Annotated in this window: 115 protein-coding genes, 4 tRNA genes and 1 riboswitch (2 of these 120 cut by a window edge); of the genes, 78 read left to right on the top strand and 41 right to left on the bottom strand. The window is 63.1% G+C overall.

Annotation, left to right across the window (positions count from 1 at the left end):
* Positions 1–195, top strand: the final stretch of a protein-coding gene (locus tag AC1ROT_RS21790; RefSeq protein WP_492973195.1) for a transcriptional regulator GcvA. The gene continues 777 nt to the left of window position 1, outside the view; 195 of the gene's 972 nt are visible here — the last part of the coding sequence; its start codon lies off the left edge, out of view; the stop codon is at positions 193–195.
* Here the strand turns inward: AC1ROT_RS21790 and AC1ROT_RS21785 are convergent.
* Positions 184–1,044, bottom strand: coding sequence for a TauD/TfdA dioxygenase family protein (locus AC1ROT_RS21785; RefSeq protein ID WP_493001617.1), 861 nt, complete (start codon positions 1,042–1,044; stop codon positions 184–186). The genes AC1ROT_RS21790 and AC1ROT_RS21785 overlap by 12 nt on opposite strands.
* 165 nt (positions 1,045–1,209) lie before the next feature.
* Between AC1ROT_RS21785 and AC1ROT_RS21780 the strand changes: the two genes are divergently transcribed.
* From AC1ROT_RS21780 to AC1ROT_RS21760, 5 genes are read left to right on the top strand one after another with little or no spacing between them, the layout of a single operon-like run.
* Positions 1,210–2,217 carry an ABC transporter substrate-binding protein gene (locus AC1ROT_RS21780; protein ID WP_493001615.1) on the top strand — a complete coding sequence of 336 codons (1,008 nt, stop codon included), beginning with the start codon at positions 1,210–1,212 and terminating at the stop codon, positions 2,215–2,217.
* 4 nt (positions 2,218–2,221) lie between these two features.
* The gene (locus AC1ROT_RS21775) at positions 2,222–3,034 is read left to right on the top strand and encodes an ABC transporter ATP-binding protein (RefSeq protein ID WP_492973192.1); all 813 of its coding nucleotides are present in this window, start codon (positions 2,222–2,224) and stop codon (positions 3,032–3,034) included.
* Positions 3,027–3,923 carry an ABC transporter permease gene (locus AC1ROT_RS21770; protein WP_493001613.1) on the top strand — a complete coding sequence of 299 codons (897 nt, stop codon included), beginning with the start codon at positions 3,027–3,029 and terminating at the stop codon, positions 3,921–3,923. The genes AC1ROT_RS21775 and AC1ROT_RS21770 overlap by 8 nt, the downstream gene beginning before the upstream one ends.
* Before the next feature lie 16 nt (positions 3,924–3,939).
* Positions 3,940–4,821, top strand: a complete 882-nt coding sequence (locus AC1ROT_RS21765) for a TauD/TfdA dioxygenase family protein (RefSeq protein ID WP_493001611.1) — start codon at positions 3,940–3,942, stop codon at positions 4,819–4,821.
* Between the two features lie 27 nt (positions 4,822–4,848).
* Entirely contained in the window at positions 4,849–5,871 is a 1,023-nt protein-coding gene (locus tag AC1ROT_RS21760; protein WP_493001609.1) for a sulfate ABC transporter substrate-binding protein, read from the top strand.
* Between the two features lie 118 nt (positions 5,872–5,989).
* On the opposite strand, the gene AC1ROT_RS21755 is transcribed toward AC1ROT_RS21760, so the two are convergent.
* Positions 5,990–6,970, bottom strand: a complete 981-nt coding sequence (locus tag AC1ROT_RS21755) for an ABC transporter substrate-binding protein (RefSeq protein ID WP_493001607.1) — start codon at positions 6,968–6,970, stop codon at positions 5,990–5,992.
* Positions 6,971–7,088: 118 nt separating this feature from the next.
* Here AC1ROT_RS21755 and AC1ROT_RS21750 point away from each other — a divergent pair, with 118 nt between their 5' ends.
* The gene (locus tag AC1ROT_RS21750) at positions 7,089–8,501 is read left to right on the top strand and encodes an FAD/NAD(P)-binding protein (protein ID WP_493001606.1); all 1,413 of its coding nucleotides are present in this window, start codon (positions 7,089–7,091) and stop codon (positions 8,499–8,501) included.
* Positions 8,502–8,504: 3 nt separating this feature from the next.
* On the opposite strand, the gene AC1ROT_RS21745 is transcribed toward AC1ROT_RS21750, so the two are convergent.
* Positions 8,505–8,846: a hypothetical protein gene (locus tag AC1ROT_RS21745; protein ID WP_492973186.1), complete on the bottom strand. Its 342-nt coding sequence runs from the start codon at positions 8,844–8,846 to the stop codon at positions 8,505–8,507.
* Positions 8,847–9,181: 335 nt separating this feature from the next.
* Here AC1ROT_RS21745 and arfB point away from each other — a divergent pair, with 335 nt between their 5' ends.
* The 4 genes from arfB to AC1ROT_RS21725 all read left to right on the top strand — a co-directional run bounded on the left by arfB (position 9,182) and on the right by AC1ROT_RS21725 (position 13,687).
* Positions 9,182–9,604 (top strand): alternative ribosome rescue aminoacyl-tRNA hydrolase ArfB, encoded by a 423-nt coding sequence (gene arfB / locus AC1ROT_RS21740; RefSeq protein WP_492973185.1) that lies wholly within the window; start codon positions 9,182–9,184, stop codon positions 9,602–9,604.
* A 100-nt stretch (positions 9,605–9,704) separates the two neighbouring features.
* The gene (locus AC1ROT_RS21735) at positions 9,705–10,808 is read left to right on the top strand and encodes a lipid A deacylase LpxR family protein (protein ID WP_492973184.1); all 1,104 of its coding nucleotides are present in this window, start codon (positions 9,705–9,707) and stop codon (positions 10,806–10,808) included.
* A gap of 78 nt (positions 10,809–10,886) precedes the next feature.
* A complete protein-coding gene (locus tag AC1ROT_RS21730; protein ID WP_493001604.1) occupies positions 10,887–13,034 on the top strand; it encodes a protein-disulfide reductase DsbD family protein in 2,148 nt (715 codons plus the stop codon).
* The gene (locus AC1ROT_RS21725; protein ID WP_493001602.1) at positions 13,031–13,687 is read left to right on the top strand and encodes a thioredoxin family protein; all 657 of its coding nucleotides are present in this window, start codon (positions 13,031–13,033) and stop codon (positions 13,685–13,687) included. The genes AC1ROT_RS21730 and AC1ROT_RS21725 overlap by 4 nt, the downstream gene beginning before the upstream one ends.
* A gap of 46 nt (positions 13,688–13,733) precedes the next feature.
* Here the strand turns inward: AC1ROT_RS21725 and AC1ROT_RS21720 are convergent, their stop codons facing one another.
* Entirely contained in the window at positions 13,734–15,242 is a 1,509-nt protein-coding gene (locus AC1ROT_RS21720; protein WP_493001601.1) for an indolepyruvate oxidoreductase subunit beta family protein, read from the bottom strand.
* Positions 15,243–15,244: 2 nt separating this feature from the next.
* Positions 15,245–17,404 (bottom strand): thiamine pyrophosphate-dependent enzyme, encoded by a 2,160-nt coding sequence (locus AC1ROT_RS21715; protein ID WP_493001599.1) that lies wholly within the window; start codon positions 17,402–17,404, stop codon positions 15,245–15,247.
* 177 nt (positions 17,405–17,581) lie between these two features.
* On the opposite strand from AC1ROT_RS21715, the gene AC1ROT_RS21710 reads away from it, so the two are divergent.
* From AC1ROT_RS21710 to AC1ROT_RS21685, 6 genes are all read left to right on the top strand, one after another.
* On the top strand, positions 17,582–18,625 hold the full coding sequence (locus tag AC1ROT_RS21710; RefSeq protein ID WP_493001597.1) for a TRAP transporter substrate-binding protein: 1,044 nt from the start codon (positions 17,582–17,584) through the stop codon (positions 18,623–18,625).
* Between the two features lie 71 nt (positions 18,626–18,696).
* Complete coding sequence (locus AC1ROT_RS21705; RefSeq protein ID WP_493001595.1) at positions 18,697–19,179, top strand: TRAP transporter small permease; 483 nt, start codon at positions 18,697–18,699, stop codon at positions 19,177–19,179.
* Positions 19,180–19,181: 2 nt separating this feature from the next.
* Positions 19,182–20,483, top strand: coding sequence for a TRAP transporter large permease (locus tag AC1ROT_RS21700; protein ID WP_493001593.1), 1,302 nt, complete (start codon positions 19,182–19,184; stop codon positions 20,481–20,483).
* Entirely contained in the window at positions 20,483–21,016 is a 534-nt protein-coding gene (locus tag AC1ROT_RS21695) for a MarR family winged helix-turn-helix transcriptional regulator (protein WP_493001591.1), read from the top strand. Before AC1ROT_RS21700 ends, AC1ROT_RS21695 begins: the two co-directional genes overlap by 1 nt.
* Positions 21,017–21,477: 461 nt before the next feature.
* Positions 21,478–21,921, top strand: coding sequence for a response regulator (locus AC1ROT_RS21690; protein WP_493001589.1), 444 nt, complete (start codon positions 21,478–21,480; stop codon positions 21,919–21,921).
* A gap of 1 nt (position 21,922) precedes the next feature.
* The gene (locus tag AC1ROT_RS21685; protein ID WP_492973174.1) at positions 21,923–23,488 is read left to right on the top strand and encodes a response regulator; all 1,566 of its coding nucleotides are present in this window, start codon (positions 21,923–21,925) and stop codon (positions 23,486–23,488) included.
* 45 nt (positions 23,489–23,533) lie between these two features.
* On the opposite strand, the gene purU is transcribed toward AC1ROT_RS21685, so the two are convergent.
* Positions 23,534–24,385 carry a formyltetrahydrofolate deformylase gene (gene purU / locus AC1ROT_RS21680; protein ID WP_493001587.1) on the bottom strand — a complete coding sequence of 284 codons (852 nt, stop codon included), beginning with the start codon at positions 24,383–24,385 and terminating at the stop codon, positions 23,534–23,536.
* Positions 24,386–24,613: 228 nt separating this feature from the next.
* Here purU and AC1ROT_RS21675 point away from each other — a divergent pair, with 228 nt between their 5' ends.
* A complete protein-coding gene (locus AC1ROT_RS21675) occupies positions 24,614–25,354 on the top strand; it encodes a hypothetical protein (protein WP_493001585.1) in 741 nt (246 codons plus the stop codon).
* An 18-nt stretch (positions 25,355–25,372) separates the two neighbouring features.
* Here AC1ROT_RS21675 and AC1ROT_RS21670 read toward each other — a convergent pair whose 3' ends face one another.
* From AC1ROT_RS21670 to AC1ROT_RS21640, 7 genes are all read right to left on the bottom strand, one after another.
* Complete coding sequence (locus AC1ROT_RS21670) at positions 25,373–25,816, bottom strand: hypothetical protein (RefSeq protein WP_492973171.1); 444 nt, start codon at positions 25,814–25,816, stop codon at positions 25,373–25,375.
* 59 nt (positions 25,817–25,875) lie between these two features.
* Complete coding sequence (locus AC1ROT_RS21665; protein WP_492973170.1) at positions 25,876–27,123, bottom strand: hypothetical protein; 1,248 nt, start codon at positions 27,121–27,123, stop codon at positions 25,876–25,878.
* A gap of 177 nt (positions 27,124–27,300) precedes the next feature.
* Positions 27,301–28,935 (bottom strand): NTP transferase domain-containing protein, encoded by a 1,635-nt coding sequence (locus AC1ROT_RS21660; RefSeq protein ID WP_493001583.1) that lies wholly within the window; start codon positions 28,933–28,935, stop codon positions 27,301–27,303.
* 1 nt (position 28,936) lies between these two features.
* Positions 28,937–29,656 carry an XdhC family protein gene (locus AC1ROT_RS21655; RefSeq protein WP_492973168.1) on the bottom strand — a complete coding sequence of 240 codons (720 nt, stop codon included), beginning with the start codon at positions 29,654–29,656 and terminating at the stop codon, positions 28,937–28,939.
* Complete coding sequence (locus AC1ROT_RS21650; RefSeq protein ID WP_492973167.1) at positions 29,653–29,982, bottom strand: XdhC family protein; 330 nt, start codon at positions 29,980–29,982, stop codon at positions 29,653–29,655. The genes AC1ROT_RS21655 and AC1ROT_RS21650 overlap by 4 nt, the downstream gene beginning before the upstream one ends.
* Positions 29,979–31,220: a vWA domain-containing protein gene (locus AC1ROT_RS21645; RefSeq protein WP_493001582.1), complete on the bottom strand. Its 1,242-nt coding sequence runs from the start codon at positions 31,218–31,220 to the stop codon at positions 29,979–29,981. Before AC1ROT_RS21645 ends, AC1ROT_RS21650 begins: the two co-directional genes overlap by 4 nt.
* 20 nt (positions 31,221–31,240) lie before the next feature.
* On the bottom strand, positions 31,241–32,158 hold the full coding sequence (locus AC1ROT_RS21640; protein WP_492973165.1) for an AAA family ATPase: 918 nt from the start codon (positions 32,156–32,158) through the stop codon (positions 31,241–31,243).
* Between the two features lie 103 nt (positions 32,159–32,261).
* On the opposite strand from AC1ROT_RS21640, the gene AC1ROT_RS21635 reads away from it, so the two are divergent.
* A complete protein-coding gene (locus tag AC1ROT_RS21635) occupies positions 32,262–32,759 on the top strand; it encodes an ester cyclase (protein WP_493001581.1) in 498 nt (165 codons plus the stop codon).
* Between the two features lie 3 nt (positions 32,760–32,762).
* On the opposite strand, the gene AC1ROT_RS21630 is transcribed toward AC1ROT_RS21635, so the two are convergent.
* Entirely contained in the window at positions 32,763–33,140 is a 378-nt protein-coding gene (locus tag AC1ROT_RS21630) for a hypothetical protein (RefSeq protein WP_492973163.1), read from the bottom strand.
* Positions 33,141–33,257: 117 nt separating this feature from the next.
* Positions 33,258–33,331 (bottom strand) — tRNA-Cys (locus AC1ROT_RS21625).
* A gap of 208 nt (positions 33,332–33,539) precedes the next feature.
* On the opposite strand from AC1ROT_RS21625, the gene AC1ROT_RS21620 reads away from it, so the two are divergent.
* From AC1ROT_RS21620 to AC1ROT_RS21595, 6 genes are all read left to right on the top strand, one after another.
* Positions 33,540–34,208 carry a protein-L-isoaspartate O-methyltransferase family protein gene (locus AC1ROT_RS21620; protein ID WP_493001579.1) on the top strand — a complete coding sequence of 223 codons (669 nt, stop codon included), beginning with the start codon at positions 33,540–33,542 and terminating at the stop codon, positions 34,206–34,208.
* Complete coding sequence (locus AC1ROT_RS21615; protein ID WP_492973161.1) at positions 34,208–34,537, top strand: rhodanese-like domain-containing protein; 330 nt, start codon at positions 34,208–34,210, stop codon at positions 34,535–34,537. The genes AC1ROT_RS21620 and AC1ROT_RS21615 overlap by 1 nt, the downstream gene beginning before the upstream one ends.
* Before the next feature lie 100 nt (positions 34,538–34,637).
* Positions 34,638–36,017, top strand: a complete 1,380-nt coding sequence (locus tag AC1ROT_RS21610) for a TolC family outer membrane protein (RefSeq protein ID WP_492973160.1) — start codon at positions 34,638–34,640, stop codon at positions 36,015–36,017.
* A 237-nt stretch (positions 36,018–36,254) separates the two neighbouring features.
* Positions 36,255–36,875 (top strand): DUF2497 domain-containing protein, encoded by a 621-nt coding sequence (locus AC1ROT_RS21605; protein WP_492973159.1) that lies wholly within the window; start codon positions 36,255–36,257, stop codon positions 36,873–36,875.
* A gap of 107 nt (positions 36,876–36,982) precedes the next feature.
* On the top strand, positions 36,983–39,619 hold the full coding sequence (locus tag AC1ROT_RS21600) for a valine--tRNA ligase (protein ID WP_493001578.1): 2,637 nt from the start codon (positions 36,983–36,985) through the stop codon (positions 39,617–39,619).
* A gap of 2 nt (positions 39,620–39,621) precedes the next feature.
* On the top strand, positions 39,622–40,047 hold the full coding sequence (locus AC1ROT_RS21595; RefSeq protein ID WP_493001576.1) for a cytidine deaminase: 426 nt from the start codon (positions 39,622–39,624) through the stop codon (positions 40,045–40,047).
* Between the two features lie 46 nt (positions 40,048–40,093).
* On the opposite strand, the gene AC1ROT_RS21590 is transcribed toward AC1ROT_RS21595, so the two are convergent.
* Complete coding sequence (locus AC1ROT_RS21590; protein WP_493001574.1) at positions 40,094–41,503, bottom strand: dipeptidase; 1,410 nt, start codon at positions 41,501–41,503, stop codon at positions 40,094–40,096.
* Between the two features lie 128 nt (positions 41,504–41,631).
* Here AC1ROT_RS21590 and AC1ROT_RS21585 point away from each other — a divergent pair, with 128 nt between their 5' ends.
* Positions 41,632–42,015, top strand: coding sequence for a nuclear transport factor 2 family protein (locus AC1ROT_RS21585; protein ID WP_493001572.1), 384 nt, complete (start codon positions 41,632–41,634; stop codon positions 42,013–42,015).
* A gap of 13 nt (positions 42,016–42,028) precedes the next feature.
* On the opposite strand, the gene AC1ROT_RS21580 is transcribed toward AC1ROT_RS21585, so the two are convergent.
* Positions 42,029–43,279 carry an MFS transporter gene (locus AC1ROT_RS21580; RefSeq protein ID WP_492973150.1) on the bottom strand — a complete coding sequence of 417 codons (1,251 nt, stop codon included), beginning with the start codon at positions 43,277–43,279 and terminating at the stop codon, positions 42,029–42,031.
* Between the two features lie 200 nt (positions 43,280–43,479).
* Positions 43,480–44,487, bottom strand: coding sequence for an ABC transporter substrate-binding protein (locus AC1ROT_RS21575; protein ID WP_493001571.1), 1,008 nt, complete (start codon positions 44,485–44,487; stop codon positions 43,480–43,482).
* 109 nt (positions 44,488–44,596) lie between these two features.
* Between AC1ROT_RS21575 and AC1ROT_RS21570 the strand changes: the two genes are divergently transcribed.
* From AC1ROT_RS21570 to AC1ROT_RS21540, 7 genes are all read left to right on the top strand, one after another.
* Positions 44,597–45,259 carry a TetR/AcrR family transcriptional regulator gene (locus AC1ROT_RS21570; protein WP_493001569.1) on the top strand — a complete coding sequence of 221 codons (663 nt, stop codon included), beginning with the start codon at positions 44,597–44,599 and terminating at the stop codon, positions 45,257–45,259.
* A gap of 74 nt (positions 45,260–45,333) precedes the next feature.
* Positions 45,334–46,137: an ABC transporter permease gene (locus AC1ROT_RS21565; RefSeq protein WP_493001567.1), complete on the top strand. Its 804-nt coding sequence runs from the start codon at positions 45,334–45,336 to the stop codon at positions 46,135–46,137.
* Positions 46,134–47,192 carry an NAD-dependent epimerase/dehydratase family protein gene (locus AC1ROT_RS21560; protein ID WP_493001565.1) on the top strand — a complete coding sequence of 353 codons (1,059 nt, stop codon included), beginning with the start codon at positions 46,134–46,136 and terminating at the stop codon, positions 47,190–47,192. Before AC1ROT_RS21565 ends, AC1ROT_RS21560 begins: the two co-directional genes overlap by 4 nt.
* Positions 47,179–47,997, top strand: coding sequence for a GNAT family N-acetyltransferase (locus AC1ROT_RS21555; protein WP_493001563.1), 819 nt, complete (start codon positions 47,179–47,181; stop codon positions 47,995–47,997). Before AC1ROT_RS21560 ends, AC1ROT_RS21555 begins: the two co-directional genes overlap by 14 nt.
* A 12-nt stretch (positions 47,998–48,009) precedes the next feature.
* Positions 48,010–49,071, top strand: a complete 1,062-nt coding sequence (locus AC1ROT_RS21550; protein ID WP_493001562.1) for a dihydrodipicolinate synthase family protein — start codon at positions 48,010–48,012, stop codon at positions 49,069–49,071.
* Entirely contained in the window at positions 49,068–49,838 is a 771-nt protein-coding gene (locus AC1ROT_RS21545) for an ABC transporter ATP-binding protein (protein WP_492973137.1), read from the top strand. The genes AC1ROT_RS21550 and AC1ROT_RS21545 overlap by 4 nt, the downstream gene beginning before the upstream one ends.
* A gap of 58 nt (positions 49,839–49,896) precedes the next feature.
* Positions 49,897–50,172, top strand: coding sequence for a GNAT family N-acetyltransferase (locus AC1ROT_RS21540; protein ID WP_493001560.1), 276 nt, complete (start codon positions 49,897–49,899; stop codon positions 50,170–50,172).
* Position 50,173: 1 nt separating this feature from the next.
* On the opposite strand, the gene ruvX is transcribed toward AC1ROT_RS21540, so the two are convergent.
* Positions 50,174–50,692 (bottom strand): Holliday junction resolvase RuvX, encoded by a 519-nt coding sequence (gene ruvX / locus AC1ROT_RS21535; protein WP_493001559.1) that lies wholly within the window; start codon positions 50,690–50,692, stop codon positions 50,174–50,176.
* 67 nt (positions 50,693–50,759) lie between these two features.
* On the opposite strand from ruvX, the gene gatC reads away from it, so the two are divergent.
* The 5 genes from gatC (at position 50,760) to AC1ROT_RS21510 (ending at position 56,315) form a co-directional block, all read left to right on the top strand.
* A complete protein-coding gene (gatC, locus tag AC1ROT_RS21530; protein ID WP_492973133.1) occupies positions 50,760–51,047 on the top strand; it encodes an Asp-tRNA(Asn)/Glu-tRNA(Gln) amidotransferase subunit GatC in 288 nt (95 codons plus the stop codon).
* Entirely contained in the window at positions 51,047–52,525 is a 1,479-nt protein-coding gene (gene gatA, locus AC1ROT_RS21525) for an Asp-tRNA(Asn)/Glu-tRNA(Gln) amidotransferase subunit GatA (protein ID WP_493001557.1), read from the top strand. Before gatC ends, gatA begins: the two co-directional genes overlap by 1 nt.
* Position 52,526: 1 nt before the next feature.
* The gene (gene gatB, locus AC1ROT_RS21520; RefSeq protein WP_493001556.1) at positions 52,527–53,987 is read left to right on the top strand and encodes an Asp-tRNA(Asn)/Glu-tRNA(Gln) amidotransferase subunit GatB; all 1,461 of its coding nucleotides are present in this window, start codon (positions 52,527–52,529) and stop codon (positions 53,985–53,987) included.
* A 130-nt stretch (positions 53,988–54,117) separates the two neighbouring features.
* Positions 54,118–54,714, top strand: coding sequence for a DUF6655 family protein (locus tag AC1ROT_RS21515; protein ID WP_493001554.1), 597 nt, complete (start codon positions 54,118–54,120; stop codon positions 54,712–54,714).
* Between the two features lie 134 nt (positions 54,715–54,848).
* Positions 54,849–56,315, top strand: a complete 1,467-nt coding sequence (locus tag AC1ROT_RS21510) for a hypothetical protein (protein WP_493001553.1) — start codon at positions 54,849–54,851, stop codon at positions 56,313–56,315.
* A gap of 64 nt (positions 56,316–56,379) precedes the next feature.
* Here AC1ROT_RS21510 and AC1ROT_RS21505 read toward each other — a convergent pair whose 3' ends face one another.
* Positions 56,380–56,826 (bottom strand): CBS domain-containing protein, encoded by a 447-nt coding sequence (locus AC1ROT_RS21505; protein ID WP_492973128.1) that lies wholly within the window; start codon positions 56,824–56,826, stop codon positions 56,380–56,382.
* A gap of 212 nt (positions 56,827–57,038) precedes the next feature.
* Between AC1ROT_RS21505 and AC1ROT_RS21500 the strand changes: the two genes are divergently transcribed.
* The gene (locus AC1ROT_RS21500) at positions 57,039–57,341 is read left to right on the top strand and encodes a hypothetical protein (protein WP_493001551.1); all 303 of its coding nucleotides are present in this window, start codon (positions 57,039–57,041) and stop codon (positions 57,339–57,341) included.
* A gap of 50 nt (positions 57,342–57,391) precedes the next feature.
* The gene (locus tag AC1ROT_RS21495) at positions 57,392–57,787 is read left to right on the top strand and encodes a hypothetical protein (RefSeq protein ID WP_493001549.1); all 396 of its coding nucleotides are present in this window, start codon (positions 57,392–57,394) and stop codon (positions 57,785–57,787) included.
* 10 nt (positions 57,788–57,797) lie between these two features.
* Here AC1ROT_RS21495 and AC1ROT_RS21490 read toward each other — a convergent pair whose 3' ends face one another.
* Positions 57,798–59,123: a flagellar hook-basal body complex protein gene (locus AC1ROT_RS21490; RefSeq protein ID WP_492973125.1), complete on the bottom strand. Its 1,326-nt coding sequence runs from the start codon at positions 59,121–59,123 to the stop codon at positions 57,798–57,800.
* A gap of 196 nt (positions 59,124–59,319) precedes the next feature.
* Between AC1ROT_RS21490 and AC1ROT_RS21485 the strand changes: the two genes are divergently transcribed.
* The 7 genes from AC1ROT_RS21485 to AC1ROT_RS21455 all read left to right on the top strand — a co-directional run bounded on the left by AC1ROT_RS21485 (position 59,320) and on the right by AC1ROT_RS21455 (position 68,741).
* Positions 59,320–61,566, top strand: a complete 2,247-nt coding sequence (locus AC1ROT_RS21485) for a PAS domain-containing sensor histidine kinase (RefSeq protein ID WP_493001547.1) — start codon at positions 59,320–59,322, stop codon at positions 61,564–61,566.
* 14 nt (positions 61,567–61,580) lie between these two features.
* Positions 61,581–62,468: a protein-methionine-sulfoxide reductase heme-binding subunit MsrQ gene (locus AC1ROT_RS21480; RefSeq protein WP_493001546.1), complete on the top strand. Its 888-nt coding sequence runs from the start codon at positions 61,581–61,583 to the stop codon at positions 62,466–62,468.
* A 16-nt stretch (positions 62,469–62,484) separates the two neighbouring features.
* Positions 62,485–63,405 (top strand): NAD(P)-dependent oxidoreductase, encoded by a 921-nt coding sequence (locus AC1ROT_RS21475; protein WP_493001544.1) that lies wholly within the window; start codon positions 62,485–62,487, stop codon positions 63,403–63,405.
* A gap of 1 nt (position 63,406) precedes the next feature.
* Positions 63,407–64,858, top strand: coding sequence for an N-acyl-D-amino-acid deacylase family protein (locus AC1ROT_RS21470; RefSeq protein ID WP_493001542.1), 1,452 nt, complete (start codon positions 63,407–63,409; stop codon positions 64,856–64,858).
* Positions 64,858–65,877 carry a DUF7482 domain-containing protein gene (locus AC1ROT_RS21465; RefSeq protein WP_493001541.1) on the top strand — a complete coding sequence of 340 codons (1,020 nt, stop codon included), beginning with the start codon at positions 64,858–64,860 and terminating at the stop codon, positions 65,875–65,877. Before AC1ROT_RS21470 ends, AC1ROT_RS21465 begins: the two co-directional genes overlap by 1 nt.
* Before the next feature lie 237 nt (positions 65,878–66,114).
* Complete coding sequence (locus AC1ROT_RS21460) at positions 66,115–68,226, top strand: ATP-binding protein (RefSeq protein WP_493001540.1); 2,112 nt, start codon at positions 66,115–66,117, stop codon at positions 68,224–68,226.
* Between the two features lie 74 nt (positions 68,227–68,300).
* Positions 68,301–68,741, top strand: coding sequence for a hypothetical protein (locus AC1ROT_RS21455; RefSeq protein ID WP_493001539.1), 441 nt, complete (start codon positions 68,301–68,303; stop codon positions 68,739–68,741).
* A gap of 28 nt (positions 68,742–68,769) precedes the next feature.
* On the opposite strand, the gene AC1ROT_RS21450 is transcribed toward AC1ROT_RS21455, so the two are convergent.
* Positions 68,770–69,603 (bottom strand): flagellin N-terminal helical domain-containing protein, encoded by an 834-nt coding sequence (locus AC1ROT_RS21450; RefSeq protein WP_493001537.1) that lies wholly within the window; start codon positions 69,601–69,603, stop codon positions 68,770–68,772.
* A 205-nt stretch (positions 69,604–69,808) separates the two neighbouring features.
* On the opposite strand from AC1ROT_RS21450, the gene AC1ROT_RS21445 reads away from it, so the two are divergent.
* The 15 genes from AC1ROT_RS21445 (at position 69,809) to AC1ROT_RS21375 (ending at position 80,668) form a co-directional block, all read left to right on the top strand.
* Positions 69,809–70,036, top strand: coding sequence for a hypothetical protein (locus AC1ROT_RS21445; protein ID WP_492973116.1), 228 nt, complete (start codon positions 69,809–69,811; stop codon positions 70,034–70,036).
* Positions 70,037–70,217: 181 nt separating this feature from the next.
* Positions 70,218–70,439: a hypothetical protein gene (locus AC1ROT_RS21440; protein ID WP_492973114.1), complete on the top strand. Its 222-nt coding sequence runs from the start codon at positions 70,218–70,220 to the stop codon at positions 70,437–70,439.
* 121 nt (positions 70,440–70,560) lie between these two features.
* A complete protein-coding gene (locus AC1ROT_RS21435; protein ID WP_493001536.1) occupies positions 70,561–71,109 on the top strand; it encodes a hypothetical protein in 549 nt (182 codons plus the stop codon).
* 237 nt (positions 71,110–71,346) lie between these two features.
* On the top strand, positions 71,347–72,051 hold the full coding sequence (locus AC1ROT_RS21430; protein WP_493001534.1) for a glutathione binding-like protein: 705 nt from the start codon (positions 71,347–71,349) through the stop codon (positions 72,049–72,051).
* A gap of 115 nt (positions 72,052–72,166) precedes the next feature.
* Positions 72,167–72,601, top strand: coding sequence for a GNAT family N-acetyltransferase (locus tag AC1ROT_RS21425; protein ID WP_493001532.1), 435 nt, complete (start codon positions 72,167–72,169; stop codon positions 72,599–72,601).
* Entirely contained in the window at positions 72,598–73,224 is a 627-nt protein-coding gene (locus AC1ROT_RS21420; RefSeq protein ID WP_493001531.1) for a glutathione binding-like protein, read from the top strand. The genes AC1ROT_RS21425 and AC1ROT_RS21420 overlap by 4 nt, the downstream gene beginning before the upstream one ends.
* A gap of 2 nt (positions 73,225–73,226) precedes the next feature.
* A complete protein-coding gene (locus AC1ROT_RS21415; RefSeq protein ID WP_493001529.1) occupies positions 73,227–73,730 on the top strand; it encodes a YbaK/EbsC family protein in 504 nt (167 codons plus the stop codon).
* Between the two features lie 70 nt (positions 73,731–73,800).
* Positions 73,801–73,893: transfer RNA gene (locus AC1ROT_RS21410), tRNA-Ser, on the top strand.
* Between the two features lie 22 nt (positions 73,894–73,915).
* Positions 73,916–75,307, top strand: coding sequence for a multicopper oxidase family protein (locus tag AC1ROT_RS21405; RefSeq protein ID WP_493001527.1), 1,392 nt, complete (start codon positions 73,916–73,918; stop codon positions 75,305–75,307).
* A 99-nt stretch (positions 75,308–75,406) separates the two neighbouring features.
* The gene (locus AC1ROT_RS21400) at positions 75,407–76,876 is read left to right on the top strand and encodes a DegQ family serine endoprotease (RefSeq protein ID WP_493001525.1); all 1,470 of its coding nucleotides are present in this window, start codon (positions 75,407–75,409) and stop codon (positions 76,874–76,876) included.
* 68 nt (positions 76,877–76,944) lie between these two features.
* Complete coding sequence (locus AC1ROT_RS21395; RefSeq protein WP_492973105.1) at positions 76,945–77,619, top strand: response regulator transcription factor; 675 nt, start codon at positions 76,945–76,947, stop codon at positions 77,617–77,619.
* On the top strand, positions 77,612–78,973 hold the full coding sequence (locus AC1ROT_RS21390; protein WP_493001524.1) for a sensor histidine kinase: 1,362 nt from the start codon (positions 77,612–77,614) through the stop codon (positions 78,971–78,973). The genes AC1ROT_RS21395 and AC1ROT_RS21390 overlap by 8 nt, the downstream gene beginning before the upstream one ends.
* 12 nt (positions 78,974–78,985) lie before the next feature.
* Positions 78,986–79,633: a nitrile hydratase subunit alpha gene (nthA, locus tag AC1ROT_RS21385; protein ID WP_492973103.1), complete on the top strand. Its 648-nt coding sequence runs from the start codon at positions 78,986–78,988 to the stop codon at positions 79,631–79,633.
* 25 nt (positions 79,634–79,658) lie between these two features.
* Positions 79,659–80,321 carry a nitrile hydratase subunit beta gene (nthB, locus tag AC1ROT_RS21380; RefSeq protein WP_493001523.1) on the top strand — a complete coding sequence of 221 codons (663 nt, stop codon included), beginning with the start codon at positions 79,659–79,661 and terminating at the stop codon, positions 80,319–80,321.
* Entirely contained in the window at positions 80,318–80,668 is a 351-nt protein-coding gene (locus AC1ROT_RS21375) for a nitrile hydratase accessory protein (protein WP_493001522.1), read from the top strand. The genes nthB and AC1ROT_RS21375 overlap by 4 nt, the downstream gene beginning before the upstream one ends.
* Here AC1ROT_RS21375 and AC1ROT_RS21370 read toward each other — a convergent pair.
* Entirely contained in the window at positions 80,655–81,296 is a 642-nt protein-coding gene (locus AC1ROT_RS21370; RefSeq protein WP_492973100.1) for a TetR/AcrR family transcriptional regulator, read from the bottom strand. The two genes, AC1ROT_RS21375 and AC1ROT_RS21370, sit on opposite strands and share 14 nt — an antisense overlap.
* Before the next feature lie 88 nt (positions 81,297–81,384).
* On the opposite strand from AC1ROT_RS21370, the gene AC1ROT_RS21365 reads away from it, so the two are divergent.
* Together AC1ROT_RS21365 and AC1ROT_RS21360 are read left to right on the top strand one after the other, a co-directional pair.
* Positions 81,385–82,287 (top strand): VOC family protein, encoded by a 903-nt coding sequence (locus tag AC1ROT_RS21365; protein WP_493001521.1) that lies wholly within the window; start codon positions 81,385–81,387, stop codon positions 82,285–82,287.
* A 3-nt stretch (positions 82,288–82,290) separates the two neighbouring features.
* Positions 82,291–83,181 carry a c-type cytochrome gene (locus AC1ROT_RS21360; protein ID WP_493001519.1) on the top strand — a complete coding sequence of 297 codons (891 nt, stop codon included), beginning with the start codon at positions 82,291–82,293 and terminating at the stop codon, positions 83,179–83,181.
* A 15-nt stretch (positions 83,182–83,196) separates the two neighbouring features.
* On the opposite strand, the gene AC1ROT_RS21355 is transcribed toward AC1ROT_RS21360, so the two are convergent.
* The 5 genes from AC1ROT_RS21355 to AC1ROT_RS21335 form a co-directional block, all read right to left on the bottom strand.
* Entirely contained in the window at positions 83,197–84,258 is a 1,062-nt protein-coding gene (locus AC1ROT_RS21355; RefSeq protein WP_492973096.1) for an Ldh family oxidoreductase, read from the bottom strand.
* 62 nt (positions 84,259–84,320) lie between these two features.
* Positions 84,321–85,118: an FAD binding domain-containing protein gene (locus tag AC1ROT_RS21350; protein ID WP_493001517.1), complete on the bottom strand. Its 798-nt coding sequence runs from the start codon at positions 85,116–85,118 to the stop codon at positions 84,321–84,323.
* A gap of 23 nt (positions 85,119–85,141) precedes the next feature.
* A complete protein-coding gene (locus tag AC1ROT_RS21345) occupies positions 85,142–87,514 on the bottom strand; it encodes a xanthine dehydrogenase family protein molybdopterin-binding subunit (RefSeq protein ID WP_492973094.1) in 2,373 nt (790 codons plus the stop codon).
* A 5-nt stretch (positions 87,515–87,519) separates the two neighbouring features.
* Positions 87,520–87,990: a (2Fe-2S)-binding protein gene (locus tag AC1ROT_RS21340; protein WP_493001516.1), complete on the bottom strand. Its 471-nt coding sequence runs from the start codon at positions 87,988–87,990 to the stop codon at positions 87,520–87,522.
* A 109-nt stretch (positions 87,991–88,099) separates the two neighbouring features.
* Positions 88,100–88,726, bottom strand: a complete 627-nt coding sequence (locus AC1ROT_RS21335; RefSeq protein ID WP_493001515.1) for an SRPBCC family protein — start codon at positions 88,724–88,726, stop codon at positions 88,100–88,102.
* A gap of 186 nt (positions 88,727–88,912) precedes the next feature.
* Between AC1ROT_RS21335 and AC1ROT_RS21330 the strand changes: the two genes are divergently transcribed.
* Both AC1ROT_RS21330 and AC1ROT_RS21325 read left to right on the top strand, forming a co-directional pair.
* Complete coding sequence (locus tag AC1ROT_RS21330) at positions 88,913–89,578, top strand: hypothetical protein (protein WP_493001513.1); 666 nt, start codon at positions 88,913–88,915, stop codon at positions 89,576–89,578.
* 121 nt (positions 89,579–89,699) lie between these two features.
* Positions 89,700–90,386, top strand: coding sequence for a cold-shock protein (locus tag AC1ROT_RS21325; RefSeq protein ID WP_492973089.1), 687 nt, complete (start codon positions 89,700–89,702; stop codon positions 90,384–90,386).
* 60 nt (positions 90,387–90,446) lie between these two features.
* Here AC1ROT_RS21325 and AC1ROT_RS21320 read toward each other — a convergent pair whose 3' ends face one another.
* From AC1ROT_RS21320 to AC1ROT_RS21305, 4 genes are all read right to left on the bottom strand, one after another.
* Complete coding sequence (locus AC1ROT_RS21320; RefSeq protein ID WP_493001511.1) at positions 90,447–90,995, bottom strand: PAS domain-containing protein; 549 nt, start codon at positions 90,993–90,995, stop codon at positions 90,447–90,449.
* 88 nt (positions 90,996–91,083) lie between these two features.
* A complete protein-coding gene (locus AC1ROT_RS21315; RefSeq protein WP_493001510.1) occupies positions 91,084–92,022 on the bottom strand; it encodes an ABC transporter substrate-binding protein in 939 nt (312 codons plus the stop codon).
* A gap of 12 nt (positions 92,023–92,034) precedes the next feature.
* Entirely contained in the window at positions 92,035–92,817 is a 783-nt protein-coding gene (locus AC1ROT_RS21310) for an ABC transporter permease (RefSeq protein WP_493001509.1), read from the bottom strand.
* On the bottom strand, positions 92,814–93,557 hold the full coding sequence (locus AC1ROT_RS21305; RefSeq protein ID WP_493001507.1) for an ABC transporter ATP-binding protein: 744 nt from the start codon (positions 93,555–93,557) through the stop codon (positions 92,814–92,816). The genes AC1ROT_RS21310 and AC1ROT_RS21305 overlap by 4 nt, the downstream gene beginning before the upstream one ends.
* Positions 93,550–93,657, bottom strand: a riboswitch (TPP riboswitch). (Overlaps the previous gene by 8 nt.)
* 61 nt (positions 93,658–93,718) lie before the next feature.
* On the opposite strand from AC1ROT_RS21305, the gene AC1ROT_RS21300 reads away from it, so the two are divergent.
* The 12 genes from AC1ROT_RS21300 to AC1ROT_RS21245 all read left to right on the top strand — a co-directional run bounded on the left by AC1ROT_RS21300 (position 93,719) and on the right by AC1ROT_RS21245 (position 102,638).
* Complete coding sequence (locus AC1ROT_RS21300) at positions 93,719–94,837, top strand: acetoin utilization protein AcuC (protein ID WP_493001505.1); 1,119 nt, start codon at positions 93,719–93,721, stop codon at positions 94,835–94,837.
* Positions 94,834–95,307, top strand: a complete 474-nt coding sequence (locus AC1ROT_RS21295; protein ID WP_492973082.1) for a DUF192 domain-containing protein — start codon at positions 94,834–94,836, stop codon at positions 95,305–95,307. The genes AC1ROT_RS21300 and AC1ROT_RS21295 overlap by 4 nt, the downstream gene beginning before the upstream one ends.
* 91 nt (positions 95,308–95,398) lie before the next feature.
* A tRNA-Pro gene (locus AC1ROT_RS21290) sits at positions 95,399–95,475 on the top strand.
* 31 nt (positions 95,476–95,506) lie between these two features.
* Complete coding sequence (locus tag AC1ROT_RS21285; protein WP_492973081.1) at positions 95,507–95,806, top strand: ETC complex I subunit; 300 nt, start codon at positions 95,507–95,509, stop codon at positions 95,804–95,806.
* 71 nt (positions 95,807–95,877) lie between these two features.
* Positions 95,878–95,954 (top strand) — tRNA-Arg (locus tag AC1ROT_RS21280).
* A gap of 153 nt (positions 95,955–96,107) precedes the next feature.
* Positions 96,108–96,965 (top strand): GntR family transcriptional regulator, encoded by an 858-nt coding sequence (locus tag AC1ROT_RS21275; RefSeq protein WP_493001503.1) that lies wholly within the window; start codon positions 96,108–96,110, stop codon positions 96,963–96,965.
* A 33-nt stretch (positions 96,966–96,998) separates the two neighbouring features.
* Positions 96,999–97,982, top strand: coding sequence for a sialic acid TRAP transporter substrate-binding protein SiaP (locus tag AC1ROT_RS21270; protein ID WP_493001501.1), 984 nt, complete (start codon positions 96,999–97,001; stop codon positions 97,980–97,982).
* Between the two features lie 60 nt (positions 97,983–98,042).
* Entirely contained in the window at positions 98,043–98,600 is a 558-nt protein-coding gene (locus tag AC1ROT_RS21265) for a TRAP transporter small permease (RefSeq protein WP_492973077.1), read from the top strand.
* Positions 98,601–98,613: 13 nt separating this feature from the next.
* On the top strand, positions 98,614–99,888 hold the full coding sequence (locus tag AC1ROT_RS21260; RefSeq protein ID WP_492973075.1) for a TRAP transporter large permease: 1,275 nt from the start codon (positions 98,614–98,616) through the stop codon (positions 99,886–99,888).
* 203 nt (positions 99,889–100,091) lie between these two features.
* Positions 100,092–100,847, top strand: coding sequence for an SDR family oxidoreductase (locus AC1ROT_RS21255; RefSeq protein WP_492973074.1), 756 nt, complete (start codon positions 100,092–100,094; stop codon positions 100,845–100,847).
* 163 nt (positions 100,848–101,010) lie between these two features.
* Complete coding sequence (locus AC1ROT_RS21250; protein ID WP_492973073.1) at positions 101,011–101,334, top strand: hypothetical protein; 324 nt, start codon at positions 101,011–101,013, stop codon at positions 101,332–101,334.
* Positions 101,335–101,396: 62 nt separating this feature from the next.
* Entirely contained in the window at positions 101,397–102,638 is a 1,242-nt protein-coding gene (locus tag AC1ROT_RS21245; protein WP_492973072.1) for a pentapeptide repeat-containing protein, read from the top strand.
* A gap of 47 nt (positions 102,639–102,685) precedes the next feature.
* Here AC1ROT_RS21245 and AC1ROT_RS21240 read toward each other — a convergent pair whose 3' ends face one another.
* The 9 genes from AC1ROT_RS21240 to AC1ROT_RS21200 form a co-directional block, all read right to left on the bottom strand.
* Positions 102,686–103,879: a hypothetical protein gene (locus AC1ROT_RS21240; RefSeq protein ID WP_492973071.1), complete on the bottom strand. Its 1,194-nt coding sequence runs from the start codon at positions 103,877–103,879 to the stop codon at positions 102,686–102,688.
* A gap of 97 nt (positions 103,880–103,976) precedes the next feature.
* Complete coding sequence (locus AC1ROT_RS21235; protein WP_492973070.1) at positions 103,977–104,519, bottom strand: hypothetical protein; 543 nt, start codon at positions 104,517–104,519, stop codon at positions 103,977–103,979.
* A gap of 116 nt (positions 104,520–104,635) precedes the next feature.
* A complete protein-coding gene (locus AC1ROT_RS21230) occupies positions 104,636–105,745 on the bottom strand; it encodes a TRAP transporter substrate-binding protein (protein ID WP_492973069.1) in 1,110 nt (369 codons plus the stop codon).
* Positions 105,746–105,940: 195 nt separating this feature from the next.
* Entirely contained in the window at positions 105,941–107,065 is a 1,125-nt protein-coding gene (locus tag AC1ROT_RS21225) for a TRAP transporter substrate-binding protein (protein WP_493001499.1), read from the bottom strand.
* Between the two features lie 132 nt (positions 107,066–107,197).
* On the bottom strand, positions 107,198–107,965 hold the full coding sequence (locus tag AC1ROT_RS21220; RefSeq protein ID WP_492973067.1) for an arginyltransferase: 768 nt from the start codon (positions 107,963–107,965) through the stop codon (positions 107,198–107,200).
* A gap of 79 nt (positions 107,966–108,044) precedes the next feature.
* Positions 108,045–108,527 (bottom strand): RDD family protein, encoded by a 483-nt coding sequence (locus AC1ROT_RS21215; protein WP_493001497.1) that lies wholly within the window; start codon positions 108,525–108,527, stop codon positions 108,045–108,047.
* Positions 108,528–108,533: 6 nt separating this feature from the next.
* Entirely contained in the window at positions 108,534–109,706 is a 1,173-nt protein-coding gene (locus AC1ROT_RS21210) for a flagellar motor protein MotB (RefSeq protein ID WP_492973065.1), read from the bottom strand.
* A gap of 20 nt (positions 109,707–109,726) precedes the next feature.
* Positions 109,727–110,587 carry a flagellar motor stator protein MotA gene (gene motA / locus AC1ROT_RS21205; protein ID WP_492973063.1) on the bottom strand — a complete coding sequence of 287 codons (861 nt, stop codon included), beginning with the start codon at positions 110,585–110,587 and terminating at the stop codon, positions 109,727–109,729.
* A 104-nt stretch (positions 110,588–110,691) separates the two neighbouring features.
* Positions 110,692–110,740, bottom strand: partial view of a penicillin acylase family protein gene (locus AC1ROT_RS21200; protein WP_493001495.1) — the final stretch only. It continues 2,378 nt past the right edge of the window; the window shows 49 of its 2,427 coding nt (coding positions 2,379–2,427); the start codon falls outside the window, past its right edge; its stop codon occupies positions 110,692–110,694.

Genomic DNA, 110,740 nt, shown 5'->3' with positions numbered 1-110,740 from the left:
GGCAAGGGCGTGGCGCTCGCCAAGGCGACGCTGGCGGAGGCCGATCTCAAGAGCGGCCGCCTGGTGCGCCTGTTCGGCGATCAGACGCCGATCGACTTCGCCTATTACATCGTCGGGCCGCAGCGCAAGCTGAAGCTGCCTAAGGTGGCGGCTTTCATCGACTGGCTGCGCGACGAAGTGGCCTTACGCGACTGAAGCAAAGGGCTCCCAGTGCGGATGCAGCGCGCGGATCTGCGTGCGGTGCAGCCGCCGGCGCGCCACCGGATCGAAGGCGTCGCGCCGATGCATGACGGCGACGTTGTTCCACAGCAGAAGGTCGCCGGGCTGCCAGCGATGACGCAGCACGAACCGCTCCTGCCGCGCATGGGTCCACAGCTCGTCGAGCAGTGCATGGCCCGCCGTGGTATCGAGGTCGCTGACCTGGCGGTTCAGGGTGCGACCGAGGAACAGGGCCTGCCGGCCGCTTAACGGATCGCTGTTGACGATGGGATGCCAGGTGCCGGCACCGGCCTTGGTGTTGGTCCGCGCGGTGCCGGCGCTGGTATAGCCGGCATCGTGGAAGATGCGATGGCGCGCAATCGTGGTTTTCAGGCCGAGCGGCAGCGCCTCATAGGCACCGAGCAGATCGAGGAACCAGGTATCGCCGCTGCCGTCCTGCGGCAGTTCGCGGGCGAGGAGCGCGCAGGCCACCGGCGGATCGCTCACATAGGTCATGTCGCTGTGCCAGGCGAGTTCGCCATCGCCAAGGCCGCCGAGCGGCTTGCCCTCGCGTTTGATGTTCGACACCACCGCGATTTCGGCGAAGCCGTCGAGGCTGGACTTCTCGGTATCGAAATTAGGGGCGGGGTCGAGGCGGCCCAGCGTGCGGCTGAACTGCAGCAGGTCGCTGTCGCTTACATGCGTCTGGTCGCGGATGACCACCACGCGGGCCTGTCGCCAGGCATCGACCACGCGGCCCAGCAGGCGCTCGCTGGGCTGGGCCAGATCAAGGCCGCGGATTTCCGCGCCAAAACTGTCGCCCAGCGGGCGGATATCGAGAACCATGAGCCAAACCTCCTGCGAACAGCGTCAGCCTGCAGTTTCACGCGCCCCGGTGTGAAAATCACGCAAATAAATGTATATCATGATTCAAGAACGTTTGCATTTGTGAAATTGGAGCTGCGCCTTATTTCTCATGGTCAGACCTGTGTCCGCCCAGAAGGAAAAAACATGCGCCTGTCCCGTCTCGCTCTTGCCCTCGGCCTTGCCGCGGTTCTTGGTTCCACCGCCCCGGCGCAGGCCGAAACGAACGAGGTGCGCATCGCGCAGCAGTTCGGCATCGGCTACCTGCCGCAGATCATCGTCCGCAACCAGAAACTGATCGAGAAACACACCGTGGCGCTCGGCCTGCCGGCGGCAAAGGTCACCTGGGCGCGGCTCTCGGGTGGTGCGGCGAGCAATGATGCGCTGCTCTCGGGCAGCCTGGACTATGCCGCTGCCGGCATCGCCCCGGTGCTGGTGCTGTGGGACAAGACCCGCGGCAACCTGGATGTGCAGGCGGTCGGCGCGCTCGATGCCTCGGCGGCCTTCCTCAACACCAGCAATCCCAATGTGAAGACCGTCAAGGACTTCACCGAAAAGGATCGCATTGCCGTCGCCGCCGTGCGCGCCTCGATTCAGTCGCTGTGGCTGCAGATCGCCGCCGAGGCGGCCTGGGGCCCGGGCCAGCATAACAGGCTCGATACGCTCACCGTGACGCTGCCGCATCCGGAAGCCACCGCCGCACTGCTCTCGGGCAAGTCCGAAATCACCGCCCATTTCGGCACGCCGCCGTTCAACTTCCTGCAGCTTGAGAATCCGAAGATCCATCGCGTGACGACCTCCTGGGACATCCTCGGCGGCCCGAGCAGCGTCAACCTGCTCTACACCACCGGCAAGTTCCGCAAGGAGAATCCGAAAACCTACCAGGCGGTGTTCAACGCCTTCGAGGAAGCCTTCGCCATCATCAACCGCGATCCGAAGGAAGCCGCGCGCATCTTCGTCGAGGAAGAGAAGGGCAGCTACACCGTCGACGGTATCGAAAAGATTCTGAAGGACCCCTCGGTCAAGCTGAGCTGGGCGCCGCTCAACACCCAGAAGGTGGCGGACTTTCTGCACCGCACCGGCGCGATCAAGAACAAGCCCAACTCCTGGAAGGACTACTTCTTCCCCGAGATTCATCCGCAGACCGGGAGCTGAGTGGATGAGCCCGGCCAGCATCGCCCGCCTGCCATCGCCACTGCTGTCGGCGCGTGGCGTGACCCTGCAGTACAAAACCACCGACCGTCTGGTCACGGCGGTTCAGCGGGCCAGTTTCGACGTGCATGAAGCCGACCGCTTCGTGCTGCTGGGGCCGTCGGGCTGCGGCAAGTCAACGCTGCTCAAGTCCATCGCCGGTTTCCTGGCGCCGGTCGAGGGCGAAATCCTGCTGGAGGGCCAGACCGTGCGCAAGCCTGGCCCGGACCGCGTGATGGTGTTCCAGGAATTCGACCAGTTGCTGCCCTGGAAGACCGTACGCGAGAATGTGGTTTTTCCGCTGACCGAGAACCGCGTGCCGCGCAACCAGGCGATCGAGAAGGCCGATCACCTGTTGGAGAAGGTCGGGCTCTACAAATTCCGCGATGCCTATCCGCATACATTGTCGGGCGGCATGAAACAGCGCGTAGCGATTGCCCGCGCCATGGCGCTGGAACCCAAGGTGCTGCTGATGGACGAGCCGTTTGCAGCGCTCGACGCGCTGACCCGGCGCAAGATGCAGGACGAGCTGCTGCGGCTGTGGGAAGACGTTCGGTTCACCCTGTTGTTCGTCACCCACTCCATCGAGGAAGCCATCATCGTCGGCAGCCGCATCCTGTTGCTGTCACCGCATCCCGGCCGCGTGCGCGCCGAACTGAACGTGCCGCAGAACCATGGCCCGGCCGGTGGCGAGGCGCAGACCGTGCTCGGCCGCCGCATCCACCATCTGCTGTTCGGCGATACGCCCGTTCATACCGAAGAGGTGCGGGCCCATGGCTGACGGTATCGTGCTGCATCCGGCTCATCAGACTCTGGCTGAGCGGCCGGAATTCATCCGTCCGGTCGAGGCCGCCTTCGGCGATGTCGAGGTTGAGCGCAAGCTCAGCGTGCCTGAGCGTATCTTCCGCATCGATGCGGTGCGTCAGGTCTCGCTGCTGCTGATCCTCGCCGCCATCTGGCAGGTCTATGCCGCATGGCTGAACAACCCGCTGATCATCCCGACCTTCCGCGATTCCATCGTGGCGCTGTGGGACGGCTTCGTCACCGGGCCGCTGCTGATCCGCGCCTGGACCTCGATCAAGCTGCTGCTGGCCGGCTATCTCGCCGGCATCGCGGTCGCCACCGTGCTGACTCTGCTGGCGATTTCCAACCGGATCGGCACCGATCTGCTCAGCCTGCTCACCGCTATGTTCAATCCGCTGCCGGCCATCGCGCTGCTGCCGCTGGCATTGCTGTGGTTCGGCCTGGGCGAAAAGAGCCTGATCTTCGTGCTGATCCATGCCGTGCTGTGGCCACTGGCGCTCAATGCCTATAGCGGCTTCCAGGGCGTCAGCGAGACACTGCGGCTGGCGGGGCAGAGCTTCGGCCTGCGCGGCCCGCGTTACGCCTTCAAGATTCTGATCCCGGCAGCATTCCCGGCCATCCTCACTGGCCTGAAAATCGGCTGGGCCTTCGCCTGGCGTACGCTGATCGCCGCCGAACTGGTCTTCGGCGTCAGCTCGGGCTCGGGCGGCCTGGGCTGGTTCATCTTCGAAAACCGCAACCAGCTTGAGATCGCCAATGTTTTTGCAGGCCTCCTGACCGTTATTGGAATTGGCCTGCTGGTCGAAAGCATCATCTTCCGCAGCCTCGAGCGCATCACCGTGCGCCGCTGGGGCATGCAGCGCTAACGGGGAGGAGAGACCCATGGGTATCGCGCAAACCAAACCCGACTTCGCCTATCGCCGCTTCGACGCGCCGCTGGGCGGCGAGATCGTCGGCCTTGACCTGTCGCGTCCGCTCAGCGAGGAGACCTTCCGCGCGGTGCGCGACAGCTTCCTCGATGCCACGGTACTGGTCTTCCGCGGCCAGCAGGACCTGACGCCGGAACAGCAGATCGCCTTCAGCCGCCGCTTCAACGAGCTGCAGATTCATGTGCTGAAGGAATTCCATCTGCCCGGCCATCCGGAAATCCTGGTGGTCTCCAATGTGGTGGACGAGACCGGCCGCAAGATCGGTCTGGGCGATGCCGGCCGCTACTGGCATTCCGATCTCTCCTATGTGGCCGAACCCAGCCTTGGGTCCATGCTGCATGCGCAGGAGCTGCCGCAGGACGGCAGCGGCGACACGCTGTTCGCCAATATGTATCTGGCCTATGAAACGTTGCCACAGGAGATCAAGCAGCGCATCGTCGGGCGCCGGGCGGTGCATTCCTACACGCTGAAATACGATGCATTGCGGGCCATATCCAATGCCCGTAACGCGCTGAGCGACGAGCAGAAGCGCCAGGTGCCGCCCAGCATCCATCCGGTGGTGCGCACCCATCCGGAAACCGGCCGCAAGGCGCTGTTCGTGAGCGAAGGCTTCACCGGCTCCATCGAAGGCCTGTCCGAGGGCGAGAGCGAGAAGCTGCTGAAGTTCCTGTTCGCCCATTCCACCCAACCGGCTTTCGTCTATCGCCACCAGTGGCAGCCGGGCGACATGGTGTTCTGGGACAACCGCGCCACGGTGCATCTGGCCACCGGCGCCGGGCCGGGCCAGCGCCGCACGCTCTACCGCACCACCATCAAAGGCGATGTGCCTCGTTAAATCAGACAACAGAAAAGGGGAAATCCTATGCGTCGACAGTTTCTGAAAACCACCCTGGCGGCAGCGGCCGTCAGCCTGGTGCTGCCCATGATGACATCCGAGGCAGTGCGGGCCCAGGACCTGACATTGCTCAACGTGTCGTATGACCCGACGCGCGAGCTGTATCAGGATGTGAATGCGGCCTTCTCAAAGAAGTGGGAAGCCGACAACAAGCAGAAACTCAACATCCGCGCCAGCCATGGCGGTTCGGGCAAGCAGGCGCGCTCGGTGATCGACGGCCTGGAATCCGATGTGGTGACCCTGGCGCTGGCCTCCGATATCGACGAGATCGCCGAATTCGGCTTGCTGTCGAAGGACTGGCAGAAGAAGCTGCCGGACAATGCGTCGCCCTATACCTCGACCATCGTCTTCCTGGTGCGCAAAGGTAACCCGAAGAACATCCGGGACTGGGATGACCTGATCAAGTCCGATGTCAAGGTGATCACGCCGAACCCGAAGACCTCGGGCGGCGCGCGCTGGAACTACCTGGCCGCGTGGGGCTATGCCGCCCGCAAGACCGGCAGCGAGGAAGAGGGCAAGAAGTTCGTGCAGGCGCTGTTCAAGAATGTGCCGGTGCTGGATACCGGCGCGCGCGGCAGCACCATCACCTTCGTGCAGCGCAATCTGGGCGACGTGCTGCTGGCCTGGGAGAATGAGGCCTTCCTGGCGATCAACGAGTTGGGCAAGGACAAGTTCGACATCGTGGTGCCCAGCGTCTCGATCCTGGCCGAACCGCCGGTGGCGGTGGTCGACAAGGTGGTCGACAAGCGCGGCACCCGCAAGGTGGCCGAGGCTTACCTGAACTTCCTCTACACCAGGGAAGGCCAGGAGATTTCGGCCAAGCATTACTACCGCCCGCGCAATACGGAAGTGGCGGCCAAGTATGCCGACACCTTCCCGAAGCTGACGCTGTTCACCATCGACCAGCAGTTCGGCGGCTGGGCCAAGACCCAGAAGGCGCATTTCGGCGATGGCGGCGTCTTCGACCAGATCTACAAGCCGGGCAGCTGATCCCGCAGACCTTCGCGCGTCATCCGGGCGTATTCCCACCCTCCGGCCCGGGTGACAGACGAAAAGGGGCCGGTCGCAAGACCGGCCCCATCTTTTTGTCCGCCGCTTTTACCGGGGCTCAACTGCCCGGCTGGCTGTGGATTTCCGGGAAGAACAGGTCCTTCCAGACCGGCTTGGCCTGGATGCTGCCGATACGGTTCATGAAGTCGGAAAACTTCTCCACATTCTGCGGGGCGGTCGTGAAGATGATATCCTTGTCGGCCAGGATGGTTTCGATGAAGTCTTCCGACAGTTTGGAATTGTCCAGCTTGTTGAAGATCTGCGCCGACTCCCTGCGGTTCGCCTTGATGAAAGCCGTGGCTTCCTCCACCGCAGCCAGTACGGCCTGATAGGTCTTGGGATTGTCGCTGCGGAATTTCGATGTGGTCCAGATCGCGCTGAACGACGCCGGTCCGTTGGTGATCTCGTAACTGCTCAGCACCTTGTGCACTTTCGAGTCCTGCAGCTGCTGATACTGGAAGGGCGGGCTGGTGAAATGCGCGGTGATCTCGGTGCGGCCGGTGAGCAGCGCCGCAGTGCCATCGGGATGCGCCAGCGATACGGTCAGGCCGTCCAGCTTGTTCTGCTGGCCCGGGCCAAAGGTCTGTTCGGCGGCCATCTGCAGCAGGATGGCCTGCAGCGACAGTTTCACGGTCGGCAGGGCGATGCGGTCCCTTTCGGTGAAATCGCGGATCGATTTCAAATTGGGATTGATCGTGTTCAGGAAGGCCGGCTGCGAATTGAGCGCGGCCACGGCTTTCACCTGGACATTGCTGCGCGTCTTGTCCCACAGGATGATGAAGGGCGTCACGCCGGCGGCGCCGTAATCCACGGAACCGGAAAGCAAGGCGTCGTTGATCGCGCCGGGATTGCCGATGGCTTTGTAGCTGGTCTTCAATCCCTTCAGGCCGAGCTTCTCTGCCTGTTTTTCCACCAGGCCTTTCTCCTGCATGACATAAAGCTGCAAATATCCCAGGCCGAGATTGCGGGCGAACCGCACTTCGGAAACTTCCGCGGCCATGGCGGGCAGGGCGGCAACGGCAACGAGGGCCGTGGCCAAAAGACTTGTTTTCAGGGGCGTCAGCACAGACAATTCTCCGTTGGGTGATGTGTGAAGACGGGAACGGTAGGCCGCGCCGCGGCGTTGGAGAATTTACTTTTCCTATCGCGAGGATTTAGTGACGATTGCGACGCAACCGAATGCAGCAGCCAGCCGCCGCATCGCCATCATCGGCGGAGGATTGAGCGGTGGCGCCATGCTCTGCGCGCTGCTGGAAAGCGGCGTCGCCTGCGAGGTCGTTGTTTTCGAACCGGCTGCCGAGATCGGTCCGGGCCTCGCCTATGGCGCGGCCGCGCCCTGGCATCTGCTCAACGTCGTGGCCTCGCGCGCCAGTCTGGTGGAAGACGATCCCGATCATCTCTGGCGCTGGGCGCAGCAGCATGGGCCTGCCCTCGGCTGGCCCGAGACCGCGGACTGCACGGCCGCCAGCTATCTGCCGCGCAGTCTCTATGGCCGCTATATCGTCGCCCATATCAATGCGGTCATGGCGCGCAGTTCAGTGGCGGTCGTGCATCGTCGTACGGCGGTGACCGGCATTGCACACCGGCACGGCGGGTTGCCGCGCAGTAATGTGGTCGTGCAGTCTGCCGATGGCGCATCCGAGATATTCGATGACGTCATCCTGGCCGTCGGGGCGCGCGAGGCTTCGGCGCCGGCCATCGAGGGATTGGCCAGCGTGCCGCTGATCGCCGATCCCTGGCAGCTCGATCGCCTGCGCGGTATCGCACCCGAGGCTGCCGTGCTGATCCTCGGCTCGGCGCTCACCATGGCCGATACCGTGCTGTCCCTGCAGCACCTGGGTCATCGCGGGCCGCTGCATGTGCTGTCGCGCCGCGGTCTGGTGCCGGAAGCCCGCCGCGAAGCGCCGGCCCTGCCTTGCGGCGTGGATGCGGGATCCACCGGCTTGCCGCTCAGTGCCCTGCTGCATCGTCTGCGTGACGCCATCGCGGCGGAAGCGCCGGAACACTGGCAGCGCGTGTTCGAGGGTCTGCGGCCGTTCAGCAACGATCTGTGGATCGCGCTGCCCGATGTGGCCAAGCGCCGGTTCCAACGTCATCTGCGCGCCTTCTGGGATGCACATCGCTTCCGCATGCCTCCGAGTACGGCGGTGCTGCTGCAGCAACTGGCCGCTGCCGGACGCCTGCAGTTTCACAAAGGGCGGGCGCTGCGTATTGTCCGGAACACGGTGACCTGGCGGCCGCGTGGCCGGAACATGGAGCAGACTCTGCAGGCCGATGTGGTGATTGACTGCACCGGGCCGCGCCGTACGCCATGGGACTGGAAGGCGCAACTGATCGACCGGCTGCTGGCGCAGGGCCTGCTGGCACAGCATTCCACCGGCATCGGGCTTGCGGCCGATGTGCAGGGCCGGGCGCAGGACCAGGCCGGCCGGGCTGTCGCGGGCCTGTTCCTGCTCGGGCCGCCCATGCGCGGGGTGCTGCTGGAATGCTCGGCGATCACCGATATCCGCCGCCAGTCGGCCCAGGTGGCAGCGCTGCTCGGCCGCCACGTGCTGCAACCGACGGGTTAGGGATTACGCCAGCCGGTGCGGCGTGGGGTCGCCGCGTTCGGCGATCAGCTGCCTGCGCGCCTCGGCGGCGCAGCGCTCGAAAGCCTGCATCACCTCATTGGCGGCGACGCCGGCACGTCCGGCCAGATCGACCAGGTCGCGCACCAGCCGGTGATCGTCATGTTCGGCAATGCGGCTGGCGATCAGCGGCGGGTCGATGCCGGCAATGCCGGGCAGGCGGTCACGCAGCCATTCGGCCAGCAGCCGGATGCGGCGCCCGCGCAGGTGAAAGTCGAAATCATCCGGTCGGCCGGAGCCCATCTCCGGCTTGGGCGGCGGGGCGTCGTGAGGGTCGAAACTCGTCATGGCGCTGACATACGGCAGAGCCGGTCTGGATGGCAGGTTTGCAGCCTGCGGCACGGCAGCGCAGCAGCCAGTTGTCAGGCCGGTCGATTGTTGCTATAATGTTCTCATAAAATGCAGGGTGGAGCAATCATAAAATTGGCCGGATAAGGCGGAATAAGCGCCGGATAACACCGAATAAGACGGAATAAGCTCGAATAAGGAGGCAATAGCGGTCGAATAAGACTCGAATAAGAAGAAATAAGCCTGCCTGAAGCACTGGTAACCGTGCCGGCAAACCACACCCGAACGGACCGCTGCGCTGGGCAAGGCCGGGCCGGACGGTTAGCCTGCCGCCCATGATTCGCGTCACCCATCGCATCAGCCTCGACCCGCGCGAGATCGAGACCACCTTCATCCGTGCTTCCGGTCCCGGCGGCCAAAATGTCAACAAGGTCTCGACCGCCGTGCAATTGCGCTTCGACGTGCGCAATTCGCCCGGCCTACCTGAGGACGTACGTATGCGGCTGGAAAAGCTGGCCGGCAGCCGGCTGACCAATGACGGGGTGCTGATCCTGATCGCCCAGCAGCACCGCAGCCAGGACCGCAACCGGGCCGATGCGCTCGACCGGCTGCTCGGCCTGATCCGCGAGGCCGCCATCGTGCCGAAGGCGCGGCGGCCGACCCGGCCGACGCTCGGCTCGAAGAAGCGCCGGCTGGAATCCAAGGGCAAGCGTTCGACGGTCAAGGACCTGCGGCGCAGCAAACCGGGCTTCGATTGATGGTAACGAACCATGTCCTGCCGCGTTCATGCCATAATCGCCCGGCAAGAGGGGCGGGCCTGCCGCTTTTCCCCAGTCACTCAGCCGCGTTGTTTTCCCCATGACAGATCGCCGACCTTTCCTGCTGCTGGCCGCCGGCCTTGCCGTTTGTGCTGCGCCCATTGCTGCTCTGGCGCAGGAGATGGCCCAGGCGCCGGTGCAGCAGGAGGCGCAGCCGATGCCGCCGCCGCCCTCGGCGCAGCAGGCCCCGGAACTGCCCGCCGTGCAGCCGGAAAAGCCCAAGCCGCCCGAACCCGGCATCTTCAGCCTGGTGGTGGAGAACGACCTCTTCTATGAAACCGACCGGCGCTACACCAGCGGTGTGCGCGCCAGCTACATGACGCCGAAAGGCGAGGAGCCGGCCTGGCTGCGCGAGGCCGCAGTGCAGGTGCCGATGTTCGGCTGGCACAGCGACATCCGCGTCGAATACGCCATCGGCCAGAACATGTACACCGCCACCGACAAGCTGCAGCGCAATCCGCCGCAGGGCGACCGGCCCTATGCCGGCTGGCTTTACGGCTCGGTCGGTCTGGTGGCGCGCACCAACAACGTGCTGGATCAGATGCTGGTCAGCATCGGCATGGTCGGTCCGGCATCCGGCGCCCATGAGACGCAGGATTTCATCCATTCCATTGTCGACTCTCCTGAAGCGCAGGGCTGGGATACCCAGCTCAAGAACGAGCCGACCCTGCAACTGACCTATCAGCGCAGCTGGCAGTCGCCGGAATTCAAATTGCCGGCTGACTTCGCCATCGATGCGACGCCGCATGCGGGTGCCGCACTGGGCAACGTCTACACCTATGCCAATACCGGTGCGATGTTGCGCTTCGGCCAGAATCTGCCGACTGATTTCGGCCCGCCGCGCGTGCAGCCCAGCCTGCCGGGCTCTGGTTATTTCGAGCGCGCGCCGGGCGGTTTCGGCTGGTATCTGTTCGCCGGCGTTGACGGCCGCGCGGTGGCGCGCAACATCTTCCTGGATGGCAATACCTTCACCAACAGCCGCAGTGTGGAGAAGGAGAATTTCGTCGGCGATGCCCAGTTCGGCCTCGCTGTGGTGATCGAGGGTGTGCGTCTCGCCTATACCCATGTGTTGCGCACGCGCGAATATGTCGGCCAGGATGCCAGCGACCAGTTCGGCGCTTTCTCAATGTCGGTGAAATTCTAGGCAAAACCCCGGTGCGGCTCGCGGCCTTGTGAGCCGATAGCGCTTGCCTGACGCAGCGTTTTACGGGATTTTTATGTCATGCGTCGTTCCGGATTTTTCCGCCTGCTTACGCCCCCCGTTTTCATGGCACTGGTCCTGATCGGACTGGTGCTGGTTGGCACGCCCGCCAGGGCGCTCAGCGGCAGTGATCTGGTCCAGGCCAGTCTGATCGCCGAGCCGAAGCTGTTGCGCGGCGGCGAACCTTTCTGGGTCGGTGTGCGCCTGCGCATGGCCGAGCACTGGCATACCTACTGGCGCAATCCGGGCGACAGCGGCCTTGCGACCGAGATCGCCTGGACCCTGCCCGAGGGCTTCACGGCCGGGCCGATTGTCTGGCCGGTGCCGCAACAGATTCCCATCGCCCATCTGGTCAACTACGGTTACGAGGGCGAGGTCACGCTGCTCACGCAGATCACCCCGCCCAAGACGCTGCCGGCAGACGTCACATTGAAGGCCGATGTGAACTGGCTGGTCTGCCAGAAGGAATGCATTCCCGGCGAAGCCAGCCTGTCGCTGGCGCTGCCGGATGGGGGCGGCGGCAACGCGGCGCTGTTTGAGGCGGCGCGTGCGCAGCTTGCACAGCCATCGCCGTGGGCGGCACGGATCGAAACCTCTGCCGAAGGGTATGTCCTGCGCGTTGCAGTCCCTGGCCTTAAGCCCGACCGGATTCGCAGCGCCGCTTTTCTGCCCGACAGCGAAACCCTGATCGAACATGCAGCACCGCAGACGCTGGCCATCGATAGCGCGGGGCTGTCGCTGCGGCTGAAGCGCAGCACCTATGCGGCTGCGACATTGCCCGACAGGACCGGCGGCCTGCTGGTGCTGACCGAAGACACCGGCGGCACACAGCAGCGTCAGGCGTTCGAACTCACCGAGATTACAGCCGGTGGTGCCGCCCCGATGGCGATGGACTGGGCTGCCATCACGCAGGCGGCGTTGCTGGCGCTGCTCGGCGGCATTGTGCTCAACCTGATGCCCTGCGTCTTTCCGGTGCTGTCGATCAAGATTCTGGCGCTGGTCGGTCATGCCGGTGAGGGCAGGGTGCGTCTGCGCCGCCACGGCTATGCCTATACGCTCGGCGTGCTGGCCAGCTTCGCGTTGCTGGCCGGACTGCTGCTGGGCCTGCGCAGCGCTGGTGCGCAGATCGGCTGGGGTTTCCAGCTGCAGATGCCGGTGGTGGTGGCGCTGCTCGCCTATCTGCTGTTTGTCATGGGCCTCAGTCTGTCAGGCGTGTTCCATATCGGCGGGCGTTTCGCCGGCATCGGCAACAGCCTGGCGCAGCGTGGCGGCTATCAGGGTTCGTTCTTCACCGGGGTGTTGGCCGCTGTGGTCGCCACGCCCTGCACAGCACCCTTCATGGGCGCCGCCATCGGTTTTGCCCTGACCCAGCCGTCTGCGGTGGGACTGTCGATTTTCCTGGCGCTCGGTTTCGGCCTGGCGCTGCCCTTCCTGCTGCTGACGCTGATCCCGCAACTGGCCGACCGCATGCCGCGTCCCGGCCTGTGGATGGAACGCGTGAAGCAGGCGCTGGCATTCCCCCTTTATGCGACTGTGGCCTGGCTGATCTGGGTGCTGAGCCAGCAGGTCGGCCAGACCGGCCTGCTCGCAGCCTTGCTCGGTCTTGTGCTGCTGGCCGCTGCCGCCTGGCTCTACAGCCTGAATGGCCGCATTGCCTCGGGTGCGGCCATTGCCACCATCCTGGCCACCGTGATTGCCCTGGTCGGCGTGGCGCGCGATCCGGCGCTGGCTGGTGCGCAGCCGGCAGAGAAAGGTGGCAGCCAGACCGCCGAAGCCTTCAGCCGGCCGAAACTGGATGCGCTGCTGGCACAGAAGAAACCGGTCTTCGTCAACATGACGGCGGCCTGGTGCATCACCTGCATGGTCAACGAGCGCACGGCGCTCAGCAGCGACAGCGTGCAGGATGCCTTCCGTGCGAAGGGCATCACGTATCTCAAGGGCGACTGGACCAACCAGGATCCCGAGATCACCAAAATCCTGGAGCAGAACGGCCGCAGCGGCGTGCCGCTCTACCTGCTCTATGCCAACGGCCAGACCGTCGTGCTGCCGCAGATTCTCACCCCGGCCATCGTGCTGGATCACCTGAGCCTGCTGGATCGCGTCGGTTCGCGCGACCAGTCTTTGCAAACCGCGTCTCTTCCCAACCAGACAAGGAGTGCTCGTCCATGACCACCCCCCGCATGACTGTTGCTCGACGTACCCTGCTTTCCGCCGGCCTGGTCGGGGCCGCATCTCTCGCCTTCGCCCTGCCGCAGCTCAGCCTGGCCTCCGGCGTGCAGGTTGGCCAGCCGGCTCCGGCCTTCAGCGCCAAGGATACAAACGGCAAGACGGTGTCGCTCGCAGACCTGAAGGGCAAGACCGTGGTGCTGGAGTGGTCCAACCACGAATGCCCCTTCGTGAAGAAGCACTACAGCAGTGCCAACATGCAGGGCCTGCAGAAGAAGTGGACGGCGCAGAATGTCGTCTGGCTCACCATCGTTTCCTCGCCGGCCGGTGAACAGGGCTATGTGGATGCGGCGCAGGCCAACAAGCTGACGGCTGATCGCGGCGCGTCGCCCTCGGCTGTGTTGCTCGATCCGAAGAGTCAGATCGCCCGCGCCTATGGTGCGCAGGTGACGCCGCATATGTATGTGATCTCGGCTGATGGCAAGCTGGCCTATGCCGGCGGCATCGACGACAAGCCGTCGGCCCGCGTGGATGACCTCAAGGGTGCGAACAACTTTGTCGATGCGGCGCTGACCAATATCGCGCAGGGCAAGGCGGTGGCCACCACCACCTCGCGACCCTACGGCTGCACGGTGAAGTACGACACCACGTCGTAACCGGCAGGGTGGTTCACGAGAAAGGGCGCCGCAGGGCGCCCTTTTTTTATTCTGCCGCCTGCGGCAACGATCTGAGGCTCGCCTCGAAATCAGCCAGGGTGTTGTTCAGGCTGTTGCCGTCGGGATCAGCCAAAGCAGCGGTGCGCGCCTGCACGACGGCATCGGCGGCCTGCGCCAGCGGGATGCGGCCCTCCAGTGCCGGAGCAATCACACAGTCGCGGATCTTTTCGAAATTGCCGGCGCCGCGCTTGAAAGTATCGCCATAGCCCTTGATGAGCCGCGCGCAGTCGACGATCTCGCGCGCCAGCGCCATATCCTTTGCAGCAGCACGGCCAATCAGGTCGAGCCAGTTTTCGATACGCTGCTGTTCCTCATGGTAGCGGAAGCTGCGCGGACGCCAGCGGCGCAGGCCGGCCAGCAGGCGGAAGCGCAGATAGCCGCCCAGCCGGTTCGACTGCACGGTCATGCCGAAATGCACGGTCTCGATCCAGCCGCGGCGGATGCTGAGGGCGATGATCCATTTCGCCAGTGCCGGCGGCAGCAGCGAAGCGATTTCCTCGATGCCGGGCTTGACGAAATCGGCCACCGCATAGGGCTGGCCGATTTTGACGCGGGTTTCGCGCTCAATGGCAGCAAAGCGTTCCGGTTTCACTTTAAGCTGGGCGACGCGGATCACATCCTCGAAGCTCATGCGCAGCGCCAGATGGCGCGCCGTCTCGGCGGTGAGCTGGGCATCGCCGGCTTTGGCGATGCTGTCCAGACGGTCGAGATAGAGGCCGGCATAGGCCTCGCCCTGATAATCGATCAGGCGTTTCACACCCTCGGTGGCGAAGCGGCGTGCAGCATCAGGCAATTGACCGATGCGGTCAGCCAGGGCGCCGGCAGAGGCCACCTGCGGCAACGCGGCGGCGCGGGCCTGCCGTTCGGCCAGTTCGCCCTGGCCATGAGAGAGACCGAAGCGGAATCCGGAGAGGTTGCTCTCCACCGCCTTGCCTTCGGCGCGGATACCCTCTTCGAAGGCGAAAGCCGGGATCGGCAGCGCACCGGAACCGGCGAGCGCGCCAAGCAGCACGGCATTCAGGATCGAGCCGGCGTCTTTTGCCGCCTGGTCCATATCGAACAGGATGGTCTGCTGCGAGAAATCTCTGGCGGCGCGCAGCAGCTTGCCGGTGTCGTAACGGCCATCGCCCATGGCGCTTTTCTCGGCGACGGCAAAGACGCGGTGCGTGGAGGCGATCAGCAACGTGCGGTCGGGCGAGACATAGCCATTGGCAATGGCGCGGCCGGCCTCGACAAACTCGCTGGCGATCATCACGTCCACCTGGCCCGGCATCGGGTTCAGGCACATGACCGGGCGCTGGTCGGTCTGTTCTGGCCAGAGTTCGATGTAATAAGTGGTGGCGCCGGTGCGCTGGGCGACGCCCGGAATGGAGGTGGCCTGCACCGGATAGCCCAATTTCTCGGCCGTGTCGGTGATCCAGCCGGTCAGGACGCCGCCGCCTTCGCCGCCCATGGCGGCAATCAGGATGCAGATGGGACGGGTGGGGGAGGTCATGGCTATTCCCCCGCCGCGATCTGCGGTGCTGAAGTCGGCTTGCCGCCGAGCCAGCCGATCACGCTGCGATGCAGGCGGTCGCTGAGGCGGTCCCACCAGCCGGGATTATGGATGATCTCGGTCTTGTAGAAGGAAGGGCAGAGCACGGCGGCATGGGCGACCTCACCGCAATGGCCGCAGCCGACGCAGCTGCTGATGACGCTTGCCACCGGATCGGTGCGTAACGGATCGGGATTGGGCTTGATGGTGAGCGACGGGCAGCCACTGAGCCGGATGCAGGAATGGTCGCCGGTACAGACGCTGTCGTCGATGCCGAAGCGGGTGCGTACCACGCGCTCGCCGGACTTCAACGCCTTTGCCTCGTCGCTGCGCAGGCGGCGCTGACGCGCCAGTTGGCATTCGCCCTCGGCGATAATCACCTTCAGGCCTTTGCCGGCGGTGGTCAGCGCATCCTTCAGATTGGCCGTCATGTCCTTCAGGCCATAGGAGCGCAGGCGCTTCACCCATTTGACGCCGAGGGCCTTGAGTGTGCTTTCGATATCCGAACCGCTGGCCAGGCCGTCGAGACGGTTGCCGGCGGAGGAGGGGATATACTGCACGCCGGTGGCCGATGTGTAGCCGTTCTGCATGATGACCAGCACGCCATCGCCACGATTGAACATTGCAGACGCGACACCGGACAGCACGCCGTTATGCCAGAATCCGCCATCGCCCATGATGGCGAGCGAGCGCGTGTTCATCATCGGGCCGACGCCGGCCGCCGAGGCCAGCGACATGCCATAGCCGAGGATCGAATGGCCAAGGCTGAAGGGTGCAAAGGTGGCGAGCGCATGACAGCCGATATCGGCGGCGACATGCACCTTGCCGATCTGGCGCTCGACCAGCTTGATCGCGGTGAAGACCGGACGTTCGGGGCAGCCGGTGCAGAAGGTGGGAGGGCGCAGCGGCAGGTTCGGGCCGATCAGGGCCTGGGCGGTCTTGCGATTATCCAGTGCCGCCTCAAACCGGGTTTCCGGCGTGGCAACATCGACAGCGGGTTGCTCGGCCTTGATGAAGGCGAGCAGGCCACGGGTCAGCACCTCAATGGTGTATTCGCCGGCTGCCGGCAGCATGTTCTTGCCATGCACGCGTGTGTTGATGTCGGCCCGGCGCAGGACTGTGTGCAGCGTCTGCTCGATATATTCGGGCGAACCTTCCTCGATCATCAGAACGGCGCGCTTGCCGGTACAGAACTGGGTCAGCTGCTCGGGGACCAACGGATAGGTGACGTTGAGCACCATGGTTGGTACACGGCTGTTGCCGAAGGCATCGGCCAGGCCAAGATTCATCAGCGCACGGTTGAGGCCATTATACAGGCCGCCCTGCACGACGATGCCGATCTCGGACAGATCGCCCGGCATCACCTCATTCAGGCCGCGCTCCAGGATGAACCTGCGTGCCGCCGGCAGGCGCTGCTCCAGCTTCAGCTTTTCCTGCATGAAGGTGGCGGGGGGATGCGCCAGCTTGTCGTAATTGAAGGTGGACGGTCCCGGCAGGCGGCTGTTGCGCGAGACTTTCGCAGGGACATTGTTCCTGGCCGGGAAACTGCCGGTGACATGGCAGGCGCGAATGCGCAGTTCCAGCATCACCGGGGTATTGGAGATTTCGGAAAGCTCGAAGGCATCCTGCACGCTTTTGGTGATGGTCGGCAGATCGGGCCGCGGATCGAGCAGCCACATGGAGGACTTCATCGCATAGGCGTGGCTGCGCTCCTGGATCACACTGGCGCCTTCGCCGTAATCCTCGCCGATGACGATCAGCGCACCGCCGGTGACGCCGGCCGAGGCGAGGTTGCTCAAGGCATCGGAGGCGACATTGGTGCCGACGATGGATTTCCAGGTGACACAGCCGCGGGCGGGGTAATGTATGGAGGCGCCGAGCAGGGCGGCCGCCGAGGCTTCATTGGTGCAGGTTTCCAGATGGATGCCGAGATCGTCGAGGATGTCCTGGGCCTGCACCAGCACGTCGACCAGATGCGACACCGGCGCACCCTGGTAGCCGCCGACATAGGACACGCCGGACTGCAGCAAAGCCTTGGTGACGGCGAGAATGCCTTCGCCCCGGAAGGTGTCGCCATCGCCCAGACGTAAGGATTCAATCTCCTTGGCAAAAGAGCGTTCCATCGTTGTCCTCCCACTTGGGCGAAATCTGCACCGCAGCATTCCGGTCGTCAAGGAATTAGTTTGGCGTCCAACAAAATCGGGTGGACAGCATCGGGGCCGGACTGCTAGGTTTTTTATGCAGATGAAAAAGGGACAGCTCCGTCAATGAGAGCTGCCTGCAAGCGGAGGAAACAAACAATGGCGTTAAAACAGCATTTCTATGCCTGTGCGGTCGCAGCACTCGGGCTGATCGCGGCATTGCCGGTTGCGACCCCGGCCGCCGCGCAGGACAAGGCGGTCACGCTGCGTCTGGGGCACTGGCTGCCGCCGGCGCATCCCTTGCATCCGTCCTTCAAGACCTGGGGCGACTCTCTGGAGAAAGCGACCAACGGCACGGTGAAGACGCAGATTTTCCCGGCCCAGCAGCTTGGCCAGGCGAAAGACCATTACGACATGGCGCGCGATGGCGTCGCTGACCTGACCTATGTCAATCCGGGCTACACGCCGGGTCGTTTCCCGGTGATCGCCGGCAGCGAACTGCCATTCCTGTTTTCCAATGGCAAGAGCGGTTCGGCCGCCATCGACACCTGGTATCGCAAATATGCCGAGAAGGAGATGGGCGATGTGAAGGTCTGCATGACTTTCGTGCATGACCCGGGCACCTTCCACAGCAAGATCAAGATTGCCGGCCCCGACGATGTGAAGGGCCACAAGATCCGTCCCGGCAATGCCACGGTGGCGCGTCTGGTCACACTGGCCGGCGGCACCAATGTGCAGGTGACGGCGCCGGAATCGCGCGATGCACTGGAGCGCGGGCTGGCCGATGCCATCACCTTCCCGTGGGACAGCATGTTCATCTTCGGCATCGACAAGGCGGTGAAATACCATCTCGACGCGCCGCTCTATATCAGCAACTTTGTGCTGGTGATGAACAAGGCAACCTATGGCAAGTTCTCGGCCGGTCAGAAGAAGGCGTTCGATGACCATTGCACGTCGGAATGGTCGGAAAAGCTGAATAGCCCCTGGTCGGACGCGGAAGCGGCCGGTAAGGCCAAGATGCTGGCGCTGCCGGGTCATGAAGGCGTGAAGCTGAGCGATGCCGACAAGGCCGCCTGGGGCAAGATCAGCGACGAGATGACCAAGGCCTGGTATGAAGATACCAAGAAGGTCGGTATCAACGGCGAGCAGGCGCTCGGCGAACTGAAGGCCGAACTGAAGAAGCGCAACGCAGCCGCGTTCTGAGCCGACACGAGTATCCGGCCGCGGCAGATCGGGCCGCGGCCGGTTTTTTTGACGGGGTGGGGGGTGCCGGAATGTCCCGATTTATTGACAGGGTCGAGCTGATCGCCGGCCTGCTGCTCGGCGCCATTGCCGTTCTGACCTTTGTGGCCGTCATGGTCCGCTGGCTGTTCAATTACAGCATCCCCGATACCTTCGACTTCTCCCGCCTGCTGCTGGGCACGGCCATGTTCTGGGGCATTGCCATTGCCGGCTTTCATAACCGCCATATCCAGGTCGACGGTTTCTGGGAAATGGCGCCAGCCTGGGGCAAACGCCTGATCGACATTTTTGCCACCTTCATCACGCTGATCTTCATGGTCCTGTTCGCCTGGATGTTGAACAGCAAGGTGATGAGCGTCTATGCCAGCAACGAGCAGACCTTCGATCTGCGCATGCCGGTCTGGCCCTTCCATGCGATAGCGGCCCTCGGCATTGCATTGGCCACCATCCTTCTGGCTTTGCGTCTGTTCCGGCTGCTGGTTGGATCGCCGTCGACCGGCGGCAGGGGAGTCTGATCGTGGAGCAGGACGTCATTGCCGTTGCCGGCTTCGTGATTCTTTTTGTGCTGATGGTGCTGCGGGTGCCGGTCGGCATTGCCATGGCTATTGTCGGCATTGGGGGTTTCGGCACGCTGGCAGCGGTCTATCCGGCACTGAACCTGCTGGCGCAATCGCCGATCCGGGTTGCCACCGATTACGATCTGGCGGTCATCCCGATGTTTATCCTGATGGGCTGTTTCGCCACGGCGGCCGGCATGAGCCGGGAACTCTTCCGAGCCAGCGAGGCCTGGCTCGGCCATCGTCGCGGCGGTCTGGCCATGGCCACGGTTGCGGCCTGCGCCGGCTTTGCCGCCATCAACGGCTCTTCGGTCGCCACGGCGGCCACGATGACCAATGTGGCGCTGCCGGAAATGCGGCGCAGCGGTTACCACCCCGGTTTTTCCACCGGGGTGATCGCCGCCGGCGGCACGCTCGGGATCATGATTCCGCCGTCGGTCATCTTTGCCCTGTACGGCATCCTCACCGAGCAGGATATCAGCAAGCTGTTCATTTCCGGCATCCTGCCCGGTCTGCTGGCGGTGGTGCTCTATATCATCACGATCCAGGTGATGGGCTGGTGGCGACCGGACTGGCTGCCGCGCGGTCCGAAATTCAGCTGGCGCGAGAAATTCGAATCGCTCCGCGATATCTGGGCGACCGTGCTGCTGTTCGCCGGCATCGTCGGTGGCATGTATGGCGGCGTTTTCACAGCCACGGAGGCGGCCGGCTGCGGTGCCTGCGGTGCGCTGATCATCGGTATCCTGCGCCGCCGGCTCGGCTGGATTCAGATCAAGGAAAGCCTGATCGACGCGGTGCGCACCGGCGGCTCGATCTTCACCATCGTGGTCGGCGCTTTCCTGTTCGGTTACTTCCTGGTCATCACCCAGACGCCGCAGAAGGTGAGCGATTTCCTCACCGGCCTGCCGATCGGTCCCTATGGCGTGCTAACTCTGATCCTGATCATGTATCTGATCCTCGGCGCCCTGATGGATGAACTGGCCATCATCCTGGTCACGGTGCCGATCATCTATCCGGTGATGATGCAGCTGGGTTTCGATCCGATCTGGTTTGGCGTCATCATTGTGATGGTCACCACCCTGGGCATGGTCATGCCTCCGGTCGGCATCAATGTGTTCGTCATCAACTCCATCGCCCGCGACATTCCACTCTGGCAGATTTATAAAGGCGTCATGCCGTTTGTTGTCGTCGATCTGATTCGCTTGGTCCTGCTGGTCCTGTTCCCCGCCATCGCGCTCTATCTCCCCAGTCAGATGAACTGATGGCGCGCAAGGTCTTGTCATCGGCTGACGCGGAAAGCAGTGTCGCAAAGCGCGAGACGACGGTGCGCAGGCTGGATCGTGGCCCGCTGACCGGCCTCTATGGCTATAACCTTCGCATCGCCCAGGTCGCGGTCTTCGAAAATTTCATCGATGTGGTCGGCGCGGCACTGGCCGGGCGCATGGGCGGGCTGACGCCCGGGCGCTTCAGTCTGCTGGTGCTGCTGCGCGCCAATCCCGGCATCAACCAGACCGAATTGAGCCGCGGGGTGGGCGTCGACAAGTCCACGCTGACACCGGCGCTCGATCAGCTGGAACGCAAGGGCCTGGTCCTGCGGCATCGCACCGCCAACGACCGCCGCACCTATGCCCTGTCGCTCAGCCCGGCCGGCGAGGCCCTGCTGAACGACCTGATGGTGAAGGTGATGCAGCATGAAAAGAACATCGTCGCCATGCTGTCGCCGGCCGAGCGCAGCACGCTCAATCGTCTGCTGAAAAAAATGGCCAAAGGACTGGGCAGCGAAGCGGTTGATTGATCCGGTCCGGATTTGATTGGTAATCCGCTGATTTCCGCTCCTGACCCGCTGTGGCGCATATTTGCCGGTGGTATGGCGCGGCGGTGTCACTCAACTTTTCCGTTCTGAGATCGGCTGTACAAGCCCAGAACAAATCGTTACCGATCCAATTGACAACATCCTGAATTATATGCCGAATAGTACAGGATATCGGATTGGCGTCCTGCGGCCGGTATCGAACGCATTTCAAGTCGGGCTGCGGACAACCGTCGCAGTAGAATGGCCTTGGTCGTCGCATAATCTCACGTCTGTTCCGCCTTGCCGGGGTTCAGAAATTGCCTGGGTGCTCGTGATCGTGCGCTTTCGGCATCCGACACGACAACCGGAAAGGCCGGATCAGAACGGAATGCGGTTCAGGAGTCATCTGTGCAAAGGCGAGTGTCTGGGATGCCTGCACGGCAGCGATGGAGCAGGGGCGACGCATGAGTGAGCAGAAAGCGGTAACGATCATCATGATCGAGGATGACGACGGGCATGCGCGCCTGATCGAGAAGAACATCCGCCGCGCCGGCGTCAGCAACGAGATCGTGCATTTTGCTTCTGGCGGACCGGCCCTGGAGTATCTTGTCAGCGTCGGTGACGGCGATACCGGGAGCCATGGCGGTGCCTATCTGGTCCTGCTCGACCTCAATCTGCCCGATATGTCGGGCGTCGATATTCTCAAGCAGGTCAAGGACCATCAGGGCCTGCGGCGCATGCCGGTCGTGGTGCTGACGACGACCGATGACAAACAGGAAATTCAACGCTGCTACGATTTGGGTTGCAATGTTTATGTGACCAAGCCGGTAAACTATGAGAACTTTGCCCAGGCGATACGCCAACTGGGCATGTTCTTCATGGTGATGCAGGTGCCCGAGACTGCGTGACATGACAACCGCTCGACTCAACCTCCTCTACATAGACGACGATGCCGGTCTGTGCCGCCTGGTGCAGAAGGAGTTCGAGCGTAATGGCTATGTTGTGCAGACGGTTTCGAGTGGCCTCGAAGGCCTTGAGCGGATTCGCTCGGCGCCCGATATCGATGTCGTGGCGCTGGATCACCACATGCCTGAACAAGGCGGCCTGGAAACGCTGGCTGCAATCGCTGCATTGCCCGATCCGCCGCCGGTGGTTTATGTCACCGGCGAATCCGAGGGGCGGGTGGCTGTTGCAGCCCTGAAGGCGGGTGCTGCCGATTATGTGATCAAGGATGCCGGCCCGGAATTCCTGCTGCTGCTGCGCGCTGCCATCACCTCTGCCATCGAGGTGCGGCAGCAAAAGCGCCTGCGCGCCAAGGCCGAAGCCGAATTGCGGGAATCGCGCGATCGTTTCGAGGCCCTGGCCAACGAGCGTGCTGTGCTGATCCATGAGGTCAATCATCGCGTTTCCAACAGCCTGCAATTGATTGCCAGCCTGTTGCAGGTGCAGTCGGCGGCACAGAGCGACACACGCTCGGCGCAGATTCTTCTGGATGCCTATAAGCGGGTCGCCGCTGTTGCCCGTGTTCACAAGCGTCTCTATCGCACCGCCGATGTGCGATATGTCGATCTGGCCGACTATCTCTGCAGTCTGGTGGAAGATCTGCGCCAGTCCGCCGATCAGGGCGGCAGTGCGCTGCAATTCCTGGCCAGCCAGACCAGGATCGGCACCGATTTCGCCATTCCGGTCGGTCTGATCGTCACCGAGCTGGTCATCAATGCCCTGAAGCACGCCTATCCCGGCGCTGGCGGCGCAATCCGGGTCAAGGCCGAGCGCAATGACGACCTGATTACGGTCCAGGTCCAGGATGACGGTATCGGCGTCAGCGAAAACGACTGGCGCAAGGCGCGTGGCATCGGCAGCAAGATCGTGCTGGCCATGGTGGAGAAGATTGGCGGTGGCCTGACCATTGAATCGGGGCCGACCGGCACATCGATCACGGTCACGTTCACGGCCATAGACCCGGCTCCCGAAACTGCGGTGACAGCCGAAACCGAAACTTCGGTTCTGGTCATCGCGGACAGCCTTGGCCGTCCGGTGGACGACGCAGTCGATATCGGCCAGCCGCGGCTGCTGCTGGTCGAAGATGACCCGCTGATGCGCATGGTGGTGGCCGGCAATCTGGAAGCCGTGGGCTTTGTTGTCGAAGAGGCCGGGTCAGCTGAAGAGGCGCGTCAGCTCTGGAAGGTCGGCCGTTTTGCGGCGGCCATCATCGATGTGGGACTGCCCGATATCCGGGGTGATCAGGTGGCGAGCGAATTCCGCCTGGCCGATCCCCATTTCCCGGTCATCCTGGCGACCGGATATGACGAAAAGTCGATTGCCGCCGGCTTTCTGGGCAGCCGGTTCAGTCGTGCGTTGGCCAAGCCGTATGACGACATTGCAATGCTGGCAATGCTGGAAGCCCTGGGTGTCCGGGCCGCGCCGCCGGCCGCCACACCGCGTCTGGAGCAGCAGCAGCCCCGGCTGAACTGAATACCCAGTACCGCAGGAAATGCCGGTCGATGCCGGCCCGCGCGATCACCCCCGGAAGACAACGGTGCGATGACCGTTGAGGAAAATGCGGTGTTCGACGTGATATTTCACCGCCCGCGCCAGCACCAGGCTTTCGATATCACGGCCGACAGCCGCCAGCTGGTCCGGCGTATAGCCATGCTCGACGCGCCCGACCTCCTGCTCGATGATCGGACCTTCATCGAGATGCTCGGTCACGTAATGTGCCGTCGCGCCGATCAGCTTCACGCCGCGGGCATGCGCCTGATGATAGGGTTTGGCGCCTTTGAAGCTGGGCAGGAACGAATGATGGATGTTGATGATGCGGCCACTGAACTCCCGGCATAGTTCCGGTGACAGAACCTGCATGTAACGCGCCAGCACGATCAGATCGATGCGTTCCTGCTCGATCAGCTCGCGCAGCATCTTTTCCTGGCGCGCCTTGCTGCTCGGTGTAACCGGCCAGTGGTGATAGGCGATGTCATGATTGGCGGCGCGCTGGTACCAGTCGCGATGGTTGGAGACGATCGCCGGAATTTCCACCGGCAGGGCATCGATGGAATAGCGATACAGCAGGTCGTTCAGGCAATGACCGAATTTCGAGACCAGGATCAGCACCCGCGATTTGGCCTGGTCGTCGTGCAAGTCCCAGGTCATGTCAAATGGCGCCGCGACCGGCGCGAAGGCGGCGCGAGTCTGGTCGAGCGGCCGCCCGCCATCCAGATCCTCGAAACTGACGCGCATGAAGAACAGGCCGGTCTCGCTGTCGCCGAACTGGGCTGAATCGCGGATGTTGAAACGCTGTCCGGCCAGGAAACCGGAGACAGCAGCAACAATGCCAGGACGGTCTTGGCAGGACAGTTTGAGGATCAGGCTCATGACACGGAACAGTTTGAGAGGCGGGAGGTTCGAGCGGGTGACTTTAACGTTGCAGTCCGCTGTGATGCAACTGCAGGGTTAACAAAGTGTAAGCGACATTCGCAGGCGGGGCAAAAATCGGCTCGCATCCCTGTCGCTGCCCCTTTAAGCTGCGCCCAACGCGAATGGATTCGCCGCCAGAGCAGGCTGACAACAATGATTATCCGCGGTCCGGATTTCCTTCGACAGATGGCCAACAAGCTGTTTGACGCCTTGGTGCAGGGCGCCGAGGCACAGGCCCAGAAAGCGCCGTTCAGTATCGAGACCCTGCGGCAGCTGGTCGATGCGATGAAGACGGCGCCCGATTACGATCACTTTTACCGGGCGTCCTACGACGGCCTGATGAAAGTGATCGAAGAGGATCAGCATCGCGGCGCCCGCGTCAATGCCTTCGGCCGTCTGCTGGTACACCCGCTTGACCCGGTCTTCTCCGAAGAACGGCTGGATCGTCGCCTGATCGGCAACTTCTTCTTCTTCGTGCGCTCGTTGTTCGGCGACGAAGTCGAAGCGATGGCCGATGAGGCCGCAGCTATTGCCGAGGAGCAGCGCGCAGCATCCGGTGGCTCGCTGGACTGGGCGGCTTTCTACGCCGATCCGCGGGCCAAGGGGCTTTATTTCAAGGTGGTCGGTCGTGTGATCCGGGCTTTCCGTGTGTTCGACACGCGGCGCGACTGGGTGATGAAAGTGATGCAGCACGATCCCACGGCGGTCGGGCTGTCGTCGAATGTTTATATCGAGCGGCCCTTCGAAGGGCAGGCCCTGCCTTTCGGCGACCGCGAATTCTTCCTGTTCTTCGACGGCCTGGTGCGCCCGCTGGTCAGCCTCAGCGCGGCGGATGCAGAGATGTACCGCAGTGTGACCGGCGACGATGCTGCACGGGTCGCAGGTTCGTTCCTTGGGGAGCTGGAGCAGTACCGGCCGGCGGCCTGACGCCGCCGCAGGCTTGCATCAATTGGTGTTGGCCGGCTCGCGATGGTCGAGTTTGGCGGCAAACTGCTCGAACAATTCCGACACGCAGCGCGCCACGGTCCGCTGGTGATTGTCGTTCAACTGGTCGGCGGCGCGCATGCACATGTCGGCGAACTTGCGGGCCAGGATCACGGCGTCGCGATTGCTCTCCTGGCGGATGTCGTCGAACATCGTGACGATGAAGTCGCGAGTCTGGTTGCTTTCATAATTCGTCACCGGGCGATCGCCCATCAGCGAATCCAGCATCGCGTTGAAGGTCTGCGAGGTGTCGATGGCGATGCTGGCGAGGATCTTCTCGATCCGCTCGTTATCCTTGGCGGTCACCGGCTTTTTGGACGGCGTGCTGCTCGGCGCATGGCCTGCGCGGATTTCCGTCACCTGGTTCTCGGTCTGGTTGGGGCGCGAGCCGGAGCGGTTCCACATGATGCAATACCCTGCTTAAAATTGACTGCTGTTGTGTGACTGAACGCCGCTGGGCGGCGTCAGTTCACCACTTCACGAGAAGCGCGGATCATATTGTCGATATGCCAGCCCTGGAACAGGCGGATACCGGCAGCGAGACCAGCCTTGAGCGCCTCTTCGGTCTCGCAGCGGGCCATGATAACGCGGTTGGCGTCGGCTTCGGAAATCTTGCTGGCCAGATCCTTGTCGATCCAGTCTTCATGGCGGTCCTTGAAATAGAACAGCTTGATGAAGTCGGCCTTCAGTTCCTTGCGTCCGAACAGCTGCAGCAGATCGGGCGTGATGCCGTCGATCAGCATGCGATAGCCGGAATTATGCAGGAATTCCGCGGCCAGCAGGTATTCGTTGTAATCCCAGAACACATCGTAGCGCTGCAGCTCGATGATGATCTGTTCTTTCTTGATGATGTTGCCGATGCGGCTGTCAAAATCGCGGAAGGTATCGCTCAGGATCGTGCTGACATTCATGTTGAGACTGAACGGCCCGCTGTTGCGGGTTACGTAGCCATCCAGCAGGGCGCGGAACACACGGGTGTCCAGCGTGCGCGTCAGGTGGTGGAACAGCGAGCGGGCACCGCGCAGGTTGACGTTCGGCGCGATGGCCTGGCGCAGTTCGTTCACGCCGACGAAGATTTCCTGGAAGATCGGCTTCGGCGGCTGGTTGCCGAAGCACAGGGCGATCGGCTGCCGCTTCATGAAGGTCGAGACATCGGCCTTTTTCAGGATGTCGTCGATCTGCTGCAATGCACCCGGCGTCAGCGGCATGCCGTCGCCGGTCGCGGCGGCGGTGCCGGCTTTGGCCAGCAGACGCTTGCGCCGTTCGGAGAAGACACGGAACCGCTGCTGGATGTTATCCATCAGCTCCTGCAGGTCTTCGAACTGGCTGTCGAAGCGATACCACTTGACCGCATTCTCGGCTTCTTCGGGCGTCAGGCCGATGGCAACGTTGTTGCGCGTGAGAATGTCGTCGATTTCCAACACCAGCTTTTCGAAAGTCTGGTCGAAGAAACGCTCGGACAGGCGCACAAACAACACGATTGAATAGTCGTGCAGCGTGTAGAAGCTGCCTTCGTATTTCGACATGAGCGAGCGGATGGAGTGCACAACGATGTTGTAGCTCTCGCGGTTGCGCTCAAACGTCTTCGGGTTGACGAATTGGATGACGGAGGCCAGGCGCCCACCGAAAATCTTGCCGCGAACCAGGCGGTCAAAATCGGTGAACATCTTCTCGTCGTCGGACGAGCCCTGGTTCTGAAGTGCTTCACTCATTAAACGGTCGCTTTCTCCGGTAACGGTCGTGGAGAGGGCGGCAACCAGCCAATATAGCTATGCTATTGCCCCCCGCAGCATGCCCACTATGGCAAATTCCCGGTTACGGAAAAAGCCGCACAAGATAGTTAATGCCACTGCTGTGAATAATATTCGCTTAATGCCAATGACTTGCGGTTAAGAGTTGGTAACCCCGCGGGCGGCCAGCGCATCGGGGGTGTCGTAATCCAAAAGGATACCGGGGTCATCCACCGGCACCTCACAAATCCACTCCGCATGCGGCAGGAACAGGCTGCGGGCACCGGTATCGCCTTCCAGCCGCAGCAGATCAGGGAGAAATTGCACGCTCCAGAGGGTTGGGTTGCCGCGCTTGCCGCTCAGGGTGGGCAGGCAGATGGCCCGGCCTTCCACCGGATTAAAAGCGCTGATCAGGGCTTCCAGGGTCGCAGTGTGGACATCGGGCATGTCGCCCAGGCAGACCAGCACGCCATCCAGGCCTGCCGGCAGGGCATTCAGACCCGCGCGCAGCGACGCGGCCAGCCCTTCCGAATAGGCCGGGTTGTGGATTGTCTGGACTGCCGTACCGGCAGCCTCGCGCACCGCTTCGGCCTGGTGGCCGGTCACCAGCAGAACGGGATTGGCGGAAGACGCCGTCACGGCATCAACGACATGGCGCAGCACCGGCTTGCCATCCAGGTCTGCCAGCAGCTTGTGGCCACTGCCGAACCGGCGCGACAGGCCGGCTGCCAGGATCAGGGCGGCGATTTTGGGGCGCCGCGGGGCCGGGATCGCCATCTGGCCGGCATCGGCCTGGGCCCGGGGCATCGGGCGGCTGGGGATTTCCTTCAGCAGGCCGCCGGCGCCCATGCGCATGATGTCGCGGCGGTCGATGGTCAGTCCGGCGCACAGGCGCTGCAAAACCCAGTCGAAGCCATTGAGTTTGGGCGAACGGGCACAGCCCGGCACGCCGACCACCGGGACGGCTCCAAGACTGCCGAGCATCAGCAGGTTGCCGGGATCAACGGGCATCCCGAAATGCAGCACGGTACCCCCGGCGCGCACCAGACCGGCCGGGACCACGTCCAGCCGGTCGACCGTGGCCGAAGCGCCGAAAACCAGAATGGGATCGCAGCCCAGGTTTTTCAGTTCGGCGATGGCCCCGGCGATGACAGCCTCGTCATGGGCGACCACCCGTCGATCGCCGATATGGCTGCCGAGCTGGGCCAGCCGCTGCGACACCGCCTGTTCGGTTTTGGTCAGGACACTGTCCTTGGTGTTGCCGACACGGGTCATGACAAGGCCGAAATTGCGCGGCTGGAACGATGCCACCTGCACCAACGGCCCCTGGTCACGCAACAAGGCCTCGCCGGCGGCGATCACCGCTTTCGGGGCGGCAAAGGGAATGATCTTCACGGTCGCCAGCATTTGCCCGGCTTCCACCGGTTCGTAATCGGCAACGGTGGCAACGGTCAGGGCTTCGTCCAGCTCGTTCAGGCCGTGCAAGGCGGCGATATCGATGCGGGCGAGGCCGGCGCTTTCGGCATAGAGATTGGCGCGCCCGGTAAAGGCGGCAGCCGTGCGGGCCTGCGGACCGGCCAGTGCTGTGGCGATGCGGCGGGCGGCCTCATCTTCGGGCATGTCGCCATCATCAAGGCGGGCGACATAGATGCTGTTATGCCCGGCCAGTTCCAGCGCGGCGATGTCGGCTTCGCTCAGGATGCGGCCTTTGCGGAAGCGGTCGCTGCCTGCGCTCAGGGAGTGGCCGAGAATGCCGCCGATTGCCTCTCGCACCGGCACGGGACCGAAAAACATCTCAGGCGGCCGCGGCGCTGGCGGGTTGGGTCGGCTGACGTAGTGCTGCCGTCATCTGGGCCAGGATGGAGATGGCAATCTCGGCTGGTGACTTGGCGCCGATGCTCAGGCCGACCGGGCCATGGATGCGGGCAAAATCCTCGGGCCCGAATCCTGCCGCTGTCAGGCGTTCGATGCGCGAGGCATGGGTCTTTTTGCTGCCCAGTGCGCCGATGTAGAACACGTCGGATTTCAGCGCCGAGATCAGCGCCGGATCATCGATCTTGGGGTCATGCGTCAGCGTCACCACGGCGGTGCGCAAATCGGGCTTCAGCTGGGCCATGGCTTCGTCGGGCCAGTCGTTCGACAGCGTAACGCCTGGGAAACGCTCGACGGAACCAAAAGCGCTGCGCGGGTCGATCACGGTGACGGCATAACCGGTGAACTGGGCCATCGGAACCAGGGCCTGGGCGATATGCACGGCGCCCACCAGAACCAGGCGCAGCGGCGGATTGAATACATTGAGGAAGAGGGGGCCCTGCTCGGTATCGATGGTGCGCGGCTTATCCTCCAGCAAGGCCGCGCGCGCGGCTTCGCCGATGCGGGGGTCCAGATCTTTCAGCCCCTTCTTGCCGACGAGGTAGAGCAGGCGCTGCTCGCCGGTTTTCAGGAAGGTCGCCAGCACCACCGGGCGCTGTTCGGCGCGATCGGCCTGCAGCTGTTCGAGGATTTCGCGTTTCATGTATCCAGCCGTTCGACATAGACCTGGATCTTGCCGCCGCAGGCGAGGCCGACTTCCCAGGCCTGTGCATCGGAGACACCGAAATCGAGCAGGCGCGGCTTGCCGTCGCCAATCGCATCCAGAGCCTCGGTGACCACGGCACCCTCGATGCAGCCGCCGGAAACCGAACCGATGAACTGGCCCGCGTCGTCCACTGCCAGTTGGCTGCCGACCGGACGCGGGGCGGAGCCCCAGGTGGTGACCACAGTGGCCAGTGCAACGCCTTTGCCCGCCTGTTTCCAGTCCAGCGCGGTGGCGAGGATGTCTTCAGAAAGATCGGTGCTCATGCCGCCATCCTTCCCAGATTCTGTTTGAGCCGGTTGCCCTCCTGGCTGGCGTGGCTCAGCGCGGCGGCGAGGTCGGCAATGGAACTAAGATTGTGAACCGGACGGAAATCGTCAACCTGGGGCAGGAGTGCCCGGATACCGGCGGCTTTCGGCTCGAAACCCTCCCAGCGCAGCAGGGGATTGAGCCAGATCAGCCGGCGGCAGGATTTGTGCAGTCGCTCGATCTCCCGGGCCAATCCAGCGCCACCGTCACGATCCAGACCGTCGGTCAGCAGCAGCACAACCGCGCCCTGGCCCAGCACGCGGCGCGACCATAGCCGGTTGAACTCTGCGAGCGTTGCGCCGATGCGGGTGCCGCCCGACCAGTCGGGCACCTTTTCGCTCACGGCAGCCAGAGCCTTGTCGACATCACGCTGGCGCAGCAGGCGGCTGATATTGGTCAGCCGGGTGCCAAACAGGAAGCTGTGCACGCGGGTACGATCGTTGCTCAACGCATGCATGAAATGCAGGAACATGCGGCTGTACTGGCTCATCGAACCGGAGATGTCGCACAGCACGACCAGCGGCGGCGGTCGTTCACCAGGGCTTTTGCGTTTCAGCGGGATGATGGCGCCGCCGGTGCGCAGGGACGCCTGCAGGCTGGCGCGCAGATCGATGCGATGGCCGCGGATATCGGGTTTCTGGCGTCGGGTTTTCGCCGGCCGAAACGGCCATTCGATATGCCGCAAGGCAGCTTTGGCCGTCTCCAGCTCTTCGGCCGACATTTCGGCGAAGTCCTTCTGCTGCAGCAATTCATCAGCCGAGAAGGTCAGGGTGGCGTCGATCTCTACTTCTTTCGGCTCCTGCGGCGTCCGGCCTGCGCCGCGTCCCGGCAGCAGAGCCTGCCGCAGACGCTGCGAAACATGATTTTTCTTCGGCTCGGCCGTCCCCTCCGCCTGTGGCAGCAAAAGACTCATCATGCGTTCGAGGATTTTCGGATCGCGCCAGAAGATATGGAATGCCTGGTCGAACAGCTCGCGCTGGTCGCGGCGGTTCACCAGCACGGCGAACAGCGTCCAGTAAAGGTCGTCGCGTCGCCGAATGCCGGCCGTTTCCACCGCGCGCACGGCATCGATGGATTTTCCAGGGCCGAGCGGCAGGCCTGAGGCCCGCAGCAGGCGCACGAAATGCACGATATTGTCGGCAAAGGCGCCGCCGTCATGACGCTCACCCGAAGTCGGATCGGACAGCAGGGTCATGTCAGAGGTCCCGTTTCATATCAGACACCCAGCGCCGCCATATCCTGCTGCACCTGGCGCAGGATATTTGCGGCTTCGCTGCCCTTCATCTTTGCGATGTCATCCTGATATTTCAGCAGCACGCCCAGCGTGTTGTCGATCGTGTCGGGATCGAGGCTGACCTTGTCGAGAAAAGCGAGGGCGCGGGTCCAGTCGATGGTTTCGGCCACGCCCGGCAGCTTGAACAATTCTGTGTTGCGCAGATGTTGCACGAAACCAACGATTTCGCGGCTCAGGCGCTGTGGTGCGCCCGGCACTTTGCGCTTGAGGATGGCCAGTTCACGTTCGGCGTCGGGATAATCGACCCAGTAATACAGGCAGCGTCGCTTCAGGGCGTCGTGGATTTCGCGGGTACGGTTGGACGTGATGATCACGATCGGCGGTTCGACGGCTTTTACGGCGCCGATTTCGGGGATGGTGATCTGGAAGTCCGACAGCACTTCCAGCAGATAGGCCTCGAAGGGCTCGTCGGTGCGGTCGAGTTCGTCGATCAGCAGCACCGGCGCGCCGGCGGGGTCTGGCTTTAGGGCTTGCAGCAGCGGGCGCTCGATCAGGAAATCGGGGCTGAACAGGTCGCGCCCCAGCTTGTCCTTGTCACCGGAGCCCGCCGCTTCGGCCAGCCGGATTTCCAGCATCTGCCGCGGGTAGTTCCACTCATAGACGGCAGAGGAGAGGTCCAGGCCCTCGTAACACTGCAACCGCACCAGCCGGCGACCAAGCGTGGCGGCCAGCACCTTGGCGATCTCGGTCTTGCCGACACCGGCCTCGCCCTCGAGGAACAGGGGCCGCCCCATCTTGAGGGCGAGAAACAGGGTCGTGGCCAGCGAACGGTCGGCGACATAGTCGCCCTGGTTCAGCAGGGTTTCGGTGGCATCAATGGAATCAGGCAATGCGGACATGACGACAATCTAGGGCAAGGGAGACGGAAATCATGCCCGGTTCGGCAGGCTGTCACAAGACGGGGGCGGGCCGCGTCTGGGCTGTATAACCCTGGAGGACGTCGTGAATACACCATCAGGCCAGCCTGCTGGCCAGCCCCATCCCAACCGCCTGATGCTGCAGCGCCACCTGGCTGCAGAGAATGCCCATGACATGGCCGGCACCCTGGCCACCGTGCATGAGGACTGCGTATTCCGCGATCTGGCGGCCGGTCAGGTTTTTCGGGGTCGCCGTGGCGCCGAACGCCATTACCGGCAGTGGTGGCAGGCCTTTGGCAATGTCGTCGAGCGCTCGCCCTTCGGTGGCGCACACTGGATCGACGATGAAAGCTATGTGGCCGAGCCGCAATATACCGGCCGGCATGTCGGGCCGTTTCTGGGCCTGGCGCCGACCGGACGGTCTTTCGTGTTGCCCTTCACGGTCTTCGTGAAGTTCCGGGACGGTCTGTTCGTGGAAGAGCGCTTTTATTACGACCTGGCCACGCTGCTGCGGCAACCGGGACAGGACTGTGTTGATCCGGCCATGCTGGTGCACGCCCGGAACTGGGCCGAGGGTGACTGAGGCCTAACGTGAGAGGAAGGTATAGCCCCGTTCGATGACGCGCTTGGTTGCCTCAAAAGCATGGACCAGTTCGTCATTGGCCTCGCGGGCCGCCTTCAGGCTTGCGATATCCTCGGCGGTCGGGTTGGCCTTGGCCGCGAGCTCCAGGGCGATCTTCAGGTAGCGGGCGCGGGCCTCGGCCACCCGGACGGCAAAGGCCATGAAGGAGTCGCGGGTCAGTTCCGGCACGGTTTTCTTCAGTACTTCGCGGTTGGCGCTGAAGATCGCCATCTCGATTTCCTCAAGGAATTTTTGCAGCTTGCGCTGCGACTCCCGGTCCAGCATGTCCTTGCTGACCAGGTGGTCGACCTTCTCGGTCTTGCTGTAGCCCAGAATGCGCATGGCCACCTCCCGTGGAGAATCGTGTCTCGCCTCAAGATAGTGGTCCGGGGGCGGGGAAAGAAGCGCGATTAACCGGTGGAACCGGTCTCAGCACTGGCAGATTGTCTAGGAAAGTGATGGAGGTCCGGGCCGGAATTGAACCGGCGTACGCGGATTTGCAGTCCGCTGCGTCACCACTCCGCCACCGGACCTCGCGCGCGCGGCCTCTTACTAAGGGTTTCGCCCCGGCGGGGTCAAGGCTTTACCGGCCGGCGGGGCAGGTTGCACAGCTTGTGACGGCGGTTACCGCAGATGGGCGCGGGATCGGCTAACCCACAATAGAACCGTTGTTTTTACGGCATCGCAGCATTATAACGGCGCCTGACTTTCTCTCCAGTTCCAGCCTCGGATATTGCTCCCATGGCATCAGTCGAACTCTTTGCCGAAGCCCGCCGCCAGATGGTGCTGACCCAGCTCCGTCCGAACAAGGTGATCGACGAGCAGTTGATCGCTGCCATGGCCGGACTGCCGCGGGAGGATTTCGTGCCGGCGGCCTATCGGGGCGTTGCCTACATGGATGAAGATGTGGCGGTTGCGGCCGGCCGCGCCCTGCTGGAGCCGATGGTTCTGGCCCGCCTGCTGCAGGAAGCTGAAATCCAGCCGACGGACAAGGCGCTGGTGGTGGGAGCCGCCACCGGATACGACCTCGCGGTGCTCGCGCGTCTGACAGCTTCGGTCGCTGGTGTGGAAGCCGATGCGGCGCTCGCTGCGCAGGCCAGGCAAAACCTGCAGGCGCAGGGCATTGCCAATGCCTCGGTTACCGAAGGCAGCCTCAAGGATGGTCTTGCGGGGTCAACCCCCTTCGATGTGATTCTGATTGCCGGCGCCGTGCCGGAAATTCCTGCCGCATTGCTGCAGCAGCTGGCCGACGGCGGCCGGCTGATCGGTGTGGTGCGTAAGGCCGGCGCACCGATCGGCCATGCCGTCATGATCAAGCGCGCCGGCGAGCTGTTCCCGCAGCGTGTGCTGTTCGATGCCGGCACTCCCGCGCTGCCGGGCTTCGAGCGTCAGGCCGGTTTCGTGTTCTGATGGCCGACGCCCCGCTGGAAATCGATGTGGCCGAACTGGCCGGCTGGCGCAAAGCTGGCCGCGATGTGACGGTACTCGATGTCCGCGAGGACTGGGAGATCGCCACGGTGGCGCTGCCGGATGCCCTGCATATCCCGATGCGCCAGGTGCCCCAGCGGGTTACCGAATTACCACATGACAAGCCGCTGGTGGTGATGTGCCATCACGGTGGGCGCAGCCGCCAGGTGACGGGCTGGCTGCGGCAGAACGGCTTTCCGCAGGCGACCAATCTGGCCGGCGGCATCCATGCCTGGGCAGAGGAGATTCAGCCCGGTATGGCGACTTACTGAATTTCGAGTGCGTTGGTCATAAAAAATGAAGAGTTCGGGGAACACGATCGGGGCGCGCTGGTGTGGGAACAATGGATAAAATAAAGGACGGATGCGCGTCATGAACTTCAAGAAAATCCTGCTGGCGACTGCAATCGCCGTAAGCGGCCTGACGATGGCGCAGACCGCCAGTGCGCAGTCGCTGAACGAAGCGCTTAGCGCGGCCTACAATAACAACCCGACGCTGCTGGCGGCCCGTGCGGCCCTGCGGGCGACCGATGAAGGCGTGCCGCAGGCGCTTTCGGGCTGGCGCCCGACGGTCAGTGTTTCGAGCGAATATGGTCGCCAGAAGCAGGAATATGAGCCGCCGTCGGCAAGCAATCCCAACCAGATTCTCACTCCGAATACGAAATCGCTGACCGTGTCGCAGCCGCTGTATCGTGGCGGGCGCACCGAAGCCTCGACGGACTCGGCCGAAGCGCTGGTGCTTGCCGGTCGCCAGGATCTTGCCGCCACCGAGCGTCGCGTGCTGCAGGATGCCGTGACCGCCTACATGGATGTCGTCCAGAACCAGGCGGTGCTGGATCTGAACCGGAACAACGAAGAAGTGCTGCGCCGCCAGCTGGAAGCGGTGCGCGAGCGTTTTCGCGTCGGTGAGATCACGCGCACGGACGTGGCGCAGTCTGAATCTCGTCAGGCTCGTGCGACAGCCGACCGTATTTCGGCTGAAGGCGCCCTGGTGTCTTCGCGCGCTGTCCTGGCCCGCGTGATCGGCGAGATGCCGCGCACGCTGGTCCAGCCGCCGCCGCTGCCGCAGCTGCCGGTCAGCGAGGAAGAGGCGTTGTCGATTTCCTATGACGAAAATCCCGATCTGCTGGGGGCGCGCTTCCGTGAAGTCGCGGCCAAGAACGACGTGCGGGCGGTGTCCGGCGCGCTGCTGCCGACGATATCCCTGAACGGGACCCTGACCGATGCGAGCGAGACGACCCGTCGGAATCTGGGTACGGAGTCGGCGAAGATTGCGGTGCAGCTGACCATGCCGCTGTATGAAGGCGGTTCGGTCTACAGCCAGACCCGTCAGCGCAAGCAGATCCATAACCAGCGCCGCATCCAGGTCGAGGAGCAGCGTCGCAGCGTGCGCCAGTCGGTGGTGCAGGCCTGGGAAAACCTCGGTACGGCGCGCTCCAACATCACGGCCCGCCGGGCCCAGGTCGATGCGTCGCGCATCGCGCTGGAAGGCGTGCAGCAGGAAGCCGAAGTCGGTTCGCGCACCACCCTCGACGTGTTGGACGCCGAGCAGGAATATCTTGATGCCCGCGTGGCCGAGGTGCGCTCCCGCCGCGACGAATACGTGGCGGGCTACGTGCTGATCTCGGCCGTGGGCCGTCTCGGAGCCCGCCAGCTCAGCCTGCCGGTCGAATATTACGATCCGGAGAACAACTACAAACGGGTGCGCGACAAGTGGTTCGGCACCGATGGCGGCCTGAACGGCGAAGATTGATGTTTGCGGCCCGGTTCGTGGTTAAAAAAACTGCGAATCGGGCAAAAAACTTAACCGGGGCGGGAATTTGGGGAAATATCCCTTAACCCAGGTTAACAGTTCGGTTATCTTTCCGGCGCATACCATTGAGCCGACTGATTCGGCCCGGGCCGCCTCAGTATTGGCCTGCGTGCGTGACAGAAAGATTGTATCGGGCACCGGATGAGCGACCCCAAAGCAGGCCAAAATGAACCGACAATGGAGGAAATCCTTGCCTCCATCCGCCGGATCATTTCCGAGGACGGGGCCGACCAGGCTGCCGCGCCTGCCGCCGAGCCTGCACCGCCGCCGGCCCCCGAACCCGAGCCCGAGCCGCCGGCATTCGAACCTGAACCGATGATGGCGGAGCCGGAACCCGAGCCGGAGCCCGAACCGCCCGCCTACGAACCGGAACCCGAGCCGGAACCCGAGCCGCCCGCCTACCAACCGGAGCCAGAGCCGGAACCGGCTTTCGAGGCGCCGCCGATGCCGCCGCCGCGGCGTGCCCCGCCGCCGCCGCCGCCGCGCATGCAGGCGCCGCGCGACGACATTTTTGAACTGACCGATGTGGTCCGCGACGAGGTTGAGGGGCTGGTGTCGCAGCCGACCGCCACGCGCGCTGCCGCCCATCTGGGGCAGCTGTCCAGCGCCGTGGCCGGGTCGCGTGCCATGGCCATGGGCAACAGCCAGCGCACCCTTGAGGAACTGGTCAAGGAACTGCTGCGCCCCATGCTGAAGGAATGGCTGGATGCCCATCTGGCCACCATCGTGCAGCGTATCGTCGAGCGCGAGGTCGCCCGCCTGACCATCCAGGCGGAAGAAGAGCAGGACCACCTCTAAAACCGGGCCTTTTGGCGCTGACGACCGGGCCTGCCGGGGCTGGACGCGCGCGGCCGGATCGTCTTTATTTTGCGCCCCTTTCCTCAGTTTGCCGCCCGAGTTGCCCCATGTTGGACAAGACCTATCTGCCCCAGGATGTCGAGAACCGCCTGTACAAGGCCTGGGAAGAGGCGGGCGCGTTCAAGGTCGGCGTCAAGACAGGCAAGCCCTATACCATTGCCCTGCCACCGCCGAACGTCACCGGCAGCCTGCATATGGGCCATGCGCTCAATCACACCCTGCAGGACATCCTGATCCGCTACCAGCGCATGCTGGGCCGCGACGCGCTGTGGCAGCCGGGCACCGACCATGCCGGCATTGCCACCCAGATGGTGGTGGAACGCCAGCTCGCCGCGCAGCAGCAGAACCGCCACCAGATGGGCCGCGAGAAATTCGTCGAACGCATCTGGGAGTGGAAGGCGGAATCCGGCGGCATGATCACCGGTCAGCAGCGCCGCCTGGGCGAGGGTTGCGACTGGAGCCGCGAGCGCTTCACCATGGACGAAGGACTGAGCGCAGCCGTACGCAAGGTCTTCGTCGAACTCTATCGCGAAGGCCTGATCTACAAGGACCAGCGCCTGGTCAATTGGGACCCCAAGCTGCTGACCGCGATCTCCGACCTGGAGGTCGAGCAGCATGAGGTGAAGAGTCACCTGTGGTATCTGCGTTATCAGGTCGAAGGCACCGATACCCACATTATCGTGGCCACCACGCGCCCGGAGACGATGCTGGGCGATACCGGCATTGCCGTGCATCCCGAGGACGAGCGCTACAAAGACCTGGTCGGCAAGTTCGCCATCCTGCCGCTGGTCGGTCGCCGCATTCCCATCGTTGCTGACGAATATTCCGATCCGGAGAAGGGTTCGGGCGCGGTGAAGATGACGCCCGCGCATGACTTCAACGATTTCGAGGTCGGCAAGCGCCATAATCTCGAGATGATCAACATCTTCGACAAGCATGCGAAGCTGAACGATGCTGTGCCGGAGAAGTATCGCGGCATGGAGCGTTTCGCGGCGCGCAAGCTGATCGTCGCCGATCTGGAAGAGCTTGGCCTGGTCGAGAAGATCGAGCCCAACACCCATATGGTGCCGCATGGCGACCGTTCGCAGGTCGTCATCGAGCCTTGGCTGACCGAGCAGTGGTATGTGAATGCCGAAGTGCTCGCCCGTCCGGCCATCGAGGCGGTGGAGAAGGGCGATATCCAGTTCGTGCCGAAGAATTGGGAAAAGACCTATTTCGAATGGATGCGCAACATCCAGCCCTGGTGCATCTCGCGTCAGCTCTGGTGGGGCCATCAGATTCCGGCCTGGTACGGCCCCGACGAGAAAGTTTTTGTTGCGTATGACGAAGCCGAGGCGCAGGCCGAGGCCACGAAGCATTACGGCAAGGCCGTCGAACTGCGCCGCGACGAGGACGTGCTCGACACCTGGTTCTCCTCCGCGCTCTGGCCGTTCTCGACGCTCGGCTGGCCGGAACAGACGCCGGTGCTGCAATCGCATTACCCGACCGACGTGCTGGTCACTGGATTCGATATCATCTTCTTCTGGGTCGCCCGCATGATCATGATGGGCCTGCATTTCACGAAGCAGGCGCCGTTCCACACGGTCTACATCCATGCCCTGGTCCGCGACGAGAAGGGCCAGAAGATGTCGAAGACCAAGGGGAATGTGCTGGATCCCCTCGACATCATCGCCAAATACGGTGCCGACGCATTGCGCTTCGCGCTCACCATCTTCGCCGCCCAGGGTCGCGACGTGAAGATGTCGGAGCAGCGCGTCGAAGGCTATCGCAACTTCGCCACCAAGCTATGGAATGCGGCACGCTTCGCCGAGATGAACGGTTGTGCCCTGCCGGCGGATTTCGATCCAGCCAAGGTGAACGGCACCATCAACAAATGGGCGCTGGGTGAGCTGAGCAAGGCGACCCGTGACGTTGAAGCCGCGCTGGCCGCCTACAAGTTCAACGAGGCCGCTGGTGCGCTCTATCACTTCACCTGGGGCAGCTTCTGCGATTGGTATCTGGAACTGATCAAGCCGGCATTGCTTGGTGAAGATGCCGCGCTGAAAGCCGAAACCCAGGCGACCTGTGCCTATGTGCTGCGCCAGCTGATCCATCTGCTGCATCCCATCATGCCCTTCATCACCGAAGAGCTGTGGGACAAGCTGTATGGAGCGCCTGGCGGTTATCTGATGCTGCGGGGCTGGCCCCAGGATGGCGCTCGCCCCGAGGACAAGGCGGCGTCGGCCGAGATCGACTGGCTGATTCGTCTGATCGATGGCGTGCGCGCCGCGCGTGCGGCCCTGAATGTCCCAGCCGCGGCCAAGATCGCCATGATCGTCAATGGCGCCTCGGCCGAGACGGCCGCGCGGCTGGCCCGTCATGCCGACCCGATCAAGCGCCTGGCCCGCATCGAGACAGTCTCGGAGAATACTGCTGCACCGCAGGGTTCGGCGCGTCTCGTGATTGATGAAGCGACTTACGTGCTGCCGCTGGCCGATGTGATCGACATTGCCAAGGAGAAGCAGCGCCTGGGCAAGGAACGTGACAAGGCGTTGGCGGAAATCACCAAGATCGACGCCAAGCTGGCGGACGCCACCTTCATGTCGCGCGCCCCGCAGGCCGTGGTGGACGAGCAGCATGAGCGTCGCGCCACCCAGTCGTCGCTGGCCGAGAAGCTGGCCGACGCTTTGACCCAGCTGGGCTGATCATGACCGTGGCTGACGACAGGGCGCTGCTGGAAGCCGCTTCGGCGCTGATCCGCAAGCGCTACGCTGTCGGCCGTCATCACATTGCAGCGGCGCTGCGCACGCGTTCGGGCAAGATCGTCACCGGACTGCATCTCGATACCTATGTTGGCCGGGCCTCGGTCTGTGCCGAGGCCGTCGCGGTCGGTCAGGCCATGGCCGACGGGGCAGGGCCGGACGACCCGATCACCGATATTGTCTCGGTGCGCCATCCCCGTCCGACCGAGCAGAACAAGGATATCCAGGTGGTGGCGCCCTGTGGCATCTGCCGCGAGATGCTGCGTGATTTCGCGCCGGATGCGCGCGTGCTGCTGGCTAGCGAAGACGGCGGCCTGAAAGCCTACAACCCGACCGATCTGCTGCCGCTGAAGTATCACCGGCAGCCATAAGGCTGCAAAAAGGAAAGCCGCCAACCGTAACGTCAGGCCTCAGGCCTCAGGCCAGCGTGGCCAGTGCCACGCGCAGATAATTGCCGCCCAGCAGCTTCAGCATGTCCTCACGCTTGAATCCGCGCGCCATCAGCGCGGCCGCCAGTTCTGGCAGGACCCTATAGCTCGGGAAGGCCGATGGGCTGAGCAGGCCCAGCATGTCGCTGCCCAGTCCCACGTTATCGATGCTGGTGGCATCCACCATCTGGGCAATGCCGGCGGCATATTCATCGATATTGGGGAAGATCGTAGCCGGTGGCCAGATCCCGATCACGCCGCCGGTCTTGGCCACCAGCTTGGCATGGATAGGCAGGATCTGTCGGATGAACGGGCGATTGTTCATAGTCAGCGAAGTATGCGACAGCACCAGCGGCTTGGTGGTGACATCAACGGCGCGCTTGACCAGATCGTAGGTGCCATGGGCGATATCGACCACGATGCCGCGCGCGTTACAGCGCTGAATCACCGCGACGCCGGCATCGGTCAGGCCGCCATGCACCTTGGCCTCGGTCTGGATGTCGCCCAGTTCGTTGACGCGGTAATGGGTGAGCTGGAGGTGACGCAGCTGCCATTTCTCGTAGGCTTCATCGACGCGCTCGGCCTTGCCTTCCAGGAAATCGCCGCCTTCGGCCGAGACGATGACCGAAGGCCGGTCGGGATGCGCTGCCCTCAGGCTGGCCGCATCGGTGATGACGCCCAGCTTCTGTGCTTTCACCAGGTCATGCAGCCGGCCGAAAGCCTGCTGGGCATAGGCGTAAAGCTCGCCCGGCGCCGGATCGCGGAACGGGCGGATGCGTTTGTCTTCTGTAGCCTGAGTGGCCGGCGTGTCCGCCACCATGGCGAGGCAGATCACCGCCATGCGGCCGGCGCGCATCGGCTCGGCCACGGGTGTGAAGGGGGCGCGCTCCTGGATGCGCTTCAGGCCGAGGATCGAGCCGGCATGGCTGTGCAGGTCGATGGTGATCGCATCGCCCAGCGCCTGTCGTGCTGCGGCGATGGCAGCCTCGTTCGGCGCTGCCGTGGCATCGGGCATCCAGGCCGACAGGCCAAGCGTGGCGGTGCCGGCCAACACGGCGCGGCGGCTGAAGCCGGTACCGTTGGCCGGCATCGGTAGCAGGCGGGCATCATGCAATTGGTAGCGCCAGCCGGCGTCGTTCTGTGCAAGGCAGGTCCAGCGACCAGCCAGCCGCAGCGGGCGGCTGGCCGGAGTGACCGGCTCGTCCATGAACACTTCGATACGGGCATGCGGGTTGCGCGGCAGATGGCCGGCGCAACAGACCGGCTCAGCCACCAAGGCGAAATGCGACTGCGGGTCTGTATCTTCGGCCGGCGCCATCCAGCCATCGATCTCGATCCAGGCACCGTCCAGTGCATCGGCGATGGCTTCACTCGCCAGATCCCTCCAGGTGATTCGCATGGCCGCCTCCCGTCGCTCCAGCATCGCGCTGGCGGTCATGACAGGGAAGCGAAATGTGCCGGTGCAATGGATCGCTTGACGGCCCATAGGCGGACTGGTCTGCTGCCGGCCATAAACCGGAGGCACAGATGAGCAACCCGCAGGTGAACGAGATTCTTGATATCGTCCAGGTCTATCTGGACGGGCTGTACGAGGGCGATACGGCGAAACTGCGCCAGGCCTTTCATCCCGCCTCCAGCCTGTTCGCGTCGATCGACAACAAGCTGGTGAATGTGCCGCGTGAAGACTGGTGCAAGATGGTGGAGAGCCGTCCGTCGCCCAAAGCCAACGGCCAGGGTCGTGAGCATGACCGTATCCTGTCGGTCGATATCACCGGCCCGGCAACTGCCCTGGTGAAGCTGAACTGCGCCATCCTGCCGCGCCTGTTTACGGATTACCTCAGCCTGATCAAGCTGGATGGTCACTGGCAGGTGATCAGCAAGACCTACACGGCCGAAACCGTGAAGGCGTGACGATACGCTCAGTTCAGGACTGAACCTTGGCTACCGTCGTCGCCTTTACAGACTTCTGCCGGATCACCACGGCGGTCAGTGTCGTCAGCGCCAGCATGGCGGCGACGAACCACAGCACGCGGTCGGCATGGCCGTGGTCGAGCAGCAGGCCGAGCACCAGCGGCGCCATGGCCGAGCCGGCATCCAGGCCGGAATAGACAAAGCCGAAGACCCGCCCCGATGCGCCCTTGGGCGCGGCGCCGCGCACGATCAGGTCGCGTGACGGCGTGGTGAAGCCCTGCAGGAAGCCGGCAGCGGCAATCGCCGCCACCAGACCCGCAGCCGGCAGATTCAGGTTGGCGACCAGCAGGATCAGGCCAGCCGCACCAAGCAGGCCGCCGATCACGATGGCTTCCAGCTTTACGCCCTTGTCGGCGACCCAGCCGCCAACCATCACGCCACCGGAGGCGCCGAGCAGGAAGCCGGTGAGCGCTGTAGTGGCCAGAGTCAGCGGGGTATCATAGAGCGCGGCAAGTGTGGCCGGCAGGAAGTTCTGCGTGCCGATCAGTGCAAAGGACAGCAGCAGGAAATAGCCGAAGCACATCACCACGGGCAGGCTGAGCAGGGGCCCGAGGGCTTCGGCCTTCTCGCCGGCCTTGGCGGCGGCACGACGGGCGGCGCCGGCATCCTCCTTGATCAGGTCGCGGTTGAGCAGCAGGGCGGCGAGGATCGCATAGCCGACAAGGGCCGCGATGATTGGTGCGGCACGCCAGCCAAAGAGTGCAGCGCCGCCAGCCATCAGTACCGGCGCCAGGCCCCAGCCCAGATTGCCGCCTAGCGTGTGCGTGCCATAGGCCATGCCGAGACGCTTCTGATCGACCGATGCATTGAGAATGGAGAAGTCGGCCGGATGGAACACGCTGTTGCCGATGCCGGCCAAAACTGCCACCGGCAACAGCAGCCAGTAGCTGGGCGCCAGACCATAGAGCAGGACCGCCGTGCAGAAGATCGCCAGGCCGCCGATCAGCACGTTGCGCGCGCCGATGCGATCGACCAGGAATCCGGCCGGCGTCTGCAGAACCCCGGACGTGACGTAGAACAGCGTCATCACCAGGCCCAGCTCGGTGTAGCTGACAGCGAAATCTTCCTTGAGGAAGGGAAACAGCGGCGGCAGCACCAGCTGGAAGAAATGGCTGCAGCCATGGGCGAAGCCGATCAGCGCCATCACCTTGATGTCACGGTTCGGAACGGTGGACGGCTGGCCGGGAAGGGCGATGTCGGTCATGGGGACCTGCAGAACGAAGCGGACTGGCGAATTCCGGCTGTATCGCCGGTTGACGCTCAGCCTAGCAGTTAATCCGCATGCGGCAAACGGTGGAATGGGTGCGTTTACTTCGCGTTTATGCGATTTCGCGGGCGCAAAAAAAAGCGCGGGGGTTTCACCCCGCGCTCTGTTTGCGGCCCTAGTCGATCCGGGGCTGCGCCTCAGTTCTTCATCTTGATGGACTTGTCCAGGAAGTCGTTGGTGTAGACCGTCTTAACGTCGAAGTCCTTCTCCATGCCGAAATAAGTCTTCACCAGATCGTAGTCGAACTTCATGCGATCGGCGTTGAAGGCGCCGAGGGCCACGCCGGTGGTGGTCGGATCGGTCATCAGTTCCTTGATGCGGTTCCACTGGTCGCGCTGGTTCGGCTCGTCCAGGCCGCTGACGCTGGCCATCAGCGCCTTCAGGCAGGGACTGACGTCGGTGACGCAGGCCGCGAAAGCCTTCTGCGAAATCTGCACGAACTTGGCCACTGTGTCCTTGTTCTTGCCGAGGTATTCGCCATTCACGATGATCGAGTTGCCATAAAGGTTCAGGCCGATATTGCGCCAGGCCAGGAATCCGAGATCAGGGCCGAACTCGCGCACTTTCAGATCATGCTCGTTGTAGAAATCGCTGGTGATGTCGATCGCCTTGGCCTTCAGCGAGGCGACCTTGGCCTGCGGTGTGATGTTGACGAAGGTAACGCTGTCAGTGGCGATGCCGACCTGCTTGGCAAAGGCCGGCCACATCACGCGCGAAGCATCGCCCGGTGGGTTGCCCAGCTTCTTGCCGGGGAAGTCTTTTGCTCCAGTGATCCCCGAACTCTTGAGCCAGTAGAAGCCCTGCGGCGAATTGGCATAGACGGTCATCACCGAGACCAGATCGGCGCCCTTGCTCTTGGCGACCAGGGCGGTGGCCATATCGGCGATGGCGAATTCGGTGTTGGCGGCACCGACGCGCTGGGCCGAGACGCCGGACCCCTTGCCGGTTTCGATGCTGACATCGATGCCGGCCTGGTCGTACCAGCCCTGGGCCTTGGCATAGTAGTAGGGGGAATGGTCGGCGGTCGGCACCCAGTTGAGCAGCAGGTTGACCTTCTGCTTGCTCTGGGCTTGGGCCGCTCCGGCCGCCAGTACGGGCAGCAATGCCGTTGCCAGCGCCATGCCAAGGATTTTGCGCGGTGTCATGATGGTTCCCCTCCGTTGTGATTCGCTGTCCGGCTGACCGGGCTGAAAGAAACTCTAGCCAGACGCCGCGATCCGTTCAATAATTAATCAACCAGTTGGATGATAAGAGATGAGTATGGAAAATCCGGCACCGATCCGGGACGAGGGCGGCAGCGAGCGCCGCCGTGACCCCGTGGCGACCAAAGCGGCGCTGCTCAAGGCGGCAGTGGTGGAGTTTGCCGCGAAAGGTCTGGCCGGGGCCCGGATCGACGAGATCGCCCAGCGCGCTGGCGTCAACAAGCAGTTGGTCTATCACTACTTCGGCAGCAAGGATGAACTCTACCGGGCCGCGCTGGAGCTGGTTTATGCAGAGATCCGTGAGCGGGAGAAGGCGCTGCACCTCGCCGACCTGCCGCCGCGCGTGGCGATGGAGCGCCTGATCGGTTTCTCCTTCGACTACCTGGCTGAGCATCCGGAATTCCTTGCCCTGCTGAACGACGAAAACCGCCAGGAGGCTCGTCATGTGCGCGGCTCCGAACGGCTGGAGCAGATGCATTCACCACTGGTCAGCCTGCTCAAGGAGACCCTGGAACGCGGGGCGGCCGAGGGGGCATTCCGCCGCGACCTTGAGCCGGTGCAGCTCTACATCTCGATTGCCGGCCTGTCTTACTTCTTCTTCTCCAATAACCGCACGTTATCGGCCATTTTCGGCCGTCCGCTGGACAGTCCGAAAGCCGTTGCCGAGCGCCGCCGGCATGTGATTGCCTTTGCCATGGGGGCTTTACGGCCGTAAAACAATCAATCAACTAGTTGGTTGATTGTGATGGGGGGGGGCTGCTAAGCTGCGAGTCAGACAGGGGAGCAAGCATGGCCGTGACCGAGCCGACTGCGCAGCCGGACGAAAAACCCAGAAGCAGCCATCTACTGCGCTGGGCTACCATTGCCGTCATCCATGTGGTCGCTGTCATCCTGTGGGAAATTCTGGTCCGCATGACCAAGCTGCCGGCCTTCATCCTGCCGGCGCCGAGCGTGATCTTCGCCACGCTGTCCAAGACCAACTATGCCTGGGTCTCCAACACAGGGGTGACGGCCGCTGAAATCTATGGCGGCTATCTGCTGTCGGTGGTGACCGGCGTGGCGCTGGCCTTGCTGTTCACCTGGTCGCGGCTGCTGACGCTTCTAGTCTTTCCGCTGTTCATCACGCTGAACATGATCCCCAAGGTGGCGCTTGGCCCGCTGATTATCGTGTGGTTCTCCTACGGTATCGGCACCAACATCATGATCACGCTGTCGCTGTGCTTCTTCCCGATCCTGCTCACCACCGTACGTGGCCTGAAGGAAGTGGAACCCGATCTGCTCGATCTGGTGAAGTCGCTTAAAGGTTCGCGGTGGCAAACCTTCATCTATATCCAGTTGCCCGGCTCATTGCCCTATATCTTCTCCGGCATGAAAGTCGCCGCGATCCTGGCTGTTGCCGGCGCAGTGGTGGGCGAGTTCATTTCGTCCGACAAGGGCCTAGGCTATCTGATGATCCAGGTGCAGGCCTCGCTCGACACGCCCGCCATGTTCATGGCGGTGATCCTCATCACCCTGCTCGGCATCGCGCTCTACCTGCTGGTGCTGATCCTCGAACATCTGCTGATCCGCAAGGATGCAAGGATTGCGTCATGACCCAGAGCAAGACCGAAACCTGGCTGGATGACAGCGCGCTGCCGACGGGCTTTGCCGACGAGGCGGCGCTGGAAGAATTCATGACGCGCCCGAGCCGCGCCCTGGCGGCCGATCTGGAAGCGCTGGACGGCGACATCATGATCCTCGGTGTCGGCGGCAAGATGGGTCCGACCATGGCGCGGCTGGCCAAGCGCGCCGCGCCAGGCAAGCGCGTGATCGGTGTTGCCCGTTTCAGCGAAAAGGGCCTGAAGGAAGGCCTGGAAAGCCACGGGATCGAGACCATTGCTACCGACCTGATGGATCGTGACGCCATTGCCAGATTGCCGCGCATTGCCAATGTGGTCTTCATGGCCGGCCGCAAGTTCGGCGCCAGTGGCAACCAGTCGCTGACCTGGGCGATGAATGCCCATGTGCCGGCGCTGGTGGCCGAAAGCTTTGCTGCCTCGCGCATCGTCGCCTTCTCGACCGGCTGCGTCTATCCGTTTGTGCCGGTCGACAGCCAGGGCGCCACCGAGCAGATGGAGCCCAACCCACCGGGCGAATATGCAATGTCCTGCATCGGCCGCGAGCGCATGTTCGAGCATTTCTCTCAGGTCCATAAGACGCCGGGCCGGCTGTTCCGCCTCAACTACGCCATCGACCTGCGCTATGGCGTTCTGCACGACATCGCGCGTCTTGTGATGCAGGGCGAGCCGGTGGATGTCACCATGGGTCATGTCAATGTGATCTGGCAGGGCGATGCCAATGCGCAGGCGCTGCGCTGCCTGAAAGCCGCGACAGTGCCGACCACGCCGCTGAATGTCACCGGGCCTGAGACCATCGCCGTGCGCTGGCTGGCGGAGAGCTTTGCTGCGCGCCTCGGCAAGAAGGCTATCGTCACCGGTACTGAGGCACCCAACGCCTGGCTCAATAACGCCGCCGAGGCGGCGCGGCTGTTCGGTTATCCGCGCATCCCGCTGGCCAGCATGCTCGACTGGGTGGCCGACTGGGTGTCGCGCAGCGGCCGCAGCCTGGGCAAGCCGACCCATTTCGAGGTGCGCGATGGCGCCTATTAAGACGCTCGATATCGATCGTCTTGACAGCGCCGACCTTTCGGCGGCGCTGGTGCTATCGGCCGAGGCTGGCTGGAACCAGACCGAAGACGACTGGCGGATTTTCCTCGACCAGGGCCGCGTCTTTGCCTGCCGCGATGGCGATGGCAGGCCCGTCGCGACAGCGGCCATTCTTCCCTATGGCGATTTCGCCTGGATCAGCATGGTTCTGGTGACGGCTGCGATGCGGCAGAAGGGTATGGGCAGTCTGCTGCTGCGCCATTGCATCGGCGAATTGCAGCGTGAAGGTCGCGTACCCTGTCTGGACGCAACGCCGGCTGGCGAAAACGTCTACCTGCCGCTCGGCTTCCAGCCGGTCTTCGGCATCACGCGCTGGCAGGGGCAGGGGCAGGGGCAGGGCAGAAGCGCGGTTCCGGTGGATGTCGAGGCGTGCCAGGCCCTTGACGAGGCGGCGTTCGGCGCCCGCCGTGCGCCGCTGCTGCACAGCTTTATCGGGCGGCTCCCAGTGCTGGCATTGCAGCAGGACGACGCCTTTATCGCGGCGCGCAATGGCCGTGTCGCCACTCAGATCGGACCGCTGGTTGCGGGCAGCGAAACGCAGGCGCTCGATCTGCTCACGACGGCCCTGGATCATGTCGCAGGCCCGGTCTTTCTCGATGTCCCTGACCGCTGGACAGCCTTGAGGGCCGAACTCCAGCGGCGCGGCTTCACCATCCAGCGTGGTTTCCGCCGCATGGCCTTAAACAGCAGCAACGCCAATGGCGATCCGGCGCGCAGTTTCGTCATCGCCGGTCCTGAATTCGGGTAGAGGATATCAAGCATGGGTTTGCATCATTCCAAGATTCCGGCCGCGGTTCTCAGCAGCCTGCGTAAAGGCACCGTTATTCCGGCACATCCGCTGGCGCTGGATGCCAATCGCGATTTCGACCGCAGGCGCCAGCGTGGACTGACGCGCTATTATGTCGATGCCGGCGTCGGCGGCCTGGCCGTCGGCGTGCACACCACCCAGTTTGCCATCCGCGATGTCGGCCTCTATGAGCCGGTGCTATCGGCCGCCATGGAAGATGCGAAAGCCTGGACGGATCGTCCGCTGGTCATGGTTGGCGGCCTGGCCGGCAAGACCGCACAGGCGGTGAAGGAAGCACAGACGGCCGTAAAGCTCGGCTACCATGCCGGCCTGCTCAGTCTGGCGGCCATGAAGGATGCCGACGTCGATGCCATCATCGCCCATTGCGAGGCGGTGGCGGCCGAAATCCCGCTGGTCGGATTCTACCTGCAGCCGGCCGTTGGCGGCGTGGTGCTGGATGCCGAATTCTGGCGTCGCTTCGCCTCGATCGACAATGTCATCGCCATTAAGGTGGCGCCGTTCCATCGCTATCGCACGCTGGATGTGATGCGCGGCGTGGCAGCAGCGGGGGCGGAAAAGCGCATTTCTCTCTATACCGGCAATGACGACCATATTGTGCTCGACCTCACCATTCCCTTCACGGTGAAGCGCGGCGATGAAGCGGTGAACCTGCGCTTCGTTGGCGGCCTGCTCGGTCACTGGTCGGTCTGGACGCAGCAGGCGGTCAGGCTGCTGGAGAAGGCCCACGCCGCGGTCGCTGCCGGCAGCGTGTCTCCCGAGCTGCTCGGCCTCGATGCGCGCGTCACCGATTGCAACGCGGCCTTCTTCGACGTTGCTAATGATTTCCACGGTTGCATCGCCGGCTGCCATGAAATCCTGCGCCGCCAAGGCCTGCTGGAGGGCATCTGGTGCCTCGATCCGCATGAGGGCCTGAGCCCCGGCCAGGCCGCGCTGCTCGATCGCGTCAGCCGCGAACATGCCGACCTCTCCGACGATGCCTTCGTCAAGGCCAACCTGGAGCGGTGGTTGGCATGAATGCGGCTGCTCCACTGATCCACCTGCAGAATGTCCGCAAGACCTATCGCGGACGCGGCAAGGATTTTATCGCCGTCTCCGACGTCACCTTCGATGTGGAAGAGGGCGATCTGGTCTCGCTGGTCGGTCCCTCTGGCTGCGGCAAGACCACCGTGCTGAAGATACTCGCGGACCTGCATACCGCAGATGACGGCGGCACGGTCGAGATCGGCGGTGGTACGCCGTTCACGCCCGGTCGCGATGTGGGCATGGTGTTCCAGCAGGCGCTGCTGCTGAAATGGCGCACCATCCTCGACAACGTTCTTCTGCCGGCCGATATCCTCGGCCTGCCGCGCAAGGCCGCCCGGGAGCGCGCCCGCGACCTGCTGCATATGGTTGGCTTGGCTGGTTTCGAGGCCAAGTATCCTTATGAGCTTTCCGGCGGCATGCAGCAGCGCGCCGCCATCGCCCGTGCGCTCGTGCATGATCCGAAGCTGATCCTGATGGACGAGCCTTTCGGCGCGCTGGATGCGCTGACGCGCGAGAAGATGAACTTGGAAATGCTGCGCATCTGGCAGGAAAGCCGCAAGACCATCATCTTCGTCACCCACAGCATCCAGGAGGCGGTCTTCTTGGGTTCGCGTTGCGCGGTGCTGACGGCCGGCCCGGCCCGGATGGCGGACTGTTTCCCCATCGACCTGCCGTTCCCGCGCACGCTGGATATGAAGACCACAGAGCGTTTCGGCGACTACACCAAGCGGATCTATCGCCTGCTGGGCATGGAATAAACCACACTCAAGTTTGGGGCCGGCTTGAATTTTCCGACGGCCGTATCACATTGGGGGTATGGAAACTGCCGTCCGTGATAATCCCGCCCACAGCCGATACGAACTCGATGTCGACGGCCAGGTCGTCTTTGGCAATTACCGCCGCCAGGGCGATGTGCTGGCCCTCACTCATGTGGAAGCGCCCGTGCAGCTGCGCGGCACCGGTGCCGCTGGCCGCTTCATGCAGGGCCTGATGGAAGAAATGCGACAACAAGGCCAGAAGGTGTTGCCGCTCTGTGGCTATGCCAGCGCTTGGCTGCGCCGCCACCGCGAATTCAGCGATCTCGTCGTCTGATCTAGGCTGGTTGCTGCCGGACCCAGTCCAGATAGGACTGCAGGATGTAGCTGGCGGCCAGCTTGTCGACCAGCTCGGCGCGGCGCGCCCGGCTCAGGTCGGCTTCCTCGGTCATCATCCGCTGCACCGCCACCGTGCTAAGGCGCTCATCCCACAGCGCCACCGGCACCGGAATCTGCAGCGCGATGTTCCGGGCAAAGGCCCGGGTGGCCTGGCAGCGCGGGCCTTCGGTGCCGTCCATGTTGACCGGCAGGCCAAGCACCAGGGCACCGACATTCTCCCTGGCAGCGATTCTGACCAGTTCGGCGGCATCCTGGGTGAATTTCTTGCGGGGCAGCGTCAGGTAGGGGCTGGCGATATGATGGCCGGGATCCGACAGTGCCAGACCGATGGTTTTGGTGCCCAGGTCGAAGCCGAGGTAACGGCGGCCGGATTCCAGCCGGATCGGGCCATCGGCAGGGCGGAACGGGGCCGGTTTCGGGGGGGCTTCGGAGGGTGGTGCAGGGTTGCCGGTGGACATGCCGGATGATACTTTCCGCCGCCATTTCAAGGGGATTCTCCCCGGTACTATAGCGAACGGACCGCGCATGTCATTGGATAGAGCAGCCGTGGCGAAAATCGCCAAGCTGGCCCGCCTCAAGATGGAACCTGAACGGGCCGAGGCCCTAGCCTCGGAGCTGAACCGGATTCTGTCTTTCGTCGAGGAATTGCAGGCGGTGAATACCGACAATGTGGCCCCGATGACCTCGGTGGCGCCGATGAAGCTGCGCCATCGTGAGGACGCGGTGACCGACGGCGGCCAGCCGGAAGCCGTGCTGAAGAATGCCCCGCAGCGCCAGGGCGATTTCTACACTGTGCCGAAGGTGGTTGAGTAATGACCATCGATCCCGACAAGCTCACCATTGCCAGCGCCCTCGAAGGCCTGGCGAAGAAAGACTTCACCGCGGTCGAACTGACACAGGCCAGCATCAAGGGCATGCAGGCGGCTAGGCCGCTGAATGCCATGATTACTGAAACGCCGGACAAGGCGCTGGAGATGGCGAAGGCTGCCGATGCCCGCCGGGCGAAGGGTGAGGCCGGCCTGCTGGAGGGTATTCCGCTCGCCATCAAGGATCTGTTTGCCACCAAGGGCGTGCTGACCACGGCGGCCAGCCATATCCTCGATGGCTTCCATCCGGAATATGAGTCCACCGCCACGGCCAATCTTTGGAAGGCCGGCGCGGTCATGCTGGGCAAGCTGAACCTCGACGAGTTCGCCATGGGCTCTTCGAACGAGACCAGCTATTACGGCCCGGTGGTCAATCCCTGGCGCGCCAAGGATGGCACCAAGCTCGTCCCCGGCGGCTCCTCGGGCGGTTCGGCCGCAGCCGTTTCCGCCGGCTTTGCGCTTGGCGCGACCGGCACCGATACCGGCGGCTCGATCCGCCAGCCGGCCTCGCTCTGCGGCATCACCGGCATCAAGCCGACCTATGGCCGCGTCTCGCGCTGGGGCATCGTCGCTTTCGCCTCGTCGCTCGACCAGGCCGGGCCGATGACCCGCACGGTGCGCGACAGCGCCCTGATGCTGCAGGCCATGGCCGGCTTCGACCCGAAAGACAGCACGTCTGTTGATCGGCCGGTGCCCGATTACGCCGCCAATCTGGAAGGCGGCGTGAAGGGCATGCGCATCGGCATCCCGCGCGAATACCGCATGGACGGCATGAACCCCGAGATCATGGCGCTGTGGGAGCAGGGCAAGCAGTGGCTGAAGGATGCCGGCGCCGAGATCATGGATATCAGCCTGCCGCATACCCATTATGCGCTGGCGACCTATTACATCGTCGCTCCGGCCGAGGCCTCCTCGAACCTGGCGCGCTATGACGGCGTACGCTTCGGCCTGCGTGTTCCGGGCAAGGACCTGACCGAGATGTACGAGAATACCCGCGGCGAAGGTTTTGGCCGTGAGGTGCAGCGTCGCATCATGATCGGCACCTATGTGCTGTCGGCCGGTTATTACGACGCCTATTACACCAAGGCGCAGAAGGTGCGCACGCTGATCAAGAAGGATTTCGAGCAGGCCTTCCAGCGAGTCGACGCCATCCTGACGCCGACCGCGCCGAATGCGGCTTTCCCGATCGGTATGAAGAACGACGATCCGGTGACCATGTATCTGAACGACGTGTTCACCGTGCCGACCAGCCTGGCGGGTCTGCCCGGCATGTCGGTGCCGGCCGGTCTGGCCAGCGATGGCCTGCCGCTTGGCCTGCAGCTCATCGGCAAACCCTTTGAGGAGGCGCAGCTGCTGCGCGTCGGCCGCACGCTCGAAAAGGCCGCCAATTACACGGCGAAGCCTTTCCATTGGTGGGAGTCGTAAGATGGCTGAGAAGGATTATATCCAGGGCGCCACGGGTCCGTGGGAGATCGTGATCGGCATGGAAGTCCATGCCCAGGTCGCGTCGAAGTCGAAGCTGTTCTCCGGTGCCGATACGACATTCGGTGCCGAACCGAACCACCAGGTCAGCCTGGTGGATGCGGCGATGCCGGGCATGCTGCCGGTGATCAACGGATTCTGCGTCGAACAGGCGGTGCGCACCGGTCTTGGCCTCAAGGCGCAGATCAACCTGCATTCGGTGTTCGACCGCAAGAACTACTTCTACGCCGATCTGCCACAGGGCTACCAGATCAGCCAGTATCTGCAGCCGATTGTGGGTGCGGGCAAGCTGCTGCTCGACATGCCCGATGGCTCGACCCGCGAGATCGGCATCACACGTCTGCATCTGGAACAGGATGCCGGCAAGAGCCTGCATGACCAGAGCCCGCGCGAGAGCTTTATCGACCTCAACCGCTCGGGTGTCGCGCTGATGGAAATCGTCTCCGAGCCCGACATGCGGAACTCGGAAGAGGCGGGGCTGTACCTGAAGAAGCTGCGCACTATCGTGCGTTATCTCGGTACCTGCGACGGCAACATGGACGAAGGCTCGATGCGCGCCGACGTCAATGTCTCGGTGCGCAAGCCGGGCGGCCCGCTGGGTACGCGTTGCGAGATCAAGAACGTCAATTCCGTGCGTTTCGTGCAGCAGGCGATTGAGTATGAAGCCCGCCGCCAGATCGAAGTGCTGGAAGACGGCGGCAAGATCGCCCAGGAAACTCGCCTGTTTGATACCGGCAAGGGCGTGACGCGCTCCATGCGTTCGAAGGAAGAAGCGCATGACTATCGCTACTTCCCCGATCCCGATCTGCTGCCGTTGGAATTCGAGCAGGGCTGGGTCGACGGCATCAAGGCGACGCTGCCGGAACTGCCCGACGAGAAGAAGGCGCGCTTCATAGAGAAGCTGGGTCTCAGCCCCTATGACGCTTCCGTACTGGTTGCCGAGAAGGAGTCGGCCGACTTCTACGAGAAGGTGGCCAAGGGCCGCGACGGCAAGCTCTGCGCCAACTGGGTGATCGGCGACTATTTCGGCCTGTTGAACAAGTCGGGTCAGTCGATGGCCGATTTCGTCATCACCGCCGAGAAGCTCGGCGGCCTGATCGACCTGATTGCCGACAACACCATCTCGACGCGTCTGGCCAAGGATGTCTTCGCCCTGATGGTCGAGACCGGTAAGGATGCGCTGACCATTGTGGACGAGAAGGGCATGCGCCAGGTCACCGATACCGGCGCCATCGAGAAGGTGATCGACGAGGTGATGGCGGCCAACCAGGACAAGGTGGCCGAGTATCGTTCGGGTAAGGACAAGCTGTTCGGCTTCTTCGTCGGCCAGACCATGAAGCTCTCGGGCGGCAAGGCCAATCCGGCCGCGGTGAACGAGTTGCTGAAGGCCAAGCTGGCGGGCTGATCCCCGTGACCAGGCTGTGAATACAGAGCAATGGAAGGCCGGGGTGGTTTGACCCCGGCCTTTTTCTGACAGTTTCGCGGGATTATTTGCGGTTTGCTTCGTTGTGGTATCGCCCAGACGAGGAATCCTGATGATCCGACCTGTCCTGCTTTCTGCCGCCCTGTTGCTGGTGCTCACCTCTTGCTCCTCGCGGCGCGAGACCGAGCCACCGCGTTCGGCCACCGAGCAGCTGCTGTTCTCCACGGCCGCCGACCGTGCGGCCGACAAGCTGGCCTTCAATCTGCAGCCCGGCACCAGAGTGTTCGTCGATGCGGCCTATGTCGAAGGCATCGACAGCAAATATCTGCTGAGTTCGATCCGTGACCGCATCCTGCGCAAGGGCGGCGACCTGACGGACAAGAAGGAAGAGGCGGAGATTGTGATCGAGCCGCGTGTCGGCGCCATTTCGGTGGATGCCGACCGCACCCTGTTTGGCATCCCGGCAATCCCGGTCCCCATTGTGGGCTTGCAGGTTCCTGAGATTGCCCTGTTCAAGCGCAGCTATCAGCAGGGTGTGATCAAGGTGGCGGCGACATCCTACAACGCCAAGACCGGCATGCTGGTTCAGTCGCTCGATCCGGTCTACGGCTTCTCCAACCGCAAGGAGTGGGCCGCGTTGATCTTCTTTTCCTGGGGCAGCAACGATCTCATGCCCGAGCCGGCCAAGACGGAATGGATCAATCGCTGACGACATTACCCGTATTACACCTAATCAAAAACAGTCAGTAGTAGCATTCGGTTCTGTCATCCTGTCGGAGGGTTGCGCACCCGGTTAGCGCGGGCTAAGCCAGCTTAACCTTGGGCTGAATTCCGCCATTTCCGATGTTCTGTGAGACCGAAGCTGAGACTTATGCCGATCCGGCGCGCGAGCTGCTGTTCCAGGTGGCGACCGCCTATCTGGAGCGTGTCGGAATCACCGCCACCGAGCTGGTCTTCAGCCCGGCGCAGCATCGCGCGCTGCTGAACGATGGCCCGCGTTTCCAGGAAATCCTGCAGCGCGTCGCCCTACTGCAGGGCCAGCATACCAAGCGGCCGGTCTCGGAACGCATGAAGGAGCTGACGGCGATGGCCGAAAGCGCCATCCGTCGTGTCGAGGCGCAGGCAACAGCGCTGCCAGACGCCATTGCCCTGCCGCAGGCGCTGCAGGCCGGATTGTTCAGCGGCAGCAACCTGGATGAATGGGTGCGCGGTGGCGTGGTCATGGCCCGGTTGCTGTCGGCCGATGCGGACTGGCAGGCCCGTGCCGGCCTCTGCCTGGGCCTGATCGAAGCTGATATCGGCAGCGAAGCCCATGCCATGGCCGACCAGACGCTGTCGGAAATCCTGCGTCTCAAACCGGCTGCCACGGCTCTGTTCGGTGATGCCAATCGTCGTCGCATGATTGAACTGTGTCTGCGTCTGGCCGGCGGCAATATGAAAAACGAAGCCCCGCCGATCCTGGAGCGTCTGCGCCAGGGCCTGGCCAGCGGCAGTCTGGAGCGCTGCCAGGCGGCCGTGCGTGGGCGCCTGGCCGAGATGCTGGGCGGTACTCTGCCGCTGTATCATCAGGATGCTTACGAGGAATTTACGGCGCTGCTCGGCCTGAAGCAGCGGATCATGGCCCTGCCGATGTTGGCGGTCGATGAAGCGGTGTCGGCGATGCTGACGCGGCGCTTTACGCGCTTTGCCGCACCGGACCTGATGAACCCGCTGATTGGCCGCGATGCGGAATTCGCCCGTAAGCTTCTGACGCTGTTGCGCCTCTACAGTGAGATCGAGGAGGGCAATGCCCGCTTTGAACTGCAGGGCATCATCAGTCATTACATGGAGCATCGCGAATTCACCACCAAGTTCATCGGCCCGCAATCGGGCAAGGATGATTTCGCCACGCTTTCGGCTGCCATCTCGACGGCGCTGCTGCAGGCCGAGATTCCGGAGCCGCGCAAAAGCCGCCTGCTGGACCTGTATCGCAACCAGCTTGGTAATGTGGTCAAACCCAGCGGCCAGCGTGTCGCCCAGCGCGGCGTCGGCACCGCCCGGGACGCGGTTGTGATCAAGGCGCTCCGGGTCCCGCTGAAGAACTGGAGCCCGGTCGGCCTGCTGTTCGGACCATGCCCGGCCAGTATCCTTGCCAAGATCGCTGTGGGCGACAAGCTGCGCCTCGGCGTGGAAATCCGCGGCAGTCTGCTCAGCCTGGAATTCACCGCCGAGGCCGAGGTGCTGCGGGTGGCGGACGGCCTGATTGCGGCGCGCTACAGCTGCAGCGACGCCGCGATCACCCAGCGTATCCAGACGTATTTCGCGCCCTAGGCAGGGCGCCTGCTCCGATCCATTCGGACTGCCCGGGTCATGTGGTTCCGAGCAGGATGAGGTTTCAACGCATGCCGGCCAGGCTCTGGCCATGCTGGCCGCCGGGCTCCGACACCTTGCGCAGGGTTTCGACGGTATGGCGCGGCTGGGCCTCGATGGCCAGGTCGGCCAGCGATACGATGCCGACCAGACGCTTCTGCCGGCTCAGCACCGGCAGGCGCCGTACCTGGATATCGCCCATGTTTTTCGCCACATGCGCCAGGTCTTCATCCTCGAAGCAGTATTTCAGGTCCCGGGTCATCACCGCACTCACCTTGGTATCCGGGGGGCAGCTGCGGCCGACGCCGCGCAGGGCGATATCACGGTCGGTAATCATGCCAACCAGACGATCATTCTCGCCCACCGGCAAACTGCCGACATCCATTTCGGCCATGATCTGCGCCGCATCGGCGATCGACTGGTTGGGCGAGGCGATACGCACTTCGCGGCTCATGGCTTCGCTCACACGCATGATAGTCCTCCTTGAATCCATTTCACTCTGACTGCGGCGCAAAAAAACGCCGGGGACAGAGATGGGGGCGGATTCCAGCCCTGCAACCCGCATCGCCTGTTGCGAGGCTGCGGCCCGTCCGTGGTCACAGCACCCCTGCAGAATCCGGCACTGTCATGGAACAAACCGCGCTGCCGCCGTGTTTTCGCTCGTATCATCAACGGAGCGATGCCATGCCGCGCGGGGATAAATCCAGCTATACGGCCAAGCAGAAGCGCAAGGCCGCGCATATCGAAGAGGGGTATGAGAAGCAGGGCGTCGGCAAGGCGGAAGCCGAGCGTCGGGCCTGGGCGACGGTCAACCGGGAATCCGGCGGCGGCAACAAGTCCGGTTCCGGCCGGGGCAAGCCGGACAGCCATGCGAGTGCGCGCAAGGGCGGCCGGAAGGGCGGGGCGGCCGCAGCGGCGCGCCCCAAGGCCGCCCGGGTCGCATCGGCCAAGAAGGCAGCCGCCACCCGCCGTCGCCGTGCCGGCTGAGCCGGATCGTCCGCCCATGCTACACTCCATCCGAAGACTCGGGGTGCCGCATGAACCTGATGGAAGCGACCATTTTTGCCATTCTGATCAGCACGCCGGCCGTGGACCAGCCCCAGCCCAATCAACCGCCCGGCTTCAGTTGCCGCCTGACCGACGATCCCAAGCAGGCCCTGTGCAGCAACGATCTGGTGATCAAGGAATTTGAGGACGGCACGCTGGAATTCGGGTCCAGGTTCACGGTCAAGAAGAACCGCCGCCGCGAACTGGTCTTCTCCAACGGCGTGACGCATTACTTTGACAGCTTCGGGTGGCTGCAGTTTTCCAACGGCTATGCCGTCCGCCGCATGGAAGGCGATATCTTCAAGATGACGCAGCCGCGCGGTGGCCGCGACCTGCTCTGCCGTTACACCATTCAGAACAAACAGACGCGCTGTTCGCCTGGCTGAGCCGGAGGGATCAGCGTTTCATGTCGACGGCGCGCGATAGCATCGAGTCCGCGGCCGAGATCACCTGGCCATTCATCGAATAGGCCTGTTGCGCAACCATCAGCTTGGTCATCTGCTCGGCGATATCCACAGTGGACTGCTCCAGCGCGCCGGCAATTAGCTTGCCGACGCCGGTGGTGCCCAGCGGATCGCCCGGCTGGCCGTAGACGACAGCGCCAGAGACATTCCGGCCGGTGGCCAGAAATGCCGTCCCATCCACGCGGTCAAGACGATCAGGTTCGGGGAAGTTGCCAAGCAGCAGCTGGCCGCCGAGCTGACTGCGGCCATTGCTGTAATTGTAGATGATATTGCCGTCGTCTTCGAAAGTCAGATAATCGAAGGTGCCGCCGAGCAGGCCATTCTGGGTGATGATATTGTTCGAGGCTTCGGTGTTGTTGCTGGTGTACTGCGTCAGACTGCTGGTGGCGCTGACATCGAAGGCGGCGCCAAAGTCCCCTAGGTTGAGAGTGATCGCCTGCGGACCGGCGCCATAGTCGACGCTCAGCGCAACGGTGGCTGCGCCTGTGAGGTTGGTTACGGTCAGATTGGCGTCTGTCGTGGTCATGGTCTGCAACGTGCCATTGTTGAAAGTGACCGTGACCGGGCCGAAGGAATTCGGTGTGGCCTGCGTGGTGTTGATGTTCATGGTCCAGGTATCGGCTGCCGCCGACTTGTTCCAGATCACCTGGAAATTCTGTTCTTCGCTGTTTGCATCCACCACGCCGATGCCGGTGGTGATGGTCTTGCCGGGCAGGGCAGAGCCGGGCAGGTTGATCGTGTAATCCACAGTGCTGGTGGGAACGGCGGCAATATCGCCGGTGTCGACGATGAAATCCGCAGGCACCGTTCCACCGGCTTCGGCGGCGCGGAGATAATAGCCGGCAGAATTGACCAGCCGGTTCGATGAATCCATGCGGAAATCACCCAGCCGGGTGAAGTAGGTGGCGGTTTCGAAGGCCGTCGGTTCGCCGGTCAGGGGATCGATGCCAGTCGGCTTGGCCACCGGAATGAAACCCTGGCCTGTGACCGCGATCGACGACGGGCTGGCGTCGCGGATGATCGAGCCCTGCTTGCGGTTGGCGAAATCGGCCTTGGCCAGCACGCCCATATGGCGATTGGAGTCGATCACCGGGCTGTCGCCCAGCACCTTGTTGTTCACCAAGTCGGAAAAATAGGTGTTGACCGTCTTGTAGCCGACCGTCGACGCATTGGCGACGTTGTCGGAGATATGGCCGATGGCGGTTGCCTGGGCGTTGATGCCCTGCACGGCAGTACCGAGTGCGCCAAAGAATGACATGATGGACTCCTGGTCCGGGTGGAATTCTCTCCCTGCGGTATAAGCAAGCCCCATGCCGTCCCGTCTCCAGGGCTATCCAACTGAAAACAAAAGGGTATTATCGAGGCCGCGGTTGGGGATGCTAGGCAATATTTGCCGGCTGGCTTTCCTGCCGCCGGCGTGATGGTCATAATATGCCGAGGATCGATCCACGCTGATGCTGCACACACCATTCAATTCGCTTTTGCAAAATCCGGACGAACAACGCCTGTTCGCCCTGACCGGCGAATTTCGCGACCGCCGGGTTGAGCGTGCTTTCCGGGAGAGCCGCCTGGAGCCGGCGCGCAGCCTGCTTATGGCTTGTGGCCTGGCCGGGACCACTGTCTTCTTTCTGCTGATCGTGCGCGATTACCTGATGGTGGGCAGCGGACTCACCTTCATGCTGCTGGCGGCAACGCGAATAGCCGGGCTGGTCATTGGTATTGCTTACCAGGTGGTGATCCGGCGGACCGCCAGTGTGATGACGATGGATGTTGTCGCCGGCGCCGGCATGGCATCGCTGACGATCCTGACCTTCATGACCTGGATGATCAGTCCGCCGACAACGCTGAATTCCGGCCCGCTGACCTTTGCCTACCTTCTGGTCTTTTTCCTGCTGATGCCGGTGATGTCGCAGCTGGTCGTCGCCAATGCGGTGCTGCTGACGATTGGCACCCTGCTGATTGGGGCAACCTGGCTGCAGATGCGGGCCGACGGCCTTATCGTCCTGACGCTGTTTCTTCTCATCGGCAACGGCCTGGGTTTTGTTGGCATGCGCCAGTTCAAGCTGGAGCGACGCCGCAACTATTTGTCCAGCGAGGAGGCGCGGCGGGTCACCGAGGCCCTGACCCTGGCGCGACAGGAAGGTCGGCGCCGCAATGAATACCAGGCCTGGGCCCTCGACGCGCTGCAGGTCGGCGTCATCCTGTTCCACCCTGGCGGCATGATCCACACGATCAACCGCCGCGCCGCCGAACTGCTGGCTCTGCCACCCGGGATCATCAATCCTGGCGACAGTCATGAGGCCCTGATCCGCTTTCTGGTCGAGCGGCGCGATTTCGGCGATATGGAAATCAGCGATGTGCGCTACCACATCGACCGGCTGCTGCGTGGCGTCGGCAAGCTGGCGGCGATCCGCCATGCAGCGACCGGCAATGTCCTGGAGTTCACCCTCAACCGGCTGCCCGACCGTTCGGTGGCCGTCACCATCTTCGATGCCTCCGAGCGCTATGCGCTGCACCGGCGGCTGCGTCACGCGGTGGAGGTCGCCGGCGATGGTTTTGCCATCTACGATGCCAGCGACCGCATTTCGATCTGTTCGAGCCGGTTTGCGGCGCTCTACGGGCTGACGGCCGAACAGGCGATTGGCCAATCTTTCGCCGAGCTGATCGCCCGTAGTTACGAGCGCAATGTTTTCATGCCGGACGAACGCGAGCCGGGCAATACGGCAGGGGTCACCCATTCCCGGCGCAGTATCCCGGAACGCATGATCGAAATCCGCACCACCGCCGGTGAATGGTTCCTGGTGCATGAACGCCTGACGCCATCGGGCGATCTGGTGGTGGTGCGAACCAACATCACGGCGCGCCGCCGCATCGAAGACGAGTTGCGGCGGGCTAAGGAAGAGGCCGAGCGTGCCCTGGCGGATCTGCGCGGCGCCCAGGCCAGCCTGATCCTGGCCGAGAAAATGGCATCGCTGGGTTCGCTCGTCGCCGGCATGAGCCATGAGATTTCCACGCCGCTGGGCATCGGCGTATCGGCCGCGTCGCATCTGTCGGAGGAGGTGGAGCAACTGACCAACCACTTCCGCGAGGGGCAGCTGAAGCGCAGTGACATGGAGGATTTCCTCGAAACGGCCACCGAGGCAACCCGCATCATGCAGGGCAACCTGACCCGGGCGGCCCGCCTGATCCAGGCCTTCAAGCAGGTCTCGGCCGACCAGACCACCGACGAATTGCGTGACTTCGCCATTGGCGAATATCTGCAGGAGATCATGCTGAGCCTGCAGCCGGCGCTGCGTCACACGCCGCATAAGGTGAAGATCGTCTGCCCCGATGCCCTGCTGATCCGTAACCGGCCCGGCGCGCTCGGCCAGATCGTCACCAATCTGGTGATGAACGCCCTGCAGCACGGTTTCGAAGGCCGCGAACAGCCGGGCCTGCTGGAAATCGAGGTCAGCCGGCCGCGACCGGGGCGCATCGTCATCGATTTCCGTGACAACGGCAAAGGCATCAGCACCGAAGACCTGCCGCGCGTCTTCGATCCTTTCTTCACCACCCGGCGCGGCACCGGCGGCACCGGCCTGGGCCTGCATATCGTTTATAATCTGGTCAGCCAGGTGCTGGGCGGCACCATCGCGGCCTCCAGCCGGATGGGCGAGGGCAGCCGCTTCACGATAAGTTTCCCGCAAGACGCCGCATCCTGAGATATATCGGCGTCATGAATACCGCCCAGCCTCTCAGCCGCCCGGCCACCCGGCGCCCCCTGAATATCTGGCCCTGGCAGGATAATGCCGGCCGCTTTTCCGTTTTGAAGACGATCTTGCTGGCTCTGGTTGCGCTGCCAGGCCTGTGGTTGCTCTGGCGTACGGCCCAGCAGGATCTCGGACCGCGGCCGCTTACCGAGTTGATCCTGCAGACCGGCACCTGGGGCATCCGCATCCTGCTGCTGTCGCTGGCGGTCACGCCGCTGCGCCAGCTGCTGCGCATGGGCCGGCTGGCCATGCTGCGCCGGATGATCGGCGTCGCCGCCGGCTTCTATCTGCTCGCGCATTTCATCCTGTTCATGGCCAACCTGTCCTTCGACCTCGAGCGCATCGTCATCGAGATCGCCAAGGCCAATTATCTGATCATCGGCCTGGTCGGGCTGGTCATGCTGCTGCTGCTGCTGGCCACCTCCACCGATGGCATGCTGCGGCGCCTGGGCGGCCGACGCTGGCAGTGGCTGCATTATCTCGTCTATCCCGCCGCCATGCTTGGAGCCTGGCATTTCTTCCTGCAGGTGAAGGCGGATATTTTCGAGCCGCTGCTGCTGATCGGGTTCCTGACCTGGCTGCTCGGCTACCGGCTGTGGCGGCGGTTCCGTCCGCAGGGTGCGGCTCTGCCGCTCTGGGCTGCCGCGGTGCTCACCCTGTTCGCGGCCCTGTCCGTGATGGCGGGCGAGGCGGGCTATCTCGCCTGGAAGATTGGTCCGGCCGTGGTCCCGCGCGTGCTGGAGGCCAATCTGTCGATTGATACGGGTCTGCGGCCGGGAATATGGGTGCTGCTGGTGGCCGCAGGGGTGACACTGGCTGCGCTCGCCGCCACAATACGGGCTCGTCGTCCCTAAAAAAGCGAGAGCCCCCGTGCGTGCTGTTTTCGTCGATGCCAATGCCACCCTTGGCGATCTGGCCGAGCGCCTGCGTCTGCCCACCGATCCCGCCGTCACCGTCAACCGCAATGCCGATGTGAAGCCGGCTGACCTGCCGGCCGTGATCGGCGATGCCGGCGTCATCTGGGTCGACCATACGGCGCTGCCCACCGAGATCGCGAAACAGTGCAAGGGGCTTCGCCACGTTGTCTTCCTCGGCACCGGCGCGCGCAGCTATATGAATATCGAGGAACTGGCCGCCCTCGGCATTCAGGTGCATCTGATCAAGGGCTATGGCGATACCGCTGTGGCCGAATGTGCCTTCGCCCTGATGTGGACGGCGTCCAAGGGCTTCGCCCGCATGGACCGCGAGATGCGGGCCGGCAACTGGGTACGACTGGATGGCAAACAGCTCACCGGCAAGACCGTCGGCCTGGTCGGCTACGGCGGCATCGCAGCCGAGATGGCGCGGCTCTGCCTCGGCGCCGGCATGAAAGTGCTGGCCTGGAACCGCAGCAAGAAGGATGCGCCGGCCGGCGTCACCTTCACCGATCTCGATACGTTGCTGGCCCAGAGCGATGTGGTTTCGGTGCATCTGCTGCTCAACGACGAGACTCGCGGTTTCCTGTCGAAAGAGAATCTGGCGAAACTGAAGCCCGGCGCCATCCTGATCAACACGGCGCGCGGCGCGGTGGTCGACGAGGCGGCGATGATCGAGGGGCTGAAGTCCGGCCATATCGGCCATGCCGGCCTCGATGTCTTCGATATCGAACCGATGCCGGCCGGTCATGCGCTCACCACGCTGGAGAATGTGACGCTCTCGGCCCATTCCGCCTTCCGCACGCCGGAGGCCAGCGACAATCTCATCAATGCCGCGCTCGCCCACACGAGGCGCATCGCGACGGAGGGCAAGTAATATGACCGGCCGCTACGATCTCGCCATCCGCAATGCCCGCATCTATGACGGCAGCGGCGCGGCCGCCATCACCGGCGATGTCGGAGTCCGTGGCGACCGTATCGTCGCGGTTGGCGATCTGGGCGCGACGGCGGCCGACCGCGAGATCGATGCCAAAGGCCTGGCGCTGGCGCCGGGCTTCATCGATGCCCATACCCATGACGACGGTGCCGTGCTGCACGGTCCCGAATGCATGCATTGTAAACTGAGTCAGGGCGTCACCAGCGTCGTGGTCGGCAATTGCGGCATCAGCCTGGCACCGGCCACCATGACAAAGCGCCCGCCGCCGCCGCTCGATCTGGTCGGCACCGAAAGCGCCTGGGCTTTCCCCAGCTTCGGCGATTATGCGGAAGCGCTGCGCCGGACGCCGCCGGCCACCAATGTCTACGCGCTGGTCGGCCATATGTCGTTGCGCGTGGTGGCGATGGACCATGATGTGCAGCGCGCTGCCACCGACCGTGAAGCCGCAGTGATGCAGCAGCGGCTGGTGGAGTCGCTCGACCAGGGCGCCTCGGGCCTGTCGTCGGGCCTGTGGTATCCGCCGAGCCGCGCCGCGCCGACCTCGGAAGTGATCGCGGTGGCCGAAGGGCTGCGCTCGCGCGGCGGGCTGTATGTCACGCATATGCGCGACGAGGCCGATGGCGTCGTCGACAGCATCCAAGAGACGCTGAAGATCGGCCGCGACAGCGGCTCGGCCGTGGTCATCAGCCATCACAAATGCACCAATCCGGAGAATTTCGGCCGCTCGACCGAGACGCTGGCCCTGATCGACAGGGCGGCAAAGGAACAGACCGTCGATTTCGACGTCTATCCTTATGCGGCCAGTTCCACGGCGCTGCTGCCGGATCGCCTGCGCGACGACATGGCGGTACAGATCGCCTCGTCTGAATCCTATCCGGAAATGCGCGGCCGCATGCTGGCTGACATTGCCAGGGAATGGGGCACCGATATCGTCACGGCCGCCCATCGCCTGCTGCCGGCCGCCGCCATCTATTTCATGATGAACGAGGAAGACGTGCAGCGGATCATCGCGCATCCGCGCAGCATGATCGGTTCCGACGGCATCCCCAGCAACGACATGCCGCATCCGCGACTCTGGGGTACGTTCCCGCGCGTGCTGGGGCATTACAGCCGGGATCTCAAGCTGCTCAAGCTGGAGCAGGCCGTGCATAAAATGACCGGGCTCACCGCCCGCGTCTTCGGCATGCAGGATCGCGGCGCCATCCGGGAGGGCGCCTTTGCCGATCTGGTGCTGTTCGATCCGGAAACCGTGATCGACACGGCAACCTTCAGCAACCCGATCCAGCCCGCGGCCGGCATCACGGAAGTCTGGGTCAACGGCGTGTCGAGCTATGTCGGCGGCCTGGGCGTCACCGGCGCGGCGCAGGGTCGGTTGATCACGCGGGCCCTGTGATGATGCGTCTGCTGGCTATCGCAGCCGTCCTGCTTGGCGGCAGCGCGATGGCCGCAGAGCTGCCGCGAGACCGGATCGTGCTGGCCTCGGCGATCAGCGTCGATGCCGAAGCCAATACCGCCACGCTGCCACTGCATCGTGGCGAAGCCGGCGGCCGTGCGGTCTGGTACATCGTCACGGATGCTTCCGATGCGGCGGATGCGAAACAGCGCGGCGTGGTCCATGCGCCGCTGCTGGCTCATGCCGGCCATGTGCAGGCGGTGCGGCGACAGGGCGACCATGTGGTGTTTGCCGCGGCGCCCGATTTCGCGCCAGTACGCCGGCTGGTACCCGGGCCGGACGGTTTCCCGCCCGCCAGCGCCAGCCCCGGCGCCACGGCGCCCGCGGCTTATTCGCCTTTCATCCGCATTGCCGGCGAGAGCGGGATTCTCAATGCGCCAATCATCGCCACCGGCGACGGTCCGTTCGACGTGGCGACGCACAGCAATACCGCCGACCGCGTGCTGGCCATCGACACGGAAAAGCGCACGGTGACACTGCTGCTCAGCCACGGCTTCGCCGAAGGCCGTCGCGTGGTCTATATCAGCACCGAAGCATCGGCCGCCGCCGCCGCCGTGCTGGAGCGCGCCATTCATGTGCCGGACCTGGGCGAAGGCAATGCCGATATCGGCCTGCTGGTTTTCGTGCAGGGCGAGCGCCAGGGCCTGCAGCATCTGCTGCGTGACAGCCACGCCTCGGCCGAGGCCACGATGGCGACAGCGGCGCAGATCGCCAGCCCGCGCAATATCCTGACGGCGTTTCCCACCGGCAGGACGGCACGCGGCTATTCGCCGCTGTGGAGCGTCACCCCGATGCGCTGGACCGCAGAGCCAGGCCCGGTGCAGACCGCCCAGGCCGATATCTACCGGCTGGCTGCGGCCGGCAGGGTCGCCGGTGCCGATGGCCGCCAGCCGCTGCAGCCCGCCGGCTTTGTGGTCAACTGCCCGGTGATCGCCTGGCTGGATGTGGCGCCGGAATAAGCTCTCGGGCCTGCTCTGTATGCTGATGGGACGCAGGGCGCGATTGCGCAGTTGATTCGCAGATTGCTGATCGCAGACGCCGTCTTCCGAGCTGACGGTCCTATGAAGTGCGCATCTGCCACCATACTCCCCTGAAAGTAGGCGTCAGTGGCCAGTTACCCACAGATCCTGCGACGAATGTCTTGGTATGCCAAACAAGCCTTGGCAGTGGAAAAAGCCCCGCACTAGAGTCTGGTTATGGGGACACTGCAGGACCGGCAGGTAAGGGTAAAACGCGCGTCGATGCGGCGGCAGTCGCTGACACTGCCCGTTGTCCTGTTCCTGCTGCTGGCCTGCCTGGTTCCGGTCGGCTTCGTGACCTGGCATGCCTGGCAATCGCGGTCCGCCGCGCTGACCCAGGGTTTCGCCCAGGCCGAGGATCTGGTGCTGGCGCTGAGCCAGCATGCAGCGCGCACCTTCGCCGAGCCCAACCTGATCCTGCTCGATGCCATCGAGCATGTGGAGAACGACGGCACCGGCCCGGCGGCGCTGCAGCGCCTGCACAATATTCTCGTCAATCATGTGAAAGCTTCGCGGGTTATCCGCGAACTTGGCATCCTCGACGAGCAGGGCTACTGGCGTACGTCCTCGCTGCCGCAGCGGCCGACCCACAGCAATGGCGACCGCGACTATTTCATCCATCATCGCGACAATCCTGGCGATGGCCTGCGCATCAATCTGCCGTTGCTGAGCCGCATCACTGGCAAATGGACTATTCTGGTGACCCGGCGCATCGACCGGCCCGATGGCAGTTTCGGCGGCGTGGCCCTGGCATCGATCAGCACCGAATATTTCCAGTCGTTTTACGACACCCTGAACGTCGGGGCCCAGGGCCATGTTGCGCTGTATCGCGACGATGCGCGGCTGCTGGTGCGCCGGCCCTTCGTTGAAGGGCACGTGGACACCGATCTGTCGGCGGCCTTCATGGAGGCGACAAAAAATCAGCCGACCGGCCGTTATCACGGACCCTCGATTTACGACGGCCAGATTCGTCTGGCCGCCTGGCGCAAGCTGGATGATTTCCCGCTGATCATGACGGTCGGTCGCGCTGAATCCGATGTTCTGGCGACTTGGCGCAGCTCGGTCATCCTCGATCTGACAGTGGCGCTGGCGGCCTCCTTTGTCATTATCGTGTTCGGCATATTATCGCTTGTTCTGCTGCAGCGGCGCATCCGGGCCGAACGCGCGGCGGCGGAAGCGGCGCACCAGTTTGAACTGATTGCCGAAGCCGCCACGGATGTCATCATCCGCATGACCCCCGAAGGCCGCCGGTTGTACATATCGCCGGCCTGCCGCGATGTGCTCGGGTATGAGCCGGGCGAATTGCTGGATGGCGACATGATGAAGGTGGTTCACCCGGATGATCGTGTCATCATGCAGCATGCGCTGAAGGTGCTGAACGAGGGCACCGAGCGCACCACGGTGATCTATCGCGGCCGCCACAAGAATGGCCATTATGTCTGGCTGGAAGGCGCTTTCCGCATGATCCGCGACCGCAGGGGCGGCGCCCATGAAATCATCGGCAGCACACGCGACATCAGCAGCCGCAAGGTTTCCGAACTGCAGCTGGCGCGCGCCAAGGAGGCCGCCGAACTGGCCAGCCGGGCGAAATCGAATTTCCTGTCCGGCATGAGCCACGAATTGCGCACCCCGCTGAATGCCATCATCGGATTCTCCGAACTGATGGACCGCCAGATGTTCGGCCCGTTGGGCAATGCGCGCTACCAGTCCTATGTCTGTGACATCAAGGTCAGCGGCGAGCATCTGCTGCAGCTCATCAACGATATTCTCGATCATGCCAAGATCGAGGCCGGCCAGCTGGATATGCACGAAGACAGCATCGATATGGCCGAGGCGATCGGTTTCGCCGTGCATATGCTGGCACTGGAGGCGGAAAAGGCGGCGCTGACTGTGACCATGGCTGTCGCACCGGGCATCCGCACCCTGGGCGACGAGCGGCGCATCCGGCAGATCATGCTGAACCTGCTCAGCAATGCGATCAAATACACCCCGGCCGGCGGACGCATCCATATTGCTGCCGCCTTCAGTCCGGCCGACGATCTGGTGCTTTCGGTGGCCGATACCGGCATCGGCATTGCCGAACCGGACCTGCATCTGATGCTGCAGCCCTTCACCCAGATCGACAATGAAAGTAATCGCAATCGCCAGGGCACCGGCCTGGGCCTGACCCTGACCAAGCAGCTCACCGAACTGCATGACGGCTGGCTGACCCTGGAAAGTCAGCCTGGCATCGGCACCACGGTCCGTGTTCATCTGCCGGCAGCGCGGGTGCTGGCGCGACCGGCCTGACATCGCCGTCCCGCCGCCACAATTCCGGCTCAAAGCCATGCTTCGTTTGGACAGGTTTCATCCGGAGGTCCGCCATGATCCGCCCGCTCGTCAGCGCTGCTGCAATCTCGATCCTTCTGCTGGGGTCTTCCGCCTGGGCCGATCAGCCCGGCAAGGGGCGCGGCAAGCATGACCGCGATCGCGGCGGCGACAGCGTCAGCATCAATATTAGCATCGACACCGGCGACCGCACGGTGATCCGGGATTATTACGGCGGCATCGCCGCGCGCGGTCATTGCCCGCCAGGACTGGCGAAAAAGCACAATGGCTGCATGCCGCCGGGCCAGGCCAAGAAATGGGCCAAGGGCCGCCGGCTGGGACCGGAGGTGGTGTTCTATGATCTGCCGCCCGATCTCTACGGCCGCCTGCATGTGCCGGCGGGCCATCGCTACGTCCGGGTTGGCGCCGATATCCTGATGATCGCGGTCGGCACCGGCATGGTGATCGATGCGGTGGAAGATCTGATGCGGATGTGAGATCCGTGCCGGCGGCCGGCGCTTTGGATCAGTTGGCGCTGCTGCGATACAGCAGCAGCAGGGTGATCGGCCGGCTGTTGGAAATGCTGAGCGCGCTGACCGAGAGGTCCTTCTGCACCTGCAGCGACGCGAGCAGCGCGGCATTGACGCTCACATCGCTGTCGACCAGGGCGCCGAGGCCGTTCTTCATGGCATCGACCACGCTGTCGTTGAAGCCCATCTGCGTGGCCATCTCGCGGCGTGCGGCGGCGAAATCCGCCGTGCTGGCATCCACCTTGGCCTGCAGCGGATCGAGCAGGGCATAGGCGGCGGTTGCTGTGGCGGTATCGGTGATGGCGGTGATGGCAGTGCCGAGATCGGTATATTCCGGATCCATGTCGAAGGCCGGCACCGTGATGGAATTGCCGGTGACATCGGCGACGAAATCCACGGGCGTCGAGCCGGTGATCGTCTGGTTGCGGCCGTTATAGATCGCCACCTTGCTGGTATCGGCGATCTGCCGGTGCAGGGCCTGGGCGTCGTTGGTGTAGATTGCCAGCTGCTGCGCATTGAGCGAGCCATCGGAAGCCTTGACCAGCGTCGAGCGCAGCAAACCGATCACATTGCTGATGCCGGTGAAGGCAGCCAGCGTCACATCCACCAGGCCAAGACCCTGCTGCAGCGACGACTGCACGGCGGCATGGGCCTTGAAGTTGCTGCGGATGCCCTGGGCCACCGCGAAGACGGAGGCGTCGTCGAAGGCATCGGCGACCCGATAGCCGGTTTCCAGCTGCTTGGAATTGGTGGTGATCTTGTGGTCGATCTGGCGCAGGGCGGCAACAGCCCCCATTGCACCGGCATTGGTGTTGACTGACGACACCATGGTTTTTAGCTCCCAAGGCTTAACACGCCCTGTTCCCCCGCGGCCCCCTGTGGCCGGCTGCACCGGTTCTGATGCAGCAGCACCGCGTTTACCTTATGTTAATACAACCCACAAGACGATTCGCGGTTAATGGCGCGAATCGCTGTGCATATGCAGGCTGTTATAGTTAACGGCAGGCAGCGGGCCGACGTCGGGAGGATGCGCCATGGCGAAAGTTCTAATGGCAGTTGCGGGTCTGGCCGGTGTCCTGGCCGGCTGTGCGGGTCAGCAGTCGCCGCCGCAGATCGATACGCGGCTGACACCGGACGAGCGGCGGGCGCGGGCCATGTGCGAAGACATGATCGCCGACGACGTGCGGCGCCAGGCCGGCGAAACCATGATCGACCAGTGTGTGGCGGCGCGCCTGCGCGAGATCAGGGCGGGACTGAAGTAGGGGGTGAAGAACCTGGGACCCGCTGATGAAGAGTCAGCTGCTCTACCAACTGAGTTATGCGGCATCCCAATCGTAATATTCAAAACCGCGAGTTGCTCGGTCTTGTGCGAGTCGCGGTTGCAATCGAGGCAAGGCTCGGCTTTACTCATCCGTAAGCTGATTTACTGCCCCAGAGAGCGCCATGACCCTGCCGCAGACCGAGATGAAAGGGGGAGTCCGGTTTTTCCCCCGTGGCACCGATATCGTGGTGCTGCAGTGGTGTACCGCGCGCGGCCTGACCCTGGATACGCTGGGCACCAAGATCGGCGTGCCGCGGGTTAACCTCAGCCTCATGCTCAAGGGCGTCGACCCGGTGCCGATCACGGCCGAGCGCAAGTTGCGCGAATTCATGAGCGCCAATTAATTAATTTCTAACAACATATTACAGCTCTTACATGATGCTTTGCATCGGGTAATTTTTGCACTCTTGATAAGAACAATAAAAGAACATATACTATGACTATTTCCCTATACAGGAGATGGTCATGCCAAGCCGCCGCTACGATCCGTTCAAGGACCTGACGCCACTGTCATGGGAGAAAGATTTGGGGCGGCCCGACCCATTGGCTGGCCTGGACCCGTATCACCCGGCCAAGCTGGAGGAAGAGGGGCTGGCACCTTATCCGAGGCAGCATAACAGGCCCCGGCCTGGCGAGCGGGCCAATTGGCCGGCCATCGCCGAGGCCCTGGCGCGGGGGCAGTCGGTGGAGACCACGGCGTCTACCTATAGCTGCGAGCCCCAGCGGATCTGGCGCAACCTGCGCCGCAGCCGCCGTTTCCGCGACCGCATCGCCCTGGCCGCCGAGCGCATGCGGCTGCAGGCCGACCTGCGCTTCCGCGATCTGCGTATCCATGCCGCCCTGCAGATGCGTCATCGGGCCGATAAGCTTGATCCGAAAACCCTGCAATGGCTGGCCGAGCGGCTGCGGATGGGTGAAGCACCGGAGGGCACGCGTGATCTGGGCGAATGGCTGGAAGCAGTAGCGCGGCTGCCGTCGTCGCGGCGCAAAGCCGTCGGGACGGATCAGGCCTGAATTGGCTCGCTATGGGACGCAATCGGCTCCGCACGGGATGCAATTGGCCCCCAATGGGACGCCATCGGCTCCGTGCCGGCCAGAATGGGTATCGAATGGGCCCGTCGCGTTGCCCGGCTGGCTTGATAAGTGTCTGTTCCGGCTCTATTTCGCGCTGCGCAGCGACCGTCCACGGCTTGCCCGGCCGGTTGCGATGTCCCATCCTGTCGCCCAAGCAGTTCCAGCGGAGCCCACCCGATGATCGACCTGTACTACTGGCCCACCCCGAACGGCCACAAGATCACCCTGTTTCTCGAAGAAGCCGGCATCGACTACACGATCAAGCCGGTCGCCATCGGCAAGGGCGAGCAGTTCAAGCCCGAGTTCCTGAAGATCAGCCCGAACAACCGCATGCCGGCGATCGTCGATCACCAGCCCGCCGATGGCGGTGAGCCGATCAGCGTGTTCGAGAGCGGGGCGATCCTGCTCTACCTCGCCGACAAGTACAAAAAGTTCATCCCGCAGGACCTGCGCGGCCGCATCAGTTGCACCGAATGGATTATGTGGCAGATGGGCGGGCTGGGCCCCATGTGCGGCCAGAACCATCATTTCAGCCAGTACGCGCCCGAGAAAATCGACTATGCGATCAACCGCTATGTCAACGAGACCAACCGGCTCTACGGCGTGCTGAACAAGCGGCTGGAAGGCCGCGCCTTCATCTGCGGTGACGCCTACACGATTGCCGACATGATGAGCTATCCCTGGATCGTGCCCTACGAGCGCCAGAGCCAGAAGCTGGAGGATTTCCCCAACCTGAAGCGCTGGTTCGACAGCATCTGGGCGCGCCCGGCCACCAAGGTCGCCTACGAAAAGGGCAAGCCGATCAACCAGGGCATCCCGGTGATGACCGACGAGGCCAAGAAGGTGCTGTTCGGCCAGACCGCCAGCGTGGTGAAGGGGTAGCAAGTTTTTAGTCGTCATCCCCGCGGAAGCGGGGATCCAGAGCCATAGGCTCAGGCTGTTGCCCTGGGTTCCCGCTTTCGCGGGAACGACGATGGAAGAATGGAGTGAATTGAGAGTGCCAACGATTCATATCGCCGAAAGTGATGAGCAGATTGCCGCCTGTTTCCCTGTGCTGCATGAGTTGCGGCCGCATCTGAAGGACGCCGCCGAGCTGGTGCGCCGCGTGAAGGCGCAGCAGCCCGAAGGTTATGTGCTGGCGTATTCCACGGACGCCGACGGCACGCCGGCCGGCTGCATGGGCTTCCGCCGTCAGACCCGGCTGGTGCATGGCAGGGTGATCTATGTCGACGATCTGGTGACACTGTCCGGGGCGCGGTCGGGCGGCCATGGCAAGGCGCTGATCGCCTGGCTGGAAGCGCTGGCCAAGCGGGAAGGGATCGCGGCCATCGATCTCGACAGCGGTACCCAGCGCGTGGATGCGCATCGGTTTTACCTGCGCGAACGGTTCGCCATTACTGCGTTTCATTTTCTGAAAAGGATTGCACCGTGATCGATCTTTACACCTGGGGCACGCCGAACGGCCGCAAGATCTCCGTCATGCTGGAAGAGACCGGCCTGACGTACCAGGCCTTTCCGATCAACATCAGCAAGGACGAACAGTTCGCGCCGGATTTCCTCAAGGTGAATCCGAACAACAAGATTCCGGCCATCGTCGATCACGAGCCGCCGGCGGCTTACGGCAAGGATCCGGTCAGCGTGTTCGAGTCCGGCGCCATCCTGATCTATCTGGCCGAGAAGAGCGGCAAGTTCCTGCCCTCTGATGCCAAGGCGCGCATGCAGGTGCTGCAGTGGCTGATGTGGCAGATGGGTGGCTTCGGCCCGATGCCGGGCCAGCTGCATCACTTTGGCCGCTTTGCGAAAGAGAAGATTCCCTACGCCATCGAGCGCTTCACCACCGAGACCGCGCGGCTCTACAAGGTGATGGACGGCCAGCTGGCGAAGAACGAGTACATCGCCGGCAAGGAGCTGACGATTGCCGATATGGCGATCCTGCCCTGGGCGGCGCGCTGGGAATGGCACAGCATCGACTGGGCGACCTATCCCAATGTGAAGCGCTGGTTCGACATGCTGATGGCGCGGCCGGGCGTGCAGCGCGGCTTCGAGGTGCCCTGACCATGGCCACCGACGCTGCGGGCATTCTGGAGAATGCCTCGGTGAAGCGGGTGCGCGAGGCGATCCGCCTGCGTGGTGGCGGCGAACGGGTGATCGCGCTGGATGGCGCGGCACGCACGGCGGCGGAAGCGGCCGCGGCGCTCGGCTGCGAGGTCGGCGCCATCGTCAAGTCGCTGGTCTTCTCTGACAACGGCAATGCGGTGATGGCGCTGGTCGCCGGCGACCGCCAGTGCGACGTCGCCCAGCTTGGCCGCGCGCTCGGACTGGCTGCCACGCCCGGCCGGGCCGATGCCGATCTGGTGCGCCGGGCCACCGGTTTCGCCATCGGCGGCGTGGCGCCCTTCGGCCATCCCGAGCAGTTGCCGATCGCGGTGGATGGCAGCTTGGCGCGGTTTCCGCTGCTGCATGCCGCCGCCGGCCATCCTTACGCCGTATTCCCGTTATCCTATGAGGAGTTGCTGGAATGGACCGGGGGCATCGCCGCTCCCGATCTGGCGAGGACTTGAGCGTTGACAGCCCACCCCCGGCCCCTTAGAACAGCCCCCGCATACACTGTGTTAATACCCACTCACGTGCGGAGGGGTGGCCGAGTGGCTGAAGGCAGTGGTTTGCTAAATCACCGTACGATGTCAAGTCGTACCGCGGGTTCGAATCCCGCCCCCTCCGCCATTTCTCTTTTCGTCTTTGCGTCATGAAACCGACGCGCCGCCAGCTGCTGCTGACCGGCGCGGCCGCGGCCCTGCTGCCGCGCGCCAGTTTCGCGGCTGCCGAGCCGGTGCAGATCACGGCTTCGCTGAAGCCGCAGACCCTGCCGGGTGCGGTCGGACCGTCCGATCTCTGGCTCTACAACGAAGCCTTTCCGCTGATCCTGCGCACGAAGCGCGGCGAGCCGTTCCGGGCCAAGTTCACCAACCGCCTGAACGAGCACAGCACCATCCACTGGCATGGCGTGCGCGTGCCTTACAACATGGATGGCGTGCCGTATTTCACCCAGGACCCGGTGAAGCCGGGCGAGGGCTTCGACTACGCCTTCACGCCGCCCGATCCCGGCACCTTCTTCTTCCATCCGCATTGCAACACCGCCGAGGCCATGGGCCGTGGCTTGGCTGGCGTGCTGATCGTGGAAGATCCGCGCGACCAGGGCCTGTTCGATGCCGAGCATGTGCTGGTGCTGAAAGACTGGCGCGTTCGCCACGACGGCAGCTTTGAGGACTTCGTCACCGATGCAGGCGCCGGGCGCGCTGGCAGCTTCGGCGACCTGCGCACCGTGAACGGCCAGGTGACGCCGACGCTGACCGTGCAGCCGGGTGCACGCGTGCGGCTGCGCATCCTCAATGTCGATCCGACCCGTATCCCGATGCTGAGCCTGCGTGGCGTCAATGGTGCGCAGGTGATCGCCACCGATGGCAATGCCTGCGAGCCTTTCGCGCTCAACGGCTGGCGCCTCGGTCCGGCCCAGCGCGCCGATGTCGGCTTCATCGCCTCCGACAAGGCGGGCACTGAAATCGTGCTGGAGGATGTGTTCAGCACCAAGCCGCGACCGCTGGCCAGGATCATCACCGCCGGCAGCCCGTTGCGCAGCACGAAAGCCAGCCTGCGCCTGCCGGCCGCGGATCTGCCGCAACCTGATCTGAAAAATGCGACCAAGCTGGATGTGCAGCTTCTGGCCGGCCATGCCGATCCGGCCATTGCGGCCTGGGCGAAGCAGACCGGCATGAGCGTCGATGATCTCTGCCTGACCCAGAAGGTGTTCTGGTCGATCAACCGCCAGTCCTGGCCGGGCTCGACCCATGAGAAGAAAGCGCCGCCGCTGTTCGAGCTGAAGAGCGGCAGAAGCTATGTGGCCGAGCTGTTCAACGGCACGCCGCACCAGCATCCGATGCATCTGCATGGTCACACGTTCAGGGTGCTCAGCTCAAGCCAGCGGGACCTGCCGGCGCACTGGGCCGATACGGTGATGGTGCGGCCGAAAGAGCGCGTGCGCATCGCCTTCGTGGCCGGCGAGCCGGGCGACTGGATGTTCCACTGTCACATCATCGAACACCAGGATACCGGCATGATGGGCTATTTCCGGGTCGCCTGACCCCGAACATTAAGCCGATTTAATCTTCCGTTCAGGTGTAGTGAAGCCGCGGCTCCCTATGTTGCAGGTGTGAGTTTCCCCTGCCTTAAGGAGCAGATCATGAAAATGACCCGTATCAAACGCACTGTCGCCGCCGTGCTGCTGGCCAGCACCGTCCTGTCGGGCGGTGGCGGCTATCTCGTCGCCCGGGCCTTTGCCGATGCCCCCATCACGCTTGCCCCGGCCGAACAGCCGATGGTCACCGCCGCCCGGCCTGGCTTTGCCGACCTGGTCGAGAAGGTGAAACCCGCCGTGGTGAATATCGCCACCACCGAGAAGGTCGATGCGAAAGCCGCCGGCCGCCAGCAGATGCAGCCCGGCTCGATGGAAGAGTTCTTCCGCCAGTTCATGGAGCAGCAGCAGCGTCGCAAGGGACCGCAGCATGCGCTCGGCTCGGGCTTCATCATCGACCCGACCGGCTACATCGTCACCAACAACCATGTCGTCGAAGACGCCGCCAAGGTGGTTGTGACCCTGGAGGACGGCAGCGAGCATGCGGCGGTGGTGAAGGGGCGCGACCCCAAGACCGACGTGGCGTTGCTGAAGATCGAGAGCAAGACGCCGCTGCCCTATGTGGCCTTCGGCGACAGCGACAAGGCGCGCATCGGCGACTGGGTGGTGGCCGTGGGCAATCCCTTCGGCCTGGGCGGCAGCGTGACCGCCGGCATCCTGTCGGCGCGCGGCCGCAACCTGAACAACGGACCCTATGACAACTTCCTGCAGATCGATGCGCCGATCAATCCGGGCAATTCCGGCGGCCCGATCTTCGATGCGACCGGCCGCGTCATCGGCATCTCGACCGCGATTTATTCGCCCAACGGCGGCAGCATTGGCATCGGGTTTGGTGTGCCGTCCAACCTGGCCCAGACCATCGTCGGCCAGTTGCAGTCCAGCGGCAAGGTGGAGCGCGGCTGGCTTGGCGTCAGCATGCAGCCGCTGACCGAACCGCTGGCCAAGGCGGTCGGCCGCAAGACCACTGATGGCGTACTGGTCAGCGAGGTGCAGGCTGATGCGCCGGCGGCCAAGGCCGGCCTGAAACAGGGCGACGTGGTCACCGCACTGAATGGCCAGCCGATCCGGGACGGCCGCGACCTCGCCACCCAGGTGGCCGGAATCAAGGCCGGGGATACGGCAAAGCTGAGCGTCTGGCGCGACGGCAAGGAGAAGGTGCTGTCTGTCACGGTCGGCGCTCAGCCGGCCGACCAGACCGCGGCCCTCAACGACGCAGGCGACCAGGAGGGCAAGGTGGGCCTGAGCCTGGCGCCGCTGACGCCGGAGCTGCGCAACCGGCTCGGCATCGAAACCGGTGCCAAGGGTGTGGTGGTGGCCGAGGTGGCCTCTGACAGCAAGGCCGAGGAAAGCGGCGTGCAGCCCGGTGACATCATCGTCGATGTGGCCGGCCGCAAGGTGGCGACCCCGGCCCAGGCGGTGGAGGCCATCAAGTCGGCCCAGCATGACAAGCGGGAAGCCGTGACCCTGCTGGTCATGCGCAACGGCACCACCTATTATCTGGCCCTGCAGCTCGCGTAAGGCCGACAGGCCGGAGCGGGATGACCGCTCCGGCTTCGTCTTTCCGGCTTCGCCATTCGCAACGCCCCATGAAAATCCTGCTCGTCGAAGACAATCCGCAGGTCGCCCAGTTCACCCGCAAGGGACTGGTCGAGGCCGGCCATACCGTCGACCACGCCGATAACGGGCGCGATGGCCTGTTCATGGCCACGACGGAAACCTACGACGCCATCATCCTCGACCGCATGCTGCCCGGCGGCATCGACGGCCTGGGGATCATCGAGGCCCTGCGCCGCACCGGCAGCGCCGTGCCGATCCTCATCCTCAGCGCGCTCGCCGATGTGGACGAGCGCATCCGCGGCCTCAAGGCCGGCGGTGATGATTACCTGACCAAACCGTTTTCCTTCGGCGAACTCGAAGCCCGGTTACTGGCGCTGATCCGGCGCTCGGGCAGCGCGGCGGAAACCGGGCTCACGGTCGGCGATCTGACCCTCGATCTGCTCAGCCGCAAGGTCACCCGTGCCGGCAAGGTGATTGTGCTCAAACCGCGCGAGTTCAAACTGCTGGAATACCTGATGCGTCATGCCGGCCAGGTGGTGACCCGTACCATGCTGCTGGAGAATGTCTGGGACTATCATTTCGATCCGCAGACCAATGTGATCGATGTGCATATCAGCAACCTGCGCCAGCGCATCGATGCCGGCTTCGACAAACCGATGCTGCAGACGATCCGCGGGGCGGGATACCGGCTGGGCGATGCTTAAATTCTTCCGTTCGACATCGATGCGGCTGGCCCTGGTTTTCGCCGCGCTGTTCGTCGCCGCTTCGATGCTGCTGGCGGGCCTGCTGTGGTGGAACACGGTGGGGTACCTGGATCGCGAAACCGATGCGGTGATCGCCGCCGATACCCGTGCCATCGGCGACCGCCTCGGCGATTTCGGCCTGCCCGGTGCCGTGCAGATGATGAACGAGCGTATTGCCGCCGATGCCGACCGCAAGGCGATCTACCTGCTGACCGACCCGCTGCTGCGGCCCATCGGCGGTAATGTCGCGGCCTGGCCGCTGAAAGTGGGGGCGGCGCCCGGCTGGTACGAGATCGAGCTGGTGCATCGCGACCGCCTGCATATGACGCGGTTGCTGCATGTGGTGCTGCCCGGCAATTTCCAGTTGCTGGTCGGCCGCGATGCCCAGGACCGCGTCGATATCCGCAACCTGTTCCTGCGCAACCTTGCCTGGGCCGGCCTGGCCATGCTGGGCTTCGCGCTGCTTGGTGGCTGGCTGATCCGCCGTACCGTGCTGCTGCGCATCGAGGGAATCAACCGCACAGCCACGGCCATTGTGCAGGGCGATCTCGGGCAAAGGATTCCGCAGCGCCATAGCGATGACGAATTCGACCAGCTGAGCGCCACCATCAACCGCATGCTCGACCAGATCCAGCAACTGGTGGAAGGCGTGCGCAATGTCTCGAACGCCATCGCCCATGACCTGCGTACACCGCTGGCCGAGGCGCGGGCCCGTCTTGAGGATCTGTTGCGCCGGCCGGGGCGGTCGGAAGTGATGCTGGATGGCATCGCCGCGTCGATTTCCGATATCGACCGGCTGATCGGCGTGTTCAACGCCCTGCTGCGACTGGCCGAGATCGACAGCGGCCTGCGCCGTGCCGGCTTCGGTCCGGTCGACCTGGCCGCGCTGATCACCGATACGGCCGAGCTTTACGCACCTGCAGCAGAGGCGCGCGCGCTGGAGTTTTCCTTCAGCGCCCCCGAGGACCTGACCGTCACCGGCGACCGCCTGCTGCTGTCGCAGGCGGTCAGCAACCTGCTCGACAATGCCGTGAAATACACGCGACCCGGCGGTCATGTCGGGTTGCTGGCCATGGCCGCCGCCGATGGTGGTGTTCTGATCCGCGTGACCGATACCGGCCCAGGTATCCCGGCGGGCGATCTGGCCAAGGTGCGGCAGCGCTTCTATCGCGGCGATTCCAGCCGCCATGCCGAAGGCGTCGGGCTGGGCCTCAGCCTGGTCGATGCCGTGGCCCGGCTGCATGGCGGCGAACTGCGATTGGAAGGGGGCAATCCGGGCCTGCATGCCACCTTGGCACTGCCGGCTTCGGCTTGATAGGATTGCGCCATGGCACAGGATCACGACCACCATCATCACCACGATCATGATCACGACCACGACCATGAGCACGGCACCGTGCTCAGCGATGTGGAGCTGCGCGTCCGTGCGCTGGAAAGCGTGCTGGTCGAGAAGGGCTATGTCGATCCGGCCGCGCTGGATCTGCTGATCGAGACCTATGAAACCAAGGTCGGCCCCCATAATGGCGCCCATGTGGTGGCGAAGGCCTGGAGCGATCCGGCCTATCGCGACTGGCTGCTGAAGGATGCATCGGCGGCGATTCAGTCGCTCGGCTATATCGGCCGCCAGGGCGAGCATATGGTGGCGGTCGAGAATACGGCGACGACCCATAACATGGTCGTCTGCACGCTCTGCTCCTGCTATCCGTGGCCGGTGCTGGGCCTGCCGCCGGTCTGGTACAAATCCGCGCCCTATCGCTCGCGTGCGGTGATCGATCCGCGCGGTGTGCTGAAGGATTTCGGCGTCACCCTGCCCGAGACGAAGCAGATCAAGGTCTGGGACTCCACGGCGGAGGTGCGCTACCTCGTGCTGCCCGAACGGCCGCAGGGCACCGAAGGCTGGAACGAGCAGCAGCTTGCCGCGCTGGTGACGCGCGACAGCATGATCGGCACCGGCCTGGCAAAGGCAGCATCATGAACGGTCCAAGCAAAGGATATGCGCCGTGAACGGCGCGGCGGACATGGGCGGCGTCATGGGCTTCGGTCCGGTGCGCCATGAAGGTGAAGACGAGCCGAAATTCCATGCCGCATGGGAGAAGCGCGTGCTGGCGCTGACTCTGGCGGTTGGGGCCACGGGACAGTGGAATATCGACATGTCGCGGTCGGCGCGCGAGAGTCTACCGCCACCGCAGTATCTGGCGAAGAGCTATTACGAGATCTGGCTGGCCGGCATCGAAAAGCTGATGATCGAGCGTGGCATGCTCTCGGCCGAGGAAATCGAGGCCGGCCGCGTGCTGGCACCGCCGAAGCAACTGCCACGAATCCTGACCGCCGATGTTGTGCCGATGGTGCTCGCCAAGGGCGGCCCGACCGAGCGGCCGAGCGATCAGCCGGCGCGGTTCAGTGTCGGCGACCGCGTGCGGGCCGTGAACATGCATCCTTCGGGTCACACGCGTCTGCCGCGCTATGTGCGCGGCCATGTCGGCACGGTGGAGCTGCTGCATGGCGTGCATGTCTTCCCCGACAGCAATGCGAAGGGTGAGGGCGAGCAGCCGCAATGGCTCTACACCGTGCGCTTCGCCGCCACCGAACTCTGGGGGCCGGACGGCGACCCGCATCATTCGGTCTCTGTCGATGCCTGGGACAGTTATCTGGAGCCGGCATGAGCAGCCTGGCGGAGCTGTTGCCCGATCTGCCCTGCGACGATAACGCCGCACCGGTCTTCCGCGCGCCCTGGGAGGCACAGGCCTTCGCCATGGCGGTGGCGCTGCACCAGAAGGGCCTGTTCACCTGGCCGGAATGGGCGGCGGTGCTGACCGAAGAAATCCGTCGCGCGCAGGCCGCCGGCGATCCCGATACCGGCGTGACCTATTACCGCCACTGGCTGAATGCGCTGGAGCGCCTGACGGTGGAGAAGGGGGCCGCGACTCCGGCAGCGCTGCATGAAAAGGCTCAGGCCTGGGACCGCGCGGCGAAAGCCACGCCGCATGGTCAGCCGATCAGTCTTCCTTAGCGGGCGGCAGGGGCGGCAGGGGCCGCTTCGCCACCTCGTCGGCTTCCTTTGGCGCCACACCCAGGCCGCGCAGAATGGAGGCGGCGGTGGCCGAGACATGGGATTTGCCCGCCTGGCCGCGCAGGATACTGTTGATCGCGGCATAGTTGGTGCCGGTGATCAGGTCCATGGCGGCATCCTTGCTGGCCACATGGAAGCGCTTCTGTTTGATGCCAAGCATCAGGTCGGCATAGACGTAAGGCCGGATTTGCGTGTCCCAGACCGGCGAGGCCACGGCGATGGACATCATGAAGCGGGCCAGTTCCGGCTGTTCGATCGCCAGCATCATGTAGTGGCGACCGCCGATCGCCATGCGTTCGGCGGCATCGGTGATATGGCCGTAGCTGGTATCGATTCGCTCGCAGTAATCGATACCAACCGCCACGGCGCCGGCTTCGACGATCTCTTCCTTGGTCTGGAAGTAGTTGTAGAAGGTGCCGTTGGCGACCCCGGCGACGGAGGCGATTTCCTGGATGCTGGCGGCCTCTACCCCCTTGGCGGCAAAGACTTTTACCGCCGCGCCAAGCAGCAGGCGGCGGGTGCGTTCGCGCTTGGATGTAACGGCGGCCGGTTTTTTACGTGTTGACAAACTGAGACTTCCCTCATAATTGAGGCAACTCTCAAATTGAGAATTGTCTCAATTGAAAGTTTTGCACGACTTCAGTTCCGAGGGAAGCATGTCATCTGTCGCTCTCACCCTGGCCTACCTGGTTTTCGAGGTGCGCGATCTCGCACGCTGGCGCAGTTTCCTGCCGCAGATGCTGGGCTGCCAGCCGGCCGGCACGGTGGATGGTGCCGAGGCCTGGCGCATCGACGGTGCGGCCTATCGGCTGCTGCTGCGGCAGGGGCCTGCCGATGACCTGGTTGCACTCGGCTGGGCAACCGCTGATATGGAAACTCTGGCAACGCGGCTGGCTGGCCATGGCGTGGCGGTCGAGACGTTCGCAGCCGGCATCCGCTTTCGTGACCCCATGGGACTGGCCAACGAAGTCGTGGCCGACCTGTCGCAGGCTGGTAGTGCCTATGCCTCGCCGGTGATGCCGGGCGGTTTTCAGACCGGCCATCTCGGCCTCGGCCATGCCGTGCTGGCGGTCGGTCGTCGGGCCGAAGAGATGGAGCGTTTCTATACCGAAGCCTTCGGCCTGCGGGTCACCGAACGGATCGACACGAAGATCGGTCCGATCAAGGTGGATGGCGTCTTCCTCCATGCCAACCGGCGGCATCATTCGCTGGCGCTGATTGCGGTTCCGAGCCGCAAGCGGCTGCTGCATTTCATGCTGCAGGCCAACCAGTTGAAGGACGTCGGCCTGGCGCTGGAACGGGCACAGGAAGCCGGCGTGGCGATCAGCCTGAGTCTTGGCCAACATCCCGATCCGGATGGCACGGTATCTTTCTATGCGCAGACGCCGTCGGGTTTCGACTACGAGATCGGCGCCGGCACGCGCGAGATCGATCCGGCCACCCATCAGGTCGAGATCAAGACTAGGACCAGCGACTGGGGCCACAAGCCGAGCCTGCGCATGCAGTTGCGCGGCGCGCTGGATATCCTGGCTGACAAGTTTGGCTGGAAGGCAGCCTGAGCCATGCGCAAGGTTTTCAAGATCGCCCTGTGGACCGGCGGTGTGCTGGCTGGCGTCGTGGTCGCTGCAGGGCTGTTCGCCCAGTTCGGCAGCGCGCACAAGATGAATCGTGTGATTGCCGTCAGCGTGGCGCCGGTGGCGGTTCCTGCGGACGACACGGCGCTGACGCGCGGCAAGTATCTATTTGATTCGCGCGGTTGCACCGACTGCCATGGCCGCGATGGTGCCGGTAAAGTGTTTATCGACGATGGTGCGTTGCTGGTGCGCGGCCCGAACCTGACATCGGGTAAGGCCGGCATTGCATCAGGCTATGGCGATATCGACTGGGTACGCAGCATCCGTCACGGTGTCGGGCCCGCTGGTCGTCCGCTGCTGATCATGCCCAGCGAGGATTACAATCGTCTGAGCGATGCCGATATGGGCGCCATGATCGCCTATCTCCGCAGCTTGCCGCCGGTGGATGGCGTGCCGGGCGACGTGCGCCTGCCGCTGCCGGTGCGTTTTGCCTATGCCGTCGGTATCGTCAGGGACGCGGCCGAGAAGATCGACCACAGCCTGCCGCCGGCGCAGCCGGCGCCGGCCGGAGAGATCATCGCGCAGGGTGCCTATGCGGCGCAGATGTGCATGGGCTGTCACGGCGTGAACCTGACCGGCGGCAAGATTCCCGGTGGTCCGCCAGACTGGCCGGCCGCGGCGAATCTCACGCCGGTCAAGGGGGGCGCCATGCAGCGTTACAAGGATGCTCCCATGTTTGCAGCGATGATCCGCAGCGGCCTGCGGCCGGACGGCACGGCGATCAAGGTGATGCCCTTCGACTCCCTGAAGGAACTCGACGATGGCGAGATCGCGGCGATGTATGCGTATCTCGCCAGTCTGGCCCCAAAAGGAAAATAACGGGCCGGCAAATAGTCAGAGCGCGGCGGGCAGCGGCACGCCCAGCTTTTCGGCCCAGGGCTTGAGGCTCGGCATGATCTCGGGATGCAGGGCCACGCCATCGGCCTGCTGCTGACGGCGCAGTTTCAGCCCGCGCTCGCCCGGCATGCGCACCGGCGGGTTGCCGGGTTTGACTGGCGCCGTGCGGCAGGCCTCGGCCAGCCATGTGGTCTCGGTGGTGAAGGCGTCGAGGCCGCCGAAGGCTGCCGGGTCGATCACCTGGACGAAGACACGGGCGCCCCACTGCTTGGAACCGGTGGCACGACCAGAGCCAGCAAGGCTTGAGGTCAGCATCTCGACCAGCAGGCCGAGCGCGAAGCCCTTGTGGCCGAGGTCCATGCCGCCGAGCGGCAGCACGGCGCCGGGCGGATCAGCGGTGAAGCTGGCCGGATCGTCGGTGGCGTTGCCCTGGTTGTCGACCAGCCAGGGTCCGCCGAGCTTCGCGCCTTTGCCCTGGCGGTTCAGCCGCGCCACCATGCCATTTGTGGTGGTCGAGGCGCTGATGTCGAAGATCACCGGCTCGCCGCCGTTTACCGGCCAGCCGCCGGCGATCGGGTTGGGCGTGTAGCGTCCGGCGATGGCACCGAAGGGCGCGACCGAGCCACTGGCCGGATCGGAACTGGCGATGAGCAGCGCCATGCCCTGTTCGATCACGCGCAGCGGATAAGCGGCGAGGCAGGCGATGTGGTGCGAATGGTTGATCACCACCGTGCCGGTGCCATGAGTCTTCGCCTTGGTGATAGCGGCATTGATGGCCTGCAGAACCAGCCAGGGGCCGGGCAGATAGCGACCATCCCAGGTCAGCGTCGCCGGGCGTTCGGCGATCACGGTCGGTGCACCGCTTTTTGTCATGCGGCCGGCTTCGAGTTCGGCCAGATACGGCCCGAGCAGCTGCAGTCCATGGGTGCTGTGGCCCATCAGATCGCCCTCGACCAGAATCTGTGCCGTGGTCTGCGCTTTATCGGTTTCCAGGCCAGCCTTCGTCAGGACTGTGATGGCGAAGGTGGTCAGCGCGGCGGCGGAATGGCGGTCGGTCATGGCTGCCTCAAAAAGAAACGGCGCGCCGATATGGCGCGCCGCGGGATTGGAAAGACGGGCGATCAGCCCAGAGCGGCCTGCACGGCGCGCTTGGCGATCACGCCGACCAGATGGGCGCGATAGGCGGCCGAGGCATGGATGTCGCTGTTCATCGCGCCAGCATCGGTCTTGATGCCCTTCAGGGCATCGGCGCTGAAGGATTTTGCCAGCGCCGCTTCCATCTCCTTGTGACGGAAGACGCAGGGACCGGCGCCGTTGATGGCGACGCGGATGCCGCCAGCCGTCTCTGCGACGAAAGCACCGACCATGACATAGCGCGAGGCCGGGTTGGGGAATTTCACATAGCCGGCGCGTTTCGGGATCGGGAATTCCACCTTGGTGATGATCTCGCCGTCCTCGAGCGCGGTCTCGAACAGGCCCTTGAAGTAATCGTCGGCCGCGATCTTGCGCTTGCTGGTATGGATCGTGGCACCGAGGCCGAGCACGGCGCCGGGGTAATCCGCGGCCGGATCGTTGTTGGCCAGCGAACCGCCGATGGTGCCCATGTTGCGCACCTGCGGATCGCCGATGCCAGCCGCGAGCGCGGACAAAGCGGGGATGGCTTTCTTCACCTCGGCCGAGGCGGCCACAGCGGCATGCTTGACGGTCGCGCCGATGGTGACGCTGTTGCCCGACACGCTGATACCACCCAGTTCGGCGATGCCGGTCAGATCGACCAGATCGGACGGCTGCGCCAGCCGGTTTTTCAGCGTCGGCAGCAGGGTCTGACCGCCAGCCAGAAACTTGCCGTCGTCGGCGCTACCGAGCAGCTTGGCAGCATCGGCGAGCGAGGTCGGGCGGTGATAGTTGAACGCATACATGGGGGCTTCTCCGTCTTTAAGCTTTATTCGGCCGCATCGGCCAGTTTGCGGCTCTGGATCACCTGCCAGACCTTCAGCGGCGTTGCCGGCATCGTGATCTCCTCGGTGCCGAGCGCATCGGTGATGGCATTCATCAGCGCTGCCGGCGCGGCAATCGCACCGGCTTCGCCACAACCCTTCACGCCCAGGGGATTATGCGGGCAGGGGGTCTGGATCATGCCGATCTTGTAGGAAGGCAGGTTGTCGGCGCGTGGCATGCAGTAGTCGTTGAAGGAGGCCGTGAGCAGCTGGCCGCTCTTCGGGTCATAGACCACGCCTTCCAACATGGCCTGACCGACACCCTGCGCGATGCCGCCGTGGACCTGACCCTCGACGATCATCGGGTTGATGACATTGCCGAAGTCATCGACTGCGACCCAGTTGGCGATGGTGGTGACGCCGGTCTCACTGTCGATCTCGACCTCGGCGATATGCACGCCGGCCGGGAAGGTGAAGTTGGCCGGATCGTAGAAGGCGCTGGCCTCCAGACCCGGTTCCAGATCGGCCGGATAGTTGTGCGGCACGTAAGCCGTGAAGGCCACCTGCGCCATCGGCACCTGCTTGTCGGTGCCCTTCACCGAGAAGACGCCCTTGTCATAGGCAACATCCTCGACGGACGCTTCCATCAGATGGGCGGCAATCTTCTTGCCTTTCTCCACGATCTTGTCGACAGCGCGAATGATGGCGGAACCGCCAACAGCCAGCGAACGCGAACCATAGGTGCCCATGCCCATCGGCACCAGCGCGGTGTCGCCGTGTACGACCTCGATGCTCTCCATCGGTACGCCGAGCTTGTCGGAGACGATCTGGGCGAAGGTGGTCTCGTGGCCCTGACCATGACTGTGCGAGCCGGTGTAGACGAAGACGCTGCCGGTGGCGTTGAAGCGGATCTGAGCCGACTCCCAAAGGCCGACACCGGCGCCAAGGGAGCCGACCACGGCCGACGGCGCAATGCCGCAGGCCTCGATATAGGCGCAGAGTCCGAAGCCACGCAGTTTGCCTTGCTTGACAGACTCCGCCTTGCGTTTGGCGAAACCGGCCTGATCGGCCATCTGCAGCGCCTTGTCCAGCGCCTTGCCATACTGGCCGCTGTCATACACGCAGGCGACCGGCGTCTGATACGGGAAGGCATCGTCGGGGACAAAGTTGCGGCGGCGCAGTTCGGCCGGATCCATTTTCAGCTCGCGCGCGGCAGCTTCGACAATGCGCTCGACCACATAGGTGGCTTCCGGGCGGCCGGCGCCGCGATAGGCATCGACCGGCGTGGTGTTGGTGAAAACGGCCTTCACTTCAGCGTAGATCGCCGGCGTGGTGTACTGGCCGGCGAGCAGCAGGGCGTAGAGATAGGTCGGCACGGCCGAGGCGAAGGTGGACAGATACGCGCCCATATTCGCCATGGTGGCGACGCGGAGGCCGAGGAATTTGCCGTCCTTGTCCATGGCCAGTTCGGCATGGGTGACGTGATCGCGGCCATGAGCATCGGTGAGGAAGGCCTCGGTGCGGTCCGAGGTCCATTTCACCGGCTTCTTAAGCTTGCGCGCGGCCCAGACGCAGACGGTTTCTTCGGCATAGTTGAAGATTTTCGAACCGAAGCCGCCCCCCACATCGGGGGCGATCACGCGCACCTTATGCTCAGGCAGGCCAAGCACGAAGGCACAGAGGATCAGCCGGATGACATGCGGATTCTGCGAGGTGGTGTAGACCGTGGTGCTGTCGGTGCCGGCATCGTATTCGCCAATGGCGCTGCGTGGCTCCATAGGATTGGGCGACAGGCGGTTGTTCAGCAGTTCGATCTTGGTGACATGGGCGGCCTTGGCGAAAGCAGCCTCGGTGGCGGCCTTGTCGCCGAAATCCCAGTCGTAGCAGAGGTTGCCGGGCGCATCGCCATGCACCTGCGGCGCTCCGGGCTTCAGTGCGCTGACCACATCGACCACCGGCGCTAGAACGTCGTAGTCGACCTCGATCATCTCGGCCGCGTCGCGCGCCTGCGACTGGCTGCGGGCGATCACCACCGCGACCTGATCGCCGACATGGCGGACATGCTCGATGGCAATGATGTCGTGGCGCGGCGCCTTGTGCGGATCGCCTTTCTTGTCCTTGACTGTCCAGCCGCAGATCAGGCCGCCGACCTTGTCGGCCGCCACATCCTGACCGGTATAGACCGCCACGACGCCGGGCATTTTCTTGGCCGTGGTTGTGTCGATGGATTTGATTTTCGCGAAGGCGTGCGGCGAACGCAGAAAGGATGCGTATAACTGACCAGGGCGGTTGATATCGTCGGTGTAATGTCCCTGACCCGTGATGAAGCGGAAATCTTCCTTACGACGGACGGACTGACCAATACCCTGGTTTGTCATGACGCTTACCCCCGCATTGCCTGTGCCCCGGCCATCACGGCCTTGACGATGTTGTGGTAGCCCGTGCAGCGGCAGAGGTTGCCCTCAAGCTCGTGTCGCACAGTCTCTTCGCTCGGGTTCGGATTGCGCTGAACCAGATCGACGGCGCTCATAATCATGCCCGGCGTGCAGAAACCGCATTGCAGGGCATGGTTTTCACGGAAGGCTTCCTGCATCGGATGCAGTTTGCCGTCCTGGGCCAGCCCCTCGATGGTGGTGACCTTGGCGCCCTGCGCTTGTGCGGCCAGGATGGTGCAGGATTTCACGCTCTTGCCGTCGACATGGACGACGCAGGCCCCGCACTGGCTGGTATCGCAGCCGACATGCGTGCCGGTCAGTTCAAGATGCTCGCGCAGGAACTGCACCAGCAATGTACGGGGTTCGATATCGCGTGTTGCCGGCTGGCCGTTGACGGTGATCGTCACGGAGATGGTCATATTTTTCCTCCCATGGAGCGCGGAGAAGTGTTGGGGCATATCGCGCGCTTCACCCGGATAACTTTGGGCGCAACGCGCAAGTGGCGTCAAGTTGCAAAAACGATGGTGATCAGCTTCGCAGGACCAGAGCTGTTGCTGCGCATACGACGACGATCAGGCCGCCGATCCAGATCCAGCTCGGTATCCCGCCGGTTACTGCGGTATCCGGTTGCGGTGCAACAGATGGTGCCGACTGTGTCGGCGGTGTTGCAGGGGCAGCAGCCGCGGTTTCCGATGCTGCAGCAACACCGGGCGCGGCGACAAGCTGATTGAACTTGGTGAAAAACTCGTCAGCCATCTTGGCTGCCACGCCATCGACCAGCCGTGCGCCGATCTGGGCCAGCTTGCCGCCGATCTGGGCATTCACGCTGTAGGTCAGCCGGGTGACGCCGGGTTCGGCATCCGTCAGTTCCACCTTGGCGCCACCCTTGCCGAAGCCGGCCGCCACGCCACCCTGGGCTTCGCCCACGATGGTGCAACTATTCGGCGGGTCGAGGTCGGTGAGGGATACCTTGCCCTTGAACCGGGCCTTCACCGGCCCGACCTTGACCTGGACACTGGCCTCGAAATCCGTGTCCGAGGTTTTTGTGACGGTTTCGCAGCCGGTGATGCACTGGCGCAGCACCTCGGGGTCGTAAAGGGCATTCCAGACGGTTTGGCGGGGGGCGGGGATCAGTTGTTCGCCGGTCAGTTCCATGACGGGACTCCAAAATCACAAGAATATGCTGGGGCAAATCGATTCACGACCTGTTAAGCTTAGCCGCCTAGCTTGCGCATAACTAGGTTCAGGTCTGATCGAGGTAAGGGGATGGTCCCCGCGACACGCTCCGGTATCGATGTGAGTTTCTGGCTGCTTGAACGGGCGGCATCGGAACGCATCACCATGTCCCTGCCGAAACTGCGCTGGTTGCTGTATCTGGCACAGGCGCATTACGCCATTGCTCGCGAAGGCGCCAAGCTGATGCCCGCGACCTTCCTGGTCGGCGATGACGGCCCCCTGGAGCCGACGCTGGAACTGGTTTTCCAGGCCGGCATCGAGAATCCCTGGACGCCCACACTGAGCGAAACCGCGGAAGCCTTCCTGGATGCGTTCTGGAAGCGGTTCGGTATCCTGCCCGCCGTTGCACTGCACAAGCTGGTGGTCGGCGACCCGGCCTGGCGCAAGGCGCAGGAGAACGGCCCGGGCAGCGAAATCGCGGTGGAGAACCACCGCAGCGCCGCCAAGGCTGCTGCGACACGGCTCCCGTCCATGCCTTCGGCAGGTCGGCGCGAACAGCCCGTCGAGCTGCCCCCCTTCGAGGAGGCGGTTCAGGCCAAGATCGCCGAGCATTCCTTTGGCGCTGCCCAGCATCCGCTGGCCAAGGCCATGCGGGGCCAGCCGGTCAAGGGGCCTGCCGCGCCGGCAGGCGGCCGGACGGCCTCGGTGCAGGAAGCGGCCAATCACCTGCGCGCCGCACCGCCGGACAGTCAGGAAGTTCGCTTCACGGCCGATGGCCGTTCAGTCACCCGCTGGCGTCCGAAACGTCGTGTGGAAGGCCCCACAATCTGACCCTTCATCAGACCTTGGTCTGAGGGCTAACCCTCCGCAAGCCTTGTTAGAATCGTTTTGGCAGCGCCCGTAAAAGGTGTTACGCTTTCTGGCGTAGTGGGGCTATTGAAGGGTTAATAGAGTGGATCAAGGGGGCTTCGGCGACGCCGAAATCGTCAAGATTTCTGGCAAGGTCAAGTGGTTCAACGCAGTCAAGGGCTTTGGTTTCGTCAGTCCTGACGACAACTCTGGCAACGCTGGCGACGTATTTCTGCATCTCTCCTGCCTGCGGCAGGCCGGTTACGAAAGCATCGAAGAAGGCTCGACCCTGCTCTTGGAAGTCGCGAAGCGGCCCAAGGGTATGCAGGCAGTCCGCGTGCTCTCGGTCGACACCAGTACAGCAGCGCCGTCTCCGGCCGGCGGTGGCTTTGGCGATCGTGGTGCGCGTCCGCCGCGTCCGGCCCGCTTCGGCGATGATCGCGGCGGCTTTGGTGGTGGCGACCGGTTCGGCGGCGGGGATCGCTTCGGTGACCGCGGCCCCCGCGGCGGTTTCGGCCAGGACCGCGGCGGCTTTGGCGCCGACCGTGGCGGCCCGCGTTTCCCCTCGGTGGTTGCCCAGGGTGATTTCTTCGAAGCCAAGGTGAAGTGGTTCAATGCCGTGAAGGGCTATGGCTTCGTCTCGCGCGGCGAAGGCGACCAGGACATCTTCGTGCATATGGAAGTGCTGCGCCGCGAAGGCATCAACGAATTGCAGCCGGGCCAGTCGGTCCGCATCCGTGTCGGCCAGGGCCCCAAGGGGCCGCAGGTTGCCGAAATCCGCATGGATTGATTTCCCCGATATCCGGGGCATGAAACGCCGGCGCAGCCCTCTGCGCCGGCGTTTTCCGTTTCAGCATGTATCGTGGTGTATCGGCCGGTTTTCGGATGCGTAATCGGTATCATGCTGATGTTTTGTATCTTTGCTGACCGGCGGTTGCGCCTCGTCGTCGGGATAGAAGTTCAGGATCAACAGCATATCGACCGTTGCCCCATCCCTGGCCAACGGAAAATAAACCCGCTCGCTGTCGATAAAATCCCGGTCTTCATAAGGCATGGGGAAACGGTCATAGACGGCCTGGCTATGCATCACAGCCGCAGTCATATTGGCGCGAATACGGTCTACGAACGCGGGAACAACGGCTTCTTCGAGGTATTTTCCGCTGATTTCGCGGCCGGCTGCCGTTGTCTGCAATGTGCCCATCAGGCGATAGCGGAACCGCAAGATGCCATCTTCAGTTCGCTCAACATCGACAAGATTGACGAATGGCAGGATGGCGCGCATGGCAACGGGGTCGATATGCTGTCGTCCCGGTAAGAGGCCTGGCGGTGCCATCCGATCAAGGTAGTCTCGCATCCAACTAAAACGTGAATGCAATTGGGCGTAATTCGGATGCTGCATTCTGCTTCCTCCCCTCGCCGTAGAACCGACAGTAGCATAGGAGGCGGTGAGGCGCATCAAACATTGGCGAGACACTATGCCAGCCGGATCAGCGCAGCTCCACGGCATAGCTGTCCACCGGCAGGGCTTTGGGGATGAGCCCCTGCTTGACGAGGTAGTCGGCGAAACGAGTGTAGCGATGGCCGTCCAGGGCGCGCGGCGACTGGGCAAAGCGGGGCAGGGTGGCGGTCCAGGCGCGACGGTTCAGTTCGTCATCGAGTGTCTTGTTTTCCTTGATGAAGGCCTGCCAGCTTTTCTGCGGCTCGTTATGCAGATAGGCAACGGCCTCCTCCAGCGCATCCAGCAGGCGCTTCAGGCGTGCGTCATTCAATTTGTCTTTATGCGCAACCAGGATCAGTTCGTCATAGAGCGGCACGCCGTAATCTTCCGGGTAGAAGGCGCGGCCTGGCTGGCCGGCAATGTCCATCTGGTTCAATTCGAAATTGCGGAAGGCGCCGATGGTGGCGTCAACCTTGCCGGCAAAGATTGAAGGTGACAGCGCGAAGTTCACATTGACCAGCGTGACATCGGTCAGCTTGAGACCGTATTGCTCCAGCATGCTTTTCAGCAGTGCATCCTCGAAGCCGCCGACCGAATAGCCGATCTTTTTGCCTTTGAGATCGCCGACCGTCTTGATTGGACCGTCGCGCAGCACCACCAGTGAATTCAGCGGCGTCGCCACCACGGTGCCGATGCGCCGCAGCGGCAGGCCGGCGGCCACCTGCACATGCAGCTGCGGCTGATACGAGATCGCGACATCGGCCTTGCCGGCTGCCACCAGCTTTGGTGGATCGTTCGGATCGGCCGGTGCGATCAGGTCGACCAGCAATTCATGACGATCGAAGATGCCGGTATGCTTGGCTACCACCAATGGCGCGTGATCCGGGTTGACGAACCAGTCGAGCAGCACGGTCAGCTTGTCGTGGGCAGATGCCATGCCGGGCAGCAATGCTGCGGCAAAGACGATGGCGGTGAACAGACGGGTCATCGGTTTACTCCTTCAGGACGTCGGAATGTCAGATCGGGCGTGAGTATCGGCCTGCCAAGGCAGCAGGCGTCTGGTCAGGCGGTCGACGGCGGCATAGAGCGCCACGGCGCAGAGCGCGAGCAGGATCAGGGCTGCGAACATCAGATCGGTCTGCACGCGCGCATTGGCCTGCAGCATCAGGAAACCGAGGCCGGCGCTGGCGCCGACCCATTCGCCGATCACGGCACCGATCGGGGCGACGGCCGCCGCGATCTTCAGGCCGCTGGCAAAGGCCGGCAATGCCGCCATCAGGCGGATGCGCAGCAGGATACGCCAGCGGTGCCGCGGCGCATCGCCGGTCATCACGCGCGCCAGATCGAGCCAGCCGGCTTCAGTGCGGCGCAGGCCGTCATACAGCGCCGCCGATACCGGGAAGAAGATGATCAGCATCGCCATCACGATCTTCGAGGCGATGCCATAGCCGAGCCACAACACCAGCAGCGGTGCGATGGCGAAGACGGGAATGGCCTGGCTGGCGACGACCAGCGGCAGCAGCCAGCGCCGTGCTACTGGCGAGATCATCAGACCGAGCGCCGTCGCCGCGCCAAGCAATGCGCCGAACAACAGGCCGAGCAGCATTTCGATAATGGTGATCCCGGCTTCGCCCAGCAGGACGTCACCGCGCTGCATGAAGGCCACAGCCACCTTGTGCGGCGGCGGCAGGATGTAGGGCGGTAGATCGAACAGCCAGACCACGGCCTGCCACAGCAGCAGCAGACCCAGCACGGTTATCAGAGGCCGCAGCCAGGCCGTCATGCCGTGCCCCCATTTTGCTGAAGCGCAGCATGGATGGCTCGCAGCGCCGGCAGCAGGTCGGCCGACAATGGGTCGCGAGGCTTGGGCTGTGGCAGATCGATCACGGGCTGCAGGCGCGCGGGACTGCCGGTCATCATGTAGACGCGGTCGGCCATGCGGCAGGCTTCGGCGGCGTCGTGGGTGACCAGCAGAACGGCACGCCCGGCCAGTTCGTGGCAGGCCAGATCCTGCATGGCGGTGCGAGTGATGGCATCCAGTGCAGAGAAAGGCTCGTCCATCAGCACCAGAGGACGGTTTTCCATCAGGGTGCGGGCGAGCGCTGCACGCTGGCGCATGCCGCCGGACAGTTGCGCGGGCAGGGCTGCGGCCCGTTCGGCCAGGCCCAGATGCAGCAGCAGGCGGTCGGCACGCGCTTCATCGGCGACGTCGCCGCGCAGGCGGGCGCCCAGCAGCATATTCTCGCGCAGGGTTGCCCAGGGCAGCAGCAGGTCCTGCTGGGCCATCCAGGCGACATGGCCCGTCATGGCGGTGCCGCCGGGCAGCAGGCCGGCGATCAATTTGAGCAGCGTGCTTTTGCCACAGCCGCTGGGCCCCAGGATGGCAACGGTTTCGCCGGCGGCGATCTCCAGGCTGAAGGGCGCCAACACCACTCGGCTGCCATAGGCAAAGCCTTCCCCGGCCAGTTGCAGGACAGGCTGGGCTGCAGGATGAGAATGGACGGATGGCGTCTGTACAGTCACGGCCGCTGATCCCTACGCCGGTATCAACCGGATCAGGTTCGAGGGGTCGTCCGGCTCACCCGGACCTCTCAGCCGCCCATCGGCTCCCCCTCAGAGGCAAGACCGCATTATAGGCCGTCGGGGTGCCTTGTTAAGCCCCACAAGGCCGCTAGATTCTGTTTATGCCGGCTGCCCCGCTGCTGATTGGAAACGACATTTACCGCCACTCCACGCTGGGCGGCAAACACCCGTTGTCCATTCCGCGCGTTTCCACGGTGCTGGATATGGTGCAGGCGCTGGACTGGCTGCTGCCAGGCCGGTACCGCGAAAGCCGGCCTGCAACGCCGCAGGAGCTGTCGCGCTTCCATCGTGAGGATTATATCGCCGCCGTGCAGGCGGCCGAGCGCACGCTGACGATCAGCCCGGAAGAGTCCGAGCGCTACAATCTCGGCCGCGGCGGCAATCCGGTTTACGCCACGATGTTCCGTCGGCCGGCCACCGGCGTCGGCGGTAGCCTGATTGCAGCCCGGCAGCTGCTGACTGAGGGCGGCACCATCTACAGCCCCGGCGGCGGCACGCATCATGGCCGCCCGGCGCAGGCCTCGGGGTTCTGCTATTTCAACGATCCGGTGCTGGCGATCCTGACACTGTTGGATGGCGGCCTTTCCCGTGTGGCCTATGTCGATCTCGACGTGCATCACGGCGACGGTGTTGCCGATGCCTTTGCCGATGATCCGCGCGTGCTGGTGATCTCGGTGCATGAGGCCGGCCGCTGGCCGCATTCGGGCCAGCTGGACGAGGAGGGGGCTGGGAACCTGTTCAACCTGCCTGTGCCGCCACCGATGAACGATGACGAGATGGCGGTGCTGGTTGGCGAAGCGATTGGGCCGCTGGTGGAGGCGTTTCGACCTGAGGCCCTGGTGATCCAGTGCGGTGCCGATGCGCTGGCCGACGATCCGCTGGGGCGGCAGGCCCTGTCGAACGGCGCCCTGTGGCAGGCGGTCGCGGCCCTGAAAGCGCTGGCGCCACGCCTGTTGGTACTGGGCGGCGGCGGTTATAATCCCTGGTCGGTGGCGCGGTGCTGGACCGGCATCTGGGCCGAGCTGAACGGGCTGGAAAAGCCGGAGCGACTGCCGCCGGCAGCGGAAAGCCTGCTGCGGGATCTGAGCTGGAATCGGTCGGCGGGGCGTAATCCGCCAGAACACTGGTTCACCACCCTGGCCGATACCCCGCGCAACGGGATCGTACGGGACGATGTCCGGGGATTGGTCCGGCGTGTGAAGGAAAGGATGCGGGCGTGAAACTAAGTGCAGTGCTGGGCGGTTTGTTTGCCATGCTTTTGCTTGCCAGCCCGCTCCAGGCGCAGCCGCAGCCGACCCTGCCGCTCAGCGACCTTGCCATCCGGACCGAGAAGGGGCCGCAGAAATTCAAGGTCGAGCTGGCCGACAACGACCAGACCCGGGCACGCGGCATGATGTTCCGCACCACCATGGCACCCGACGCCGGCATGCTGTTCGATTTCAAGCAGGAGCAGATGGCGTCGTTCTGGATGCGCAATACGCTGATCCCGCTGGACATGCTGTTCATCAAGGCCGACGGCACCATTCTCAACATCCACCAGCGCGCCATCCCCAAGGACGAGACCGGGATCAACTCGATCGGCCCGGTGCGGGCGGTTCTGGAGCTGAACGGCGGCACGGCATCCCGGCTGGGCATCAAGGCCGGCGACCGGGTCGAACACGCCATTTTCGGCATGCCGCCAAAGCGTTAACCCGCCAATCTCACCCAATCCGGGGCGGCCCGGAGGCTGGCCGGACTGGCCGGCTTTATGCTAAAAGGCGCTCGCTTTTCCGCCGCGACGGCGGGGTGTAGCTCAGTCTGGTAGAGCGCTTGCTTTGGGAGCAAGAAGTCGCTGGTTCGAATCCAGTCACCCCGACCATAATGGCCCCAGGTTCAGCAAGGACGGCCCCATGACGACCAAGGCACGGATTTACCAGCCCACCAAGACCGCGATGCAGTCCGGCAAGGCCAAGACCCGGCAGTGGGTTCTGGAATACGACACGGCTGACAGCCGTTTCGTCGAGCCGCTGATGGGCTGGACGGGGGCTGCCGGCACGCTCGGCCAGCTGACGCTGAAATTCGACAGCCGCGATGAGGCGGTGGCTTATGCCGACAAACGCGGCATTGCCTATGAGATCGAGGAGCCGCAGCAGCGCAAGCTGAACCGCCGTGCTTACGCCGACAACTTCGCGTTTACCAGAATCCGCTAAAGCTGGTTCGGCGAGGTGCCCGATGCGGCCGGCCTCGCCGGCCGTTTTTTTGTTTGAACATTGTTTCCTGCGTGCCCTTAGCTCAGTTGGATAGAGCAGCCGCCTTCTAAGCGGCAGGTCGGTGGTTCGAATCCACCAGGGCACGCCACTCCCCCATACAGCCAATTCCGACGTTGATGCATATCGCTTCCCGACAGGGAAGGCGTTTCATGACACATATCTTGTCATCGCACAGTACAAGTAAAAGCTGTGTTTTTAAGTTGACCGCACCGTCATGGCTCCTCTAACTAGCATGCAAGATATGGAACATGGCGATCAAGCCATGATCGAGGATGGAACGCAGGCAGTGGCCACGGTGAGAAGATTGCCGAAAGCAGCCGGCAAGCGGCAACGACGTACCGTTGCGGTGCAAACGGTTGCTGCCATACCCCGGTTGCGACGGGCAGCATCGCCACCGGCTACATCGGCAAGCCTGGTCTACAAGCATTTGCGGGCGCAGATCATTGCATTGGGAATCCTGCCCGGCGCAGCATTGTCTGAAAATGATCTGGCGCAATCATTCGGAGTCAGCCGTACGCCGGTGCGTGAAGCCTTGCTGCGTTTGGCCGACGAGGGACTGGTCGAGATCGTGCCGAAATCAGGGACGACAGTCAGCCGTATTCCCTACGCGCAGTTGATGGAAGCCATCATTATCCGCCGCGCCCTTGAAGAGGTTGCCGTACGGACGGCTGCCGAGCGGGCCACCAAAAGCCAGTTCGCGACACTATGGGCCATGCTCGAACGTCAGCGTGAAGCGGCCGAGGCAGCAGACAAGGAAGCTTTTCACAATGCCGATGAGGCTTTTCATGCTGCGATTGCCGAGGCCGCGGGATATCCGGGAATCTGGCAGCTTGTCAAACAGGTAAAAGTACAGGTTGACCGATACCGGCGCCTCACCTTGCCGCAGTCAGGACGCATGAGCCGGGTGGTGAAGGAGCATGCGGCAGTGCTTTCCGCCATGGAAAAGCGCAATCCGGATCGTGCGATCGCCGCTATGCGCAATCATCTCGACGGGCTGAAGGAAAGCCTGCCCAACATCCGCAATCTCAATCCGGATTTTTTCGAAAGCGATGGCGATCTTCCTGCCATACGCCCCATCCGCAGGAAAAGTAAGGCGTGACGTAATTCACAACCATAAGCTAGGGAGGCTTACATGAAAAAAACACTGACCCTGATGACCGCTTCGATCGCGGCAATCCTGATGATGACCGCCAATCCGGCAGTGGCCCAGACCAAGCTGAAATGGGCCCATGTCTACGAGACGCCCGAGCCATACCATACGGAAGCAGTATGGGCGGCGGCCGAGATTGCCAAGCGCACCAATAACAAATACCAGATCGATGTGTTTGCGGCATCGCAGCTCGGCAATGAGAACCAGATCAACGAGGCGTTAGGGCTGGGCACTGTCGACATGATTTATACCGGCGTCGCCTTTGCCGGGTCGATTCACAAGTCGGTGGCGATCACCAATGCGCCGTTCATCCTGCGCGATTTCGATCACTGGAAAGCGTACCGCGATTCCTCACTGTTCCGCGACATTGCATCCGGTTACGAGAAAAAGACCGGTCACAAGGTTGTATCCCTGACCTATTACGGTCAGCGGCATGTTACGGCGAACAAGGAAATCAAGAAGCCGGAAGACATGAAGGGCATGAAACTGCGCGTACCGCCGGCCCCGTTGTTCCTCATGTTTACCAAGTCGGTCGGGGCGAATGCCACGCCGATTGCCTTCGCCGAGGTTTATCTGGCGCTGCAGCAGAAGACGGTTGATGGCCAGGAGAATCCGCTGCCAACCATCATGGCCAAGAAATTCTACGAAGTGCAAAGCCATATCATGCTGACCGGCCATATCACGGAATCACTGGTTGTCAATGTCGGTGGCCATGTCTGGAACAAACTGAACGATGGTGAAAAGAAGATATTCCAGGACGTTCTTCTGGAGGCGGCATCGCGGGCAAGCAACCAGATTCGAGAATCCGAGATGAAGCTGGCGGACGAGTTCCGCAAGTTGGGCAAGATCGTGGTTGAGGTTGACCGCGCAGCATTCCGTGCAGCGGCCGTGCCGCTGCATAACGATGCCGCTGCTGGCGCCGGCTGGAGCAAGGCTGAATACGATGCTCTGCAGGCTTTGAAGTAACAGGAAGCGATTACGGGTGTGGCAGCAATGCCGCACCCGTAAGCTATGGAGCCGGACGTGATGGAACAGGATGCTCGGAATCAGCCGGAAACGGTAGCGCCACTGATCGTGGCGGAAGATGCAGATTATGTAATCCAGCCATTTGTCGAGGACGTGCTGGCTTTTGTCATTTTCTGGGTGCTGTCAGGAGTGGTTTTCCTGCAGTTCTTCACCCGGTACGTGCTCAATGATTCCATGGCCTGGACCGAAGAGATTGCCCGGTATCTTTTGATCTGGGTCACCTTTGTCGGCGCAGCCATCACCATGAGGCGCGGCACGAATATCGGTGTGGAGGTGCTCCTGCATTTCCTGCCGCCGGGTCCGGTCAGGGCGTTACGCTTCTTCATCGATATCGTCACGGTCGGCTTTATCGCGCTGCTGTGCTGGTTCGCTGTGCAGATCACCGGGCGGATGCAGATCCAGACGATGATGGTGATCGACGTGCCCATGAGCGTTGTTTATGGCGGCGTCGCGGTTGGCTGCTTCCTGATGCTGTATCGCAGCCTCGGGGTTTTTCTGGCGAATGCGCGCCGTCACTGGAAACCGGACCCCAACAAGGTTGACCTGATTATCGATTGAAAGGCCTGGGGCTATGCTCGCACTTTTCGGTGTTTTCTTTCTGCTGCTTCTGATCGGGGTTCCGATTTTTATCGCCCTGGGTGGGGCATCGCTGACCTTCACGCATTACTTCACCACCATCCCGGATTTCGGCACCCTGCATCGCATGGTTGGGGGTGTCGATTCTTTTCCACTGATCGCGGTGCCGTTCTTCATTCTGGCCGGCAACCTGATGAACACGGCCGGCATTACCAATCGCATCTACGATTTTGCTACGGCAGGCGTCGGCTGGCTGCGCGGCGGCCTTGGCCATGTCAACGTCGTCGGCTCGGTGATTTTCGCCGGTATGTCGGGTACCGCAGTCGCCGATGCCGGTGGTCTCGGCACGATCGAGATCAAGGCGATGCGCGATCATGGCTACAATGATGAATTCGCCGTCGGCATCACTGCGGCATCCTCAACCATCGGCCCGATCATTCCGCCATCGTTGCCGATGGTGATTTTCGGCGTGATGGCCAATGTTTCGATCGGTCAGCTGTTTGCCGCCGGTTTTATTCCAGGCCTTCTAATGGCTGCCGCGATGATGGCTTACGTTGCCTGGTATGCCCACCGGCATGGCATCGGACGCGACCAGATCTTCCGCTGGGTTGTCCTTGGTCGCACGTTTTTGCGCGCGATTCCGGCTCTGCTGACCCCGGCCATCATCATCGGCGGTATGTCAGCCGGTATTTTCACCCCGACGGAAGCGGCGATCGCAGCCTGCGCCTGGGCGCTGTTTCTCGGGGTACTGCTGTATCGCACGCTGAGCTGGAAGCAGTTTTACCGGATTTCGCTGGAAACAATCGAAACCACGGCCAGCGTGCTGATCATCGTCGGCGCTGCCTCACTGTTCGGCTGGGTACTGACCACGACACGGGTCACCGAAACCGTGTCGGAGGCCTTGTTGGCGGTGACCACGGATCCGCTACTCTTGCTGCTGATCATCAACCTGATCCTGCTGGTGGTCGGCTGCTTCATGGAAACGATTGCCGCGATTTCCATCCTGGTGCCGGTGCTGATGCCGGCCATTACCAAGGTGGGCATCGATCCGGTGCAGTTTGGGGTCATCATGGTACTCAATCTCATGATCGGGTTACTGACGCCGCCGGTCGGGATGGTGCTGTTCGTGCTGTCACGGGTGGCCAACATGTCTTTCGACCGGACCGTGGTGGCTGTGTTGCCATTCCTGATCCCGCTGCTCGTGGTGCTGGTCCTGATTTCGGCGTTCCCGATCCTGACGCTTTACCTGCCCACGCTTTGGTATCGCTGAGGCGCGATCCGCCGGTCGTCCAGAACCCGTTCCGGACCTTTTCCAGCCCAGAAACCACCAGGCTTCAATACGAAGCTTGGTGGAAGGGATGCCGGCTAAAGCCTTACAATCCCACCTTTATCACGGCATATGCGTTGCCGGGACGGATCGGCCTCCGCTATTCTTGCCGCTGAAAGAACCGATATAACTGGAGGAATCCCGGTATGCCATCCAACAAGGTTGCCTTGGTCACTGGTGCTGGCACCGGCATTGGCAAGGCTTCGTCGATCGCCCTGGCCAAGGCCGGCTACAATGTCGTGCTGGCCGGCCGTCGTCTTGAGGCTCTAGACGCCACGGCGCGCGAAGCAGAGAAGCATGGCGTGCGGGCCGTGGCTGTAGCGACTGACGTGGGTGACCATGCGCAGGTGAAGGCGCTGTTCGCCAAGACCAAGCAGGCTTTCGGCCGGCTGGATGTGCTGTTCAACAACGCAGGCATGGGTACGCCGGCTATGCCTCTGGAAGACCTGTCCTACGAGCAGTGGAAAGCCGTCGTCGACGTCAATCTGACCGGCCCCTTCCTGTGCACGCAGGAAGCCTTCCGCATCATGAAGGATCAGGATCCGCGCGGCGGCCGTATCATCAACAACGGTTCGATCTCGGCCTATGCGCCGCGGCCGTTTTCCTCGCCCTATACCTCGACCAAGCATGCCATCAGCGGTCTGACCAAGGCCAGCTCCCTGGATGGCCGGGCCTACGACATCGCCGTAGGGCAGATCGATATCGGCAACGCCGCCACCGACATGACCGAGCGCATGAAAAACGGTGTTCTGCAGCCCGATGGTTCGACCCGGGTGGAACCCCGCATGGACGTCGAGCACGTCGCCAATGCCGTGGTCCATATGGCCAGCCTGCCGCTGGATGCCAATGTCCTGTTCATGACGGTGATGGCGACCAAGATGCCCTTTGTCGGTCGCGGCTAGGGGGCTGGCCATCATCCAGGCGAAGCTGGGCCTCCCCAAGCAGTTTCATCCGGTTTTGGGGCCTACGCCTTTAGAACATCTAGGCGGGACCCCGGGACCCGTCTAAGAAGTTGGCTCCGGCAGAGGCTCGCTGGGCCCGTATGCGTATCCCGGAGAGATGGTTTTGAGCGACGCAATTACTCAGATGCGGGAGCAAATCCGCAAATTCCAGGAAGAAAAAGGCCGGCTGGAAGACAATATGGCCAGCCTGGCCAAGCGGCGTCCTGAGCTGGACAAGGCCATTCTCGACATCCAGACCGCATTACGGAACGCCAAGGGGCCGTCACAGCAGTTGCAGACGGACCTGCGGAATGCGAAAGAAGCCGCACAGGGCGCAATTGCCGGGGCCCAGACCATGCGCATGAAAATTGCGGAACTGTCTGGGAAGATTGCGGAACTAGAGAAAAACATTAAGATTGTCGAAGATTTTATGCGGCCGAAGAAATAGGCTCGCTTGTGTGACTTTGTGAGGGGGCTAGGGGCAGAATGAACCCCATGGAGGTTGAACGGATGCTGGCACGCCACCGCGAGTGGCTGCTGAAGCGTCCCCGTGGGGCACGCCTGAATCTTTCCCTGGCTGATTTGCAGGGCTACGATTTCAGCGGCGCCGATTTGCGTGCGGCCAAGATGTCCGGCGCGAATCTTTCGCGATCCGTTCTGGTCGAAACCAATCTGTCAGAAGCTGACCTGTTTGCAGCCAATCTGGAGCGGGCTGACCTGTCAAAGGCCGACCTGACCAAGGCCGATCTGCGCGGGGCCTCCATGCGCGGCGCCACCCTTGCCGGCGCCCGCCTGATGGGGGTGGACTTCCGTGGCGGCGCCCTGATGCAGGCGTCCGATAACGGCGTGGGTTTCGGAGCGGCGGATTCCACCGGCAAGAAGCCTAAGGCGAATACGGGCGGCGCCGATCTGGCCGAAGCCAATCTCCGCGGTTCGAACCTGACCGGCTCGAACATGAATGGTGTCAATCTGGCCGGTGCCAATCTGTCGCGCGCCAACCTGACCAAGGTATCCCTGCGCAAGGCGAACCTGGCCGGGGCCGATCTCAAGGGCGCCTGTCTGCGCGGCGTCGATATGACGATGTGCCTGATCGATGGCGCCGACTTCCAGGGCGCCGACCTGAAGGGCGCGATCCTGGAAGATGTCGACATGGATTCCGCCAACTTCACTGGCGCTGAACTGTTTGTCGATGTCTCCAGCTTCGGCGATACCGTTGCCGGCATCCTTCAGGAGCACGAGAAGTGGATCAAGACGGACGGCCGTGAAGGTTCGCGCGCCGATCTGGCCGGTCTGAACATGGAACGCATCGACCTGACCGGTAAGGACCTGAGCGGCGCGAACCTGAAGGGCGCAAAGCTCGCGGGCGCCAAGCTGCAGAATGCCACGCTGGTGATGACTGATCTTTCCGAAGCCGATTTGACCGGCGCAAATCTGATCGGCGCGCTGGCCAATGGCGTCAATCTGGCGCGTGCCATTCTGCAGAAGGCGATTCTGCAGCGCGCACAGCTGGGTCAGGTGCCGTTGCGCGGTCCCGATGGCAAGCCGATCGGCCGTTTCTGGTCGGCCAGCCTTGCGGCCTGCGATGCCACTGAGGCCGACTTCTCGGACGCCTTGATGAGGGGCGCCAACCTGATCGATGCCAAGCTGAACAAGGCGCGGCTGGTCAATGCCAACCTGACCGATGCGAAAATGGTCAATACGGATCTGAACGGCGCCGACCTGACCGGTGCGCAGATGCCGCCGCAGGATTAACAGCCGGGCGGAACGAAGGCCGTCGCGCAGGGCGCGACGACGTCGTGTCAGGATTCCATATTACGCGCGCGTTCCATGCGCATGCGACCGGCATGATCGACGGCTTCTTTGTATGCTTCCGGCGCAACTGCCAGCAGTTTGTGATTCAGATTGCGCGTCATCTGCCATTCTTTCCGCGGCTCGCTTTTGCTGAGCAGGGCCTTGGAGTTGAGGTTGGACAGAATGCGCTCCCACAAGGTTTCGGAGCAGTAGGGCAGACGGTTCTCACCGAGCAGGCGATTGAGCTTTTCGAGAATCTGGTCCGGTTTGGCCGGCATTTCCACCTTGCCGGCGGAGAGGTCGGCCAGCGCAATCAGGGCCTCCGACAGGCCGGCGCGATGGCCCAGCAGATCCTGAATCAGCGTGGTGGAATCCAGACAGGAGGCTGCGGCTTCATCCAGCAGCGGCGACAGGCCGTTCATCGGTCGCTCGATCATGTCATTGAGATAGATATCGAGGCGGCCGGCATAGCTTGAAAGCGTCTGTGTGACCTTGACGGTCTGGAAAAAGAACGTGAAACGCAGCTGATCGTCTTTCATGCGCTGGCTGAGGCGCTCGTACAGTCGGGCAAAGTCATTGCCTTCAAGTGCGGGCAAGCCTTTTTCGGCCATGGCATCGCGCGTCAGCTGGATCAGCTTGTCGAATTGCACTTCGAGCTTCTTGCTGCGCTCGCTCTGGCCCGGCAACCCGGGCTGCGTCTGCGATCCCGCCAAGGCGTAGAAGCCTGCACGCATGAAATTGCTCATGTCGCTCAGCTTGCGCTGATGCTGCGGCGAGTGCAGCAGTTCGATCGATGTCGCATTCTGCTTGTCGAGGAACTCTCTGAAGACGGTGCTGAAGCCCTTGGCTGCCGGACGGCGCGCAAGGTCATAAGCGGTTTCGCAAACCGGGAACGGTCCCTTGAAGGGCCGCGTCTGCATGACCTTCGGTTTTGCGGTCGCTGTCTTGTTGAAGATTTCCGACTGGGTGCCGAAACCGTCCGACCGCTCGCGCGAGCGCACCACCTTGACGGCCGAGAAGTCGCCCATGTTCAGCAGGGCATTGGCCTGTGATATGGCGGATTTTTCCAGCTGCTCGTTGGCGTGCTGGGTCATCTTTGCTTCGCCTTCGAGACGCTTGTCGAGGCGCCAGCGGCCATCAACCATGACATAGATTTCGTAGGCATAAGACCGACCGCCGCCGAACATCGAACCAAAAACCATGCTTCCCCCGAAAACTCGCTTACATGCTGTGGGTTGTGTGTACGGAAGTTTTGCTCCCGGCGATAGTTTTGGCAAGCCCCGCAGGCGCCAACAGCATTCAATCCTGCTGATCGCGCCGCTGTTTGTCCGCGATGGCGCGCTGCTCAATAGTCTGGAGCTGTTTGGCAAAGCGTTCGAAAGCCTGTGCGACGGAGAGCACGAACTGACGCTGCTGTGGCTCGGGCATTTCAAGAGCGGCTTCGGAGAAGCGGCGGGCCTGCTGCCAGGCGAGGCCCGCCGCATCGCGGAAGGCATCGACGCGAACCTGTTCAAAGGTGGACAGGATGCAATGCCGGGTGATGCTTTCTTCGACGGTTTTGAAGGAGGCTTCCTTCACCATGCCGTCTTTCAGCAGATCGAAGACCAGCAGCGTTTCTTCCGAGATTTTATTAATAATACCGTCGACGCGTTCGCGATCGCGCGGCGTCGGGGTCAAATCCGGATCAGCCGTCTTTTTCGGTGCTCGTTTTACGACACTTCGCCACATGGCGTTGTAAAGACGGTCCTTTCTGGCATCCGTCGGAGTTACTGCCTGCCGCGGGTGATACTGCGGCACAACTCCGGGGTGCGCCAGTAGTTTTGACCGCAAATGGTTGCCCAAGGCTTAACCCAGCGCTTAAGAGACGGTAACGGTTGTCGGAATGTTCCTTCCGGCCTGTCGGAACGAAAAAAGGCCCCGGTTGCCCGGGGCCTTTTCCGACCTGACCGTTGGACGGCTCAGGTGCGTTTTTTCTGCGACGCTGCGATCATGAAGTTGTCGAATGTGTTTTCCGACACCCGGAACCAGCTGACCTGTTCGTCGCGGAACTTCACCCAGTTGTCGAACACCTTCTTGAACTTCGGGTTCTTGCTGCAGGTGTCGTCATACAACTCGGTGGCCGCCTTGAAGCTGGCCTCCATCACCGGCCGCGGGAAGGCCCGCAACTGCGTACCGCCGGCCAGCAGCTTCTTCAGGGCTGCCGGATTGACCGCGTCGTATTTCGCCACCATCCAGACATTGGCCTCGGCGCAGGCCGCTTCCAGGATGGACTGGTATTCCTTCGACAGCTTGTTATAGGCGTCGAGGTTGACCATGACCGACAGCTGCGGTCCACCTTCCCACCAGCCCGGATAGTAGTAGTACTTGGCGACCTTGTTGAAGCCGAGCTTCTCGTCGTCATACGGGCCAATCCATTCGGCCGCGTCAATCGTGCCTTTTTCGAGCGCCGGATAGATGTCGCCGCCAGCGATCTGCTGCGGTACGACACCGAGCTTGGTGAGCACCTGACCGGCGAATCCACCGATACGGAACTTCAGACCGTTCAGATCCTCGACGGTCTTGATCTCCTTGCGGAACCAGCCACCCATCTGCGCACCGGTATTGCCGGCCGGGAAGCTGATGCAATTGTACTCCTTGAAGAAGTCGCGCATCAGCTGCAGGCCACCGCCATGGTGCATCCATGCATTCTGCTGGCGTCCGTTCAGACCGAACGGGATCGCCGTGTCGAAGGCGAAGGTCGGGTCCTTGCCGACATAGTAATAGTTGGCGGTATGACCGATCTCGACGGTGCCGGCCTGAACCGCATCCAGCACCTGGAGGCCGGGGACGATTTCGCCGGAGGCGAAGGTGCGAATCTGGAACTTGCCGCCGGTAGAGGCTTCAACGCGCTTGGCCACGATGTCTGCCGCACCGAAGATGGTGTCGAGGCTCTTCGGGAAGCTGGAGGCAAGGCGCCAGCGGACTTCCGGCTGGCTCTGTCCCAGCGCCGGCATCGGGAAGCTTGCGGCAACACCGATTGTGCCGGCGCCCGCCAGGGCGGCGCCTTTGATGAATTTACGTCTTTCCATTCTTTTATCTCCCTGTTTGACCTTTCGGTCGCGGGCCGGACTCTCGCGGCCCGATACCGATCACCCTCGCAGACTGACGCTGCAATGAATGATTGCTTGGGAGATTACGGGATTCGTGCGAATAGCGACAGATAAAGAAAAGCCCCGCAAATGCAGGGCTTTTCCATAATACGTATGCTGACAGATTAAATCCGGTCAGCCACCCTTCTTCGCAGCAGGCTTGCGCTGGCTGGCCGCCGACATGAAGCTGTCGAAGGTGCCTTCAGCAACGCGGAACCAGAGCAGCTGGTCGTCGCGATACTTCGACCACTGATCATAGACCTTCTTGAACTTCGGGTTGGCGGCAGCGACTTCGGCATAGACCTGGTTCGCGGCATCGAAGCAGGCTTCCATGACCGGCCGCGGGAAGGGACGCAGCTGGGTGCCGCTGGCAACCAGTTTCTTCAGTGCGACCGGGTTCTGCGCATCGTACTTGCCAAGCATCCAGCTGTTGACTTCGGTGCTGGCGGCTTCGAGTGCGGCCTGGTACGGCTTCGGGAGGCTGTCCCACTGTGCATTGTTGACGTACAGCGAGACCTGCGGGCCGCCTTCCCACCAACCGGGGTAGTAGTAGAACTTGGCCACCTTGTTGAAGCCGAGCTTCTCATCATCATACGGACCGACCCACTCGGCGGCGTCGATGGTGCCCTTTTCCAGCGCCGGATAGATGTCGCCGCCAGCGAGCTGCTGCGGCACGACGCCCAGCTTGGTCAGGATCTGGCCGGCGATGCCGGCGATACGGAACTTCAGGCCCTTCAGGTCTTCAACGGTCTTGATTTCCTTGCGGAACCAGCCGCCCATCTGCGTGCCGGTGTTGCCCGCCGGGAACTGAACGATGTTGTAGTCCTTGAAGAACTCGCGCATCAGTTCCTGGCCGCCGCCGTTGCGCATCCAGGAATTCTGCTGGCGCACGTTGAGGCCGAAGGGCAGGCAGGCGTCGAAGGCAAAGGTCGGATCCTTGCCGACATAGTAATAGCTGACGCTGTAGCCGGCTTCGACGGTGCCGGCCTGGACGGCGTCGAGCACCTGCAGACCGGGGACGATTTCGCCGGCAGCGAAGACGCGGATCTGGAACTTGTTGTCGGTCAGTTCAGCGACGCGCTTGGCCAGCTGCTCGCCGCCGCCATGGATGGTGTCCAGGCTCTTCGGGAAGCTGGTGGGCATGCGCCACTTGATTTCGGGCAGGCTCTGCGCGATCGCCGGGGCCGGAAAGCTGGCAGCGGCGCCGACGGCACCGGCGCCGGCAACGGCCGCGCCGGAGAGGAATTTACGACGAAGCATGTTTGGTGATCTCCCTAGAGATGTTGGTGGCCGGCGTTCGAACAAGCGCTGACGCAACACATAAGTACACGGAGAATCCGCATACGGTGCCGAAAAATACCCCTCAGAAGAGCGGGGCGCAAGAATCGGAGGTCAAAGCAGAGGGGCGGCTGTCAGGGGTGCCGGGAGCGATGGCGCATCCGGATCCAGGCGGCGCCAGCCTTCCTGGGTGAGAGCCTCCAACGGGCGGAAGCGGCTCTTGTAGGCCATCTTGTGGCTCTCGGAGATCCAGTAGCCGAGGTAAACATAAGGCAGGCCTAATTCGTAGGCATTCTGGATGTGCCAGAGAATGATCAGGCTTCCCGGGCTGCGCCGTTCAAAGTCTGGATCGAAGTAACTGTAGACCAGGGAAATCCCGTCATTCATGTCGTCAATCAGGCAGACGCCAAGCAGGCGGCCATCCGGATTGCGAAACTCGGTCAGGCCGCTGCGGACCGGACTGTCCTCGACCATGGCGCGGTAATCAGCGAATTCCATATCTGCCATGCCGCCGCCGTCATGGCGGGCCGTCACGTAACGGCGGAAGACCTGATAATGCTCGCGTGTGGCATAGGCTGGCAGACGGCGGGCCAATACACCGGTGTTGCGACGCAGCACCTTGCGCTGGGGGGCATCCGGAACGAATTCCGCCACCGGGACACGGACGGGTACGCAGGCATTGCAGTTTTCGCAGGCGGGGCGATACGCGAGATCCTGGCTGCGGCGGAAGCCGGCCTGGCTCAAGGCGTTGTGCAGGCCGTCAGGATCATCGCCTGCCAGCAAAGTCACGACTTTCCGCTCCAGCCGCCCTGGAAGGTAAGGGCATGGCGTGGGCGGGGTGGCAAAAAAATGCCGTAAAGGTATCTGCAGGCGATGTTTCACGTCGCAGCCCATCTCATTACAGTCGAAAACCAGATTAGCGTAATTGGCCCGCTTGGGGAGGGGGGATTCTGAGCTAAAATCACGCCCGGCGTATCACGACTGTGCCGCAGAGCTGGTCATGCAGGCAGCGGCGATAGTTGTTGAACAAGGGCCAAAGCAGGATCAGGCCGCTGGTAAAGCCAACGGAAAGGTAAAACACGGCCGTGTGCAGCAAAGCCTGCAGATAACCTGGTTTGCCGCCATTCCAGGCACGGACTTCAAGCCCGAACAGCCGCATGCCCAATGTGCCGGACGCCGGCCCGCCAATGGTCAGTGTGTGATAGGCCGCCGGGATCAGAGACGCGAGCAGCACCAGCAGCGGCGTCAGCAGTCCGAGAGTGGCTACCGATAGCACCACCAGGGCGAAGTAATAGAATACCAAAAGCAGCGCAATGACGCATGCGTCGATGGCGTATCCGAAAACACGACGCCATAACAGGCCTTCAAAACGCCCGGGATCTGCAAACGGATCGAGCAGGGGGACGGCTGTTGGAACCGGCTGTGTGGATGGCTGCTCTGACACGCGGCCTCAGCGGGTTGGCAGGATGCGGACAGGGCTGTTTTGCCCCGGCCCATTCAGACCAGGCGGCAATGGCGGCGGCGGCGGCGGATTGCGCAGCGCCCCCGGCCGTGACGGCTGACCGGTTCGCTGCGGCCCTGCTCCGGCGGCGCCGGCGCCGGATCCGGGGCGGGGGACGTCGCTGAGCAGCAGGATGGCGATGCGGCGATTGCGCGGATCAAGCGGGTTATCCTTGATCAATGGGTCCTGATCGGCATTGCCGGTGACCTGACGAATGCGCTCGGACGGAACACCGGCCTCGATCATGGCGCGCCGCGCCGCATTGGCGCGATCGGCGGAAAGCTCCCAGTTCGAATAGGCACCCTGGCCACGGAAGGGTTGCGCATCGGTGTTGCCGCTGATCGCCAGCTTGTTCGGCAGTTTTGAAACCGCCTGGGCGACCTGCTGCATCAGGCGACGCGCCTTGTCGTTCATGCTGGCGGCACCCGAAGGGAACATCGAGGACTGTTCTTCGTCGACCAGCTGAATCCGGAAACCCTCCGGTGTGTTGTCGAACACGATCTGCTTCGAGAGTTCCGAGAGCTGCGGGTTATTCTGGATCGCTTGGCGAATTTGTTCTTCGGCCTCGCGGAAGTTTTCGGCTTCCGCCTGTGCGACGCGTTCGCGCGCCGCCTGCGCATCAATCTGCTGCAGGTCGGTGATCTGTCCCGCGCCAGCGCCCAGTTGCTGCTGGTCGCCGTCGCCCTGCTGAACCGTCTGGCTGGGATCCTGGAAGCGGTCGCCCTGTGTGCCGGGTGCCGGCGGCGGCTGCCGCGAGTCCGGGTATTTCTGATCGTATTGCGGCTGATCGGGCTGATCGGATTTTTCCGAAGACGGGCCGACAATCATGGTCGGCAGGCCGAAGCTGGAAATCTTGCCGCCGTCTTCCAGAATGGTGCGTCCGCCCATGACGCCACCGGCGCCCGAGAAGCTGCGGCTAACGGAAGCCGGCGAGAAGTAATCGGCCACGCCTTTTTTCTGTTCGTCTGTGGTGACGTTCAGAAGCCACAGCAACAGGAAGAAGGCCATCATCGCCGTCACGAAGTCGGCATAGGCCACCTTCCAGGCGCCACCATGGGCAGCATGGGCGCCTTTCTTGATCTTCTTGACGATGATTGGACGTTCGCCGTCGGCGGTCGCCATCGCTCAGTCCTCCGCAGTCGTCAGACCGACTGCACTTTGCTGGTCGCTTCTTCAACTTCGTAGAAGCTGGGGCGCACATTCGACATCAGCGATTTGCGCGCGAATTCCACCGACACGGCGGGTGCGTAACCTTGCAGATGGGCCAGCAGGCCGGCTTTGACGCACAGCAGGTATTTGCTGTCATGTTCCTGCGTCGCCTTCAGGGCTGCCGCGATCGGCGAGACGATGCCGTAAGAGATCAGAATGCCGAGGAAGGTGCCGACGAGCGCGCCGCCGATCAGGCGGCCCAGCACTTCCGGCGGCTCGCTGATCGAGCCCATGGTTTTGATAACGCCGAGCACCGCGGCCACGATGCCGAGCGCCGGGAAGCTTTCGCCGAAGGCCGACATGCCGCCTTGCGCCAGATGATCTTCCTGGTGATGGATTTCCAGTTCCATATCCATCAGGGATTCCATCTCGTGCGGATTCTCGCTGCCCAGGGTCATCAGGCGCAGATAGTCGCAGAGGAAGTCCATGTTGTGGTGATCGGCCATGAACTTCGGAAACTGGCTGAAGAGTTTGCTTTCTTCAGGTTTCTCGATGTGCTGCTCCAGCGCGAGCATGCCTTTGCTCTTGGCGAGCTTGAACACGCTGTAGAGCATCGACAGCAATTCCAGATAGTCGTCCTTGGTGTATTTCGGCCCTTTGAAGGCGACCTTGAAGCCGTTCAGCGTGGCCTTGAGCACGGGTTTGGGGTTGCCGACAATGAGCGCGCCCACACCGGCGCCACCGATGATGACGAGCTCAAATGGCTGCCACAGCACGCCGAGCTTGCCGCCCATGGCGACATAACCGCCCAGCACGCAGCCCATACCGACAATCGAGCCGATAATAATCAGCATTTAAACACTCCATGCCCGCGCCCGGCGAATCCACCCGGCGCGTCAACCCAACCCATATTTATCGTATGCGGGAGGTAAATAGAATATTGAAAAGACGTAATGGTTTACGGGGGCTGGCGGGGGCTCAGCCTGAGACGCCCCAGGGCTCCGGCT

The sequence above is a fragment of the Ferrovibrio sp. GW821-FHT12E11 genome (assembly GCF_058806975.1).
Note: the sequence above shows the minus strand (reverse complement) of the source record. Positions and strands in the feature narration are given on the sequence as shown.

Bases quoted from the DNA above. Each gene is read 5' to 3' on its own strand.
- AC1ROT_RS21500 (WP_493001551.1), top strand. From the start codon at position 57,039: ATGCCGCGCGGGGATAAATCCAGCTATACGGCCAAGCAGAAGCGCAAG.
- AC1ROT_RS21780 (WP_493001615.1), top strand. From the start codon at position 1,210: ATGCGCCTGTCCCGTCTCGCTCTTGCCCTCGGCCTTGCCGCGGTTCTT.
- AC1ROT_RS21360 (WP_493001519.1), top strand. From the start codon at position 82,291: ATGCGCAAGGTTTTCAAGATCGCCCTGTGGACCGGCGGTGTGCTGGCT.
- AC1ROT_RS21485 (WP_493001547.1), top strand. From the start codon at position 59,320: ATGCTGCACACACCATTCAATTCGCTTTTGCAAAATCCGGACGAACAA.
- AC1ROT_RS21720 (WP_493001601.1), bottom strand. From the start codon at position 15,242: ATGACCTCCCCCACCCGTCCCATCTGCATCCTGATTGCCGCCATGGGC.
- AC1ROT_RS21265 (WP_492973077.1), top strand. From the start codon at position 98,043: ATGGAACAGGATGCTCGGAATCAGCCGGAAACGGTAGCGCCACTGATC.
- AC1ROT_RS21505 (WP_492973128.1), bottom strand. From the start codon at position 56,826: ATGCGTGTGAGCGAAGCCATGAGCCGCGAAGTGCGTATCGCCTCGCCC.
- AC1ROT_RS21340 (WP_493001516.1), bottom strand. From the start codon at position 87,990: ATGACCATCTCCGTGACGATCACCGTCAACGGCCAGCCGGCAACACGC.
- purU (WP_493001587.1), bottom strand. From the start codon at position 24,385: ATGAGCCTGATCCTCAAACTGTCCTGCCAAGACCGTCCTGGCATTGTT.
- gatA (WP_493001557.1), top strand. From the start codon at position 51,047: ATGACCATCGATCCCGACAAGCTCACCATTGCCAGCGCCCTCGAAGGC.
- AC1ROT_RS21555 (WP_493001563.1), top strand. From the start codon at position 47,179: ATGGCGCCTATTAAGACGCTCGATATCGATCGTCTTGACAGCGCCGAC.
- AC1ROT_RS21545 (WP_492973137.1), top strand. From the start codon at position 49,068: ATGAATGCGGCTGCTCCACTGATCCACCTGCAGAATGTCCGCAAGACC.
- AC1ROT_RS21585 (WP_493001572.1), top strand. From the start codon at position 41,632: ATGAGCAACCCGCAGGTGAACGAGATTCTTGATATCGTCCAGGTCTAT.
- AC1ROT_RS21480 (WP_493001546.1), top strand. From the start codon at position 61,581: ATGAATACCGCCCAGCCTCTCAGCCGCCCGGCCACCCGGCGCCCCCTG.
- AC1ROT_RS21655 (WP_492973168.1), bottom strand. From the start codon at position 29,656: ATGAAACGCGAAATCCTCGAACAGCTGCAGGCCGATCGCGCCGAACAG.
- AC1ROT_RS21495 (WP_493001549.1), top strand. From the start codon at position 57,392: ATGAACCTGATGGAAGCGACCATTTTTGCCATTCTGATCAGCACGCCG.
- AC1ROT_RS21445 (WP_492973116.1), top strand. From the start codon at position 69,809: ATGGCGAAAGTTCTAATGGCAGTTGCGGGTCTGGCCGGTGTCCTGGCC.
- AC1ROT_RS21245 (WP_492973072.1), top strand. From the start codon at position 101,397: ATGCTGGCACGCCACCGCGAGTGGCTGCTGAAGCGTCCCCGTGGGGCA.
- AC1ROT_RS21675 (WP_493001585.1), top strand. From the start codon at position 24,614: ATGGCCAACAAGCTGTTTGACGCCTTGGTGCAGGGCGCCGAGGCACAG.
- AC1ROT_RS21275 (WP_493001503.1), top strand. From the start codon at position 96,108: ATGGAACATGGCGATCAAGCCATGATCGAGGATGGAACGCAGGCAGTG.
- AC1ROT_RS21415 (WP_493001529.1), top strand. From the start codon at position 73,227: ATGGCCACCGACGCTGCGGGCATTCTGGAGAATGCCTCGGTGAAGCGG.
- AC1ROT_RS21670 (WP_492973171.1), bottom strand. From the start codon at position 25,816: ATGTGGAACCGCTCCGGCTCGCGCCCCAACCAGACCGAGAACCAGGTG.
- AC1ROT_RS21320 (WP_493001511.1), bottom strand. From the start codon at position 90,995: ATGCAGCATCCGAATTACGCCCAATTGCATTCACGTTTTAGTTGGATG.
- AC1ROT_RS21710 (WP_493001597.1), top strand. From the start codon at position 17,582: ATGGCGTTAAAACAGCATTTCTATGCCTGTGCGGTCGCAGCACTCGGG.
- AC1ROT_RS21570 (WP_493001569.1), top strand. From the start codon at position 44,597: ATGAGTATGGAAAATCCGGCACCGATCCGGGACGAGGGCGGCAGCGAG.
- AC1ROT_RS21225 (WP_493001499.1), bottom strand. From the start codon at position 107,065: ATGCTTCGTCGTAAATTCCTCTCCGGCGCGGCCGTTGCCGGCGCCGGT.
- AC1ROT_RS21450 (WP_493001537.1), bottom strand. From the start codon at position 69,603: ATGGTGTCGTCAGTCAACACCAATGCCGGTGCAATGGGGGCTGTTGCC.
- AC1ROT_RS21465 (WP_493001541.1), top strand. From the start codon at position 64,858: ATGATGCGTCTGCTGGCTATCGCAGCCGTCCTGCTTGGCGGCAGCGCG.
- AC1ROT_RS21310 (WP_493001509.1), bottom strand. From the start codon at position 92,817: ATGACGGCCTGGCTGCGGCCTCTGATAACCGTGCTGGGTCTGCTGCTG.
- AC1ROT_RS21285 (WP_492973081.1), top strand. From the start codon at position 95,507: ATGACGACCAAGGCACGGATTTACCAGCCCACCAAGACCGCGATGCAG.
- AC1ROT_RS21440 (WP_492973114.1), top strand. From the start codon at position 70,218: ATGACCCTGCCGCAGACCGAGATGAAAGGGGGAGTCCGGTTTTTCCCC.
- AC1ROT_RS21605 (WP_492973159.1), top strand. From the start codon at position 36,255: ATGGAGGAAATCCTTGCCTCCATCCGCCGGATCATTTCCGAGGACGGG.
- AC1ROT_RS21690 (WP_493001589.1), top strand. From the start codon at position 21,478: ATGAGTGAGCAGAAAGCGGTAACGATCATCATGATCGAGGATGACGAC.
- AC1ROT_RS21785 (WP_493001617.1), bottom strand. From the start codon at position 1,044: ATGGTTCTCGATATCCGCCCGCTGGGCGACAGTTTTGGCGCGGAAATC.
- AC1ROT_RS21580 (WP_492973150.1), bottom strand. From the start codon at position 43,279: ATGACCGACATCGCCCTTCCCGGCCAGCCGTCCACCGTTCCGAACCGT.
- AC1ROT_RS21745 (WP_492973186.1), bottom strand. From the start codon at position 8,846: ATGACGAGTTTCGACCCTCACGACGCCCCGCCGCCCAAGCCGGAGATG.
- AC1ROT_RS21395 (WP_492973105.1), top strand. From the start codon at position 76,945: ATGAAAATCCTGCTCGTCGAAGACAATCCGCAGGTCGCCCAGTTCACC.
- AC1ROT_RS21615 (WP_492973161.1), top strand. From the start codon at position 34,208: ATGGCCGACGCCCCGCTGGAAATCGATGTGGCCGAACTGGCCGGCTGG.
- AC1ROT_RS21345 (WP_492973094.1), bottom strand. From the start codon at position 87,514: ATGACAAACCAGGGTATTGGTCAGTCCGTCCGTCGTAAGGAAGATTTC.
- motA (WP_492973063.1), bottom strand. From the start codon at position 110,587: ATGCTGATTATTATCGGCTCGATTGTCGGTATGGGCTGCGTGCTGGGC.
- AC1ROT_RS21365 (WP_493001521.1), top strand. From the start codon at position 81,385: ATGTCATCTGTCGCTCTCACCCTGGCCTACCTGGTTTTCGAGGTGCGC.
- AC1ROT_RS21405 (WP_493001527.1), top strand. From the start codon at position 73,916: ATGAAACCGACGCGCCGCCAGCTGCTGCTGACCGGCGCGGCCGCGGCC.
- AC1ROT_RS21775 (WP_492973192.1), top strand. From the start codon at position 2,222: ATGAGCCCGGCCAGCATCGCCCGCCTGCCATCGCCACTGCTGTCGGCG.
- AC1ROT_RS21240 (WP_492973071.1), bottom strand. From the start codon at position 103,879: ATGGTTTTTGGTTCGATGTTCGGCGGCGGTCGGTCTTATGCCTACGAA.
- AC1ROT_RS21390 (WP_493001524.1), top strand. From the start codon at position 77,612: ATGCTTAAATTCTTCCGTTCGACATCGATGCGGCTGGCCCTGGTTTTC.
- AC1ROT_RS21695 (WP_493001591.1), top strand. From the start codon at position 20,483: ATGGCGCGCAAGGTCTTGTCATCGGCTGACGCGGAAAGCAGTGTCGCA.
- AC1ROT_RS21645 (WP_493001582.1), bottom strand. From the start codon at position 31,220: ATGACCCTGCTGTCCGATCCGACTTCGGGTGAGCGTCATGACGGCGGC.
- AC1ROT_RS21210 (WP_492973065.1), bottom strand. From the start codon at position 109,706: ATGGCGACCGCCGACGGCGAACGTCCAATCATCGTCAAGAAGATCAAG.
- AC1ROT_RS21335 (WP_493001515.1), bottom strand. From the start codon at position 88,726: ATGGAACTGACCGGCGAACAACTGATCCCCGCCCCCCGCCAAACCGTC.
- AC1ROT_RS21565 (WP_493001567.1), top strand. From the start codon at position 45,334: ATGGCCGTGACCGAGCCGACTGCGCAGCCGGACGAAAAACCCAGAAGC.
- AC1ROT_RS21595 (WP_493001576.1), top strand. From the start codon at position 39,622: ATGACCGTGGCTGACGACAGGGCGCTGCTGGAAGCCGCTTCGGCGCTG.
- gatB (WP_493001556.1), top strand. From the start codon at position 52,527: ATGGCTGAGAAGGATTATATCCAGGGCGCCACGGGTCCGTGGGAGATC.
- AC1ROT_RS21355 (WP_492973096.1), bottom strand. From the start codon at position 84,258: ATGACCGACCGCCATTCCGCCGCCGCGCTGACCACCTTCGCCATCACA.
- gatC (WP_492973133.1), top strand. From the start codon at position 50,760: ATGTCATTGGATAGAGCAGCCGTGGCGAAAATCGCCAAGCTGGCCCGC.
- nthA (WP_492973103.1), top strand. From the start codon at position 78,986: ATGGCACAGGATCACGACCACCATCATCACCACGATCATGATCACGAC.
- AC1ROT_RS21375 (WP_493001522.1), top strand. From the start codon at position 80,318: ATGAGCAGCCTGGCGGAGCTGTTGCCCGATCTGCCCTGCGACGATAAC.
- AC1ROT_RS21590 (WP_493001574.1), bottom strand. From the start codon at position 41,503: ATGCGAATCACCTGGAGGGATCTGGCGAGTGAAGCCATCGCCGATGCA.
- AC1ROT_RS21705 (WP_493001595.1), top strand. From the start codon at position 18,697: ATGTCCCGATTTATTGACAGGGTCGAGCTGATCGCCGGCCTGCTGCTC.
- arfB (WP_492973185.1), top strand. From the start codon at position 9,182: ATGATTCGCGTCACCCATCGCATCAGCCTCGACCCGCGCGAGATCGAG.
- AC1ROT_RS21725 (WP_493001602.1), top strand. From the start codon at position 13,031: ATGACCACCCCCCGCATGACTGTTGCTCGACGTACCCTGCTTTCCGCC.
- AC1ROT_RS21770 (WP_493001613.1), top strand. From the start codon at position 3,027: ATGGCTGACGGTATCGTGCTGCATCCGGCTCATCAGACTCTGGCTGAG.
- AC1ROT_RS21430 (WP_493001534.1), top strand. From the start codon at position 71,347: ATGATCGACCTGTACTACTGGCCCACCCCGAACGGCCACAAGATCACC.
- AC1ROT_RS21455 (WP_493001539.1), top strand. From the start codon at position 68,301: ATGATCCGCCCGCTCGTCAGCGCTGCTGCAATCTCGATCCTTCTGCTG.
- AC1ROT_RS21685 (WP_492973174.1), top strand. From the start codon at position 21,923: ATGACAACCGCTCGACTCAACCTCCTCTACATAGACGACGATGCCGGT.
- AC1ROT_RS21715 (WP_493001599.1), bottom strand. From the start codon at position 17,404: ATGGAACGCTCTTTTGCCAAGGAGATTGAATCCTTACGTCTGGGCGAT.
- AC1ROT_RS21620 (WP_493001579.1), top strand. From the start codon at position 33,540: ATGGCATCAGTCGAACTCTTTGCCGAAGCCCGCCGCCAGATGGTGCTG.
- AC1ROT_RS21660 (WP_493001583.1), bottom strand. From the start codon at position 28,935: ATGTTTTTCGGTCCCGTGCCGGTGCGAGAGGCAATCGGCGGCATTCTC.
- AC1ROT_RS21260 (WP_492973075.1), top strand. From the start codon at position 98,614: ATGCTCGCACTTTTCGGTGTTTTCTTTCTGCTGCTTCTGATCGGGGTT.
- AC1ROT_RS21630 (WP_492973163.1), bottom strand. From the start codon at position 33,140: ATGCGCATTCTGGGCTACAGCAAGACCGAGAAGGTCGACCACCTGGTC.
- AC1ROT_RS21735 (WP_492973184.1), top strand. From the start codon at position 9,705: ATGACAGATCGCCGACCTTTCCTGCTGCTGGCCGCCGGCCTTGCCGTT.
- AC1ROT_RS21575 (WP_493001571.1), bottom strand. From the start codon at position 44,487: ATGACACCGCGCAAAATCCTTGGCATGGCGCTGGCAACGGCATTGCTG.
- AC1ROT_RS21640 (WP_492973165.1), bottom strand. From the start codon at position 32,158: ATGTCCGCATTGCCTGATTCCATTGATGCCACCGAAACCCTGCTGAAC.
- AC1ROT_RS21510 (WP_493001553.1), top strand. From the start codon at position 54,849: ATGTTCTGTGAGACCGAAGCTGAGACTTATGCCGATCCGGCGCGCGAG.
- AC1ROT_RS21650 (WP_492973167.1), bottom strand. From the start codon at position 29,982: ATGAGCACCGATCTTTCTGAAGACATCCTCGCCACCGCGCTGGACTGG.
- AC1ROT_RS21515 (WP_493001554.1), top strand. From the start codon at position 54,118: ATGATCCGACCTGTCCTGCTTTCTGCCGCCCTGTTGCTGGTGCTCACC.
- AC1ROT_RS21490 (WP_492973125.1), bottom strand. From the start codon at position 59,123: ATGTCATTCTTTGGCGCACTCGGTACTGCCGTGCAGGGCATCAACGCC.
- AC1ROT_RS21330 (WP_493001513.1), top strand. From the start codon at position 88,913: ATGTCCCTGCCGAAACTGCGCTGGTTGCTGTATCTGGCACAGGCGCAT.
- AC1ROT_RS21610 (WP_492973160.1), top strand. From the start codon at position 34,638: ATGAACTTCAAGAAAATCCTGCTGGCGACTGCAATCGCCGTAAGCGGC.
- AC1ROT_RS21270 (WP_493001501.1), top strand. From the start codon at position 96,999: ATGAAAAAAACACTGACCCTGATGACCGCTTCGATCGCGGCAATCCTG.
- AC1ROT_RS21400 (WP_493001525.1), top strand. From the start codon at position 75,407: ATGAAAATGACCCGTATCAAACGCACTGTCGCCGCCGTGCTGCTGGCC.
- AC1ROT_RS21300 (WP_493001505.1), top strand. From the start codon at position 93,719: ATGCCGGCTGCCCCGCTGCTGATTGGAAACGACATTTACCGCCACTCC.
- AC1ROT_RS21230 (WP_492973069.1), bottom strand. From the start codon at position 105,745: ATGGAAAGACGTAAATTCATCAAAGGCGCCGCCCTGGCGGGCGCCGGC.
- AC1ROT_RS21550 (WP_493001562.1), top strand. From the start codon at position 48,010: ATGGGTTTGCATCATTCCAAGATTCCGGCCGCGGTTCTCAGCAGCCTG.
- AC1ROT_RS21600 (WP_493001578.1), top strand. From the start codon at position 36,983: ATGTTGGACAAGACCTATCTGCCCCAGGATGTCGAGAACCGCCTGTAC.
- AC1ROT_RS21760 (WP_493001609.1), top strand. From the start codon at position 4,849: ATGCGTCGACAGTTTCTGAAAACCACCCTGGCGGCAGCGGCCGTCAGC.
- AC1ROT_RS21765 (WP_493001611.1), top strand. From the start codon at position 3,940: ATGGGTATCGCGCAAACCAAACCCGACTTCGCCTATCGCCGCTTCGAC.
- AC1ROT_RS21255 (WP_492973074.1), top strand. From the start codon at position 100,092: ATGCCATCCAACAAGGTTGCCTTGGTCACTGGTGCTGGCACCGGCATT.
- AC1ROT_RS21560 (WP_493001565.1), top strand. From the start codon at position 46,134: ATGACCCAGAGCAAGACCGAAACCTGGCTGGATGACAGCGCGCTGCCG.
- AC1ROT_RS21435 (WP_493001536.1), top strand. From the start codon at position 70,561: ATGCCAAGCCGCCGCTACGATCCGTTCAAGGACCTGACGCCACTGTCA.
- AC1ROT_RS21315 (WP_493001510.1), bottom strand. From the start codon at position 92,022: ATGACCCGTCTGTTCACCGCCATCGTCTTTGCCGCAGCATTGCTGCCC.
- ruvX (WP_493001559.1), bottom strand. From the start codon at position 50,692: ATGTCCACCGGCAACCCTGCACCACCCTCCGAAGCCCCCCCGAAACCG.
- AC1ROT_RS21540 (WP_493001560.1), top strand. From the start codon at position 49,897: ATGGAAACTGCCGTCCGTGATAATCCCGCCCACAGCCGATACGAACTC.
- AC1ROT_RS21665 (WP_492973170.1), bottom strand. From the start codon at position 27,123: ATGAGTGAAGCACTTCAGAACCAGGGCTCGTCCGACGACGAGAAGATG.
- AC1ROT_RS21730 (WP_493001604.1), top strand. From the start codon at position 10,887: ATGCGTCGTTCCGGATTTTTCCGCCTGCTTACGCCCCCCGTTTTCATG.
- AC1ROT_RS21460 (WP_493001540.1), top strand. From the start codon at position 66,115: ATGGGGACACTGCAGGACCGGCAGGTAAGGGTAAAACGCGCGTCGATG.
- AC1ROT_RS21470 (WP_493001542.1), top strand. From the start codon at position 63,407: ATGACCGGCCGCTACGATCTCGCCATCCGCAATGCCCGCATCTATGAC.
- AC1ROT_RS21350 (WP_493001517.1), bottom strand. From the start codon at position 85,118: ATGTATGCGTTCAACTATCACCGCCCGACCTCGCTCGCCGATGCTGCC.